Annotated in this window: 90 protein-coding genes (1 of these 90 cut by a window edge); 51 read left to right on the top strand and 39 right to left on the bottom strand. The window is 74.4% G+C overall.

Translation table 11 applies throughout. The annotated features are described in order from the left end of the window. Positions 1-411: 411 nt before the first annotated feature. Entirely contained in the window at positions 412-987 is a 576-nt protein-coding gene (locus FGE12_RS23220) for a manganese efflux pump MntP family protein (RefSeq protein WP_153868759.1), read from the top strand. Between the two features lie 485 nt (positions 988-1472). On the opposite strand, the gene FGE12_RS23215 is transcribed toward FGE12_RS23220, so the two are convergent. Next, complete coding sequence (locus tag FGE12_RS23215) at positions 1473-1739, bottom strand: hypothetical protein (RefSeq protein ID WP_153868758.1); 267 nt, start codon at positions 1737-1739, stop codon at positions 1473-1475. A gap of 251 nt (positions 1740-1990) precedes the next feature. Between FGE12_RS23215 and FGE12_RS23210 the strand changes: the two genes are divergently transcribed. Then, entirely contained in the window at positions 1991-3085 is a 1095-nt protein-coding gene (locus FGE12_RS23210) for a hypothetical protein (RefSeq protein ID WP_153868757.1), read from the top strand. On the opposite strand, the gene FGE12_RS23205 is transcribed toward FGE12_RS23210, so the two are convergent. After that, entirely contained in the window at positions 3040-3975 is a 936-nt protein-coding gene (locus FGE12_RS23205) for a LysR family transcriptional regulator (RefSeq protein WP_153868756.1), read from the bottom strand. The genes FGE12_RS23210 and FGE12_RS23205 overlap by 46 nt on opposite strands. A 110-nt stretch (positions 3976-4085) precedes the next feature. Between FGE12_RS23205 and FGE12_RS23200 the strand changes: the two genes are divergently transcribed. From FGE12_RS23200 to FGE12_RS23135, 14 genes are all read left to right on the top strand, one after another. Continuing rightward, a complete protein-coding gene (locus FGE12_RS23200) occupies positions 4086-4634 on the top strand; it encodes a YceI family protein (protein ID WP_153868755.1) in 549 nt (182 codons plus the stop codon). Positions 4635-4732: 98 nt separating this feature from the next. Next, positions 4733-5428: a pirin family protein gene (locus FGE12_RS23195; RefSeq protein WP_153868754.1), complete on the top strand. Its 696-nt coding sequence runs from the start codon at positions 4733-4735 to the stop codon at positions 5426-5428. Between the two features lie 105 nt (positions 5429-5533). Next, on the top strand, positions 5534-6154 hold the full coding sequence (wrbA, locus tag FGE12_RS23190) for an NAD(P)H:quinone oxidoreductase (RefSeq protein WP_153868753.1): 621 nt from the start codon (positions 5534-5536) through the stop codon (positions 6152-6154). Between the two features lie 20 nt (positions 6155-6174). Next, positions 6175-7113, top strand: coding sequence for a pirin family protein (locus tag FGE12_RS23185; RefSeq protein ID WP_153868752.1), 939 nt, complete (start codon positions 6175-6177; stop codon positions 7111-7113). A 220-nt stretch (positions 7114-7333) separates the two neighbouring features. Further along, complete coding sequence (locus FGE12_RS23180) at positions 7334-10084, top strand: GAF domain-containing protein (RefSeq protein WP_153868751.1); 2751 nt, start codon at positions 7334-7336, stop codon at positions 10082-10084. Positions 10085-10396: 312 nt separating this feature from the next. After that, positions 10397-11545: an efflux RND transporter periplasmic adaptor subunit gene (locus tag FGE12_RS23175; protein ID WP_370459116.1), complete on the top strand. Its 1149-nt coding sequence runs from the start codon at positions 10397-10399 to the stop codon at positions 11543-11545. Between the two features lie 30 nt (positions 11546-11575). Further along, on the top strand, positions 11576-14746 hold the full coding sequence (locus tag FGE12_RS23170) for an efflux RND transporter permease subunit (RefSeq protein ID WP_153868750.1): 3171 nt from the start codon (positions 11576-11578) through the stop codon (positions 14744-14746). Next, the gene (locus FGE12_RS23165; protein WP_153868749.1) at positions 14743-15261 is read left to right on the top strand and encodes a MarR family winged helix-turn-helix transcriptional regulator; all 519 of its coding nucleotides are present in this window, start codon (positions 14743-14745) and stop codon (positions 15259-15261) included. The genes FGE12_RS23170 and FGE12_RS23165 overlap by 4 nt, the downstream gene beginning before the upstream one ends. Positions 15262-15316: 55 nt before the next feature. Beyond that, complete coding sequence (locus tag FGE12_RS23160; RefSeq protein WP_153868748.1) at positions 15317-16852, top strand: TolC family protein; 1536 nt, start codon at positions 15317-15319, stop codon at positions 16850-16852. Positions 16853-16902: 50 nt separating this feature from the next. Then, a complete protein-coding gene (locus FGE12_RS23155; RefSeq protein ID WP_153868747.1) occupies positions 16903-17892 on the top strand; it encodes a hypothetical protein in 990 nt (329 codons plus the stop codon). Positions 17893-18158: 266 nt separating this feature from the next. Then, positions 18159-19367: a POTRA domain-containing protein gene (locus FGE12_RS23150; protein WP_153868746.1), complete on the top strand. Its 1209-nt coding sequence runs from the start codon at positions 18159-18161 to the stop codon at positions 19365-19367. 8 nt (positions 19368-19375) lie between these two features. Then, positions 19376-20401, top strand: a complete 1026-nt coding sequence (locus FGE12_RS23145) for a hypothetical protein (protein ID WP_153868745.1) — start codon at positions 19376-19378, stop codon at positions 20399-20401. A gap of 25 nt (positions 20402-20426) precedes the next feature. After that, complete coding sequence (locus FGE12_RS23140) at positions 20427-21062, top strand: sterol desaturase family protein (protein ID WP_228531015.1); 636 nt, start codon at positions 20427-20429, stop codon at positions 21060-21062. A 109-nt stretch (positions 21063-21171) separates the two neighbouring features. After that, positions 21172-22599: an NAD(P)/FAD-dependent oxidoreductase gene (locus tag FGE12_RS23135; RefSeq protein ID WP_153868744.1), complete on the top strand. Its 1428-nt coding sequence runs from the start codon at positions 21172-21174 to the stop codon at positions 22597-22599. A gap of 9 nt (positions 22600-22608) precedes the next feature. Here the strand turns inward: FGE12_RS23135 and FGE12_RS23130 are convergent, their stop codons facing one another. Continuing rightward, positions 22609-23121: a hypothetical protein gene (locus FGE12_RS23130; protein ID WP_153868743.1), complete on the bottom strand. Its 513-nt coding sequence runs from the start codon at positions 23119-23121 to the stop codon at positions 22609-22611. 788 nt (positions 23122-23909) lie between these two features. Between FGE12_RS23130 and FGE12_RS23125 the strand changes: the two genes are divergently transcribed. Next, positions 23910-24554, top strand: coding sequence for a pentapeptide repeat-containing protein (locus FGE12_RS23125; RefSeq protein ID WP_153868742.1), 645 nt, complete (start codon positions 23910-23912; stop codon positions 24552-24554). Positions 24555-24635: 81 nt separating this feature from the next. On the opposite strand, the gene FGE12_RS23120 is transcribed toward FGE12_RS23125, so the two are convergent. Then, positions 24636-25067: a helix-turn-helix domain-containing protein gene (locus FGE12_RS23120; RefSeq protein ID WP_153868741.1), complete on the bottom strand. Its 432-nt coding sequence runs from the start codon at positions 25065-25067 to the stop codon at positions 24636-24638. Between the two features lie 104 nt (positions 25068-25171). On the opposite strand from FGE12_RS23120, the gene FGE12_RS23115 reads away from it, so the two are divergent. After that, positions 25172-26023, top strand: a complete 852-nt coding sequence (locus FGE12_RS23115; RefSeq protein ID WP_153868740.1) for an SDR family oxidoreductase — start codon at positions 25172-25174, stop codon at positions 26021-26023. Here FGE12_RS23115 and FGE12_RS23110 read toward each other — a convergent pair. Then, a complete protein-coding gene (locus FGE12_RS23110) occupies positions 26020-27258 on the bottom strand; it encodes a hybrid sensor histidine kinase/response regulator (protein ID WP_194798184.1) in 1239 nt (412 codons plus the stop codon). The genes FGE12_RS23115 and FGE12_RS23110 overlap by 4 nt on opposite strands. Before the next feature lie 213 nt (positions 27259-27471). Between FGE12_RS23110 and FGE12_RS30095 the strand changes: the two genes are divergently transcribed. After that, complete coding sequence (locus FGE12_RS30095; protein WP_194798183.1) at positions 27472-27903, top strand: response regulator; 432 nt, start codon at positions 27472-27474, stop codon at positions 27901-27903. Here FGE12_RS30095 and FGE12_RS23100 read toward each other — a convergent pair. Then, positions 27876-29180, bottom strand: coding sequence for a PAS domain-containing protein (locus FGE12_RS23100; protein WP_194798182.1), 1305 nt, complete (start codon positions 29178-29180; stop codon positions 27876-27878). The genes FGE12_RS30095 and FGE12_RS23100 overlap by 28 nt on opposite strands. A 189-nt stretch (positions 29181-29369) precedes the next feature. On the opposite strand from FGE12_RS23100, the gene FGE12_RS23095 reads away from it, so the two are divergent. Beyond that, on the top strand, positions 29370-31001 hold the full coding sequence (locus FGE12_RS23095) for a PAS domain-containing sensor histidine kinase (RefSeq protein WP_153868737.1): 1632 nt from the start codon (positions 29370-29372) through the stop codon (positions 30999-31001). 95 nt (positions 31002-31096) lie between these two features. Beyond that, on the top strand, positions 31097-31525 hold the full coding sequence (locus tag FGE12_RS23090; protein WP_153868736.1) for a cupredoxin domain-containing protein: 429 nt from the start codon (positions 31097-31099) through the stop codon (positions 31523-31525). 33 nt (positions 31526-31558) lie between these two features. Here the strand turns inward: FGE12_RS23090 and FGE12_RS23085 are convergent, their stop codons facing one another. Next, positions 31559-32383 carry a prolipoprotein diacylglyceryl transferase family protein gene (locus FGE12_RS23085; RefSeq protein WP_194798181.1) on the bottom strand — a complete coding sequence of 275 codons (825 nt, stop codon included), beginning with the start codon at positions 32381-32383 and terminating at the stop codon, positions 31559-31561. Positions 32384-32599: 216 nt separating this feature from the next. On the opposite strand from FGE12_RS23085, the gene FGE12_RS23080 reads away from it, so the two are divergent. Further along, positions 32600-34723: a PAS domain-containing sensor histidine kinase gene (locus FGE12_RS23080; RefSeq protein ID WP_153868735.1), complete on the top strand. Its 2124-nt coding sequence runs from the start codon at positions 32600-32602 to the stop codon at positions 34721-34723. A 7-nt stretch (positions 34724-34730) separates the two neighbouring features. On the opposite strand, the gene FGE12_RS23075 is transcribed toward FGE12_RS23080, so the two are convergent. Beyond that, positions 34731-37085, bottom strand: a complete 2355-nt coding sequence (locus FGE12_RS23075; RefSeq protein ID WP_153868734.1) for an arylsulfatase — start codon at positions 37083-37085, stop codon at positions 34731-34733. A gap of 205 nt (positions 37086-37290) precedes the next feature. Between FGE12_RS23075 and FGE12_RS23070 the strand changes: the two genes are divergently transcribed. Beyond that, positions 37291-37506 carry a hypothetical protein gene (locus FGE12_RS23070; protein ID WP_153868733.1) on the top strand — a complete coding sequence of 72 codons (216 nt, stop codon included), beginning with the start codon at positions 37291-37293 and terminating at the stop codon, positions 37504-37506. A 204-nt stretch (positions 37507-37710) separates the two neighbouring features. Here FGE12_RS23070 and FGE12_RS23065 read toward each other — a convergent pair whose 3' ends face one another. Next, a complete protein-coding gene (locus FGE12_RS23065) occupies positions 37711-38694 on the bottom strand; it encodes a DUF1254 domain-containing protein (protein ID WP_153868732.1) in 984 nt (327 codons plus the stop codon). Positions 38695-38705: 11 nt separating this feature from the next. Beyond that, entirely contained in the window at positions 38706-39506 is an 801-nt protein-coding gene (aqpZ, locus tag FGE12_RS23060) for an aquaporin Z (RefSeq protein ID WP_153868731.1), read from the bottom strand. A 206-nt stretch (positions 39507-39712) separates the two neighbouring features. Between aqpZ and FGE12_RS23055 the strand changes: the two genes are divergently transcribed. The 5 genes from FGE12_RS23055 (at position 39713) to FGE12_RS23035 (ending at position 46796) form a co-directional block, all read left to right on the top strand. Further along, complete coding sequence (locus FGE12_RS23055) at positions 39713-42106, top strand: sensor histidine kinase (RefSeq protein ID WP_153868730.1); 2394 nt, start codon at positions 39713-39715, stop codon at positions 42104-42106. A gap of 76 nt (positions 42107-42182) precedes the next feature. After that, a complete protein-coding gene (locus FGE12_RS23050; RefSeq protein WP_153868729.1) occupies positions 42183-43679 on the top strand; it encodes a S41 family peptidase in 1497 nt (498 codons plus the stop codon). 91 nt (positions 43680-43770) lie between these two features. Continuing rightward, positions 43771-44031 (top strand): hypothetical protein, encoded by a 261-nt coding sequence (locus tag FGE12_RS23045; protein WP_153868728.1) that lies wholly within the window; start codon positions 43771-43773, stop codon positions 44029-44031. A gap of 202 nt (positions 44032-44233) precedes the next feature. Then, positions 44234-46075 (top strand): PAS domain S-box protein, encoded by a 1842-nt coding sequence (locus FGE12_RS23040; protein ID WP_153868727.1) that lies wholly within the window; start codon positions 44234-44236, stop codon positions 46073-46075. 127 nt (positions 46076-46202) lie between these two features. Beyond that, entirely contained in the window at positions 46203-46796 is a 594-nt protein-coding gene (locus FGE12_RS23035) for an HdeD family acid-resistance protein (protein WP_153868726.1), read from the top strand. 11 nt (positions 46797-46807) lie between these two features. Here FGE12_RS23035 and FGE12_RS23030 read toward each other — a convergent pair whose 3' ends face one another. Continuing rightward, positions 46808-47236 carry a CBS domain-containing protein gene (locus FGE12_RS23030; protein WP_153868725.1) on the bottom strand — a complete coding sequence of 143 codons (429 nt, stop codon included), beginning with the start codon at positions 47234-47236 and terminating at the stop codon, positions 46808-46810. 180 nt (positions 47237-47416) lie between these two features. On the opposite strand from FGE12_RS23030, the gene FGE12_RS23025 reads away from it, so the two are divergent. After that, positions 47417-47659 (top strand): hypothetical protein, encoded by a 243-nt coding sequence (locus tag FGE12_RS23025; protein WP_153868724.1) that lies wholly within the window; start codon positions 47417-47419, stop codon positions 47657-47659. On the opposite strand, the gene FGE12_RS23020 is transcribed toward FGE12_RS23025, so the two are convergent. From FGE12_RS23020 to FGE12_RS23000, 5 genes are all read right to left on the bottom strand, one after another. Continuing rightward, complete coding sequence (locus tag FGE12_RS23020) at positions 47656-49926, bottom strand: TonB-dependent receptor (protein WP_153868723.1); 2271 nt, start codon at positions 49924-49926, stop codon at positions 47656-47658. The two genes, FGE12_RS23025 and FGE12_RS23020, sit on opposite strands and share 4 nt — an antisense overlap. A 234-nt stretch (positions 49927-50160) precedes the next feature. Further along, positions 50161-52557, bottom strand: coding sequence for a transglycosylase SLT domain-containing protein (locus FGE12_RS23015; RefSeq protein WP_153868722.1), 2397 nt, complete (start codon positions 52555-52557; stop codon positions 50161-50163). Between the two features lie 197 nt (positions 52558-52754). Next, the gene (locus tag FGE12_RS23010) at positions 52755-53825 is read right to left on the bottom strand and encodes an aldo/keto reductase (RefSeq protein ID WP_194798180.1); all 1071 of its coding nucleotides are present in this window, start codon (positions 53823-53825) and stop codon (positions 52755-52757) included. A gap of 114 nt (positions 53826-53939) precedes the next feature. Next, positions 53940-55397 carry an ATP-binding protein gene (locus tag FGE12_RS23005; protein ID WP_153868720.1) on the bottom strand — a complete coding sequence of 486 codons (1458 nt, stop codon included), beginning with the start codon at positions 55395-55397 and terminating at the stop codon, positions 53940-53942. A gap of 45 nt (positions 55398-55442) precedes the next feature. Then, complete coding sequence (locus FGE12_RS23000) at positions 55443-55724, bottom strand: hypothetical protein (RefSeq protein WP_153868719.1); 282 nt, start codon at positions 55722-55724, stop codon at positions 55443-55445. A gap of 296 nt (positions 55725-56020) precedes the next feature. Here FGE12_RS23000 and FGE12_RS22995 point away from each other — a divergent pair, with 296 nt between their 5' ends. Further along, the gene (locus FGE12_RS22995) at positions 56021-56764 is read left to right on the top strand and encodes a response regulator transcription factor (RefSeq protein ID WP_228531013.1); all 744 of its coding nucleotides are present in this window, start codon (positions 56021-56023) and stop codon (positions 56762-56764) included. A gap of 27 nt (positions 56765-56791) precedes the next feature. Here FGE12_RS22995 and FGE12_RS22990 read toward each other — a convergent pair whose 3' ends face one another. Further along, on the bottom strand, positions 56792-56980 hold the full coding sequence (locus FGE12_RS22990) for a hypothetical protein (RefSeq protein ID WP_153868718.1): 189 nt from the start codon (positions 56978-56980) through the stop codon (positions 56792-56794). A 340-nt stretch (positions 56981-57320) separates the two neighbouring features. Between FGE12_RS22990 and FGE12_RS22985 the strand changes: the two genes are divergently transcribed. Beyond that, entirely contained in the window at positions 57321-58532 is a 1212-nt protein-coding gene (locus FGE12_RS22985; protein WP_153868717.1) for a GDSL-type esterase/lipase family protein, read from the top strand. Between the two features lie 210 nt (positions 58533-58742). Further along, positions 58743-59078: a type II toxin-antitoxin system RelE/ParE family toxin gene (locus FGE12_RS22980; RefSeq protein ID WP_153868716.1), complete on the top strand. Its 336-nt coding sequence runs from the start codon at positions 58743-58745 to the stop codon at positions 59076-59078. A 57-nt stretch (positions 59079-59135) separates the two neighbouring features. Here FGE12_RS22980 and FGE12_RS22975 read toward each other — a convergent pair whose 3' ends face one another. From FGE12_RS22975 to FGE12_RS22960, 4 genes are all read right to left on the bottom strand, one after another. Further along, complete coding sequence (locus tag FGE12_RS22975; RefSeq protein ID WP_153868715.1) at positions 59136-59408, bottom strand: hypothetical protein; 273 nt, start codon at positions 59406-59408, stop codon at positions 59136-59138. A gap of 90 nt (positions 59409-59498) precedes the next feature. Then, entirely contained in the window at positions 59499-59927 is a 429-nt protein-coding gene (locus FGE12_RS22970; RefSeq protein ID WP_153868714.1) for a response regulator transcription factor, read from the bottom strand. 173 nt (positions 59928-60100) lie between these two features. After that, positions 60101-60427 (bottom strand): ubiquitin carboxyl-terminal hydrolase 14, encoded by a 327-nt coding sequence (locus FGE12_RS22965; protein ID WP_153868713.1) that lies wholly within the window; start codon positions 60425-60427, stop codon positions 60101-60103. A 210-nt stretch (positions 60428-60637) separates the two neighbouring features. Beyond that, positions 60638-63178: a hybrid sensor histidine kinase/response regulator gene (locus tag FGE12_RS22960; protein ID WP_153868712.1), complete on the bottom strand. Its 2541-nt coding sequence runs from the start codon at positions 63176-63178 to the stop codon at positions 60638-60640. Positions 63179-63347: 169 nt separating this feature from the next. On the opposite strand from FGE12_RS22960, the gene FGE12_RS22955 reads away from it, so the two are divergent. The 4 genes from FGE12_RS22955 (at position 63348) to FGE12_RS22940 (ending at position 67730) form a co-directional block, all read left to right on the top strand. After that, the gene (locus FGE12_RS22955; RefSeq protein ID WP_153868711.1) at positions 63348-65495 is read left to right on the top strand and encodes a CHASE domain-containing protein; all 2148 of its coding nucleotides are present in this window, start codon (positions 63348-63350) and stop codon (positions 65493-65495) included. 62 nt (positions 65496-65557) lie between these two features. Further along, positions 65558-66466: a transporter gene (locus FGE12_RS22950; protein ID WP_153868710.1), complete on the top strand. Its 909-nt coding sequence runs from the start codon at positions 65558-65560 to the stop codon at positions 66464-66466. Next, complete coding sequence (locus FGE12_RS22945; protein WP_153868709.1) at positions 66463-67245, top strand: hypothetical protein; 783 nt, start codon at positions 66463-66465, stop codon at positions 67243-67245. Before FGE12_RS22950 ends, FGE12_RS22945 begins: the two co-directional genes overlap by 4 nt. 68 nt (positions 67246-67313) lie before the next feature. After that, entirely contained in the window at positions 67314-67730 is a 417-nt protein-coding gene (locus FGE12_RS22940) for a response regulator (protein WP_194798179.1), read from the top strand. Here FGE12_RS22940 and FGE12_RS22935 read toward each other — a convergent pair. From FGE12_RS22935 to FGE12_RS22920, 4 genes are all read right to left on the bottom strand, one after another. Continuing rightward, positions 67727-69463 carry a HAMP domain-containing sensor histidine kinase gene (locus FGE12_RS22935; protein ID WP_153868707.1) on the bottom strand — a complete coding sequence of 579 codons (1737 nt, stop codon included), beginning with the start codon at positions 69461-69463 and terminating at the stop codon, positions 67727-67729. The two genes, FGE12_RS22940 and FGE12_RS22935, sit on opposite strands and share 4 nt — an antisense overlap. A 7-nt stretch (positions 69464-69470) precedes the next feature. Beyond that, entirely contained in the window at positions 69471-70556 is a 1086-nt protein-coding gene (locus tag FGE12_RS22930; protein ID WP_153868706.1) for a HAMP domain-containing sensor histidine kinase, read from the bottom strand. Then, entirely contained in the window at positions 70553-72019 is a 1467-nt protein-coding gene (locus tag FGE12_RS22925; protein ID WP_153868705.1) for an ATPase domain-containing protein, read from the bottom strand. The genes FGE12_RS22930 and FGE12_RS22925 overlap by 4 nt, the downstream gene beginning before the upstream one ends. A 166-nt stretch (positions 72020-72185) precedes the next feature. Beyond that, on the bottom strand, positions 72186-73631 hold the full coding sequence (locus FGE12_RS22920; RefSeq protein WP_153868704.1) for an ATP-binding protein: 1446 nt from the start codon (positions 73629-73631) through the stop codon (positions 72186-72188). A 215-nt stretch (positions 73632-73846) separates the two neighbouring features. On the opposite strand from FGE12_RS22920, the gene FGE12_RS22915 reads away from it, so the two are divergent. From FGE12_RS22915 to cheB, 7 genes are read left to right on the top strand one after another with little or no spacing between them, the layout of a single operon-like run. Continuing rightward, positions 73847-74227: a response regulator gene (locus FGE12_RS22915; protein ID WP_153868703.1), complete on the top strand. Its 381-nt coding sequence runs from the start codon at positions 73847-73849 to the stop codon at positions 74225-74227. Continuing rightward, positions 74224-76326 carry a chemotaxis protein CheW gene (locus FGE12_RS22910; RefSeq protein WP_194798178.1) on the top strand — a complete coding sequence of 701 codons (2103 nt, stop codon included), beginning with the start codon at positions 74224-74226 and terminating at the stop codon, positions 76324-76326. The genes FGE12_RS22915 and FGE12_RS22910 overlap by 4 nt, the downstream gene beginning before the upstream one ends. Then, positions 76323-76811: a chemotaxis protein CheW gene (locus FGE12_RS22905; protein ID WP_153868702.1), complete on the top strand. Its 489-nt coding sequence runs from the start codon at positions 76323-76325 to the stop codon at positions 76809-76811. Before FGE12_RS22910 ends, FGE12_RS22905 begins: the two co-directional genes overlap by 4 nt. Next, on the top strand, positions 76801-79500 hold the full coding sequence (locus FGE12_RS22900; RefSeq protein ID WP_228531012.1) for a methyl-accepting chemotaxis protein: 2700 nt from the start codon (positions 76801-76803) through the stop codon (positions 79498-79500). Before FGE12_RS22905 ends, FGE12_RS22900 begins: the two co-directional genes overlap by 11 nt. Continuing rightward, positions 79497-81920 (top strand): HEAT repeat domain-containing protein, encoded by a 2424-nt coding sequence (locus FGE12_RS22895; RefSeq protein WP_194798177.1) that lies wholly within the window; start codon positions 79497-79499, stop codon positions 81918-81920. Before FGE12_RS22900 ends, FGE12_RS22895 begins: the two co-directional genes overlap by 4 nt. Continuing rightward, positions 81920-82756, top strand: coding sequence for a protein-glutamate O-methyltransferase CheR (locus FGE12_RS22890; RefSeq protein WP_304503095.1), 837 nt, complete (start codon positions 81920-81922; stop codon positions 82754-82756). The genes FGE12_RS22895 and FGE12_RS22890 overlap by 1 nt, the downstream gene beginning before the upstream one ends. After that, on the top strand, positions 82753-83811 hold the full coding sequence (gene cheB, locus FGE12_RS22885; protein WP_153868701.1) for a chemotaxis-specific protein-glutamate methyltransferase CheB: 1059 nt from the start codon (positions 82753-82755) through the stop codon (positions 83809-83811). The genes FGE12_RS22890 and cheB overlap by 4 nt, the downstream gene beginning before the upstream one ends. Here cheB and FGE12_RS31040 read toward each other — a convergent pair whose 3' ends face one another. From FGE12_RS31040 to FGE12_RS22845, 8 genes are all read right to left on the bottom strand, one after another. Beyond that, complete coding sequence (locus tag FGE12_RS31040; protein ID WP_153868700.1) at positions 83812-84876, bottom strand: hybrid sensor histidine kinase/response regulator; 1065 nt, start codon at positions 84874-84876, stop codon at positions 83812-83814. Between the two features lie 138 nt (positions 84877-85014). Continuing rightward, complete coding sequence (locus FGE12_RS22875; protein WP_153868699.1) at positions 85015-87783, bottom strand: PAS domain S-box protein; 2769 nt, start codon at positions 87781-87783, stop codon at positions 85015-85017. Positions 87784-87822: 39 nt separating this feature from the next. Continuing rightward, a complete protein-coding gene (locus tag FGE12_RS22870) occupies positions 87823-89388 on the bottom strand; it encodes a response regulator (RefSeq protein ID WP_194798176.1) in 1566 nt (521 codons plus the stop codon). After that, on the bottom strand, positions 89381-91528 hold the full coding sequence (locus tag FGE12_RS22865) for an ATP-binding protein (protein ID WP_228531011.1): 2148 nt from the start codon (positions 91526-91528) through the stop codon (positions 89381-89383). Before FGE12_RS22865 ends, FGE12_RS22870 begins: the two co-directional genes overlap by 8 nt. Positions 91529-91530: 2 nt before the next feature. Beyond that, complete coding sequence (locus FGE12_RS22860) at positions 91531-92247, bottom strand: hypothetical protein (protein WP_153868698.1); 717 nt, start codon at positions 92245-92247, stop codon at positions 91531-91533. Then, the gene (locus tag FGE12_RS22855; protein WP_153868697.1) at positions 92244-92963 is read right to left on the bottom strand and encodes a B12-binding domain-containing protein; all 720 of its coding nucleotides are present in this window, start codon (positions 92961-92963) and stop codon (positions 92244-92246) included. Before FGE12_RS22855 ends, FGE12_RS22860 begins: the two co-directional genes overlap by 4 nt. A 180-nt stretch (positions 92964-93143) precedes the next feature. After that, positions 93144-94757 carry an ATP-binding protein gene (locus FGE12_RS22850; RefSeq protein ID WP_153868696.1) on the bottom strand — a complete coding sequence of 538 codons (1614 nt, stop codon included), beginning with the start codon at positions 94755-94757 and terminating at the stop codon, positions 93144-93146. A 34-nt stretch (positions 94758-94791) separates the two neighbouring features. Next, positions 94792-95163: a response regulator gene (locus tag FGE12_RS22845; protein ID WP_153868695.1), complete on the bottom strand. Its 372-nt coding sequence runs from the start codon at positions 95161-95163 to the stop codon at positions 94792-94794. 137 nt (positions 95164-95300) lie between these two features. Between FGE12_RS22845 and FGE12_RS31035 the strand changes: the two genes are divergently transcribed. Next, entirely contained in the window at positions 95301-96236 is a 936-nt protein-coding gene (locus FGE12_RS31035; RefSeq protein ID WP_153868694.1) for a response regulator, read from the top strand. Positions 96237-97054: 818 nt separating this feature from the next. Here FGE12_RS31035 and FGE12_RS22835 read toward each other — a convergent pair. From FGE12_RS22835 to msrB, 4 genes are all read right to left on the bottom strand, one after another. Then, positions 97055-98503 carry a nitrogen regulation protein NR(II) gene (locus tag FGE12_RS22835; RefSeq protein WP_153868693.1) on the bottom strand — a complete coding sequence of 483 codons (1449 nt, stop codon included), beginning with the start codon at positions 98501-98503 and terminating at the stop codon, positions 97055-97057. 129 nt (positions 98504-98632) lie between these two features. Beyond that, positions 98633-101533, bottom strand: coding sequence for an ATP-binding protein (locus FGE12_RS22830; RefSeq protein WP_153868692.1), 2901 nt, complete (start codon positions 101531-101533; stop codon positions 98633-98635). A gap of 148 nt (positions 101534-101681) precedes the next feature. Next, positions 101682-102164, bottom strand: a complete 483-nt coding sequence (locus tag FGE12_RS22825) for a DUF6748 domain-containing protein (RefSeq protein WP_153868691.1) — start codon at positions 102162-102164, stop codon at positions 101682-101684. A 44-nt stretch (positions 102165-102208) separates the two neighbouring features. Next, positions 102209-102664, bottom strand: coding sequence for a peptide-methionine (R)-S-oxide reductase MsrB (gene msrB / locus FGE12_RS22820; RefSeq protein WP_153868690.1), 456 nt, complete (start codon positions 102662-102664; stop codon positions 102209-102211). A gap of 288 nt (positions 102665-102952) precedes the next feature. On the opposite strand from msrB, the gene dnaN reads away from it, so the two are divergent. Beyond that, on the top strand, positions 102953-104059 hold the full coding sequence (gene dnaN, locus FGE12_RS22815) for a DNA polymerase III subunit beta (RefSeq protein WP_153868689.1): 1107 nt from the start codon (positions 102953-102955) through the stop codon (positions 104057-104059). 105 nt (positions 104060-104164) lie between these two features. After that, entirely contained in the window at positions 104165-105991 is a 1827-nt protein-coding gene (locus tag FGE12_RS22810; protein WP_153868688.1) for an ELWxxDGT repeat protein, read from the top strand. Positions 105992-106066: 75 nt separating this feature from the next. Here FGE12_RS22810 and FGE12_RS22805 read toward each other — a convergent pair whose 3' ends face one another. Together FGE12_RS22805 and FGE12_RS22800 are read right to left on the bottom strand one after the other, a co-directional pair. After that, complete coding sequence (locus tag FGE12_RS22805) at positions 106067-107449, bottom strand: sigma-54 dependent transcriptional regulator (RefSeq protein WP_153868687.1); 1383 nt, start codon at positions 107447-107449, stop codon at positions 106067-106069. 7 nt (positions 107450-107456) lie between these two features. Beyond that, positions 107457-107789 carry a hypothetical protein gene (locus tag FGE12_RS22800; protein ID WP_153868686.1) on the bottom strand — a complete coding sequence of 111 codons (333 nt, stop codon included), beginning with the start codon at positions 107787-107789 and terminating at the stop codon, positions 107457-107459. 262 nt (positions 107790-108051) lie between these two features. Between FGE12_RS22800 and FGE12_RS22795 the strand changes: the two genes are divergently transcribed. The 5 genes from FGE12_RS22795 to FGE12_RS22775 form a co-directional block, all read left to right on the top strand. Continuing rightward, positions 108052-110112: an APC family permease gene (locus FGE12_RS22795; RefSeq protein WP_153868685.1), complete on the top strand. Its 2061-nt coding sequence runs from the start codon at positions 108052-108054 to the stop codon at positions 110110-110112. A 147-nt stretch (positions 110113-110259) separates the two neighbouring features. Continuing rightward, positions 110260-112125, top strand: a complete 1866-nt coding sequence (locus FGE12_RS22790; RefSeq protein WP_153868684.1) for an ATP-binding protein — start codon at positions 110260-110262, stop codon at positions 112123-112125. A 109-nt stretch (positions 112126-112234) separates the two neighbouring features. Continuing rightward, complete coding sequence (locus FGE12_RS22785; protein WP_153868683.1) at positions 112235-112594, top strand: hypothetical protein; 360 nt, start codon at positions 112235-112237, stop codon at positions 112592-112594. A gap of 529 nt (positions 112595-113123) precedes the next feature. Next, on the top strand, positions 113124-114020 hold the full coding sequence (locus tag FGE12_RS22780) for a CsgG/HfaB family protein (RefSeq protein ID WP_153868682.1): 897 nt from the start codon (positions 113124-113126) through the stop codon (positions 114018-114020). Beyond that, positions 114017-115343, top strand: partial view of a hypothetical protein gene (locus FGE12_RS22775; protein WP_153868681.1) — the 5' portion only. The gene runs 1100 nt beyond the window's last position; 1327 of the gene's 2427 nt are visible here — the first part of the coding sequence; the start codon lies at positions 114017-114019; the stop codon falls past the right edge of the window. Before FGE12_RS22780 ends, FGE12_RS22775 begins: the two co-directional genes overlap by 4 nt.

The following is a 115343-nucleotide window of genomic DNA, read 5'->3' as shown; positions in this document are numbered from 1 at the left end:
GTTTGCACAAGCCGATGCCGTGTTCCGCGGGAGGGTCGTCGAGGTCCGTCCCTCCAGCCCGGACCGACGCTGGGAACCGGACGGGGCGGCGGCGACTGCGGCAAGCACTTCGAGCGGGGCGTCGAGTACGTCGTGTACGCGCACCGCATCCATCATCCTGCCGATGATGCTGCTGTGAGGCAGCCGCTCGATGAGACGTTGCCCACCGAGTTCACCACGCACATCTGCACTCGGACGGCAGAGCTGAAGCAGGCGGGAGAGGACTTGCACGCCTTGAAGTCCCGGAAGCCCCTCGCAGTGCGCACACCTCCGCGTCGCGTCCCTCCGACCCCACCGAAGCAGTAGACGCATGGTGGGCTTCCTCCGGATGCTGATTCTCTTGCGGGCTGCCATGCGGTAGGGGAGGGCGTCATGCTCTCGCTCGTGCTGCTCTCGCTCGGTCTGTCCATGGATGCCACGGCCGTGGCGATGACGAGCGGCTTCACGGCGCCCCGCGTGCGGCTGCGCGACGCGCTGGTGCTCGCGCTGTTCTTCGGGGTGTCGCAGGGCGTGATGCCCATCATCGGCTGGGCTGCCGGATCGCACTTCGCCGCGTCCATCGAGGCGTGGGACCACTGGGTGGCCTTCGTGCTGCTCGGGGGCATCGGCGCGAAGATGCTCTGGGACGCCATCCGCGAGGAGGGCGAGGAGGGTGGCCCCGCGGAGAGCACGCGCGCGGATCCGTTCAACCTGCGGCTGCTCATCCTGCTCGCGCTCGCCACCAGCATCGACGCGCTGGTCGCAGGCCTCACGCTGCCCCTGCTCGAGGTGCCTCCGCTGCTCGCGGCGGGCTTCATCGGTGCCACCACCTTCCTCCTCTCGCTCGCGGGCGTGGAGACGGGGCGGCGCTTCGGCGACAAGCTGGGCCGCAAGCTGGACATCGTGGGCGGGCTCGTCCTGATCGGGCTCGGGCTCAAGACGCTGCTCGAGCACCTGAGCGCGAGGTAGGCGCGCGCCGCGCGGGCTCGGGAGGGGGCCAGGCGGGACGGGTACCGGACGCGCGTGCCCAGCGCGGCGGGGCGCCGCCCTGCGGAGCGCTCCTGGGTCACTCAGGTCGGCCGGGCGAGGCCGCGGGGGGAGGGCGAGTAGAAGCAACGTTGCTTCTGCTCTCGACCTCGCCCTGCCAGAGTCGATGAACCGTCTGTCGCAGCGCCCAGCCTCGCGCCCGAGCGAAGCTTTCCGTCCACGCCGGCCAGCCCCTCCCGGTCGCAGGTCGGTGCGGAGCTAAAGACAAACCTCGGGAGTTTTAGAATCTCCCGAGGTTCGTATTTAGCGACGCACAGCACTTCGCCCGACACCCCCTCCTCTCCACCCGGCCATCCCCGGAGCGATGCGCAGGGCGATGCCCGTCCGCGCTCGGCGGAGGCGCGACGGGCCCGTCCTTTTCGTCTTCCCTTCCTGCCCGCACGCGCTGGGCTCGAGCCCGCGCCGCCCTAGTTGTGTCCGCCGCGACGCCGGTTGTGGTCGTCGCCGCGCTCGTGCTCCCGCTCGCGATGACGCTCGCGCTCGCGCTCCCGGTGCTTGGTGCGCGCCTTGTGCTTCACCTTGTGGCGCTCCTTCTCGCGGTGGCGGACCTCCTGCTTCTCGCCCTTGCGCCCGTGCACCTCGCTGCGCTCGCTGCCGTGCCCGCTGCCACCGCCCTTCGCGACCGCGGTTCCACTCACCGCCGTCATCATCGCCACGAGCAGTGCCCGCCTCATCCAACTGAGACTCATCGTCGCCGTCCTCTCTCGGTTGTCGTTCTCTCTCCTGCCGTGCGGGACGCGCGCGTGAGCGACCTCGCGCCTCCCGAAAAGGACTGAGCGCGGGGTGCGAAAAGCGGCCACAGGGTGCGCCGAGCTCTCGCGCCACGCCTGGCTGCTCTGCACGCGGGCACGCGGGAGCGACACCGCTGGGAAACGCGCCGGGGCGTGCAGACTGTCGCTGAGGACCCGTCGCGTTCGGAGCCTCCGTGCCGCTGCCTCTCTCGCTACCGCTGCTGCTCGCGCTCGGCTCCATCGGCGCGCGAGAGGTGCTTGCAGCGGATGCGCCGCTCGCGAGAGCGCCTGCGACGCGCGCTGCGACTGCGCACGACGTCGAGGAGGCCGACGAGGACGCGAGCGACGACGAGGCGGGGCCCGCACTGAGCGCCTTCGGGCTCACACTCGAGGGCGGCTCCACGCGCTCTGCGGACGGCGCGTACCGCACGCCGTACCTCGCCACCGAGCTCTTCGTCGGCGTGCAGGCGACGGACGCGCTGGAGCTCGAGCTCTCCTACGAGGTGGAGAAGCGCGAGGGGCGCGGGCCCTCGCACTTCCTCAAGCTCGAGGGCGCGCTCGCGGTCTCCGAGCCACTCACGCTGCGGCTCTCGCTGGAGGCCGCGCCGCCGGGAGGCAGCGACCCGGGCGTGTACTGCCTTCCCATCGCGGCGCGGGTGCAGTGCGTGGATGCGACGGAGCGGCTGCGCTCGCTCGCGCCGCAGCTCGGCGCCGAGTACGAGACGGACCCGGAGCGCGACGTCGTCGGCCTCTTCGAGGCGAGCGCCTCCACGACGCTGTACCGGCTCGAGTACCTGCCGGGGCCCGACGAGCCCGCGTCGCAGCACTTGCGCGTGGGGCTGCAGGAGTACCGGGTGGACGCGCGCGTGACGCTGGACGTGCAGGAGCACCTGGAGCTGGGGGTGGACGGGTCGCTCTTGCACCTGCACGGCGCGCTGCCGCAGGCGGCGGAGGAGGACACGCAGGGACGCGAGGCGCCCGCGGAGCTGCCGCTCGCGCCGCCGCGCTACGTGCTGGGTGCGCGCGTGGGCTGGGCCTTTACCCCAGCCTTCAGCGCGCGGCTGAAGGCCGAGTATGCGCCCTACCAGGAGCGCTGCTTCGGCAGCTCGCGCGCGGCGTCGCTGCAGCTCACGGCGCTGCCCGGGCGCCTGCGCCTCTTCGCGGAAGGGACGCTGCAGCGCGACGTCTCGCCCACGGACGCGGGCACGCTCGCGGCCTGTGGGCTGAGCGCGCCGGACCCGGACTACGTGAGCACGTCCCTGCGCGCGGGCTTCGACTTCGCCTTCTGAGCCGGCTGCGTGGGGGCCTGCGCGCCCATGCGCGCCTGCAGCAGCTCGATGAAAGCGCGCGTCTTGGAGGCGAGGTGGCGGGTGCTCGCGTAGAGCGCGTGGATGGGGATCTCGGCCGAGGTCCACCCGGGCAGCACGCGCTCGAGGCGCCCCTCCGCGAGCAGCGGCCCGCAGGCGCGGTCCGGCAGCATCGCGATGCCGAGCCCGGTGAGGGCCGCCTCGCGCAGCATCTCCAGGTCGTTCACCACGAGCCGGCTGCCGAGCCGCACCTCCGCGGCCTGTTCGTCGGAGACGAGCCGCCACTTCGCGTTGAGCTGGCTGCCGAAGGAGAGGCACTCGTGCTCGGCGAGCGCCTGGGGCGTGCGGGGCCGGCCGCGGCGCTTCAGATACAGGGGGCTCGCCACCGGGAAGCTGACGAGGCTGCCGAGCCGCCGGGCGACGAGCGCCGAGTCGGGCAGGGTGCCGGCGCGGATGGCGAGGTCGAAGCGCTCCTCCACCAGGTCCACCACGCGGTCGGTGCACACCAGCTCCACCTGCACCTGCGGGTGGCGCGCGAGGAACTCGCCGACGTACGGGCCGATGAAGCCGAAGGAGAGCGGGGCGGTGACGCGCAGCACGCCGGAGGGGCTGGCGCGCAGGCCGGAGAGGGCGGCCTCGGCCTCCTCGACCTCGGCGAGCATGCGGGCGCAGTGCTCGTAGTAGATGCGGCCCGCGTCGGTGAGGGCGAGCTTGCGGGTCGTGCGCTGCAGCAGCCGCGTGCGCAGGCGCTCCTCCAGGTCGCTCACCTTGCGGCTCACGCCGGACTTCTGCATCTCCAGCTCGCGCGCCGCCGCGGTGAAGCTGCCCAGGCGCACCACGGTCGCGAACACCGAGAGCTCGTTGAGGTCCATGGGCATTGTTCTACCGGGAAGAACAATGTGTTGCACGAGGCTCATCTAGTGCTGGAGGGGGAACGGACGCATCTTGTGTCTCGTCCAACCGACTTCAAGGAGCAACGCCCATGACCACCCAGACCTGGAACCTCGACACCACCCACTCCTCCGTCGCCTTCACCGTGCGCCACATGGTGGTGGCCAAGGTGCACGGCCGCTTCTCGCGCTTCGAGGGCACGCTCACGCTGCCCGAGTCCGGCGAGCTCACGGGCGCCACCGCCGAGGTGCGCATCGACGCGGCGAGCATCGACACCCAGGTGGAGGCACGCGACAACCACCTGCGCTCGGCGGACTTCTTCGACGTGGAGCGCTTCCCGCGCCTCACCTTCCGCAGCCGCGAGGTGACCCAGAAGGGCAAGAACGTTCAAATCGCCGGTGACCTCACCCTGCACGGTGTCACCCGGCCGGTGGTGCTGGAGACCGAGTACCTCGGCCGCATGACGGACCCCTTCGGCACGGAGCGCGTGGCGTTCAGCGCGAGCACCCGCATCGACCGCAAGGACTTCGGGCTCACCTGGAACCAGGCGCTCGAGGCGGGCGGCGTGCTGGTGGGCGAGCGCATCGACATCACGCTCGAAGTCCAGGCGGTGAAGGCCGCCGCTGCGAAGGCCGCCTGAGCGTCTTACCGTTTCACCACTTCCTGCCCACGCGGCCCTCCCGGCGGGCCGCGCGGGCGCACCTCCTCGCCGGGCGCAGCACCGAGAAAGGCAACACCATGCTCACCCTTCGTCGCTCCGAGGAGCGCGGCCACGCGAACCACGGCTGGCTCGACTCGCACCACACCTTCTCCTTCGCCGACTACTTCGACCCCCGGCACATGGGCTTCCGCGCCCTGCGCGTCATCAACGAGGACCGCGTGGAGGGCGGAGAGGGTTTCGGCACCCACGGCCACCGGGACATGGAGATCATCACCTACCCGCTCGAGGGCAGCATCGGCCACAAGGACTCCACCGGCGGCAACAGCGTGCTGCGCGCAGGCGAGGTGCAGCGCATGACGGCCGGCACCGGCGTGATGCACAGCGAGATGAACGCGGGGCAAGACCCGCTGCACTTCCTGCAGATCTGGATCCTCCCCGAGAAGAAGGGCCTCACGCCCGGCTACGAGCAGAAGGCCTTCTCCACGGCGGAGCGCCAGGGCCGCTGGCGCGTGCTGGTCAGCCCCGACGCGCGCGAGGGCAGCCTCAAGGTGCACCAGGACATGAGCCTGCACGGCACGCTGCTCGGCAGGGGTGAGAAGGCCGAGTACACGCTCGCCCCCGGGCGCCACGCCTGGGTGCAGCTCGCGCGCGGCAAGGCCACGCTCAACGGGCTGCAGCTGAAGGCCGGTGACGGCGTCGCGGTGTCGGACGAGTCGAAGCTGGTGCTCGAGGCCTCCGAGCCCGTCGAGGCGCTGCTCTTCGACCTCGCCTGAGGCTGCCTCCCGGGCGGTGGAGCGTGCGGGCCCCCCTTCGGGGCCCGCCTTGACGCTCCCTGCCCGGGCCCTCACCTCACAGGGACCCCCATCCAGGAGAGCGCCATGGCGAAGGTGAAGCTCGCGGTCATCTACTACAGCGCAACGGGCGTGACGTATCAGCAGGCGCTCGCCGTCGAGGAGGGCGCCAAGGCCGCGGGCGCCGAGGTGCGGCTGCGCAAGGTGAAGGAGCTCGCGCCGGACCAGGCCATCCAGAGCAACCAGGGCTGGAGCAAGCACCGCACCGAGACGCAGCACGTGCCGGAGGCGACGAACGACGACCTCACCTGGGCGGACGCCATCATCTTCGGCACCCCCACGCGCTACGGCCTGCCCAGCGCGCAGCTCAAGCAGTTCATCGACGGCACCGGAGGCCTGTGGGCGAAGGGGGCGCTGGTGAACAAGGTGATGAGCAGCTTCACCTCCACCGCGACGAAGCACGGCGGCCAGGAGACGACCCTCGTCGCGCTCAACAACGTCTTCTACCACTGGGGCGCCATCATCGTGGCGCCCGGCTACGTGGACCCCATCCAGTTCGAGGCGGGCAACCCCTACGGCGCGAGCCACGTCTCGGCCAACGGCACCATCCCGCCGGACGAGACGGCGAAGAAGGCGGCGCGCTTCCAGGCGAGGCGCGTCGTGGAAGTCACCGCGCAGCTGCTCGCCGGCCGCAGCGCACAGACCTGAGAGAATAAGGTTCCCCCGACATGACCCCGCGCCTGCACCAGCCCAGCGAGCCCTCCGCAGCCCCCGAGTCCGTCATCGTCGCCCCCACGCGGGACCTGGGGGACGGCTTTCGCGTGCGGCGCGCGCTGCCCAGCGCGCGCCGGCGCATGGTGGGCCCCTTCGTCTTCTTCGACCAGATGGGCCCCACGGCCTTCGGGGCGGGGCAGGGGCTGGACGTGCGACCGCACCCGCACATCGGGCTCGCGACGGTGACCTACCTCTTCGAGGGGGAGATCCTCCACCGCGACAGCCTGGGCAGCGTGCAGCGCATCCAGCCGGGCGCGGTGAACTGGATGACGGCGGGGCAGGGCATCGTGCACTCCGAGCGCAGCGCGCCGGACGTGCGCGCCGCGGGCGGCCCGCTCTTCGGCATCCAGCTGTGGGTGGCGCTGCCGAAGAACGAGGAGGAGCGCGCGCCGGAGTTCACCCACACGCCCGAGGCCGCGCTGCCGGTGCTCGAGGACACGGGCGTGCACCTGCGCGTCATCCTCGGGGCGCTGCACGGGGCGCGCTCGCCGGTGCAGGTGTACTCGGACATGTTCTACGCCGCCGCCACGCTGCAGCCCGGCGCGCGCGTGGCGCTGCCGCCCAGCCACGACGAGCGCGCGGTGTACGTGGCCGAGGGCGGCGCGGTGGTGGCTGGCGAGCGCTTCGAGCCGGGCGCGCTGCTGCTGTTCCGCAAGGGTGACCCCGTGGTGCTCGAAGCGGAGAAGGACGCGCGCACGCCCGCACGCCTGCTGCTGCTGGGCGGCGAGACGATGGACGGCCCGCGCCACCTCTTCTGGAACTTCGTGGCCAGCTCCCCCGAGCGCCTCGAGCGGGCGAAGGCGGACTGGCGTGGCGGGCGCTTCCCCTCCGTGCCCGGCGAGACGGAGTTCATTCCCCTGCCGGACGACCCGCCCCCGGTGCGCTACCCCTGATCCACCCACGCCGCGCGCCGGCGGCTCCCGGCGGGCGGCTGTCGCGCAGCGAACAGGTCGCGGCGCCTGGCTGCCTGGTTTGCGAGCGATGGCGCTCCGGACGGCGTGTCCGCCGTTGTGGAGGCGGCGGCCGCCCGGTATTCGAAGGACCGCATGCCCTGCCCGGCGCTCCCCCGCCACGTCCTGACGATGCGCCCGCCGCGGCAGAGCGGAGCCGTGGGTGGCTAGGCCCTCGCGCCCCAAGCTCCCCGCGCTGCCCCCGCGCGCCGGCTGGCGTACGCCTGTCGCCGGGCGCCCGCTCTCGGCCGCCGCCGCGCGCACGGCCGAGCCCGAGCGCGAGGCCTCGGGGGAGCCGCGCGCGGGCGGGGGCGGCGGCGAGGCGAGCGTGCTGCTGGTGGACGACAACCCGGCGAACCTGCTCGCGCTGGAGGCGGTGCTCGAGCCGCTGGGGGCGCGGCTGCACAAGGTGGAGAGCGGCGAGGAGGCGCTGCGGGCGCTGCTCAAGGAGGACTACGCCGTCATCCTGCTGGACGTGCAGATGGCGGGCCTGAGCGGCTTCGAGACGGCGCAGCTCATCAAGGGGCGCGAGAAGACGCGCCACGTGCCCATCATCTTCCTCACCGCCTACGGGCGCGACGACGCGCAGGTGGTGGCCGGCTACGCGCAAGGCGCCGTGGACTTCCTGCAGAAGCCCTACGTGCCGGAGATCCTCCGCTCGAAGGTGGGCGTGTTCGTGGAGCTGTACCGCGCGCGCGAGCAGGTGCGCCGCCAGGCGCTCGCGCTGCGCGAGCAGGAGCGGCGCGCGGCGCAAGAGGCGGAGCTCGCGACCCAGCACGTGGCGCGGCTCAAGAGCGTGAGCGCGGCGCTCTCCGGCGCGCTCACCCCCGAGCAGGTGGCTGAGGTGGTGATGGAGCAGGGGCGCCGCGCGCTGGGCGCCATCCTGGCCAGCGTGGTGCGCTTCACCCCGGACGGGCGCGAGCTGGAGATCGTGGGCACGCTCGGCATCGACGCGCCCACCCAGGACTTCTACCGCCGCTTCTCCGTGGACACGCCGGTGCCCATCGCGGACGCGGCGCGCACCGGCGAGCCCGTGCTGCTGGAGACCCCCGAGGAGCGCGAGCGGCGCTATCCGCACATCCCGCGCACCCAGGACATCACCCTCACGGGTGCGTGGGCGAGCCTGCCGCTGTGGGTGGAGGGCCGGCCGCTGGGGGCGCTGGGCTTCGTGTTCGCCGAGCCGCGCCGCTTCAGCGCGCTCGAGCTGGACCTGATGCAGTCGCTCGGCCAGCAGTGCGCGCAGGCCTTCGAGCGCGGCCGCCTCTACGCCGCCGAGCGCCACGCGCGCGAGGAGGCGCAGGCGGCCGAGGCGCGCATGAAGCTGCTCGCCGAGGCCTCGCAGGCGGTGAGCGAGGCGGAGCTGGACCTGCGCTCGGTGCTGCAGACCCTCGCGCGCCAGGCCTCCGAGCAGCTCGCGTGCCGCACCATGGTCAGCGTGCTCTCGGCCAACGGGCGGCGCCTGGACCTCGTCGCGAACCACAGCCCGGACCCGACGGACGCGGCGCTGCTCGCCCAGCTCATGCGCGCGCACCCGCCCGCGATGGGCGAGGGCCTGGCGGGCGTGGTCGCGCAGACGGGGCGGCCCGTGCTCATCCCCCGGGTGGACACCGCGCAGCTGCAGGCGAGCATGAAGCGGGAGCTCACGCCCTACGCCGAGCGCTATCCCGTGCACAGCCTCATCGTGCTCCCGCTCTTTCGCCAGGGGCGGCTGGTGGGCGTGATGCACGCGATGCGCGGGCAGGAGAGCGCCGTCCCCTTCGACGCGGAGGACCTGAGCTTCCTCCAGGCGCTCGCCAGCCGCGCCGCGCTCGCGGTGGAGAACGCGCGGCTGTTCAGCGAGCTGCGCACGAACGCGAGCCAGCTCGAGCTCGCGCTGGACACGGCGGCCCTGGGCACCTGGCACTTCGACGTGCACGCGAACCAGCTCACCTGGGATGCGCGCTGCAAGGCCATGTTCGGCTTCGCGCCGGACGTGCCGGTGGACTACGAGATGTTCCTCTCGCGCCTGCACCCGGAGGACCGCGCGCGCGTGCACCGCGACTACGAGCGCGCCTTCGACCCGGCGGGTGGCGGCGAGTACGCGTGCGAGTTCCGCGTGGTGCTCCCGGCGGCCGGTCAGGTGCGCTGGCTGCGCGCGCTGGGGCGCTGCCTCTTCGAGGCCGGGCGCCCGGTGCGCTTCGTGGGCACGCAGCAGGACATCACCCGGCAGAAGCAGGAGGAGGCCGAGCAGCGCGCGCGCAGCGAGTTCGAGCAGCAGCTGCTCGGCATCGTGGGCCACGACCTGCGCAACCCGCTCTCCGCCATCCTGATGAGCGCCGCCGTGCTGCGCACGCGCGTGACGGACGAGCGCGCGCTCAAGCCGGTGGGCCGCATCATCCAGAGCGCCGAGCGCGCGACCCGCATCACGCACGACCTGCTGGACCTCACCCAGGCGCGCCTGGGCGGCGGCATCCCGGTGCACCGCCGGCCGGTGGACGTGCACGAGCTGGCGCGCACGGTGGTGGAGGAGCACCAGGCGAGCCACCCCGCGCGCGAGCTGCGCTTCCGCTCGGAGGGGGACGGCGGCGGCCGCTTCGACGGGGACCGCCTCGCGCAGGTGGTGGCGAACCTGCTGGGCAACGCGCTCGCCTACAGCCCCGCGGACACGCCCGTGAGCGTCTCCACGCGCGGCGAAGCGGATGCCGTGGTGCTCGAGGTGCACAACACCGGGGAGCCCATCCCCGACGACGTGCGCCCCGACCTCTTCGAGCCCTTCAAGCGCGGCGCGCCGAGCCAGGAGTCCAACCCGCGCAAGAGCCTGGGGCTGGGGCTCTTCATCGTGGAGCGCATCGTGAGCGCCCACGGCGGGCGCATCGACTGCACCTCGGACAGCGCGGACGGCACCCGCTTCACCGTGCGCCTCCCCCGCGCCTGAGTCCTCCCTCTCCCCCTGGGAGAGGGTCGGGGTGAGGGTGCCGGGCGAAGCTGCGTGACAGCCCTCCCGTCGCCAGGCGAGCCGCCGTCAACCGCCCGCCCGCTCGCCTGCCCACCATTCATCCAACCCAGTCAAATCAACGCCTTGGGCGGGGTATGCCCTTCGTATACCCGCTCTCAAGATAATCCGCATTGCGGACTATCGTCACCTGGGTATATCTCTGCTCCGGGTAGTGGAGCCCCTTTTTTCAGGCCCAGGCGCCGTCTGGCCGCCGGGCCGAAGTGAGCAGAGACCGTGAGCAAGAGCGTGGGTGTGAAGGCAGTGCTGGCGGCGGCGGTGGTGATGGTCGGCGTGGGCGCGGCGGGCTGTGGGCGCGGCGAGAAGCCGGCGCTGCCCCCGGCGGACGCGGCGGCGGCGAGCGCGCAGGCGAGCAGCGCGGTGGGCGTGCGCGCGCTCACCCCGGCGACGAAGCTGGAGGCCAGCGTGCTGCAGGCGACCGGCACGGTGCGCTCGAAGCAGGAGGCCACGCTCAGCGCGCAGGCGAGCGGCACGCTCACGCTGGTGAAGGTGAAGGTCGGCGACCGGGTGAAGAAGGGTCAGCTGCTCGCGCAGCTGGACACCAGCAACGTGCGCATCGCGGTGGAGCAGGCGCGCGCGGCGAAGGCGGCGGCGGACGCGTCGCTGGACGGCGCCACCACCGAGGTGCAGCGCGCCCGCACGCTGGCCACCGGCGGCAGCCTCGCGCGCGCGGGGCTGGACAAGGCGGAGGTGGGCTTCCGCCAGGCCACCGCGCAGGCCGCCCAGGCGGCCGCGGCGCTGAAGAACGCCGAGGAGCTGCTGCGCGACACCGGCATCTACGCCCCCTTCGACGGCGTCATCACGGCGCGCAACAAGAACGTGGGTGACTACGTCGCCATGACCCCGCCCACGGCCATCTTCGGCCTCGTGGACACCGACTCGCTCGAGGTGCGCGCGCTGGTGCCCGAGGCGGTGGTGGACCGCGTGAAGGTGGGCAGCGTGGTGCAGGGCACGCTCAACCCCTCCGGCGCGCGCTTCAGCGCGAAGGTGAGGAACCTGGGCGCGGTCATCGACCCGCAGAGCCGCACCGTGGAGGTGCTCGCGGACGTGCTGCCCAGCAAGGACGGCACCGTGCTGCGCGCCGGCGCCCTCGCCGAGCTGGATTTCAGCGCGGCGCTCGGCACGGACGGCGCAGGCTCCAAGGACGCCGCTCCCGCCCTCTCCGCGGGCCTCTTCCTCCCGGCGCAGGCGGTGAGCGCGAAGGGGGAGCAGGGCTACGTGTGGGTGGTGCAGGACGGCAAGGCGGTGCGCCGCGACGTGAAGGTGCAGCGCGTGCTGCCCGGCTACGTGCGCGTGCTCGCGGGCCTCGAGGCGAAGGACCAGGTGGTCGCCGACGCGAGCCTCCCCTTGCAGGACGGCACGGCGCTGCAGGTCGTGCAGTAACCCTCTTCTGACTTCTCCGGACGCACGCACATGCTCAAGACCTTCATCCAGCGTCCCATCTTCACCGCCATGCTCATGGCGGCGATCGTGGTGTTCGGCCTCAACGCGTACCCGAAGATCGGCGTGGACCAGTTCCCCGACGTCGACTTCCCCGTGGTCACGGTGACCACCATCCTCCCGGGCTCGGACCCCGAGAGCATCGAGAAGAACATCTCCGACCCGCTCGAGGAGGCGCTCAACACGCTCAACGGCGTGGACGAGCTGCGCTCGGTGAACCTCGAGTCGGTGAGCCAGATCATCGTCACCTTCAAGCTGGGCACCAACGTGGACGTGGCGGCGCAGGACGTGCGCGACCGCGTGCAGGCCACGACGCGCCAGCTGCCCGCCGAGATCGAGACCCCGGTGGTCGAGAAGTTCGACATCGGCGCCGCGCCCATCATGACGCTCAGCCTCTCCGGTCCCCTGCCCATCCAGGAGCTGACCAAGACGGCCGAGGACGTGGTGAAGCCGGGCCTGCAGAAGCAGGCGGGCGTGGGCAGCATCGACGTGACGGGTGGCCGCGAGCGCGAGATCCAGCTCGTGGTGGACCCGCAGCGGCTGCGCGGCTACGGGCTCGCCGTCAGCGACGTGAGCCAGGCGGTGAAGGCGCAGAGCCTGGACATCCCGGGCGGGCGCGCGACCTCGGGCGGCAAGGAGCGCATCGTCCGCCTGACGGCGGAGGCGAAGAGCGTGGAGGAGATCCGCAACCTCATCATCGCGAGCCCCAACGGTGCGCCGGTGCGCGTGCGCGACGTGGCGGACGTGGTGGACGGCCCGGAGGAGGCGCGCGGCCTCGCGCGCTCGGACACCGGCAGCGCCGTGGCGCTCATCCTGCGCAAGCAGTCCGGCGCGAACACCGTGCAGGTGGCGGAGAACGTGAAGGAGAGCCTCGAGGAGCTCAACAGCCAGCTGCCCAAGGGCGTGAAGGTCTCGATGGTGAGCGACAACAGCCGCTTCATCAAGGCCTCCATCCACGCGGTGCAGGAGGACATGATCCTCGGCGGCATCCTCGCGGTGCTCATCGTCTTCGTGTTCCTGCGCAACCTGCGCTCGACCATCGTCGCGGCCATCGCGCTGCCGGTGTCGGTCATCGGCACCTTCGCGGTGATGGCGGCGATGCACTTCACCTTCAACGTGATCACGATGCTCGCGCTCACGCTGAGCATCGGCCTGCTCATCGACGACGCCATCGTGGTCATCGAGAACATCGTGCGCCTGCTCGAGGAGGGGAAGACCCCGCGCGAGGCGGCGCTCGAGGGCGCGGGTCAGATCGCCGTCGCGGTGCTCGCGGTGACGCTCTCCATCGTGGCGGTGTTCGTGCCGGTGGCCTTCATGGACGGCCTCATCGGCCAGTTCTTCTACCAGTTCGGCGTCACGGTGGCGGTGGCGGTGCTCATCTCCTACGCCGTGTCCATGACGCTCACCCCCATGCTCAGCAGCCGCATGCTGAGCTCGCATCACGGCGGCCCCACGAACCGCGTGAGCGCGGCGGTGGAGCGCGCGCTGGTGGGCCTGGAGCGCTGGTACCAGGGCGTGCTCGCCAAGGTGCTCAACCGCCGCGGCCTGGTGATGCTGGTGGCGGTGGGCGTGCTCGTCCTCACCTTCGGGATGGCGCGCTTCCTCAAGTTCACCTTCATCCCGGCGCAGGACAACGCGAACGTGAAGGTGACGGTGGAGCTGCCCATCGGCTCCACGCTGCAGCAGACGGAGGGCGAGCTGAACCAGCTCGCGGCGCAGGTGCGCAAGATGCCGGGCGTGAAGGACACCTTCGCCACGGCGGGCGGCGGCACGCTCGAGGAGGTGCACAAGGGCGAGCTGCTGGTGAACCTGGTGGACGTGACCCAGCGCGGCTACAACCAGGAGCAGTTCAAGACCTACCTGCGCCAGGTGCTCCCGCGCCGGCCGGGCGTGAACCTGGGCGTGCAGGACGTGGCCGCGGTGAGCGGCGGCGGCAACCGCAGCCAGCAGATCCAGTTCAACATCCGCGGCGACAACTGGGACGAGGTGGTGAAGAGCAGCGAGAAGGTGATGGCGGCGATGAAGGCCAACAAGGGCCTCACCGACGTGGACACCACCTACCGCAGCGGCAAGCCCCAGTACGACGTGGAGCTGGACCGCGAGCGCGCCGCGCAGCTCGGCGTTCCGGCCGCGCAGCTGGGCAGCACGCTGCGCGCCTTCCTCGGCCGCGACAAGTTCGCGGACTACCGCGAGGGCGGCGACACCTACGAGGTGAAGCTGCGCCTCTCCGACGAGACGCTCGCCAGCGCGGACGCGCTGGGCCAGCTCACCGTGCGCGCGGCGAACGGCCAGCTGGTGGAGCTGCGCAACGTGGCGAAGATCACCCCCGCGGAAGGCCCCGTGCAGATCGACCGCCAGAGCCAGAAGCGGCAGATCACCCTGCTCGCGAACCTCGCGCCCGGCTACAGCCTCGGCGAGGGCATGGCCTTCCTCACCGGCTACGCGCAGAAGGAGCTGCCCAAGACGGTCATCGCGGACTTCGCCGGCAACGCGAAGGAGATGGCCAAGACGGGCATCGCCTTCGTCACCGCGCTGCTCCTGGGCATCGTGCTGCTCTACATGATCCTCGCCGCGCAGTTCGAGAGCCTGGTGCACCCCTTCACCATCATGCTGTCCCTGCCCTTCGCGTTCATCGGCGCCATCGGGGCGCTGCTGCTCACCGGCCAGTTCATGAGCATGTTCGCGATGATCGGCGTCATCATGCTGATGGGCCTGGTGGTGAAGAACGGCATCCTGCTGGTGGACTTCACCCAGCAGATGCGCGCCCAGGGCAAGAGCGCGCGCGAGGCGCTGCTGCACGCCTCTCCGCTGCGCCTGCGCCCCATCCTCATGACCACCATCGCGATGATCGCCGGCATGGTGCCGGTGGCGCTCGCGCGCGGCAACGGCGCCGAGACGCGCGTGCCCATGGCGCTGGTCATCATCGGCGGCCTCATCACCTCCACCGTCCTCACGCTGGTGGTGGTGCCGGTGGTGTACTCGCTGCTGGACGGCGTGAGCCAGCGCTTCTCCCGCCGCGGCAAGAAGGGCGGCAAGGGCAAGGGCGGCACCACCCACCTGCACACGCGTGAGCCCGCGGCGAACGACGCGGACGTGGCGCTGCCCGGCAACGTCGCCGCGGCCACCTCCCTGGAGGGCGCATGATGAAGGACGACACAGCTCCCCGCCCCAGCGCGGACGCCCAGCAGCTGCACGAGCTGCTGGTGGACCTGGGGCGCCACCGCTCGCTGCGCGACCCCATCGGCACGCTGTGCGAGGACCTGCAGCTCACCCACCCCCAGGCCCACACGATTCTCTGGCTGGGGGAGGAGGGCGCGCTCACCATGGGCGTGCTCGCGCGGCGCGCCGGCATCACCGAGAAGACCATCACCGGCGTCATCGACCGGCTCGAGACGATGGGGCTGGTGGAGCGGCTGCGCTCCGCGGAGGACCGGCGCGCGGTGAGCGCCCACCTCACGGCGAAGGGCCAGGAGCTCTACGCCCAGATGCGCAGCCACATGAACGACGGGCTGGACCAGCTGCTCTCCTTCCTCGAGCCGGACGACCGCTGCGCCCTCTTCGGGCTGCTGCAGCGCCTGGTGCAGCGGCTCAAGGCGCGCGCCTCCGTGGCGTGCGCCGCGGGCGCTACCCCCGGGTCCAAGACCGCCACCGATCCCTAGTCTCCCCAGGCTTGCTAGACACGGCCTGCCACCTTTCCGAAGGACCGCCTCTCCTATGATGACCCCCTCCCTCCTGCTCGGCGCGCTGCTCTCCCAGGCGCCCGTCGCCCCTCGAGCCCCGGCCGCGCAGCAGCAGCCCCCCGCGGCGGCGCAGGCCCCGGCCGCCCAGGGCCCCGCGAGCGAGCAGCCCACGACCCGCGCGACCATTCCCCCCGCGGCCCTGCCGGTGCTCTCCTTCGAGACCGCGCTGATGCAGGCCGAGCGGCAGAACCCGGACCTGGAGGCGGCGCGCGCGCGCCTGCGCCAGGCGCAGACGCTGGGCGCGCAGGCCTGGAGCGGCTACCTGCCGCAGGTGCAGGCCCAGGGAGGCCTCACCCACAACTCCACCGAGGCCACGCTCACCCAGCCCACGCGCTACGTCGTGCGCGACACGGGCGCCCCCACCAGCGCGCCCAACGACCCGAACCAGCCGGTGGGCCCGAACAACCCCGCGGGCACGCCCACCAACTTCGAGGCCGTGGGCTCGGACTTCCTCAGCATCCCCATCCAGAAGCGCAACCAGCTCGCCGGGCAGCTCACTGCGAGCCAGGGCATCTTCGTGCCCGAGCTCTTCCCCGCCATCAAGAACGCCTACCTCGCGGAGAAGGTGAGCGAGCTCACCGTGGAGAACGTGCGGCGCGAGCTGCTCTTCGGCGTGGCGCGCGCGTACCTGGGCGCGGCCTCCCTGCGCGAGAGCATCGCGGTGCAGGAGCAGTTGCTCGAGGTGCGCCGCGGCTTCGAGAAGGACGCGCAGGCGCGCTTCAGCGTGGGCGACGTGGCGAAGATCGCCGTGCTGCGCGCGAGCCTGGACCGCACCCGCGCCGAGCAGGACCTGGTGCGCAGCCGCAACTCCTACGAGGCCGCGAAGAGCAGCCTCGCGGCGCTGCTGGGCCGCCCGGTGGACTTCGACGTGGCGCCCCCCTCGGGCGAGGGTGTGCCCGTGCCCGAGCAGGCGAAGGACGCCGCGCAGGCGGAGAAGACCGCGCTGGACCAGCGGCCGGACCTCGCGGCCGCGCGCACCGGCGTGCAGCTCGCGTACGGGCAGCGCCAGCGCGTCACCGCGCGCTACCTGCCCAGCGTGGTGGCCACCGGCGCCTTCCTCGCGAGCAACTCGGCGGGCTTCACCGGCGCGAGCACCAGCTGGAACATCGGCCTGGGCGTGCAGTGGAAGATCTTCGACGGCGGCCTGCGCGAGGCCCAGCTGCGCGAGGCCAACGGCCGCATCGCCGAGGCCAAGGCCACCCAGCGCGCGAACGAGGAGCGGGTGCGCGACGAGGTGCGCCGCGCGCGGCTCGACCTCGAGAGCGCCGAGGCGAACCAGGTGAAGGCGGACGAGCAGGTGAAGCTCGCGCGCGAGAGCGCCCAGCTGGTGAAGAACAACTTCGAGGCGGGCGTGGCCACCTACCTCGAGGTGACGGACGCGAACACCAGCCTCTCCGGCGCGGAGCTCACCGCGGTGAACGAGGCGCTCAACGTGCGCCTCGCCCGCCTCGCGCTGGCGCGCGCCGTGGGGCTCTTCGACCCCACGCAGGGTGACACCGCCGCCCGCTAGCGGTGTTTCTGGAGCAACCCCGAATTCGGCTGCACATCGGAGCCCGCGTCATGCGCCCACTCGCCGCACTGAAGCTCCTGGCCGTCCTGCTGCTCGCTCCGGCCGGGTCTGCCCTCGCAGGCCCGCTGCAGACCCACTTCGACCCGGCCGACACCTGGAGCGAGAACTTCACCTTCCAGGTGGACCTCTCGGACGGCGGCTACCTGTGGGCGCAGATGGCCTTCACCAACATCGGGCCGGGCAGCGGCACGGGGGTGTGCCGGGTGGTGGTGCGCCGCCCGGGCCGCGAGGCCTTCACGGCGCAGACGCGCGTGAGCCGCAAGGGCTGGGCCTACGCGCCGGACGACGGCAAGGGCGTGGACCGGCTGGTGATGGACGACGGCGCCTGCGAGGCGTACGGCGGCGAGAACCCCGGCCTGCGCGTGGCGCTGGACGGCCAGAAGGTGGAGCTGCGCTTCGCGCATGCCTTCGTGCCGGTGGTGCCGCCGGGCGGCGAGGTGACGGTGCCCAGCGGGCGCACCTACCGCTCGGAGATCCTCCAGCCCTTCGGTGACGTGGACGTGCTGCTGGAGGGCCCCAAGGTGGCCAAGGCCCCCGAGCAGCTGAAGGGCGGCGCCTACGTGGACCACAACCGCTCCACCGCGAAGCCCACCGAGCTCGCGAGCCGCTGGGTGCGCTTCCGCGCCCTGCGCGCGAGCCCGCACCTCATCATGCTCGCGCGCGAGACGCCCGAGGGCGCCCTGGGCCACGCCTACGTGTGGCGCGAGGGCGAGCAGCCCCAGGCGCTGGAGGGGATGAAGATCATCCGCCAGGGCGAGGGCACCGCCACCTCCTGGCGCGCGGACTTCACGGCGGCAGGGCAGGTGAGCAGCACCGGGCTCATCTCGCGCAGCGCGCCCGTGCAGGAGCTGGGCATCCTGGGCAGCATGCTCAAGCCGCTGCTCGGCTCTCCGGTGAGCTACACGCACCGCGCGCTGCTGCAGCGCGAGGGCGCGGCCGCACTGCCCGGCCTGCTCGAAGTGTCGGTCCAGGAGAACTGAGCCTCCGCATGCGCGCCGCCCGGCCCCTCGCGCTCGCGTGCGCGTGCAGCGGTGCGCTGTGTGGCGCCGGGGCGCGCGCAGGTGAGGTCGCGGCGGCGCAGGCCTCCGGGGCACCTTCTTCCGCGACGTCGGCGCCCTCCACTTCGGGTGCGCCCGCCCCCGCCGTGCCAGCGGCCGCCGAGGCCGGCGCGCGTGTTCCCGCAGTGCCAACGGCCGCTGGGCGTGGCGCTCCTTCGCTCGCAGTGCCAGTGCCTGCCGCTGCGACGATGCCCTCTGCGGCGCCCACCGCTGACCGCATCGCCCAGCGCGCCGTGGAGCTCACCGTCGCGCGCATCGAGGTCGCGGGCAACGCGCGCACGCGCACCTCGGTGATTCGCCAGGCGATGCGGGTGAGCGAGGGCGACGCGCTGGAGCCCGGCGCGCCGGCGGAGCTGGAGCGGCGGCTGCTCAACCTGCGCCTCTTCCGCTCGGCGCGCGTGGAGCTGCGGCCGGAGGGCGCGGGCGCGGTGCTGCACGTGCAGGTGGAGGAGCGCTGGACGCTGCTGCCCATCCCCTTCTACTCGCGCTCGGAGGGGCGCTGGGCGGTGGGCCTCTATGCGGTGGAGTCCAACCTTCTGGGGCTGCGCAAGCTGTTGGTGCTGGGCGGCTCCTACTCCAACCGCGGCGGCTCGCTCTTCGGCCTCTACCGCGACCCGGGCATCCGCGGCACCCGCTGGACCACGAGCCTCACCGCGCTCTACGCGGACACGGACCGCGAGCACGTGCCCGCGGACGTGACGCTGGACCGCTACACCGACCGGCGCCTGGATGCGGGCGGCCTCGTGGGCTACCAGCTCACGCCCGAGCTCAACGTGGCCGCGGGCGGCTTCGCGCTCGTCAACCGCACCGCGCAACTGCCGGACGGCGCGCCGCCTCCGGGGCGCAGCGAGGCCTACGGCCCGCAGCTCGCGCTGGACTGGGCGGGGCAGGACTACCGCGTCTACTTCAACGAGGGGCTCGCGGTGCGCGCGCGCCTGCGCGAGGCGCTCTCCGCGCTGGGCTCGATGCGCCCCTACCGCCAGCTGTCGCTCGCCGCGAGCTACACGCTGTCGGCCTTCCGCGACCACGCGCTCAGCTTCACCGGCGCCTTCGACGTCTCGCACGGAGACCCGGTGCTGGACGCGCTGCAGCTCGGTGGGCGCCCGGGCACGCGCGGCTTCGTGCAGGGCGGGCTGTGGGCCTCGGAGGCGGCGAGCCTGGCGAGCGAGTACCAGGTGCCGCTGTGGCGCCCGCGCTGGGGCACCCTCACCGCGCAGGCCTTCCTGGACGTGGGGGTGGCGCGCTGGCAGGGAACGTCCACCTCGTACGCGGCGCCGGGGTTGGGGATGCGCATCTACCTGCACAACGTGGCGGTGCCGGCGCTCGGCGTGGACGTGGCGCGTGCGCCGCTCACCGGCAAGCCCACCGTCAGCGTGGCCGCGGGGCTCTCGCTGTGAGGTCCCGCATGCGTCCCTCCCTGCACGCCCTCGCCTTCGCGCTGCTGCTGCTCGCCGGAGCGGCCGCGCACGCCGAGGTGAAGGTTGAGTTTGAAGCGCCGGTCAATCTCTTCCTCGACCGCTCACTCATCCTCTTCTCGCCCACGCCCATCCGCCGCTACGGCGACCCGCAGTCGCCCTCGCCGCTGCTCTTCGAGGCGCAGGTGGCGCCCAACCTCTTCTTCCCCCAGCTCTCCGCGGGCGACATCCGCAAGCCCTCGGGCGAGTGGGTGTTCACGGCCATCCTCACCCCGCACATCACGCTGCGGATGCTCAACGAGAAGTCGAGCCCGGTCATCCCGCCCTCGTTCATGCCCAAGGTGACCTTCCAGTTCCTGCGCCTGCGGCTGCTGGACCCCACGCCGGGTGGGCATCGGCGCGCCCTCGCGCTGGGGGCGCACGTCATCGTCGGCCACTACTCCAATGGGCAGGCGGGCTGCTTCTTCGCGAGCCAGGCGGGCACCGACCCGGACTGCACGCCCGAGGACGGCGAGCCGCCGCTCAACGAGACCGCCGGCGACTTCTCCACCAACTTCGTGCGCTGGGAGCTGCACGGGCGGCTCGCCTTCGACCTGGATGGCGCGTCGATGACGGGCTGGGTGGTGGGCGGCCACGCCGGCTTCGAGCGCAATCTCTCCATCGGGCCGGGCGGCATCACCGAGCAGATCCGCGGCGTGTACGGAGACAGCCACGCAGACGTCGCGCTGCTCGGCGAGCGGCTGTGGAGCGGGCACCGCCTCCACCTGGAGGCCACGCTCTCGCGCCCCTTCGGCGGCGTGGAGGGGCAGGGCCCCACGGTGCGCGTGGAGGCGCTCGCCGCCCCGCACTGGGCCGCGGGCTTCGGGCTCTACGCGCGCTACGTGGGCGGGCGCGACTACTACAACATCCTCTTCCTCGAGCCCGTGCACCTCTGGCAGTTCGGGCTCTCGTTCGAGCTGGGGCCCGGCGCGCGCCTGCGCGAGGCCGTCACCCAGCACGCCAGCAACCATCCCTGACGTTTGCTTCGAAAAGGAGACGCAGTTGAAGACCTATGTGCGCCACAGCGCGGGGCGGATGTTCGACAACCCGGTGCTCGAGTGGGGGAGCAAGATTCACCCCGCCACGCCATTCGTCGTCTACGGGCCGCTGGTGCTGGGGCTTCTGGCCTGGGGCTTCGTCCGCGGCCCCCTGCACGTGGCCTCCAGCGCCCTGCTGTTCGCCGTGGGGTACGTGGCCTGGCAGCTGATGGAGTACGGGCTGCACCGCGGCTTCTTCCACTGGGAGGGCAATGGGCCCTTCACCCGGCGGGTGCACGCCGTCATCCACGGCTACCACCACACCTACCCGGATGACGGCCAGCGCCTCGTCATGCCGCTGGGGGCGAGCGTGCCCCTGGCCCTCGTCATTGGCGGAGGGCTCTACCTCCTGCACGCCCCCCACCTGACGCTGCCCTTCTTCTGCGGCCTCGTCACGGGCTACATGGCCTACGACTTCATCCACTACCGCGTCCACCACGGGGGGCTGCCGGGCGCCTGGGGCAAGGAGCTGCGGGCGCGCCACATGGCGCACCACTTCAACACCCCGGACAAGAACTTCGGCATCAGCCACATGTACCTGGACGTCCTCTTCGGCACCCTGCGCCAGCGGCCCCAGCGCGACGCGACGCCGCTCGCCTGAAGCCAGGGCGTGCGGGCTGGAGGGCCCGACCGGGGACCGAGGGGCTGCGCATGCGCGCTGCGTCGACGCATCTTCAGGCGCTCGGACGCATCGAAAGGACATGGCTCCCATGAACCCCATCACCCCGCCCCTGAAGCCCGGCCAGAAGCATGTCATCGTGGTCGGCGCGGGCTTCGCAGGCCTCTCGGCTGCCAAGCAGCTGTGCAAGCACCCGGGGCTGCACGTGACCGTGGTGGACCAGCGCAACCACCACCTCTTCCAGCCGCTGCTCTACCAGGTGGCCACGGCGGGGCTGAACCCGTCGGACATCGCGGTGCCCATCCGCTCGCAGTTCGCGGGGGCGACGAACGTGTCGGTGCATCTGGGACGGGTGACCGAGGTGAACCTGCGCGAGAAGTGGGTGGGCGGTGAGGGCGACGTGCGCCTGCGCTACGACTACCTGGTGCTCGCGGGCGGCGCGCAGCACAGCTACTTCGGCAAGCCGCAGTGGGAGGAGTTCGCGCCCGGGCTCAAGACGCTGGAGCAGGCCACGGAGATCCGCCGCCGCATCCTGCGCGCCTTCGAGGAGGCGGAGAACGAGCTGGACCCCCAGCGCCAGCGCGCGCTGCTCAACTTCGTGGTGGTGGGCGCGGGGCCCACGGGCGTGGAGATGGCCGGCGCCATCGCGGACATCAGCCGCACGGTGCTGGTGAAGGACTTCCGGCGCATCAACCCGCGCGATGCGCGCGTGGTGCTGCTCGAGGCCGGGCCGCGGCTGCTGCCCTCCTTCAGTGAGAAGCTGGGCACGCACGCGGGCAAGGACCTGCAGGCGCTGGGCGTGGAGGTGCGGCTCGGCGCGCGCGTGACGGGTGTGGACGCGGAGGGCGTGAGCCTCGGCGAGGAGCGCATCGCCGCGCGCACCGTCATCTGGGCTGCGGGCGTGGAGGCCGAGCGCCTCACCCGCGTGCTGGGCGTGGAGCTGGATCGCGCGGGGCGCGTGAAGGTGGAGCCGGACCTGAGCCTGCCGGGCTTCCCGGACGCGTTCGCGGTGGGAGACCTCGCGCACGTGGAGATCAAGGGGCAGCTGGTACCCGGCGTGGCGCCGGCGGCCATCCAGATGGGCGAGGCGGCGGCGCGCAACGTGGTCGCGTCCATCTCGGGGCGCGCGCGTGCGCCCTTCCGCTACAAGGACAAGGGCGCCATGGCCACCATCGGCAAGCACCGCGCGATCGCCGAGACGGGCAAGCTCAAGCTCACCGGCTACCCCGCGTGGGTCGCGTGGCTCTTCGTCCACATCTTCTATCTGATCGGGTTCAAGAACCGCGCGACGGTGTTCACCGAGTGGACGTGGAACTACCTCTTCTCCCGGCGCGGCGCGCGCCTCATCACCGAGCGCGACTGGCGCCTGCGTCCGGCGCTGCCCGCGGCGCGCCCCACCGCGGCGCCGCGCATCGACACCGCGGGCGCACCGGCCACCGTGGGCCAGCAGCCCGGCGAGCGCGGCGTGGAGGGTGCGCGCGGCACGGACTCCCCGCGCGTGGGGCCGACCTGGAGCTGAGCGCGCGCGTCAGCGGGTGGAGGCAGCGGGGACCATCAGGCCGCGGTTGAGGTTGCTCTGGAGCGCGGCCACCAGCGCCTCCAGCTCGACGGGGCGCAGCTTGAGCTCGAGGTAGGTGAACGCGCCCGTGCACTGGAGGGTGAGCGCGTGCTCGGCGCCGTGGACCACGAGCCCGGTCACGATGCGCGAGTGCACGAGCGCGCGCCGCTGAGCCGATGCCTCCTTCTGCGTGCGGAAGAGCGCGACGGGAGGCTGGGGCATGCCGATGAGCTGGCGCATCAGGAGCACGGCTGCGCGGTCGGTGATCCACACGTCGGCCACCATCCACCTCTTCCCCGCGCCGAGCGACGCGAGCGTGCCGACCGCGACGCGCACGTCTCGCTCGAGGAAGAGCGTGCGGTGCTGGGCGAGCTCCGCGCGCAGCCTCGCGTGGCGCCAGGCCATGAGGCCCCAGATGGCCGCACTGCCGACGAAGATGGTCACCAGCATCAGGACGATCATCGTTCCGGGGTCGCTCGGCATGACGAGATCCTAACCGGCGCTCGAAGGCGCACAGCCGCCGAGCTCAACTGAGCGAGCCGCCCGGTTCTTCGACCGTCGCTCGGGAATGAAGGCATGCCTCGAGGGTCGGCGGGTGCGGTCTGCGCGAGACGCTGCTCGCGAGGGGACGACGTCAGCAGCAGGTGCGGCGCTGCGGCGCCCCGTCCGCGCGCTCTGCCCAGGCCTGAAGAGGGGACGGGAGGGACAGAGGCGAGCTGCAGTGCCCTGCACGGCGCCACGCGCTGCCGGCACGCCACGCCTCCCAGTCGGCCCAGGCAGTGCCGAGCAGGCGAGGCGAGGTACGGACGCGACGACGCGCTGCACCCCGAGACGCCGCACTGGACGAAATGTTCCGTCCAGCCCCGGGAGGAAGCTTCATTCCGCCCCTCGCGCTCCCGGGAGAGCCCTGGACGGAAGCTTCATTCCACAGCGCGCCGGCGCTGGGCGGAGCGCCAAGTCGTGTAATTTGTTCAGGAAATCCCCCGACATTTCAGAACAGGCGCGCGCGACTTCGCGCCCGGGAGGGGGCATCTCCTGCGCCGGTCAGGCCTCCCCAAATGGCTCTGGTCTGCGTCACCCCCGAGCGCCTCGCAGGCCGATGCCCGGCCGCGCTCGGCCGCCCGACAGGCTCCGGTCCCGTCCCGGCTTCCCTCGAGAGCCTGTGACGTGCGGGGTAGGGCGCCTGTCCCTCAGGAGGTCTTGCGACGAGCTCCGTGCCCTGTCGACACGGCGCGACCGTGGTGCCGAGCGAGATAGCGTGCTCTCCCGCCATGTCCGACGACGCCCTGCGCCAGCGCCTCCTCGCGGAGGAGAGCTTCGAGAACGAGACCTTCCGCGACCTGGACCTCGAGGGCGCGGACCTGTCCGGCAAGGACTTCTACCGCTGCACCTTCGAGGGCTGCCGGTTGCAGGAGAGCCGTTGGAAGAACAGCCGACTCGAGGACTGCACCGTGCGCAGCTCGGACCTCACGCGCGCGTCGCTCTCGGGCACGGGCCTGCGCGGAGTGCGCTTCGAGGGCTGCAAGCTGATGGGCGTGGACTGGTCCGCCGCCGCGCCGCACCCGGAGCTCGCGTTCCAGGAGTGCAACCTGCGCTACGCCTCCTTCGTGGGGATGAGCCTGCGCCAGACCGCCTTCCTGCGCTGCAGCGCGCAGGAGGCGAACTTCCTCGACTCTGACCTGAGCGAGAGCGACTTCGCGGGCACGGATCTCAGCGCGGCCACCGTGCGCGGCTGCACCCTCGCGCACACCGACTTCAGCAGTGCGAGTGGCCTCCTGCTCGAGCCCACGCGCAACAAGGTGAAGGACACGCGCGTCGCGGTGGAGGCGGCAGTGCTGCTCGCGCACTCGCTGGGGCTCTCCGTCGCGGGCTACGCGCCCGAGCCGGCGAAGCGCGGTGGCAAGCGCGGACGTTGAGCGGGCGCGGCAGTCCCTCACCCCGGCCCTCTCCCAGGGGGAGAGGGGACATTGACGCAGCTTCGCTCGTGCAGTCCGTCCTCAGCCCTGCTTCCGGCCGCTCCGCGGACAACGGGCGCCAGCGCGCGCGGCGAGCACGCGCGGCATCGCCTCCTCGATCCAGTCCGCGAGCGCCTCCACGTGCGCAGCCACCTCGCGCCCCAGCGCCGTGAGGCTGTAGTCCACGTGCGGCGGGATGACCGGGTGCACCTCGCGCAGCACGAAGCCGTCCGCCTCCAGGGCCTGCAGCGTCTGCGCGAGCATCTTCTCGCTCACGCCGCCCACCCGGCGCCGCAGCTCGCTGAAGCGGTGTGTGCGCTCGAGCAGCGCCACGAGCACCAGCACGCCCCAGCGGCTGGTCACGTGCTCCAGCACCCCGCGGGACGGGCAGGCGGGGGCGTAGAGGTCCCCGCGCTCGCTCGCCCGCTTCGCCAGTGCCCGCTTCAGGGCGCCCCTGCTGTTGGTGTCCGCCATGCCAGTACCTTACCAGAAGGTAGGTACTTACCAAAAGTGAGTGACCTTGTTACCCCTGTGGCGTCGCTTCCACGCAGCACCCCGTCCACAGGAATCCCACCGCCATGATCGTCGTCACCGGAGCCACCGGCCAGCTCGGCCGTCTCGTCATCGAGCAGCTGCTGCAGAAGGTCCCCGCCGCGCAGGTCGTCGCCGCCGTGCGCAGCCCCGAGAAGGCACGCGCGCTCGCCGCGCAGGGCGTGCAGGTGCGCGAGGCCGACTACGACCGCCCCGGCACGCTCGAGGCCGCCTTCCGCGGCGCCGAGAAGCTGCTGCTCATCTCGTCGAACGAGATGGGCAAGCGCGTGCAGCAGCACCAGGCCGCCATCGACGCCGCGAAGCGGGCCGGGGTGAAGCTCGTCGTCTACACGAGCATCCTGAAGGCCGACACCTCGGGCATCTCGCTCGCCGCCGAGCACCTGGCGACGGAGAAGGCGCTGCGCGCCTCGGGGCTCCCCTTCGTGCTGCTGCGCAACAGCTGGTACTTCGAGAACTACACCGAGAACCTCGCGCCCGCGCTGCAGCACGGGGCGCTGCTGGGTGCGGCGAAGGAGGGCCGCATCGCCGCCGCCACCCGCGCGGACTACGCCGCGGCGGCCGTGGCGGTGCTCACCACGCCGGGCCACGAGGGCCAGGTGTACGAGCTCGCCGGGGACCAGGCCTTCACCCTGCGCGAGCTCGCGGAGGAGGTCTCGCGCCAGGCGAAGAAGCCCGTGGCCTACAACGACATGCCCGCGGAGCAGTACGCTGGCGTGCTGCAGAGCGTGGGGCTGCCCGCGCCCGTCGCGCAGATGCTCGCGAGCGCGGACCAGGGCATCGCGCGCGGCGAGCTGGACGACCGCAGCGGCACGCTGCGCCGGCTCATCGGCCGGCCCACCACGCCGCTCGCGAAGGCGGTGTCCGCGGCCCTTCCCTAGGCCCCTGGCGGAGGAGGAGGGGACAGGGGCAGATCCACGGTGAAGGTGCTGCCCTCGCCCGGGCGGCTCTCGGCGCGGATGCGGCCGCCGTGGTCCTCCACGATCTGCCGCGCGATGTAGAGCCCGAGCCCGAGGCCTCCGTAGTGGCTCTCGCTCACCGCGCGCTCGTAGCGCTCGAAGATGCGCGCGAGCTGCGCGGTCGCGATGCCGATGCCGCGGTCCTGCACCTGCAGCACCGCGCGCTCGCCCTCGGCGCGCACGGAGACCAGCACGGGCTCGCCGCCGCCGTAGGTGAGCGCGTTGGTGAGCAGGTTGCTCAGCACCTGCTCGATGCGCGGCCGGTCCACGAGCGCCACGGGTGAGGGCGCCTCCACGCGCACATCCAGCGCCGAGCCCGACTCGCGCGCCGCGGGCTGCAGCCTTGCGGCCACCTCCTGCGCGAGCTGCCCCAGGTCCACCGGCTCGCGCGCCCCCGGCTGCAGGCGGCCCGCCGCGATGCGGCTCGCATCGAGCAGGTCGTTGATGAGGTCCGCGAGCTTGCGCACCTGGCGCCGCATCACGTCCAGCTCCTGCGCGAGCCGCCCGTGCGAGAGCGCGCCCGTGGGCTCGGCCTCGGTCACCCGCGCGAGGCTCGCGAGCCGCAGGTGCAGCGGGGTGAGCGGCGTCTTCAGCTCGTGCGCGGCCACGGTGAGAAACTCGTCGCGCAGCCGCAGCGCGTGCTCGCGCTCCTGCGCCAGCTGCTGCATCTGCGCCGCGCGCGCCTCGAGCAGCGCGCGCTGGCGCTCGGCCTCCTCGCGCGCCGCCTCCGCGCGCTCGATGCCCTTCACCCGCTCGCGCAGCAGGTACAGGTCCGTGAACACGCGCACCTTGGCCAGCAGCACGTCCGGGTCGAAGGGCTTGAGCAGGTAGTCCACCGCGCCGTGCTCGTACGCGCGGTGCAGGAAGCTCTGGTCCTGCACGGTGCCGGTGAGGAAGAGGATGGGGGTGTGGCGGCTCTTCTCGCGGCCCTTGAGCAGGCGCGCCGTCTCGAAGCCGTCGATGCCGCCGCCCATGTGCACGTCCAGCAGCACGCAGGCGAACTCCTCGCGCAGCGCGGCGCGCAGGGCCTCCTCGCCCGTGCTCGCGCGCACCAGGCGCTGGCCGAGCGGCGCGAGCGCACCCTCCAGGGCCAGCAGGTTGCCCGGGTGGTCGTCGACGATGAGGATGCTGGCAACTGCGGACGGCCCTTCGGTCACCTTCGCGGTCTTCCTCTCGGCCCCCCGAGGTTGTGGACAGAACCGGGCGCCGCTCCCGCACACTCCCCCCGCCTGTCCCGGCGCCTCCGAGGCCGCTTGCCTGCCTGTACCGAAGGACGGGGGTGGGGCGGTTTCCTTGACCCGGCCCCGTCCGAGGCGAAGCTCCGGTGCGTCTCCTGGCCTTACGGGCAGGAGAGCGTACGAAGGACTGCCGTGACGGACTCCCCACTCCACACCCTCCGCGACCCTCGCGCCGACGCGCCCGGCGACGCGCCCGGCGACGTGCTCGTCGTCGACGACGAGCCGGCGAACCGCTCAGCCCTCGCCGAGGCGCTGCAGGCGCACGGCTACCGGGTGGCCTGCGCGGCGGACGGGCGCGAGGCGCTGCTCGCGCTCGCCTCCCTGCCGCGCCCCTGCACCGTGGTGCTGGACCTCTCGATGCCGGTGATGGACGGCCCCTCGCTCGTGCGCCTGCTGCAGCTGCAGGGGGCGCTGCAGGGGCTGCGGCTCGTGGTGCTCACCTCGGAGCCCCACGTCCCGGAGGACCTGCCCCTGAGCGCGGTGCTGCACAAGCCCCTGTCCCTGCCCGCGCTGCTGCAGCTGCTCGGCCCCGCGCCTCAGCCCGCCCCGCGCGCCTCGCGGTAGAGCCGCGCGCGCTCGAGCGCGATGGCGCACTGCTGCGCGAGCACCCGCAGGAAGGAGCGGTCCTGCGGCGAGAGCGTGCGCGCCTCCGTGAAGGAGAGCAGCAGCGAGCCCACCGGCTGGTCGTCCCCGTGCATGGGCAGCGCCGCCCACGCCGCGCTCGCCTGCGCGCCCGGCAGCGGCACGAAGCCGGGGTAGCGCTGGCGGAACTCCTCCATCGACTCGATCCACACCGGCTCGCCCAGGTGCAGCACGTCCACCACCGGGTTGGAGCGGTCCTCGGCGTCGAGCACCTGCACGCGCTCGGGCACGGCCCCGCCGTAGCCCACCTCGGCGAGCACCCGCAGGCGGCGCTCCCCGCGCTCGCGCAGGTAGGCGAGGCCGCGGCGCGCCCCCAGCCCCCGCACCGCCTCGCTGAGCACCACGCGCCCCACCTCCTCGGGGGTGAGCGCGCGCGAGAGCGCGCTGGTGGCCGCCTGCAGCCGCGCGGTGCGCTCCTGGTCGCGCAGGGACTCGGTGATGTCCTGCACCACCGTGCCCACCACGTGCACCCGGCCCTGCGCATCGCGCACCGGGTAGTGGCTCAGCCGCCAGGCGCGCCGCTGCGGGGCGGCGGGCAGGCTGGAGGCGAGCTCCCGCTCGTGCACGGGCTGGCCGGACTCGAAGACGAAGCGCATCACCGGCTCCACCAGGTCCGCGACCGCATCGCCCACCACCTCGCGCACCGTGCGCCCCACGGTGTGCTCGGGCGGCACGCCGTTCATCGCGGCGAGCACCCGGTTGATGCGCACGTAGCGCAGGTCGCGGTCCACGAAGGCGAGCCCCACCGGCGCCGAGTCCAGCAGGCCCTCCAGCAGCGCGAGCGCCTCGATGCGCTGGCGCTCCGCCTCCTTGCGCTCGGTGATGTCGCGGTTGCTCAACAGCAGGGTGCGCCCGCCCGCGCCGTCCGCACTCAGCGCCCAGTGGCTGTGCACCGTCACCCGCGCGCCCGAGCGCGTGGTGTGCACCACGTCCCCCGTCCACTGCCCCTGCCGCAGCGTCTGCGCCCAGGCCTCCTCCATCGGCATGGGCAGCTCGGTGCGCAGCAGCACCTGCACCTTCTGGCCGAGCGCCTCCTGCGCGCTGTAGCCGTAGAGCGCCCGGGCCCCCTCGCTCCAGAAGAGGATGCGGCCCTCCATGTCCACCAGCACCACGGCCTCGTGCGCGAAGGCGAGCGTGCGCGCCTGGCTCTCTGGGTCCGCAGGCGCGGGCGCGGGCCCGGGCTGCTCTTGCCGCTTCACGTGGTGTGTGCCCCTGGGGCCGCTGCGCGCCATCGGCCCGCGCCCGACCCAGCGCACATCCTCCCCGCAACTGCGGGCAGATGGGAAGCCCCGCAGCACCCACACCGGGAGTGTCCTCCAGTGTCCATCGCCGGCCGGGGCGGCGCTGGACACCGGAGGCTCCGGGAGGGCAAAGACGGGGCCCCCGCCATGCCCTGCCCCCAGCCGTTGCAGCCCGAGGACCTCGCCTGCGCGCTGGTGGAGCACTCGCCGGACGGCCTCTTCACGGCGGACGCCGAGGGGCGCCTCACGGACGCGAACCCCGCGGGCTGCCTGCTGCTGGGCGCCGTGCGCAGCGAGCTGTGCGGCCGCCCGGTCGCGCAGCTGCTCGTGCCCGAGGAGCGCGCGCGCTTCGAGCAGCTGCGCACCCGCGCGCGCGCCGGGCCCGAGGTGCGCGAGACGGGGGAGTGGACGCTGGTGCGCGCGGACGGCAAGCGGCTGCCGGTGGAGCTCACCGCCTGCGCGCTGAGGGACGGACGCTGGCTGGGCTTCGTGCGGGACGTGAGCGCGCGCCGCCACACGGAGGAGGCGCTGCGCCGGCGCGACGAGCGCTCGCGCTTCCTCGCGGAGGCCGGAGAGCGGCTGCTCGCCTCGCTCGACGTGGACGAGACGCTGCGCACGCTCGCGCAGCTGGTGCAGGAGCACGTGGCGGAGTGCTGCGTGGTGGACCTGCTCGAGGAGGACGGCTCGCTGCGCCAGGCGGTGGTCGTGCACCGCGACCCCGCGCGCGCGGACATCCTGCGCACGCTGCAGGAGCGCTGGGGGCTCGCGCGCGCAGGGCACGAGCGGCTGCGCGCGATGGAGGAGCGGCGCACGCTGGTGCTGCGGCCCACGCGCGAGGCGCTGCAGCGGCTCGCGCAGAGCGAGGAGCACCTGCGGCTGCTCGAGGCGCTGGGGGTGACGAAGCTCGCGCTGGTGCCGCTGGTGGCGCGGGGCCGCGCCCTGGGCGCGCTCAGCGTGAGCTCGAGCGAGTCCGGCTTCGTCTTCGAGCCGCACGACCTGCAGCTGCTCGAGGCGCTCGCGGCGCGCGCGGGGGTGGCCATCGACAACGCGCGCCTCTACGCCGAGAGCCAGGCGGCGATCGGCGCGCGCGACGCGTTCCTCTCCATCGCGAGCCACGAGCTGAACACGCCCCTCACCAGCCTCAAGCTGCAGGTGCAGAGCCTGGAGCGGCGGCTCGCGGAGCTGCCCCCGCACACGCCCGGGCTCGAGCAGGTGGGGGTGAAGTTCCAGGTGGTGGGCCGGCAGCTGCGGCGGCTCGCGAGCCTGGTGAGCGAGCTGCTGGACCTCTCGCGCATCAGCGCCGGGCGCCTGCGCCTGGAGCCGGAAGCCCTGGACCTCGCCGAGCTGGTGCGCGAGGTGCTCGCGCGCGCGGGCGAGGACCTCGCGCGCGCAGGCTGCACGCTGCGGGTCGCGCTGCCCGAGGGCCTCGTGGGCGCGCTGGACCGGCTGCGCGTGGACCAGGTGGTGACGAACCTGGTCTCCAACGCGATGAAGTACGGCGCGGGGACGCCCCTGCAGGTGACGCTCGAGGCCTGTCGCCTCCCCGGAGGCGGTGCGGCCGCGCGCCTGTGCGTGCAGGACGGCGGCATCGGCATCGCGCCCGAGCAGCAGGCGCGCCTCTTCCGCCGCTTCGAGCGGCTGCAGAGCGAGCGGCACTACAGCGGCTTCGGGCTGGGCCTGTGGATCGTGAAGCAGGTGGTGGACGCGATGGGCGGCGACATCCGCGTGCACAGCGCGCCGGGCGAGGGCGCGCGCTTCGAGGTGCTGCTGCCGCTCTAGGCGTGCGGGTCGATACGCCAGGCTGGCGCGCGGGCCCGGGGCGTGCACAGGCTGGTGGAGACCCACCCCGCCCCCTCCCGGAGACCGCTCCCGCCATGACGCCCTCCCGCCTCGCCGCCCTGCTGCTGCTGCTCCCCGCCGCCGCCTGCCAGAAGCCCTCGCCCGCACCCGAGGCGCGCGAGGCGCACGCGGGCAGTGAAGGGGACGCGGTGCACACGGGCGCCTCGGCCGCGTCCACCCCGGCCGCTGCGCCCCTGCCGGACGGCGCGGTGCGCGTGGAGGTGGGCGCCGAGGGCTACTCGCCCGCGCGGATTCCGGTGAAGGCCGGACAGAGCGTGAAGCTCGCCTTCCACCGCAAGGACGCGGAGAACTGCGGGGACAAGGTGGTGTTCCCCGCGCTGAAGCTCGAGCGCGACCTGCCGGTGGGACAGACGGTGCTGGTGGAGGTGCTCGCCCCGAAGTCCGGCGAGCTCGCCTTCACCTGCGGCATGGAGATGTTCAAGGGCGCGCTCGTGGTGCAGTGAGGGGCATCCCGAGAGCGCGCCCCCGGAGCGCGCCTAGCGGCGGCGCGCGCTCGCCGCGGGGCTGCCGCCCGGAGCCACGGCGCGGGCGCCGCCCTCGGCGCTGCTGCTGCCGCGCCGGTGGCCGCGCGCGAGGAACACCACCCCGTACACCACGAGGAAGGCGCAGAAGTACTGCGCGGGGGTGAGCCCGAGGTAGCGCGCGTCCACGTAGCTCAGGTCGCGCGCGCGCAGCGAGTCGAAGAAGAAGCGGGCGGGCGCGTAGAGCAGCGCGGTGAGCGGCAGCAGGCGGCCGGTCAGCTTGTGCGAGCGCCACAGGTACGTCATCAGCAGTGCGATGCCGAACAGCCACAGCGCGTCGTAGAGGCCGAGGTCGTGGCGCGGGCCGCCGGGGAAGTTCACCGCGAGGAAGAAGTCCGTGGGCACGCCCGGGTGGTCGTGCACCGCGAAGCAGCCCAGGCGCGCCACCGCCCAGCCCCAGGGCACCGCGAGCCCGAAGGTGTCCGCGTAGTCGCCGAAGCGCAGCTTGCGCGCGCGGAAGAAGAGGGCCGCGGCGAGCAGCGCGCCCAGCAGGCCTCCAAACGACGACAGCCCCTCCCACACCTTGAAGACCTGGAAGGGGCTCTTGGAGAGCTCCTCCGGGTGGTAGAGGAACAGGTGCACGAGGTGCCCCACCACCACGCCCGCGCCCACGCCCCACGGCGCGTAGTCGAGGAACACGTCCTGGCTCAGCCCGTCGCGCTGCGCGGCGCGGCCGCCGATGCGCGAGGCGAGCAGGATGCCGGCGGCGACGAAGAGCCCGAACACCTCGAGGGTGAAGGGCCCGAGGTGCAGCACGGGGGGCTTGAAGTACGGAATCACGGGGTGGGCCTCCTGCGGGTGAGGCCTCCACGCCTATCCCACCTGCGCCGGAAAGTCGCGCCCCGGGCGAGCAGCCGCACCAGGCGCCCGCGCGCGCGCCTCCATCGTGTCCGGGGGGACCCGGGGCCCCGGGGAGGGGGTGCTGGCGTCCGGGGCGGCAGGTCTGGGAAGCTTGCCGGGCCGCGATCAGGGGGTGGCCTCGCTGTGGAGCAGCTGATGCAGATGCGCGAGGCGCCCGGGGCCCCTGCACCGGCCGCGCGCGTGCTGCGGGTGGGTGCGCCCCCCACGCCGGCGCAGCGCAGGGCGGTGCCGGGGCTGCGCATCGACGAGGTCCCCGGCGTGGACGCGGCGCTCGCCGCGCTGCAGGCCGCGCACGCAGCGGGAGAGGGCTACGCGCTCGCGCTCCTCTCCCTGCAGGCGGACCCTCCGGCGAACGCGGCCACCTGCGCGCTGGCGCTCGCGCGCAGGCTGCGGGAGTGCCCCGCGGGGGCCTCGCTCGCGCTGGTGTTCCTCGCGGCGCCCGGCGGGTGCGACCCCGCGCGCGTGCAGGCCGCCTACGCCCTGGGCGCGCTGGACGTGGTGCCCGCGGAGCTGGCGCCCGAGCTGCTGGGCGCGAAGCTGCTCGCGCTCGTCTCGCTCGCCGTGCGCGCGGCTGGGCCGGCGGCGCAGGCCGAGCCCGCGCCGGCCGCGGGGCTCTCCGTGGTGCCGGAGGCGCCCGCGGAGCTGGTGCGCAGCGAGGCGCGCTTCCGCTCGCTCGCGCTGGCCACCAGCCACATCGTGTGGACCACGGACTCGGCGGGCCGCGTGCAGGAGGACTCGCCCTCGTGGCGCGCCTTCACCGGGCAGCCGCGCGAGGAGTTCCTCGGCCGCGGCGCGCGCTACCTCGAGGCCATCCATCCCGAGGACCGCGAGCGCACCCGCAACGCCTGGACGCGCGCCGTGCGGGATGCCGAAGAGGGCGCGGGCCTCTTCGAGGTGCAGCACCGGGTGCGCCGCTGCGACGGGGTGTACCGCGACATGCTCGCGCGCGCGGCGCCCGTGCGCGACGCGAGCGGCCGCGTGTGCGAGTGGGTGGGCACCAACATCGACCTCGGCGAGGGCAAGCGCAGCGAGCGCCACCTGGCCTTCCTCGCCGCCGCGAGCACCCTGCTCGCCGATGCGCGCGAGGACGCGGAGGCCACGCTGCAGCGGGTCGCGCACCTGGCCACCCGCAGCCTCGCGGACGCGTGCCTCGTGGACCTCCTGGAGGAGGACGGGAGCCTTCGCCGCGTGGCCGTGGCGCACGCGGACCACGCGCGCGAGCAGGCGCTGCAGGCGCCGGGGGCGCTGCTGCCGGGCCCCGGGGAGGACAGCCCGCTGTGGCGCACGGTGGCCAGCGGGCGCGCGCACCTGTACGCGCTGTTCGGTGCGCAGCCGGACGAGCCTTCGGACACGCACCTCGCGCAGCTCGCGGCGCTGGGGCCCTACGGCGTGCTGGTGGCGCCGCTGCAGCTGCGCGGCCGGGTGCTCGGCGTGCTCACGCTCGCGGCGGATGCGCCGGGCCGGCTCGAGCCGGACGACGTGCGCTTCGCCGAGGAGTTCGGCCACCGCGCCGCCGTGGCGCTGGAGAGCGCGCGCCTCTACCACGAGGCGAAGAAGGCGGTGGCGCTGCGCGACGAGTTCCTCAGCGTGGCGAGCCACGAGCTGAAGACGCCCCTCACCAGCCTGCTCCTGCGCCTGGACAGCCTCGCGCGCCAGGCGGTGCTCGAGCGCACGGGGCAGGTGCCGCTGCCCGCCGCGCAGCTCGACATGCTGCGGCGCCAGGTGCGCAAGCTCTCGGACCTGGTGGACGGGCTGCTGGACGTGACGCGCATCGGCGCGGGGCGCATCCAGCTGCGGCTCGAGCCGGTGGACCTGGGGGCACTCGCGCGCGAGGTGGCGGCGCGCTTCGAGCTGCAGGCGCAGCGCGCGGGCGGCCGGCTCGAGGTGGAGGTACCCGAGAGTGTCATCGGCCAGTGGGACCGGCTGCGGCTGGACCAGGTGGTGACGAACCTCGTCTCCAACGCGCTCAAGTACGGGGCGGGCAAGCCCGTGCGCCTCCGCGCCGTGTTGGAGCCCGACGGCGCGCACGCGCGGCTCGAGGTGCAGGACGCGGGCATCGGCATCGCCGAGGAGCACCGCGCGCGCATCTTCGGCCGCTTCGAACGCGCCGTCTCCGAGCGCCACTACGGCGGGCTCGGCCTGGGCCTCTTCATCACCCACCAGCTCGTCACCGCCCTGGGCGGCAGCGTGAGCGTGGCAAGCGCGCTGGGCGAGGGGAGCACCTTCAGCGTGCGCCTGCCGCTCGCGCGCGGGGCGTAGCGGCCGGCTACTGGCGCGCCATCACCTGGCGCGTCTGCAGCTCCTTGTCCTCGATGAGCTCGCCGCTCACGTCCACCGTCACCGACTCGAGCTTGCCGGTGAAGGGGAAGGGGCCCGCGTAGTCCTGGCACACGCTGCTGCCCGCGTCCCGGCCCACGGTGAGCCCCTCGCCGAGGCTGATGGTCACCGGCACGGTGGTGGGGAACTGGGCCTGGCCCACGAGCTTCCCGTCCACGTAGAGCTGCGCCCGGCCCGGGCTTCCGCGGCCCTTGCGCACGTCCGGCTTGCCGGTGGGCTCGAACTCGTAGCGCAGCGCGTGCTTGCCGCGCGGCAGGGTGGCGTCGCTGACCACCTGGAAGACCTCGGTGCCCACGTAGTTGTGCGCGTAGTGCAGCTTGCCGTCCTTCACGTAGAGGCTGTAGCCGCCGGAGCTCCCGCCGTGCGCGACGAGCACGCCCTCCTCGCCGTCCTGCAGCTCCACCTGCGCGGTGATGCTGTGCGGGCGGTTGAGCAGGTGGGCCGCCGCCTTCTCGTCGATGGGCGAGGTGCCCGGGTAGTAGGTGTAGCGCTGGCGGTCCTTCGTGAGCTGGGGCCGCTCCTCCATGAGGCGCAGCTGGCCGCGGCTGTCGAGGGGCAGCACGTGGTACTTGCCCGCCTCCGCGTACCACTGGGCGACGAGCTCCATCAGCTTGTCGCGGTGCTCGGCAGCCACGTCGCGCGTCTCGGTGAAGTCCTCGGCCACGTGGTACAGCTCCCAGCCCGTCGCATCCAGCTTGCGCAGCAGCTCCTCGGTGACGTTCATCACGCCGAAGTCCATGCCCGCCTCCTTGAAGGAGGGCCCGGGCACGGGGCACACCGCGCGCCAGCCATCGAGGTAGATGGCGCGGTGGCCGCCCATCTCGAAGTACTGCACGCGGTGCCGGCTCTCGGCCTGCGGCGACTCGAGGCAGTAGGCGAGGCTCTGGCCCTCGATGGGTGACTGCGCCACGCCGCGCAGGTGCGTGGGCGGCTCCACGCCCACGCACTCGAGCACCGTGGGCACCAGGTCGATGGCGTGGCAGTACTGGGTGCGCACCTCTCCGCGCGCCTGGATGCCCTTCGGCCAGTGCACGATGAAGGGGTCCGCGGTCCCGCCGCGGTAGGTCTCGCGCTTCCAGCGCTTGAAGGGCGTGTTGCCCGCGTGGGTCCAGCCCCACGGGTAGTGGTTGAAGTACTTTGGGCCGCCCAGCTCGTCGATGGCCTTCAGGTTCTCCTCGAGCGAGTCCGGGACGTTGTTGAAGAACTTGTTCTCGTTCACGCTGCCGGTGAGCCCGCCCTCGGCGCTCGCCCCGTTGTCCGAGATGAGCATGACGAGCGTGTTGTCCAGCTCGCCCGTGCGCTCGAGGAAGCCGAGCAGGCGTCCCAGGTGGTGGTCGGTGTGCTCGAGGAAGCCGGCGAACACCTCCATCATCCGGGCGAAGAGCCGCCGCTCGTCCGCGGAGAGGCTCTCCCAGTCCTGCACGTCCGGGTCGTGGCGCGAGAGCTGCGCGTCCTTGGGCACCAGCCCCAGCTCCTTCTGCCGGGCGAAGGTGCGCTCGCGGTACTTGTCCCAGCCGTCGTCGAAGATGCCCTTGTACTTGTCCGCCCACTCCTTGGGCACGTGGTGGGGCGCGTGCTGGGCGCCGGTGCAGAAGTACATGAAGAAGGGCTTGTCGGGCGCCACCTGCTTGCTGTCGGCGATGAAGCCGATGGCGCGGTCCACCAGGTCCTCGGTGAGGTGGTAGCCCTGCTCGGGCGTGCGCGGCGCCTCCACCCGGTGGTTGTCGTGCACGAGGTCCGGGTAGTACTGGTGCGTGTCGCCGCCGAGGAAGCCGTAGTAGCGCTCGAAGCCGCGCCCCAGCGGCCAGCGGTCGTAGGGGCCCGCCGCGGTGGTCTGCTCCGCGGGCGTGAGGTGCCACTTGCCCACCGCGAAGGTGTTGTAGCCCTGGGCCTGGAGGATCTCCGAGAGGAAGCCGTTCTCGAAGGGGATGATGCCGTTGTAGCCGGGGAAGCCCGTGGAGCCCTCCGTGATGGAGGCCATGTTGTTGGAGTGGTGGTTTCGCCCCGTGAGGATGCAGGAGCGGCTGGGGCTGCACAGCGCCGTGGTGTGCATGTTGTTGAAGCGCAGGCCGCCCGCCGCGAGCCGGTCGATGTTCGGCGTGCGGATGGGGCTGCCGTAGCAGCCCAGCTGCCCGAAGCCCGTGTCGTCCAGCACGATGAAGAGCACGTTGGGAGCGCCGGGCCGCGCGCGCACCGGCTGCGGCCACGCGGGCTCGGACTGGTCCACGGTGCGGCCGATGACGCCGGGGAAGGTGGTGCCGGGGCGGTATTCCTTGAGTGCCATGCGCGCTCTCCAGAGGGTGAGAGGACGAAGGTAGCCAGGCACTTCGGGCGCCGAATCAGGACAAGTCCCGACCCGAGGTCAGCGCGCGCGAGGCGCGGGCAGCCGGCCGCTGCGCCGGCGCCCCGGCCGCCTCCCCACTTGTCCCGATGCGTGCGCAGGCCCGCCGCCACAGCGTTGGCGTCACGCCCTCACAGGGAGCACCTCGATGGCCCCGCCGAGCAGCCCGCTGACGCCCGCCGCACTCTCTCCCGGCTGGGCCCATGCGATACCCCCGGGGCCGGACGTGCAGGTGCGCCTCACGGCGGAGTACGCGCGGCAGGTCGGGCGCGACGCGCACTTCTGGGCCTGGCCGCTGCTCAACGTCTACAACCGCCGGCTCCACGTCTCGCGCATCAGGAGCTGTCCCTCTCCGGGCCGCTGATGCAGGCGCCCCTGAACCAGCTCGCGATGCTCACCGACTACGTGGACCCCGCGCAGCGCGCCAACTGGCTGCCCGCGCCGGCAGGAGACTTCTCGCTCTACATCCGCGCCTACTGGCCGCAGGAGCGCGTCACGCACGGGCGCTGGACGCCGCCCCCCTGCTGCCCGCCTGAGTCCCGACCTCGCGGCGCTGGCGCTCTCCGGCTCAGCCCACCGGCTGCGCCTCGGGGAAGTGCCAGCGCCCCTCGAGGAGCTCGGGCCGGGGGCGGTAGAGGCGGACCATGTAGTTCCAGCCCGGCATGATGGGCAGGCAGTTGGCGACGTCGCCCGCGCAGCCTCCGAACCGGACGGTGACCGCGCCATCCGGGTCCCGCTTCGCGGTGACGCTGTTGAGCGAGTACGCGTCGAGCGCGTTCGGCTCGAAGTAGCCCTCCGCGTTGTAGACGCTGATGGACCAGAAGCCATCGATCGGGACCTCTCGGACGGTGAGCCGGTACACCGTCCTGCCGTCGTTCTGCGGCGGGAAGACATTGAGGTAGAGCGCCTCGCGCGGTGGATTGGCGCCCCAGCCCTGGGCCGCGCCGATGAGGAAGCGCACCGGATCCACCTCGTCCCTGCGGCCGTACATGCGCTGGGTGTCGGGGAGGGTGGAGGCGAGCACGAGGAGCGCCTCGCGCACCTTCTTCTGGCTACCCCGGTCCCACTGCGGCACCTCGAAGGTGCCGACCGCGGGCTGCCGCACGGTGAGGGCGTCCTGCAGGGCGTGCACCTGCCGCACGTCCTGGGGGTCGCCCGGATCGACGAGCGTGCGCACCGCGGCCACGACGTAGCGCGTCCCGACCGCCTCGCGCGTGAGCGTGTACGCGCCGGGCTGGTAGTGGACGGCGAAGGTGTACTGGTCCTCGTCGATCACCTGCAGGGACATGAAGCGCTCGCCGGCATCCGGCAGGCCGATCGTCACGGGGCCCGCGTCCAGGTCGAAGACGGCCGCCGAGTAGAGCGTGTCGCGGTTGAGGCGGATGACCGTCTGCTTGTCGAGCGGCGCCGGGTCGCGCGTGTGGTCGAACTTCCCGAAGCCGCCGTTGGCGACGACGCCCGCGAAGTACATGTCCGTCTCGGCGCGCACGAAGTTGTCCGGCGTCACCGCCACCGGCACACGGCCCTCGAGCGTCACGGGTTGAAGTGCCATTTCCGAGCTCCTCACGCCGGCGCGCGCGTGGGCTCGGGCAGCGGCACCTGGGTCTCGGCGCGCGTGACCACCTTCTGCGGGCGCTCGGCGTGCAGCCACACCGCGAGCGCGCCGGCGAGCACCGCGCCGGCGAGCGGCGCGACCCAGAACATCCACAGCTGCTGCAGCGCCCAGCCGCCCACGAACACCGCGGGGCCGGTGCTGCGCGCCGGGTTCACCGACACGTTCGTCACCGGGATGCCCACCAGGTGCACCAGCGTGAGGCAGAGCCCGATGGGGATGCCCGCGAAGCCCGAGGCGCCACGCGCGGAGGTGCAGCCGAGGATGACCGAGACGAAGAGGAAGGTGAGCACCACCTCCGCGAGCAGCCCCGCGCCCAGCGAGTAGTTGCCCGGCGAGTGCGCGCCGTAGCCGTTGGCCGCGAGCCCCTGCACGCCCGGGTCGTAGCCGCCCGGCTGCCCCTTCAGGATGAGCACGAGGACGAAGGAGGCCGCGAGCGCGCCCAGCAGCTGCGCCGCCACGTAGCCGGGCACCTCGCGCCAGGCGAAGCGCCCGCCCACCGCGAGCCCCACGGTGACGGCCGGGTTGAAGTGCGCGCCGGAGAGCGGACCGAAGGCGTAGGCGCCCGCGAGCACCGTGAGCCCGAAGGCGAGCGCGACGCCCGCGAAGCCGATGCCCGCGCGGGGAAACAGCGCGCTGATCGCCGCGCTGCCGCAGCCTCCCAGCACGAGCAGGAAGGTGCCCAGCGCCTCGGAGGCGAGGCGGCGGGAGGTGAGGGCTTCGCTTCGGGCGTCCGCAGTTGGAGGGGCCATGGTGTGTGGGAGGTGACGCCGCGGGCGCGCGGCCACAAGCCTCGTGCACGGGGGCGGGCCCCGCGCCGCTCCGCCGGGTCGAGATCCACCCTTAGGACGCAGGTCCCAGGGCCCGCCTGTCCTGATGCCAGCCAGGCGACGTCCGGGGGCCGCCCCCCAAAGCCTGCGTTGAGGCGCCGAGGAGGGGTGGGCTACAGCTGGAGCCCATGCCGCAGCCGGCACCTCTGGAGCAGCGGGAGCAGCCGCCGCGGCGCACGGCGCGCGCGCGGCTGCCCATCGTGCTCCTCTGGGGGCTGGGCGCGGGAGCGCTCGGCCTGCTGCTCAACCGCGTGGAGCTCACCCTGGTGCCCGCGGTGCAACTCATCTTCGGCCCGCTGCCGGTGCTCGCGGCGGCGGTGCTGCTGGGGCCGGTGGGCGGCGGGCTCGCGGGCGGGCTCGCCGGCCTCACCACCTTCCTCATGTGGAAGCACCCCTGGGCCTGGCTGGGGATGGCGCTGGAGGGGGCGGCGGTGGGCGCGCTCTCGCGCCGGGTGCGGCCGCTGCCGGCGGTGTTCCTCTACTGGCTCTTCGGCGCGCCCTACATCCTGCTCGCCTACCACTTCGGCGCCGGGGTGCCGCTCGTGGACGCGGGCGTGGTGGCGCTCAAGCAGGGCTTCAACAGCCTGCTCGCGATGCTCATCGTGTACGTGCCCCTGCTGCTGCCGGTGGTGCGAAGGCAGGTGCGCCCCTGGCTTCCCGCGCCGCTGCGCCAGATGCGGCTCGCCGGCACGCTCTCGGCCGCGCTGATGCTGGGCACGGTGCTGCCGCTGGTGGCGGTGGGCGCGGCCGAGGGGCGCTCGCGCTACGCCGCGGAGCGCCGGCGCCTGGACGAGCAGAACCTGGCGAGCGCGCGCATCGTGGCGGACACCGTGGGGCGCTCGCTCGCGGCCGCCCAGCGCAGCGCCACCATCCTCACCGGCGTGCTCGAGGACGAGCTCGCGCGCGAGGGGCGGCTGCCGGAGCCCGCCCGGCTGCAGGGGCTGCTCGCGCGCTGGGTGGACAACACGCCCAGCCTCACCGGCGCCTACGTGGGGGACGCGCAGGGCCGCGTGCTCGCGCGCTACCCGCCCATCTCGGACCAGGGGCTGGAGGGTCTGCAGTACGCGGACCGCGACTACTTCCGCGAGCTGCAGCGCACGCACCGCCCGGCGCTCACGGGCGTGTTCGTGGGGCGCACCGTGCCGGGGCCGGTGGTGGCCGCGGTGGCGCCGGTGCTGCAGGGCGGGAGGCTGGTGGGCTACGTGGCGCTGGGGCTGGACGTGCGCACGCTCGCGCAGCTCGCCCGCGCGCGCATCCTCGAGGGCCAGCGGGCGCGGCTGGTGGACCCGCGCGGCTTCATCGTCGTGGACAGCGCGGGGGCGCCGGCGGCCGAGGGCGGGGTGGGGCCGGCGGGCGCGCTCACCACCGTGCGCAACCTGCCGCTCGGCGCGGCGCTCGCGCGCGCGCAGCCGGGCCGGCCGGCGGAGTACAGCGCGGAGGCGGGCGCCATCACCCTGCGCCGCGTGCGCGCGAGCAGCGCCTTCGCGCTCGAGCCCCTGCCGCAGCTGGGCTGGCAGGTGGTGGTGGAGCAGCCGCTGGGCTTCCTGGACCGCGCGGCGCTCACGGCCTACGCAGCGCTGCTCGTCATCCTCGGGCTCGCGCTGCTCGGGATGGCGGTGGGCGCGCGCGCCCTCTCGCGTGTGCTCGCGCGCCCGCTGGAGGCCGTGTCCGACGCGGCGCAGCGGCTCGCGCGCGGGGAGCGCTCGGCGCGCGCCGGGGGCGATGCGGCGCAGGGCTCGCTCGAGCTCGCGCGGCTGGGCGCCGCCTTCGACGCGATGGCGGACCAGCTGGGCAGCCAGCTGGAGGCGCTCGAGCGCGCGCGCCGCGAGCGCGACCAGTTCCTCAGCGTGGCGAGCCACGAGCTCAAGACGCCGCTCGCCACGCTCAAGGCGCAGGTGCAGCTGCTGCAGCGCCGGCTCCCGGAGAGCGAGGCGCAGACGGTGCCGCGGCTGGTGCGCCAGCTGGACCGCATCACCCGGCTGGTGAACCTGATGCTGGACGTGTCCGAGCTGGAGAGCGGGCGGCTGCGGCTCGAGCGCCGCCCCTTCGCGCTGGACGGCGCGGTGCGCGACGCCGCGGAGCGCCGGCTCGCGGGCTCGCCCCTGCACCTGCTGCGGCTGCGGCTGCAGCCGGTGAGCCTCACGGGGGACGCGCCCCGGCTCGAGCAGCTGGTGCACAACCTGGTGGACAACGCGGTGAAGTTCAGCCCCGAGGGCGGCGCGGTGGAGGTGTCGCTCGAGGTGCAGGACGGCGCGGGCGCGCCCGAGGCGGTGCTCAGCGTGGCGGACCGGGGCGTGGGCCTGGAGGCGCAGGGCGAGGCGCTGCTGCAGCGCTTTCCCGGAGGCCAGCAGCGCAGCGTGGCGCGCGTGGCGGGGCTGGGGGTGGGGCTCTTCTTCTGCCGCGAGGTGGCCGAGCGCCACGGCGGCCGCATCCAGGTGAGCCCGCGCGCGGGCGGGGGCACGCGGGCCACGGTGTGGCTGCCGCTCGCACCGCCCGCGCCGGAGGGCGCCGCGACCGTCTGAGCACGACGCACGACGCGCGGCGCAATCGCGCGCCTCTGGCGTATACGCAGGGGACACCCCGCCTCTCGGAGGACCGATGTTCCCGCTCGCCGCCGCGGCCGGGCTCGCGCTCGCCGCAGCCCCCGCACCCGCTTCGTCCCCCTGGTCCCAGCTCGCGCAGCAGGACGTGCGCGCCATGCACCGCATCATCCAGGAGAGCCACCCGGGGCCGGTGGACGCCGAGAACCCCGGCTTCAGGGTATGGCTCGAGCAGGGCTACCGCGAGGCGCTCGCGCGCGCGGCCCGCGCCCGCAGCTTCGGCGCCTACGCGGCGGCGCTGCAGCGCTACGCGGCGGGCTTTCGCGACGGGCACCTGCAGCTGGGGCTGCTGCTGGAGCCCACGCACGCGCGCTGGCCCGGCTTCCTGGTGGCGCTGCGCCAGGGGCGCTACGTGGTGGCTTCCGTGGAGGAGGGCGCACAGGGGCTGCCGCCGCTGGGCGCGGAGCTCGCCTCCTGCGACGGCGTGCCCGCCGCGCAGCTCTTCGAGCGCACGGTGTGGCCGCGCGTGACGGGGCCGGACGTGGAGGGCAAGCGCATGGCGATGACGCCGCTGCTGCTGCAGGACGAGGGGGACCCCGAGGTGCAGCCGCCGCGGGCCTGCGAGCTGCGCGTGGCCGGGGAGGCCGCGCCGCGCCAGGTGACGCTCGCCTACCGCGACGCCTCGCCGGAGAAGCTGTGGGAGCGCACGCGGGCGGCCGGCTTCGGCCCGCCGCCCGGGTTCGGCGAGTGCCCCTTCGGCGCGGGCGGCCGCTGGGTGTCCATCCCCGCTTTCTGGCCGGTGCAGGGCGAGCAGACGCTCGCGGCGCTGCGCAAGCTGGTGGCGGACGCGCCCACCTGGCGCGAGGCGCCGGTGCTGGTGCTGGACGTGCGCGGCAACACCGGCGGCTCCTCGCTGTGGGGCGACAACCTGCTCAAGGGGCTCTACGGCGAGGCCCTCTACAAGGCGCGCGTGGAGGAGGACCCGGCGGCGAAGGCCCAGTACGTGGACTGGCGCGTGTCCCGCGGGAACCTGGACCACGTGGCCTTCCTCGTGGACTACGTCTCGCGCGAGCAGGGAAAGGACGCGCCCTTCGTGGGCACCCTGCAGCGCCTGCGGCAGGGGATGCAGGGAGCGCTCGCGCGCAGGCAGCCCTTCTTCCACCTGCCGGAGGAGGCGCCGCAGGCGGGGGCGTCGTCCCCTGCGCCCGCCGCGCCGCCGCCGTCCAGCCCGCTGAAGGGCCGCGTCTTCCTCCTCACCGACGGGCGCTGCGCGAGCGCGTGCCTGGACTTCATGGACTCGGCGCTCGCCCTGGGCGCCACGCACGTGGGGCTGCCCACCAGCGCGGACAGCGTCTACATGGAGGTGCGCACCGAGGCGCTGCCCAGCGGCGCCGCGCAGCTGGGCATCCCGGTGAAGGTGTACCGGGGGCGCCCGCGCGGGCACAACGTGCCGTACGTGCCGCGCTTCCGCTACGACGGGGACATGGCGGACGGCGCCGCCCTCGAGCGCTGGGTGCTGGGGCTCGCCGGCGCCGCCGCGGCGCCGGCCCACTGAGCCCAGGGTGGGCCCGGTGCCCACCTGTACTGCGGACCCTGGCCCGCGAGCCCACTTCCGCGCTCCCACCGCGCGGCGCACCGTGTGTGGCATGGAGGACTGCCGCATCATGGACCTGTGCCCGGACCTGCCCGTGCTGCTGAGCGACGAGGCGCGCGCGGCCTTCGGCGCGCTCGCGCCCGAGGCGGGAGAGCGGCTGGTGGGCCAGCTGCGCGAGGTGGCGCAGCTCGCGGCCCGGCGCGCGCACCTCTTCGGGCCGCGCCTGAGCGTGGAGGCGGCGGGCCACGTGGCGCACTGCTGGCTCGCGCCCGGCACCCGGCTGCTCTGGGTGCGCCGCTTCGCGCGCGCCTGAGCGGCACACGCCCCGGGGCTCGCGGCCCGGGCGGGAGGCGCGCTGGGTCAGCGGGCGGGCAGTCAGGCGGATGACACCCTCGCCCACCCGTCACGTGGCGGAGGCCGTGGGGGGACGCTAAGCAGCGGGCATCCTCTCCTCGCGCGCGGGGCCGTCTCTGTCCTCGAACCCTCCTCCTGCCCAGCCCAACGTCGTGCTCGTGGTGGACGACCACCCCGCGCAGCGCTACCTGCTGACGAACGTGCTGCGGCGCGCAGGCTTCGCGCCGCGCGAGGCGAGCACCGGCGAGGAGGCGCTGCGGCTCGCGCTCGCGGAGCCGCCGGACCTCGTGCTGCTGGACGTGAAGCTGCCGGACATCCCGGGCTTCGAGGTGAGCCGCCGGCTGCGCGCGCACCCGGCCACCGCGCACGTGCCCATCGTGCAGATGTCCGCCGCCTTCACCACCAGCACGGACCGCGTGCACGGGCTGCAGGGCGGCGCGGACACCTTCCTCGTGGCGCCGGTGGACCCGGACGAGCTGGTGGCCACGCTGAGCACGGTGCTGCGCCGGCAGTCCGTCTCGCAGGAGCGCGCGCGGCAGCTCGAGGCCGAGCGCAGCGCGCGCGCGGAGCTGGAGGCGCTGAACGCGGCGCTCGCGGGCCAGGCGCGCATCCTGGAGAACGTGCGCGACAGCGTCATCGTCACCGACCTGGAGGGGCGCATCACCCACTGGAACGTGGGCGCCGAGGCGCTGTTCGGCTACACGGCGGACGAGGTGCTGGGCCACACCCCGGCGCTGCTCTACCCGGAGCAGGACCTGAGCAGCTTGCCCGAGGACCTCTCGCGCATCCTGCACGGCGAGGACTACCGGGGCGAGTGGAAGGGGCGGCACCGCGACGGGCGCGAGCTCTGGGTGGACGTGCGCACCACGCTCTTGCGCGGCCCCGGCGGCGCGCCCGCGGGCTTCGTGGGCGTGGGCAAGGACATCACCGAGCGCCGGCGCGCGGAGCAGGAGCGCGATCGCTTCTTCGTCCTCTCGCAGGAGCTGCTGTGCATCGCGGACCTGGCCACCGGTGTGGTGCGGCGCGTGAACCCCGCCTGGGAGCGGCTGCTGGGCTACGCGCCCGCGGCGCTGGTGGGCCAGCGCCTGCGCGAGCTGGAGCACCCGGAGGACCAGGCGGCGGCGGCCGAGGAGCTCGCGCGGCTCGGCCAGGGGCAGTCCACCGCGCGCTTCGAGTGCCGCTTCCGGCACGCGGACGGCAGCTACCGCTGGGTGTCGTGGAACGCGGCGCCGGACGTGGAGGCGGGGGTGCTGTACGCGGCCGGGCGCGACGTCACCGAGCAGCGCCGCCAGGCGGAGGCCGAGCGGCGGCGCGCCGAGTTCGAGCAGCAGCTCATCGGCATCGTGAGCCACGACCTGCGCAACCCCATCGCCGCCATCAGCCTCTCCGCCGCCACGCTGCTCTCGCGCGAGGGGCTGGACGAGCGGCAGCGGCGCGTCGCGGGCCGCGTGCTCAGCTCCGCGGAGCGCGCGAACCGCCTGGTGCGCGACCTGCTGGACTTCACCCGCGCGCGCATGGGCAGCGGCATCCCCATCACCCGCGCGAGCGTGGACCTGCACGCGCTCACCCAGCAGGTGGTGGACGAGCTGCAGGTGACGCACCCGGGACGCGCGCTGCACGTGCACCAGGAGGGCGAGGCCACGCTGCTGCTCGATGCGGACCGCGCCGCGCAGGTCATCGCCAACCTGGTGGGCAACGCCCTGCAGCACGGGGCGGCGGACAGCGGGGTGCAGGTGTGCACGCGCGGGCTCGCGGACGAGGTGCTGCTCGAGGTGCACAACCGCGGCCGGCCCATCCCGGGCGCGGACCTGCCCTACCTCTTCGAGCCGATGCGCCGCGGCAGCGACGCGGGGGAGGACGCGGGCGCGGCGGGCAAGAGCGTGGGGCTGGGGCTCTACATCGCGCAGCAGATCGCGCTCGCGCACGGCGGCCGCGTGGAGGTGCAGTCCAGCGAGGCCGGGGGCACCCTGTTCCGCGTGCACTGGCCTCGCCGCGCGCCGTAGCGCGCCCTCGGGGGTTTCAGGGAGGCAGCGGACCCGGCGGCGGCGCGAGTGGGCGGCCGCTGCCAGGTGCGGGCGCAGGACCTACGGTGGCCGTGTGGGTCCCGAGCGGGCGCCCCGGGAGGCTGCGATGGAACCGAACCGTGCGGAGCGCGAGGCCGCGGCGTTGAGCGCGGTGCACGAGGAGCTGTTGCGCCACCGGGGCTGGTTCTGGGCGCTCGGGCTGCTGCTGCTGGTGGTGGGCTTCTGGGCGCTCCGCTCCTCGATGGCCACCACCCTGCTCTCGGTGCTGCTGCTCGGCTGGTCGCTGGTCATCGGCGGCGTGGCGGAGGTGGTGCACGCCTTCGGGGCGCGCCGCTCCAGCGGCTTCACGCTGCACCTGCTCTCCGGCGTGCTGGGGGCCGTGGTGGGGCTGCTGGTGCTGCGCACGCCGGTGGGCAGCGCGCTCACGCTCTCGCTGCTCGCGGTGGGCTGGTTCGCCTCCTCGGGGCTGTTCCGCGTGGTGGCGTCGCTGCTCAACCGTCAGAACGGCTGGCTGTGGGAGACCTTGAACGGCGCGGTCTCGCTCGTGCTGGCCGCGCTGGTGTGGCGTCAGCTGCCCGGCTCGGCGCTGTGGCTCATCGGCACCTTCGTGGGCGTCGAGCTCGTCTTCCGCGGGGCTGCGTGGATTGCCTTCGCCATCGGGCTCAAGGACCTGGAGCCCGAGCACGCCCGGTCGGCGTAGGGCGCGCGCGCCTAGTGCGCCGAGAGCGAGGGCTCGCTGATGCCCTCGAGCGCGCTGCCGCTCACGCGCTCGTCCGCGCTGCGCGCCACGTCCGCGAGCGCCACCATGCCCACGAGGTTCTTGTCGCGGTCCACCACGATGAGCCGGCGCACCTGCTGCTCGGCCATCTTGCGCGCGGCCTCCTGCACGTCCTCGTCCTCGAAGCACCAGAGCACGCCCTCGCTCATGCAGCGCTGCACCTGGGTGGTCTCGGGGTCGAGGTGACGGGCGATGCCGCGCACCACGAGGTCGCGGTCGGTGATCATCCCCAGCACCTTGCGGCCGTTGCACACCGGCAGCGCGCCCACCTCGTGGTCCGTCATCCGCAGCGCCGCCTCCGCCAGCGTGTCGTCCGGGTTGGCGATCTGCACGTCGCGGGTCATCACCTCGCTCAGCTTCATGGTCGTCGCTCCTCCTCTGAATCGGAGCCCCAAAGGTGCGCACGCGGGCGGAGCACTCAAAGCGCTGAGCGGGCGGGCCGCAGGGGGCCTGTGTGCCTGGCCCCTCACCCGGAGTGTGGGCAATCCGAAGGATGGGCACGCCCGTACTGCACGGACCTCTCCTCCCTGGAGCCCTGGAGCATGTTCTACCCCCGGCCCCCCGACGAAGCGGACCTCCTGCGCCTCGAGCGCCTCGACGCGATGGAGCGGGCCCTCGGCTCCGCCCGGGCCGCGCTCGGCGCCTCGCGCGAGGAGCGCAGCCTCGGCAACCCCGGCGAGCACCCGGCCGACCCGCGCGACGCGGACCTCGCCGAGCGGCTCGAGGAGCTGTGCGCGGACGTGATGGACCGCCTGCTCGAGCTGCGGGCGCGCCCGCGCCCCTAGAAGAAGAGGCTCACCGCGAGCTGGGCGTTGAGGGGCGCGCCGGGAGTGAAGTGAAGGTCCTCGCAGCCCTCGAAGGCGCCCGGCTCGCCGGCGGGGCGCGTGCCCGCTGGGCAGCTCTCGGGGCCGGTCTCGCTGGGCAGCCGGGACACGTTGGCGAACTGCGCCTCGCGCCACGGCGTATCGAGCAGGTTCTGTACCGCGAGGCTCAGCTCGAAGCGGCGCGCGCGGTAGCCGAGCGTGGCGTCCACGCGGGTGAAGCCCTCGGCGGTGAGGAAGCGGTCCTCTGTGGCCGGGCGGTCCGCGAGGTGCAGCGCGCCGAGGCGCCCGTACACTCCGCTGGGGTGGCGCGCGGAGAGCCCGCCCTGGAGGATGAAGGTGGGGGCGAGCGCCACCGCGTTCGCGTTGCCCGCGTTCTGCACGTACGTCGCGCGCGACACCGTCACGTCCGCGTCCGCGTAGAGCCAGGAGAGCAGCCGCAGGCGCGCCTCGCCCTCCAGGCCGCGCCGGCGCGTGGGGCCGCGCGCTTCCGTCCCGCCCTCGTCTCCCACCCAGACGAGCTCGCTGTCCAGGTCCAGCAGGAAGAGGCTGCCGGCCAGGTCCAGCCGGTCGAAGAGGCGCGTGCGCGCGCCCACCTCGTAGCCGCGCGCCCGGGTGAGCGGCGTCACCGCGTCCGGCTCGCGCACCACGCCGCGCGCGTCGTTGGAGTGAAAGCCGTCTCCGTAGTTCAGGTACAGCTCCGTCTCCGGGAGCGCGCTCACCACGAGGCTCGCCTTGGGGCTGAGCTGCGAGGCCTGCCGGACGCCGGAGCTCTTCGTCCCCAGGCCGCCCAGGTCCTCGAGCCGGTCGTCCACCGAGAAGCCGAAGTAGTCCGCGCGCAGGCCGGCCACCAGGCGCAGCCAGCGGGTGAAGGTCACGTCCTCCTGGGCGTACGCGCCAAGGCTCCCCTCGCGCACGTGGGCGAGCACCCCGGGCGAGAGGCGCTCGCGCGCCTTCGCGTCGTAGAGGCCGTTGTCCACCGTGTCCGAGCGCAGCTGCGCGCCCACGGTGGTCTCCAGCCGCACGCTGCCCAGCTCGTGCGCGAAGCGGTAGCTCGCGTGGAAGCCCGCGAGGGTGCGCGCGTCGTACTGCTCGATCATGTCGCCGTTGACCGGGTCGCGGCTGAAGAAGGTGAAGTTGCTGTAGAGGTTGAGCCGGTACTGCACCAGGTACGCGAGCGCCTGCACCTCGCCGCCGCCGTCCGTGCGGGCGCGGTACTGGGCGTACACGCTGTGGCGCTGCGAGTTGCCGCCCTCGTCCGGGTCCAGGGTGCCGAAGCGCGAGAGCCGCCCCGCCTCCACCTCACGCAGGGGAATCTGCCCGCTGGCGTTCCACCCGCTGCCGTACGAGGTGACCGCGAGCGAGAGCTGCGCGCCACCGGGCAGCTGCCGCGTGAGCTTGCCGAAGAGGCTGTAGCGCTTCAGGCGCTCGGGGCTGTCGAAGGGGCCGTTCGTCCCGTACACCTGCGCGGCGAGCAGCGGCTTCCACTCGCCGAGCTCCGGCGAGAACAGCCCCAGCGCGCGGTAGGTACGGAAGCTGCCGCCGCCGAGCGTGAGCTGGCTCTGCTCCTGCGCGTCGCGCGCCACCAGGTTCACCGCGCCCGCGGTGGCGAAGTCCCCGAGGCTCGCGAAGTACGGGCCCTTGGCCACGTCCACCCGCTGCACCACCTCGGGGATGATCCAGTTGAGGTCCGCGTAGCCCTGGCCGTGGCCGTGGCTCACGAGGTTCACCGGAACCCCGTCCACCGAGAGCGCCACGTCCGTGCCGTGGTCCGCGTCGAAGCCGCGCAGGAAGTACTGGTTCGCCTTGCCGCCGCCCGCGTGCTGGTTCGTGTAGAGCCCGGGCACCACCTGCAGGATGTCCACCGGCCGCGGGTGCGGGCGCAGCAGGAAGTCGCGGTCGCGCACCGTGCTGCTGCTCGCGGCGGTGTAGGGGCGCGCGGCGCGCACCACGGTCTCCAGCGGCGCGGGCTCCTTCGCCGCGGACGCGGGTGCTTCGGGAGGCTCAGCCGGAGCGGGCAGCGGCGCGCTGCTGTCGGGGGCGACCGTGAGGCCCGTGTCCTGCGCTGGCGTCGCGCCGCGCTCGGGTGCCGGCGTGGCTCCGCCGTCCGGTGTCTGCGGTGACGCCGCCTGCGCGGAGGGCGAGCCGCCCGCATCAGGAGATGTCTGCGCGAGCGCCAGGCTCGGTGCGAGGAGGGCCAGCAGCGCGGCCGTGTGGAGATCCAGTCCCATGGGGTGCAGTACCCACTGGCGCAGGGGCTCGTGTGGAGCGGGTCGCGCCAGGACGCACCCCACCGAGCGCCCTACGGTCTCGCGAGGGGACCGCCATCGAGGCGCTGGGTGGCTGGAACGGTGATGCGTATAGCTGCCTTCGAGCGGAGCGGACAAGGCCCCCGCTCAAGGCATCGGAGACGAGCCGGCCCGTACTGGCACCCGCCACGGTCACGCGCGTGGCGCAGCCCCGGGCTACGGCGCGAGCAGGGCGCTGCGCCCACTCCCCGCAGCGCCCCGGCGCGTGCGCTCCGGCTGCGCGGGCGCGGGGCGCGCGTAGAGGATCCGGTAGGTGGCGTAGCTGGCCTGCACCCGCTTCACGTAGGCGCGCGTCTCCTCGAAGGGGATGAGCTCCACCCACTCGTCCAGCTCGGCGGCGGGGCGCGTGCGCAGCCAGCGGCGCACGGCGCCGGGGCCTGCGTTGTAGCTGGCGATGGCGTAGGTGGGCTCCCCCTCGAAGTCGCGCAGGAGCGAGCCGAGGTACAGCGAGCCCAGCTGCAGGTTCTTGTAGGGTTGCAGCAGGTGCTCGGCCGTCACCTGCCCGACGCGGTGGGCCCGGGCGACGGCGCTCGCGGTGGCCGGCATGAGCTGGGTGAGGCCGAGCGCGCCGGTGGAGGAGCGGGCGCGCGGGTTGAAGCGGCTCTCCTCGCGCATGAGGGCGTACACGAGGTGCGCATCCACCCGGGCCGCCTTGCCGTAGCGCTCCACCAGGGGCTGGAACGCGAGCGGATAGGTGGCCTCCCACACCTGTCGCGAGCTCGCGTCCGGCGCGCCGACGAGGCTCGAGGTGAGCGCCGTACTGCGCGCCAGCGCGCCCGCCGTCTTCTCCAGCCCCAGCGTCTGCGCCAGTCGGAAGAGCAGCCGGGCCCCCGCGGGCGACTGCCTCCGGGGCTCGATGGCGAGCAGCTCCTCCGCGGCCCCCGGCAGCCGCAGCCGGTGCAGCTCCACCGCGGCCCAGAAGTGGGGCTCCTCGGCGAGCGTGCCCAGCGGCAGGCCCGTGCCACCCTGCTCCGCGCCGCGGCCCTGCGGCGGGGCGCTGCCCGAGGCCGTGCCCGGCGTGAGGCCACAGGGCACCTCGCGCGCCTCGAGCCGGCCACACGCGAGCATCCCGTAGTAGGTGCCCGGCCGCTCGCGCGCCACGCGCCCGTAGGCCGCGAGCGCCTCGGGCAGCTGCCCCTGCGCCTCGAGGCTGCGCGCCTCCCAGTAGCGCGCGCGCCAGGGCTCCTCGTCCGGGAGCGTGCCGGCCGGCAGCGCCTCAATGGCGGCGAGCGACGCGAGCGCCGGCCCCCAGGCCTTGCGCTCGAACTGGACGAGGAAGGCCTTGAAGAGCGCCTCGGCGGCGAAGTTGCCCTCGGGGTAGCGGCGCGCCGTCTCCTCGAAGCGCGCGAGCGCGCCCGGCGCGTCGCCCAGCTGCAGCTGCACCTGGGCGGCGAAGAAGAGCGCGTCGTCGGCGAGCGCGTGCGCGGGGTAGTCGCGCGCGAGCGCGGCGTAGGTCTCCACCGCGTCGCGCGGCGCCACGACGGACTGCGAATAGCCGAGCAGGTAGAGGGCGCGCGGGCGCAGCTCGGCATCGCGGCAGGCCTCCGCCACCGGGGCGAGCGCCCTCACGGCGCTGCGGTGCTGGCGCTCCTTGCGCAGCGCGGTGCCGTAGGCGAGGTGCGCGCGGCAGGCGAGGGGCTCGGGCAGCGCGAGCTGCGGCAGCACGGGCTCGAGCTGCGCGAGCGCCTGCGCGTTGAGGTGCAGCGCGAGCAGGGCCTCCGCGCGCCGCACCCGCCACTTGAGGGGCAGGGGAAGTCCCTTGAGCCGCGCGCGGGCGCGCTCCGCCTCGGGAGACAGCGGGCTCGTGGCCCACACCTCGAGCAGCGCGTGGTGCTCGGCCTGGTAGTCGAGGCGCGCGCGTGCGAGGTCGCACGTCCGCATCAGGGCCTGCAGCCGCGCCGCCTCACGCCCGCGCCCCGGCGCATCGCCGGTGAGCGGCTCGAGCACCCGCGCCGCCCCCACCCGGTCCCCCTTGCGCTCGAGCACGCGCGACATCCCGAAGCGCGCCTCGGGGAAGGCGAGCGCGGGGGGCGCCACCTGCTCGTACGCGGCGAGCGCTGCATCCCACTGCTTCAGCCGCTCACGCGCGCCGCCCGCGAGCGCCCGGCAGCGGTCCGCGAGCGGCGGGTAGCGCTCCGCGAGCGCGCTGAACTCCTCGGCCGCCACGGCGAGCTCGCCGGCGTTCAGCGCCGCGAGCGCCGCGAGGTAGCGCACGGGAGGGCTCTGCGGTGCCCGGGCGAGGAGCGCGCGCGCCTGCCCGTAGCGGCGGCGCTCGTAGGCGAGCTTCGCCTGGGCGAGCGCGCCCTGGGTGAAGTGCGGCGCGAGGTCCTCCTCCGCGAAGAGCCGCTCGGCCCCCGCACTGCTCGGTGCCCGCTGCGCCGCCTCGAGCAGGTCCTCGAGCTGCGCCTCGGACGCCGCCTCTGCGTCCTCCGCCGGCGCCTGGGCCCACGCCCCCGTCCCCGGCACGCAGAGCAGCAGGGCCGCGATGGCTCCCGCGCGGCCAGAGAGGCACGCGCGGCGCTGCCGCTGCTCGGGGTTTCCCTTCCACGTCATGCTGGCCGCTCCCTCGTCCCGGGCGCTGCACGGCCCCGGGACGCCCTGTTCGGGAGCCAAGGTGCGGCCGCGGCGCCGAACGGCTACCGCCCCCGCCCGCTTGCCTGCCGCTGCTGTCCGGAGGTGGGCGTTTCAGGGGGCGGGGCGCGAGCAGGGCGCCCGGCAGTGTCGAGGACTGGAGGGGGCGGGCGGCTGGCTCAGCCGCCCAGCTCCTTCATGGACGGCAGCCCGTGCTGCGCGCGGCCCACGTCCGCGTCGTACTTCATGCTCGTCTTGTACAGCTCGAAGCGCCCGTCCGCGGCGAGCTGCCGGCAGCGCTCGCGCAAGGCGCGCATCTCCTCCGCGCTCATCGGCTTGAAGTCGCGCGCGACCTTCAGGTTCTGGCGCAGCACCTCCGGCTTGTCCATGCCGCTGATGATGACGTGCGCGGGGAGGCTGAGCGCGTAGCGCAGCGCCTCCTCGGGCGCGAGCGCGCCCTTCTTCACCGGGTCTCCCTCGCCGCCGAGGCTCTTCATCCCCAGCGCCACCATGCCGCGCTTGAGCACCTCGGGCAGCACGCGCTGCTCGAAGGAGCGGAAGGTGGCGTCGAAGGCGTTGAGCGGCATCTGCACCGAGTCGAAGGGGAAGCCCCGCTGCAGCATGTCCAGGTGGATGGCCGGGTCCTTGTGGCCGGTGAAGCCCACGAAGCGCACCTTGCCCTGGCGCTTGGCCTCCTCCAGCGCCTCGAGCACGCCGCCCTTCTGGTAGTGCAGCGCGGGGTCGTTGTCGTGCACCACCTCGTGCACCTGCCACAGGTCCAGGTGGTCCGTCCTCAGCCGGCGCAGCGACTCCTCCAGTTGCTGCATCGCCACGCGCTTGTCGCGCCCGTGCGTGCACACCTTCGTCATGAGGAAGACCTGCTGCCGCTTGCCCTCGAGCGCCTTGCCCAGCCACTGCTCGCTGCGGCCCTCGTTGTACTCCCACGCGTTGTCGAAGAAGGTGAGGCCTGCGTCGATGGCCTCGTGCACCAGCCGCACCGCCTCGGCCTCGCTCTTCATCGTGCCCAGGTGGTAGCCGCCCACGCCGAGGCCGGACACCTGCACGCCCGTCTTGCCCAGCGTGCGCGGCAGCAGGATGCCGCGCGTGCCGCCATCGCTTCCGGTGCTGCCCGGGCCGGAGCCCGAGGAGCCCGTAGTGGAGGGGCCCGCGGCCGCAGCGGCGGCGGCGGAGACGACGGGGGCGAGCAGCGCGGCGCCCGCGAGCTCGAGGAAGTCACGGCGGCTGGACACGGGGCACCTCGCGGGGACGCGCAGGGAAGAGGGGACGGGGCGAGTGCCGCACGGGCACCGCCGTGCCTCAAGGTGGGGCCGCCCCCGCCTGTCGCCCAGTGGGCGCGCCCGCGCTCAGCCCTGTCCGTCACCGAGCGGCAGCGTCACGGTGACCACCGTGCCCACGCCCTCGCCGCTGCTCACCTCGAGGTGACCGCCGTGGGCCTCCACGGTCGCCCGGGCCACGTGCAGCCCGAGCCCCAGCGACAGGCGCACCGTCTCCTCCGCGGCGGCGCTCGGGGCCATCTCCGGGGCCTCGAAGAGGTGCTGCAGGCGCTCGAGCGGGATGGGGGCGCCCTCGTTGTGCACCTGCACCCTCGCGCGGCCGCCCTCGCAGCGCAGCGTCACGGTGAGGGGGCTGGCCGGCGGGCTGTGGCGGAGCGCGTTGTCCAGCAGCTGCGCGAACACCAGCGCCATGCGCGGGCGGTCGAGGCGCGCGCGCAGCGGCTCGCCCACCAGCTCCACGGCGCGCGGCGGGTGGCCCGCGAGCGCCTCGCGCAGCGCCACCTCCAGCAGGCCGCGCAGCTCCACCTCCTGGCGGTTGAGCAGCAGCGGGCGGCCCGCGTGCAGCTGGGTGTAGTCCAGCAGCAGCGCCACCAGCCGCTCCACGCGCCGAGCCGTGCGCCCGAGCCGCTCGCCCAGGTGCTGCAGGGGGCCCGGCGGCGCGAGCCGGCGCAGCTGCAGCAGGTCCAGCGCCAGCGCGGTGAGGGGGCTGCGCAGGTCGTGGCCGAGGATGCCCAGCAGCCGCTCGTGGAGCCGCTCCGCGCGCCGGCGCTCGGTGACGTCCCGGCTGGTGCCGAAGAGGGCGCGCACGCGCCCGTCCGGGTGCAGCAGCACGCCCTTGGTGGACTGCCACACGCGGCCCGTGCCGCGCTCCGGCTCCTCCGCGTGCTCGTAGCTCAGCGTCTGGCGGCGCTCGAGCACCTCGAGGTCGTGCGCGCGCGTGGCCTCGGCGAGCGTGGGGGGAAAGAGCTCCGCGTCCGTGTGGCCCACCACGCCGCTCACGCCGCGCCCCAGCGCCTGGGCGCCCGCGGCATTGATGAAGAGGTAGTGGCCCTGCGGGTCCTTCACGTAGATGGCGTCACTCGTCGCCTCCACCACCGCGTACATCAGCTCGCGGCTGCGGCGCAGCTCCTGCTCGAAGGCGCGCGCCAGGCTCGTGTCCTCGAGGAACAGCGCCACCTGCGGCGCGTCGGCCGGAGCCCCTGGAGGCGCTGCCGAGGGCAGGACCACGGCGCGCACGCGCAGCCAGCCCGCGCCGCCGCGCACCTCGAGCGGCAGCTCCCGCTCCACCGGGTCCTGGCGGGTGGCGCCGCGCCGCAGTGCCTCCTGCGCCGCCTGCAGCAGGGGCGCGGCGCCGGGGAAGGCGAGCGGCTGCAGCGGGCCCAGCACGCTGCGCTGCATCAGCCGCAGCGCCACGCCGTCCTGGAAGTGCACGCGCCAGCTGCCGTCCTCGAGCACCGCGCCCAGCACGCCGTCCGGGTGCAGCTGCGCCAGCAGCTCGAAGGTGGAGGGCGGGGGCGCGGAGGACACGGAGTGGAGCTTCCGGAGCGCGGGCCGAAAGTCCAGTAAATCGACTCAGCGGGCGGGCGCGTCGGAGGGCAGGCCCACCGTGGGCTCGGGGATCGCGAGGCGCTCCGGAGCGCGATGGGGCGGCAGGCCCTGCGCCACGCGCTGCTGCGCGGCGAGGAGGGACGCGCGCCGCGCGGTGCGCACCGGGTGCGCGCGGCGGCGGGGCGCGGCGCCGAAGAGCCCCGCCAGCTGCTGGCCGAAGCCCAGCAGACCTGCGAGTGCGTGCGTGCACAGGCCGATCAACATGGGCACCAGCAGCAACGCCAAGACGATGGTGATCGAGCTCACGGTTCAACCCTCCCGGAGGAACAAGGTAGGTGCCCAGGTCTGGGCAGAGGAGGGGGGCACCCGGCGCACGCGCCCACACGCCCGCTCCCCAGACGCGTGTGCAGCGGGGTTGCTGGACCCTGCGTGGAACGCCGCTTCCCACAGGGGGTGCGCGGCTTCCGAGGTGCGGAACGCGCGGGCCCGCAGTGTCCACTGCAGGGCCCTGGTGTGGCGCGGGAGATCCAGGGGGCGAGCGCGTCCGTACGCCCCGGGGTCTGCCACGTGGCGGCGCCAACACATGTTCGGGGGAGGAACCGATGGGCGAGTCGGTGCGAGTCGCGGTGCTCGAGCGCGATGCGCTGCTGCGCGAGCTGCTCACGGGACTGCTGACGGCCGCAGGGCACCGGGTGACGGCGGCCGCCGCCACGCCCGAGGCACTGCTCGGGCAGCTGGACCCCGCGCCTCCTGCGGTGCTGCTGCTGCGCGTCTCCTCGATGTTCGCTCAGGCGCGCGCGCGGGGCGAGCCTCTGGGCGCGGGCCCCTGGGAGCTGCTCGCCGAGCTGCAGCGCGCGTGGCCCGAGGTGCACGCGCTGGTGCTCGTCGGAGGCCCCGGTGCAGCGACGGGTGGAGGACTCGATGACGCAGAGGAGCCCGCGCTGGCCGAGCGCGCGCTCGCGCTCGGCGCGCACGACGTGGTGTTCACCGCGCGCGACGGCGTGCACGCCGTGCTCGAGGCCGTGGCGGCGGTGGGCCGCGGGGAGCGCCGGATGGTGCAGGGACGGCTGGGCGGGCCTTCGCCCTCGTCCATGAGCGCGCCGGAGCTCCCCGGGCTGCTGCTCACGCCCCGGGAGCGCGACGTGCTGCGCTACATCGCGCACGGCATGGACAACCTGAAGATCGCCGCGCACATGAACATCACCGAGCGCACGGTGAAGGCGCACGTGACGCAGCTGTACCGCAAGCTGCGCGTGGAGAACCGCGCCGAGATGGCGCTGCGTGCGCGCGGGCTGGGGCTGCAGCTGCCGCTGAGCGCGCCGGGCCCGGCGCGCTCGCTGGGCTGAGGGAGTGCGGCGCTCGCGCGGCGGCGGCTACCTGCGCGCGCGCCGCTGCGGCGCGGCGCTGCGCAAGAGCTGCGAGCAGCGCGGGCACCAGTAGAGGTCCAGGGGCGCGAGCGGCCCCGCGTCCTCCGGGGCGCGCTGGCGCGTCCACCCCCGCGCCGCGCGCCCGAACCACCAGGCCACGAAGAGCTCGAGCTGCAGAAGCAGGCCCGCCCGCATTTCACACCGCTCGCAAGTCACCATCCGCCCACTCCCGCCCCTGCAGCTCCTCCCTAAGCTGACGCGGCCGCCCCGCCTGCGCCATCGCCTCTGCGGACCAGTTGCCGCGTGCACCGCCGCGCCCCCGCGCCACGGCGTCGAGTCAGTGGGAGCGTGCCTGCAGGGTGGCCTCGCTCGCACGGCCGCTCCCGGGCCGGGCGGAGCCGCGCCGCTTGGGGTCGAGATAGATGCAACTCAGTTGCATGAGGATCGAGGTGCCCGCGCCGTGCAGCCAGGCGTGCCCACGGACCCGGGTGCAGCCGCTCTGTCCGCATGCCCACCTTGAGGCGGGGAGGTGGGGATGGACAGGGGCGTGTGGAGGTGGCTGCTGCTCGCAGGGGCGCTCGCGTGTGGCGGCCAGGAGCCCGCGCCCGCCGCTCCTCCCCCGCCCGAGGCGCCCGCACCCTCCGCGCCAGCGCCCGCCCCGCCGCCGCCGCCCTCCGGGCCCGCGCCCGCGCCGGTGCGCTTCCAGCCCGCCTTCCACCAGGCCTTGCGCTGGACGCTGCGGGTGGAGTCGCTCACCACCTTCCGGCTGCGCGTACCGCTGGGGCGGGCGGGGGGCCGCGTGCGGCTCGCGTTTCGCGCGGGCGGGGGCGCACTGCAGCTGCAGCGCGCGAGCGTGGCGCGCGCGGGCGCCGGCGAGACGCCCGCCTCCGCGCCGCTCCCGCTGAGCTTCGCGGGCGCGCCCGGGGCGAGCGCGTCCGCGGGAGAGCGCGTGGTGTCCGACCCGCTCGCGCTCCAGGTGGCACGGGGCGAGGAGCTGTTCGTCACCTTCGAGGCGCGGGGCGCGCTCGCCGTGAGCGCCATCGGCGCGCTGCCCGGAGGCCGCGCACGCTCCGGCGCGTGGGCGCTGGAGGCAGGGGCGCTGCGCGGCGAGCGCTGGCGGCGCGCGGTGGGGCTCGCCACGCTGGAGGTGGAGGGCGTGCCGGGCCCCGCGGTGGTCGCGGTGGGCGACAGCATCACCGAGGGCTACCTCAACGGCGCGGACGACGTGCGCAAGGCGTGGCCCGGCGTGGCGCAGGCGCGCCTGGGCGTGCCGGTGCTCAACGCGGGCGTGAGCGGGCAGGGGCTCTACGACGCGCTCGCGAACCTGGACGCGGAGGTGCTCGTGCTCGAGGAGGTGAGCGACTGCGTGGTGTTGCTGGGCACCAACGACCTCGGTGCGCAGCCGGACACGGTGCAGCTGCGCACGCGGCTCGCGCGGCTCTTCGAGCGGCTGCGCCCCCACTGCACCGTGTGGGCGGCCACGCTGCTGCCCAAGGAGCGCACGACCCGCGGCAGCTACGCGCAGGTGCGCGAGCAGCGCCTCGTGGTGAACCGCTGGCTGCGCGAGGAGGCGAAGGTGGCCGGGGTCATCGACCTCGAGGCCGCGACGCGCTCGAGCGCGAGCGTGCACCAGTTCGCGCCCGGCCTGGACGGCGACGGCATCCACCCCAGCGCGAAGGGGCAGCGGGTGATGGGCGAGGAGGTGGCGCGCTTCCTCCGCGCGCAAGGCCTCACCGGGCCGCCCTGAGTCCCTGCAGGTGCAAGCCCGTGGACACTGCATCCGCCACGCACCGGTCACCCGCCCGCGACAGTCCCCCGAAACCGCCCGGGAGGGCCTGCGGGGGCGCTCCGGAGTGCGTATGTTCCCGGTGCAGTCGTCCCGGGCAGGCCGGGGCCTTCGGCGCGGGCGGTGTGTGTGCGCGGCGAGGGCTTCTCAGGCCAGAAAGGCACCGCCGCATTGCAGCAGACCCTTGCGCCGCAGCGAGCGTCTCCGTCCTCGTCCTATCGGCGCTTCGGCGTCGAGTACTCGCAGGAGGCGTGGCGGCAGCTGAGCGCGCTCGGGTGGGAGGACTTCCGCGACGTGCAGCGGGTGCTGGATGCGCTCGCCGAGGCGCTGAGCGAGAGCCCGCCGCGGGTGCTGCCTCCGGGGGGCCGCTTCCTGCTGCGCGCGGGCCGCTTCGTGCTGGGCTACAGCCTGCGCGCCGAGGCGCGCACGGTGTGCCTGTGCCTCTTCAGCCAGCTGCCGCCCGGCGCGCGCGCGCTCGGCCGGCGCGGCGACCCGCCCGAGGCCTGAGCCCGCGGCGCCGCCCGGCCCGGGCCACGAGGCTCGGGCCGCTGCTCGGGCCACCGCTCAGGCCGCCAGCAGGCGCACGGGCGCCACGGCGCGCCCGGTGAGCCCGACGAGGCGCACCGAGCCGCCCGCGTAGTCCAGCTCCAGCCGCAGGCGGTAGCGCTCGAGCTCCACGCGCAGGCCCACGGGGCGCTGCGGGCAGCCTGCCTTGCGTGCCTCGCTCGCGCGCTCGGCGAGCCGGGCGAGCTCCTGCAGCACCAGGCGGCGCTGCGGCGCGCTCAGGGTGCGCAGCGCGGGCTGAACGGTCTGGGAGATACGGATGGCGAAGGGCATGGGGCGCGCTCTCTCTCGTCGGTGGGTGCCGGGAGGTATGCACGTGCCCGCGGCGCGCCAAGCGGTAGGTGCGGCGCGCAGGATGTGGGTCTACAGCGCGTGCAGGCCGTGGCCGGCGTCCGCGCGCCAGCGCGTGTCCGGCCGCGGGCCCGCCTCGCAGTAGCGCTCCACCGCGTCCAGCAGCACCTCGAAGTCGAAGGGCTTGTGCAGCACCTCGTCCACCTCGGTGGGGGCGTGGCGGCTCGCCGTCACCACCACCACCGGGTCCGCGGCGTGGCGCGCGTGCTGGCGCAGGTGGGCGAGGAAGTCGTAGCCGTCCATGCGCGGCATCTCCACGTCCAGCAGCACGAGGCAGGGGGCGGGCAGCTGCTCCAGGGCCTCGAGCGCCGCGCGCCCGTTGGGCACGGCCTGCACCTCGTAGCCCTCTTCCTCGAGCATCTCGCACAGCGTCGCGTTGATGTCGGCGTCATCCTCCACGAGGAGGATGCGTCCGGGCACGGAGCCTCGAGCCATCGACATGGGTACTCCCCCCGGGCAGGCGCGGGCCTGCCCTTGTGCTGCGTACTCCTGACCTCACCGTAACGGCGCTCCACACCCACGGCAGCGAGCGCCGGGTGGGGCGGCGCCCTGCACGGTCGCAGGGGTAGCGCGGCGCGGCGTCCCGGAGGGCCCTTGCGGCGCAGGGCCCGGCGCTACGGCGCCGCGTAGTGCTCGGAGGGGCTCTCGGCGGGGAAGGCCGGGATGCGCTCCACCATCTCCTCGTCGCGGAAGCACCAGGCCCAGTCCTCGCCCGGCTCGAAGGACTTGATGACCGGGTGGTCCGTGCGGTGGAAGTGCTGGCTCGCGTGGCGGTTGGGCGAGTCGTCGCAGCAGCCCACGTGCCCGCACGTGAGGCACAGCCGCAGGTGCACCCACTCGCTCCCGCTCGCGAGGCACTCCTGACAGCCCTTGCCGCTGGGCGTGACGGGCGCGGTGTGGTGGCGCACGGTGGATTGCAGGTGGGTGCAGGCCTTCGACATGGGCGGGTCTCCTCGAGCAGGCGTCACGGCCCAAGCTGCACCCCGCGCGCCCGCCGCGCCCGCGCGCCCCGCTCGCCAGCCCGCTGGGCGAGCAGCGCGGGCCGGGCGCTCCGCGAGCGTGCCCTGCAGCGAGTCCACGAAGGCCTGGATGGCGTCTGCCCAGCACTGCGCCCACCCCGCTGCGCACCTGGCGCGTCGCGCGCCGTCCGCCTAGCCCTGGGCGGGAGCCTCGGGCTCGGGCGCGGGGCCCTCCGGCGCAGGACCTGCGAGCGGCAGGCACACGGTGAAGAGCGCGCCCTCGTTGGGGGAGCTGGTCACGTCGATGCGTCCGCCCAGCGCGAGCACGATCTGCTGGGTGATGTAGAGCCCGAGGCCCAGGCCTCCGTAGTGCCGCTCGCTCACCGCGCGCTCGAACATCCCGAAGATGCGCGCCAGGTGCTCGGGCGCGATGCCGATGCCCGCGTCCTGCACGCGCAGGTGCGCCTCGCCCGCGTTCACGTGCACGGAGAGCACCACCGGACTGCCGGCCCCGTACTTGAGCGCGTTGGACAGGAGGTTCGTCACCACCTGGTCCAGCCGCAGCCGGTCCCAGCGCCCCACCGCAGGCTCAGGGAGGCGCAGCTGCAGCTCGCAGCGCGCCTTCACCGCCTGGTCGCTGAAGCGCCCCGCCACCTCGCGCACCACCGAGGCCAGGTCCACCTCCTCCAGGTCGAGCCGCAGCCGCCCGGCGCCGATGCGCGTCACGTCCAGCAGCCCGTCCACCAGCGTGCTCAGCTTGAGCACCTGCGAGCGGCTGGTGGCGAGGTCCGCGCGCAGCCGCTCGGCGAGCGCGGCGCTGCCCTCGGCCGCGGGCTCGGCGTGGCCATTCGCGCCGTCGCGCGCGAGCGCCTCCACGTGGCGCTGCAGCCCCTGCAGCTTGAGCATCAGCGGGGTGAGGGGGGTCTTCAGCTCGTGGCTCGCCACGCTGAGGAACTCGTCGCGGCTGCGCACGGCCTCCTGCGCCTCGCGGTAGAGGTTCGCGTTGTCCACCGCGAGCGCGGCCCTGCGCGCGAGGTCCTCGGCCAGGTGCACGTCCGCCTCGCGGAAGCGCCGCCCGCTCACGCCCTGCACCAGGGTGAGCGCGCCCAGCACCCGTTCGCGCGTGCGCAGCGGCACGCAGAGGAAGCTGCGCATGTCCAGCTCGCGCAAGAGCTGCAGCTGCAGCTCGTCGCCGCTGAAGGCGCGCAGGTGCTCCTCCTCCACCTCGCCCGTCCACAGGCTCTTGCCCGTGCGCATCACCTGCGCCGCGGGCTCCTTCGCCTCGGGGCCGCGCGGGTAGCGGCGCTCCAGCTCCCACACGCCGCGCATGCGCTCGGGCTCCACGTGCACCGCCGCCACGCGCTTGAACTGACCGGCCGGCAGCACCAGGTCCACCACGCACCCGTCCGCGATGGAGGGCACCGCGCGCTGCGCGAGCCGCTCCAGCGTGGCGCGCGCGTCCAGCCCCTCGTTGAGCAGGTTGCTCACCTCCGCGAGGAAGCGCAGCTGCTCCTCGCGGGCGCGCGCCGCGCTCACGTCCTGCATCGCGCCCACCATGCGCACCGGGCGGCCCACCGCGTCGTGCGCCACGTAGCCGCGGTCCAGCACGCGCGCGTAGCTGCCGTCGCCGCGGCGCAGGCGGTACTCGTCCTCCCAGTGCGTGCCCTCGCCGGAGATGACCTGGGTGAGCCCGCGCGCCACGCGGGCGCGGTCCTCGGGGTGGATGAGCTCCTCCCAGGCGCGGATGTCCGGGCCCTGCGTGCCCTCGCGCTTGTGGCCGAACACGCTCTCCAGGGACTCGTTCCAGTGGATGTGGCCGGTGGAGATCTCCCAGTCGTAGATGGTCTCGCTGGTGGCGAGCGTGGCGAGCCGGTAGCGCGTCTCGCTCTGGCGCAGCGCCTCGTCCGCGCGGCGCCGCTCGGTGAGGTCCAGCACGAAGGTGAGGGTGCGCTGCTCCTCGGGCAGCAGCGCGCTGCCCACCAGCACCGGCACGCGGCTGCCGTCGCGGCGCCGGTACTCCAGCTCGAAGGGCACGGTGGAGCCGTCCTCGGCGAGCTGCCGGCGCGCCTCGCGGTGGCTCGCGTCCGTCGAGCTGAGCTGCGTCCAGGTGAGCTCGCCGCGCTCCAGCTCCTCGCGCGCGTAGCCCACCAGCCGCAGGAAGGCGTCGTTCGCGTCGCGCAGCACGCCCGCCTCGTCGGTGAAGGCGAGCCCCATGGGGCTGCTCTCGATGACGCGCTTGAGCGCGGCCTGCCCCGCGGAGCGCTCGCGCTGGCGCAGCAGCTGCTCCTGGCGGCGCAGCGCCTCGGTCTTCTCGTGCAGGTGCACGAACACGCTCACCTTGGTGCGCAGGATGTCCGCGTCGAAGGGCTTCACCACGTAGTCCACCGCGCCGTGCGCGTAGCCGTTGAGGATGTGGGCCTCCTCGCGGTGGATGGCGGTGAGGAAGATGAGCGGCACGTGGCGCGTCTTCTCGCGCGCCTTGATCAGCTTCGCCGTCTCGAAGCCGTCCAGCCCCGGCATCTGCACGTCCAGGAGGATGGCGGCGAAGTCGTCCTTCAGGAGCGCCTTGAGCGCCTCCTCGCCGCTCTGCACCTGCACGAGCCGCTGCCCCAGCGGCTCGAGCACCGCCGCGAGCGCGAGCAGGTTCGCAGGGTGGTCGTCGACGAGCAGGATGTTCGCCTGCCCCTCCACCTCGCTGCCCACCGCGAGCGCGCGGCTGCCCCGACTTGCCATGGGGAGCAACAGAACCCAGCCGGCGCCCCGCCGCAGCCCAAAATGCGGGGGACGCCCGCCTGCACGCCCGCTGCCCAACAGCTCGCGCGCCGAGCGGCGGGAATCCGACGCCCGGCCGCGCTGCGCTCCCACCCGGGGTGCGGGGCCGTGCGAGGGTAGGGCCCCTGCGATGCAGCCCGCTCCCGCCCCGCCGTCCCTTCCTGCGACCTCCCGCCCGCCCGCGGCCGGGGCCTGGGCGCAGCCCTGGCTGCCCTGGGCGGTGCTGGTAGCGGCGCTGCTGCTCACCGCGCTCGCCACCCGGTGGAGCCTGCAGGAGGCGGAGGAGCGGCGAAGGGCCCGCTTCGATGCGGCGGCCGAGGCGGTGGTGGACCGGCTCGAGGTGCGGTTCGACGCGCAGGCCTCGCTGCTGCGCGGGGTGGCGGGGCTCTTCGTGGGCAGCAGCAGCGTGACGCGCACGGAGTTCCACGACTACGTGGCGCAGCAGCTCCTGAACGACCGCTTCCCGGGCGCGCGCGGCGTGGGCTACAGCCCGCGCGTGCGCCCCGAGGACGAGGAGGCGCTGGTCGCGCACGCGCGCGAGGAGGGGCTCGCGGACTTCCGCCTCTGGCCGCCGCGCACCCCCGGGCGCGACCGCTTCACCGTCCTCTTCCTCGAGCCGCTGGACGCGCGCAACCGCGCCGCGCTGGGCTTCGACATGTTCAGCGAGCCCACGCGCGCCGAGGCGATGGCGCGCGCGCGCGACACCGGGCGCGCGGCGCTGAGCGGGCGGGTGGAGCTGAAGCAGGAGATCGAGGACCAGAAGCAGCCCGGCTTCCTCCTCTACCTGCCGCTCTACGAGGACGGGCACACGCCCGCCACCCTGCCGGTGCGCCGCGCGCGGCTGCAGGGCTTCGTGTACGCGCCGTTTCGCGCGGGGGACTTCTTCGAGCGGCTCTTCAGCGAGGCCGCGAGCAGCCCGGTGGGCTTCGAGGTCTACGACGGCGAGGCGGTGGACGCGCGCGCGCTGCTCTACGACAGCACCGCGGGTGAGCAGCGGGAGGCGGGCTACGGGCACGTGCGCACGGTGGTGCTGGCGGGGCGCCCCTGGACGCTCGCCTTCCACGCGCGCCCCGGCTTCGTCTCCTTCACCGAGTGGGCGGTGCGCCCCTTCGTGGGCGTGCTCGGGGTGCTCGCGAGCTTCGCCCTCTTCGGGCTCACCCGGGCGCGCGCCCGCGAGCGCGCCCGCACGGTGGCGCTGTACCAGAGCGAGGAGCGCTTCCGCACGCTCGCGCTGCACAGCACGCACCTGCTCCTGCGCGCGGACCCCGGGGGGGAGCGCTTCGAGGCGCCCGGCTGGGAAGCCTTCACCGGGCAGCCGGAGCGCCAGATGCTCGCGGGCGGGTGGCTGCAGGTGGTGCACCCCGAGGACCGCGCGGCCACGAAGCGCGCCTGGGAGGAGGCGGTGCGCGCGCGCAGGCCGGTGGAGGTGGAGTACCGCATCGTGCACCCGGACACGGGCGTGCGCTGGGTGCACAGCCGCGGCGTGCCACTCCTGGAGCCGGATGGCCGCGTGCGCGAGTGGGTGGCCAGCCTCACGGACGTGACGGAGCGGAGGCTGCGCGAGCAGGAGGCGCACGAGCGCGCGGAGCTCGAGCAGCAGCTCATCGGCATCGTGAGCCACGACCTGCGCACGCCCCTGTCCGCCATCGCCATGAGCGCCCAGTCGCTCGCGGCGAGCAGCGGCCTGGACGAGCGGCAGCGGCGCAGCGTGGCGCGCATCGCCTCCTCCAGCGCCCGCGCGAACCGGATGATCGAGACGCTGCTGGACTTCACCCGCGCCCGGCTGGGGCGCGGCATCCCCGTCACCCCCCGGCCCACGGACCTGCGCGAGGTGGCGCGCCACGCGGTGGAGGAGGCGCGGGCGGCCCACCCCGAGCGCACGCTGCAGCTGCACTGCGAGGGGGACGTCACGGGCGCGTGGGACCCCGAGCGGCTCGAGCAGGTGCTGGGCAACCTGCTGGTCAATGCGCTGCGCCACGGCGACCCCGTGGCGCCCGTGCAGGTGCGGGTCGCGCAGGAGCAGGGCGGGGAGGGGGTGAGCCTCAGCGTGCACAACGCGGGCGCCCCCATCGCCCCCGAGCAGCTGCCCCTGCTCTTCGAGCCCTTCCAGGTGGGCTCGCGCGAGAGCGAGGCGCGCGGCGGCCTGGGGCTGGGGCTGTTCATCGTGAGGGAGATCGTGCGCTCGCACGGGGGCCGCGTGGAGGTGGCCTCGGAGGCGGGCCGCGGCACCACCTTCACCGTGCACCTGCCGCGGCGCACGCCCCTGCCCCCGGCCTGAGGCCCCTGCGTCAATCGGACGCAGTTCCCGGGGCGAATGCACGTGCGTAGAAGGGAGACGTCATGGCTCCCTTGACGCCCCTGCGCGCCTCCCTGGCCGCCGCCCTCGCCTCCGCCCTCCTGCTCGCCCCGCGCCCCGCCCAGGCCTGCGCGGCCTGCGCCTGCGGGGTGCCCAGCCTCACCGTCACCGGCGAGGAGGTGCCCTTCGCGGGCCGGCTGCGGCTGTCCGGCGCGCTGCGCGGCTGGGGGCTGCGGCAGGGGGAGCCGGGCGAGCGCGAGCAGCTGCGCGAGCTGCGCCTGGACCTGGGCGTGGCCTACAGCCCGCGCGACTGGCTCACCCTGTCGGCGGTGGTGCCCCTGCAGGGGCGCGAGCTGCGCGAGTCGAACCTCGCGCGCAGCCGCGCGCTCGCGCCGGGGGACATGGAGGTGAGCGCCCGGGCGGTGGTCGCGCGCGACCGCGCCTTCGCCCCGCGCCACGTGCTCTCGGTGCTGGGGGGGGTGAAGCTGCCCACCGCGCCCGAGGTGCACGACGCCGAGGGCGAGCCCCTGCCGCTCGACGGCCAGCTGGGCACCGGCTCCTTCGACCCCTTCGCGGGGCTCGCCTACTCGGGCTTCCGCGGGCCCTTCGCCCTCTCCGCCAGCGTCACCGGGCGGCTGCCCACCCACGGGCGCGACGGCTACCGCGGGCCCCCCGCGCTGCTCGCCTCGGTGGGCGCGCAGTACCAGCCGCGGGCCCAGGCCTGGGCGCTTCGCCTGGGCAGTGACGTGCAGGTGGCCGGCGCGGGCACGGCCTCCGGCGCGCGCGACGCCTCGGTGAAGGGCGTGGTCGCCTTCCTCTCTCCGGACGTGCTCTTCAGCCCCCGGCAGGACCTGCTGCTCGCGGCCGGCGTGCGCGTGCCCGTGCTGCAGCACACCGAGGAGCCCGTGCGCTTCTCCCCCGTCTTCACCCTCTCCCTGGCGGTCGATAGATGATGCGTCGCTCCCTGCGCCTTCCCGTGTTGCTCTCCCTCTCGCTCCCGGCGATGAGCGCGCTGCTGCTGGGCGCCGGCTGCGGCGAGCACGAGGAGGGCACCGAGCTCGCCCTCACCCTGGAGGCCGCGCCGCAGGGCAGCGTCAGCACCGACGCCCAGGGGCGCCACTTCACGCTCGCAGACGGCCGCAAGGTCACCCTCACGCGCGGCTGGGTGACGCTCTCCAGCGTGGAGCTGCTGCCCTGCGTCGAGCCCGCCAGCGTCTCGCAGCGCCCGCGCCGCCTGCACCTGCCCGCCTTCTCGGTGATGGACCTGTTCATCGGCACCGCGCACGCGCACACCGGCGGCACGCCCACGAAGCTGGGCTCGCCGCACGTGCTCGGCCTGGACGAGGCGGACGGCACCGCCATGGCGCTCGGAGCGCTGCACCCGCCGGTGGGCCGCTTCTGCGCCGCGCGCCTCGCCTTCAGCCCCGCGGACGACGACGCGCACGACCTGCCCACGGCCGTGGACATGGTGGACCGCACCCTGCGGCTCGAGGGCCAGGTGGTGCCGGCAGGCGGCGGTGCGCCCGTGCCCTTCACGCTCGAGAGCGACGCGCTCGCCGGCCGCGACGTCACCTTCGCCGCGCCGCTGGAGCTGAGCGAGAGCGCGCCCAGCACCACCCTGCGCCTCGCGCTCGCGTACGACCGCTGGCTCGAGGGCGTGGCGCTCGGGGATGCGGAGGCCGGGGCGCAGGCGGTGCAGGCCGTCTCCGCCTCCGCTTCGCAGCGGCGCTAGCAGGCGACCCTGGCCCGCAGGGCGGGGGTCATGGCGCCGCGCCCCCGGGCGGGCTAAGCCTACACACCGTGCCCCCCAACCTCCTCAGGCCCCTCGCCCTCATCGTCGAGGACGACGTGCAGTTTGGCGGCGAGCTGCAGCGCCTGGTGCGCGGGTGCGGCTGGGAGGCGGAGTGGGAGCCGGACGGGCTCATCGCGCTGGGCCGGCTCGCGCTGGACCCGGTGCCCCAGCTGCTGCTGCTGGACGTGGAGCTGCCGGGCTTGAGCGGCTGGAGCCTCTACGGCGAGATGATGGCCAGCGCGCGCCTGCCCAAGGTGCCGGCGGTGGTCATCACCAAGTCCATCCGCTCCTACTCGGGGCCGCTCGCCGGCATCCTGGACTACCTGCAGAAGCCCACCACGGACCGCGCCGCCGAGGCCTTCACCGCCACGCTGAAGGACCACCTGCGCACGCGCGGCGAGCTGCTGCGCGCCGCGGGCCGCTAGTCCCCTCGCGGCGGGCTCGCGGCCGGCAGCCGCACCACGAAGGTGGTGCCCGCGCCCGGGGCGCTCTGCACCTCGATGCTGCCGCCGTGGCGCTCCACGATCTCGCGGCAGATGTAGAGCCCCAGCCCCAGGCCGGTGTTGTTGCGGTCCGCCACGGCGCGCTCGAAGCGCTGGAAGATGCGCTCCTGGTCCGCGGGCGCGATGCCCGGCCCCTCGTCGCGCACGCTCAAGAGCGCGCTCGGGCCCCCGGGCCCCCGCGCGGCCCCGACCGTCACGGTGACCGGCGAGCGCTCGCCGTAGCGCAGCGCATTGGTGACGAGGTTCGCGAGCACCTGCTCGATGCGGAAGCGGTCCCACGCCCCGTGCACCGGCGTGCACGGGCCCAGCACCAGCCGCGTCTCCTGCGCCTGCGCCTGGGGCGCGAGCCGCTCCACGCACTCGTGCGCCAGCTCCGCCAGGTCGAAGGACTCCAGCTGCAGCGCGAGCTTGCCGGTGGCGATGCGCGAGATGTCCAGCATGTCTCCCACGAGGCGCGCGAGCCGCGTGGTGCTGCGCTCCGCCTGCTCCACCCAGCGCACGGCGCGCGCGCCGTCCAGGCTGCCGTCCTCCTGCGCCAGCGCGCGGTGCGCGAGCTGGGTCTGCAGGCGCAGCGAGGTCAGCGGCGTGTTGAGCTCGTGGCTCGCGATGGAGAGGAACTCGTCGCGCGAGCGCACCGCCTCGCGCAGCTGCTGCAGCAGCAGCGCCTGCGCGCGGCGCTGGCGCTGCGCGGCGAGCTGCACGGACAGCTCGCGCGCGAGCGCCTCGAGGAACTCGCGGTACTTCTGGTCCAGGCGCAGCCGCGGGCTCACCCCCAGCACCACCACGCCGCGCGTGCCGTCCTCCTCCTGCAGCGGCAGCGCGAGCGCCTGCGCGTTGGGCTCGGGCCAGGGGCGGCGCGGCGCGTGGGCGAGCGGCGCGTCCAGCACCTCCAGCGCCACGCTCGCGCGCGTCTCCAGCGCGCGCAGCGCCGCGGCGCGCAGGCGCGGCAGTCCGTCCAGAGCCTGCAGTCCCTGCGCGCTCAGCTCCAGCCCCGCCTGCGCCCGCAGCTGCAGCCCGCGCTCGCCGGGCGCCTGCTCCAGCAGCACGCAGAAGGGCACGTCGCGCGCGCCCGGCGCGAGCGCGCGCTCCAGGTCCAGGCTCGCGGTGTCCAGCTGGCCCAGGTGCAGCGCCAGCTCGCGCAGCGTGTCGGTGCGCCGCTGGCTGAGCACGCCGCCCGTCACCTCCACCACCGGCTGCCACAGCCCCCCGATGCGCCCGTCGTCGTCGCGCAGGGCGCTGAAGGTGAAGGTGAAGTAGGCCTCCTCGGTGAAGCCGTGGCGGGTGAGGGGGATGTGCGCGTGGTCCACCGAGAACACCCGGTCGCGCAGGAACACGTCCTGCATCCAGGGGTCCAGCATCGGCGCGGTGTCCGGCCAGCACTCGCGGTAGGGGCTGCCGAGAAAGCGCGGGTGGCGCGGGCCCATGATGAGCGCGTAGCCGGCGTTGTAGAGCTGCCGCTGCTCGGGGCCCCAGAAGACGATGGCCGGGGTGGGCATGCGCAGGATCATCGCCACCGCGTTGCGCAGGCTGCGGCTCCAGCGCGCGGGCGGCCCCAGCGGCGAGTCCTCCCAGGGGTGCGCGAGGTAGAGCGCGCCCATCTCCCCGCTCGCGGCGAGCAGGTCGAGGAAGGACTGGAGCTCGGCGTCGGCGGACATGGGCAGGTCAGCTGCGCGACAGGGGCAGCCGCACGCTGAAGGTGGAGCCCTCGCCCAGCGCGCTCTTCACGCTGAGCGAGCCTCCGTGCAGCCGCGCCAGCGCGCTGGCGATGTAGAGCCCCAGCCCGTGGCCGCGGCCCACGTCCTCGTCCGCGCGGTGGAAGCGGTCGAAGATGTTGGGCACCTCGGAGGCCGGGATGCCCTGGCCCCAGTCGCGCACGTGCACCACCACCAGCCCCGCGCTCGTGCTCAGCCCCACCTCCACCTGCCGCCGCTCGCCGCCGTACTTCACGGCGTTGGACAGCAGGTTGTCGAGCACCTGGCGCAGGCGCGCGGCGTCGAAGTGCAGCAGCAGGCGCGCCTCCTCGCAGCGCAGCTCGAAGCGCACCTGCGGCTGCAGCTCGCGCCACTCGTCCACCGCCTGCGAGAGCCAGGCGCACAGGTCCTGGCGCTCGGCCTGCAACGCCACCTTGCCGTCGCTCAGGCGCGCCGCGTCCAGGATGGAGCTGACCAGGCCGTTCATCCGGTCCAGCTGCCGCAGCACCGCGTCCGCTGCCCGGCGCTCCGGCTCGCACGCCGGGCCGTGCTCCGAGAGCTTGCGCGCGAGCACCTGGGCGTGCAGGCGCGCGGCGCTCAGGGGCGTCTTCAGCTCGTGCGCCACCCAGTTGAGCATCTCCTCGCGCCCCGCGCTCTCGCCCCCGCTGCTGCTCCTGCGCGGGGCGGGCAGGGGCACCGCCCGCTCGCCGAGCGCGCCGCACACCGTGGCCTCGAAGGTGGCCAGGTCCACCGGCTTCTGCAGGAAGGCGAGCGCCTCCTCGCGCCCCGCGGGCAGCGCCGCGCTGAGCAGCACGAAGGGCACGCGCGCCGTGGCGGGCTCCGCGCGCAGCGCGCGCATCAGGTCCACGCCGGTGCGCCGCGGCATCATGTGGTCGCTCACCACCAGGTCCGGCGGCTCGCTGCGGGCCATCAGCAGCGCCTGCTCGCCGTCGTGTGCGCGCTGGGCCTCGTAGCCCAGCCCCTCCACCACCTCGGCGAAGACCTCGAGCAGCGCCGCCTCGTCCTCCACCACCAGCACGCGCGCCGGGCGGCTCATGACGCACTGCCGATGCTGCTGCCGATGGGGCGCGCCTGCCCCGTGAGCAGCCCCTCGGCGCTGCGCAGCGGGGCGAGCACGCGCACGCCCGCGTCCGAGATCTCGAACTCGCGCAGGTCGCTGTCGTACTTGCTGTCGCGCATCTTGAGGATGCTCAGGATGCGGTGGATGCGCCCGCGCAGCTCCACGAAGCGCAGCAGCAGCAGGTTCTCCGCCACCCCGGCCACCGGCGCGTCGCTGAAGTCCAGCTCGGTGCCGGCAATCTTGGGCACCTCGCGGGTGAACAGCGTGGTCACCCCGGTCAGGCGCAGGCGCAGCGTGAGGGCGGCGAGGAAGGTGCGGCGGCGCTCGGGGTCCGCGATGGAGAGCTCCAGCTCGGTGAGCCCGTCCACCACCAGGCGCTTCACGCCCCGCCGCGCCACCTCCTGCAGGATGCGGTTGGTCACCACGTCCGCCTCGGCCTCCACCGGCGGCTGGTAGAGAAAGGAGAGCAGGCCGCTCTTCTCGTGGGCGAGCATGTCCAGCCCCACGCGGCCCGCGCGCAGCGCGAGCGCGCTCGGGTGCTCGAAGAAGGAGACGAAGAGCGTGGGCTGCCCGCGGCGCGCGCCCTCGGCCGCGAAGTGCGCGGCGAGCAGCGTCTTGCCGATGCCCATGCTGCCGGCCAGCAGCGTGCTGCCGTAGAGCGGCAGCCCGCCGTCCAGCAGGCTGTCCAGCTCCGGCAGCCCGAAGCCCGCGCGCTCCGCGTGCTGCACCACCTCGGGCTCCGCCACCGGCAGGGCCTCCAGGCGCGGCAGCACGGTGATGCCGCCCGCGTCGATCTGCAGCAGGTGCTCGCCGGTGAGGTGCGCCTGCCCGCGCAGCTTCACCACCTCCGCGCGCCGCAGCCGCCGCGCCGAGCGCCGGCTCACCGCGAGCGAGAGGATGCCGTCCACCGTGGTGGCCTCCGGCAGCGCGAGCAGCCGCTCGAGCGGGTACTCCGTGGTGAACAGCCCCACGCAGTCCGCCGCGGCCAGCCCGATGCCCAGCTCGTAGAGGAACTCGCGCAGCCGCGCCTCGTCCTGCCACAGGTCGCGGATGGCGCGCAGCCCGTCGATGAAGAGCAGCTTCGCGCCGCGCTCGCGCACCGTCTGCACCAGCAGCTCGCGCGTCTCCTTCGCCCCGCGCTTGAGCGTGGCGTAGGCGCTGATGACGAAGAGCTTCTCGTCCAGCAGCTCGCGCCGGAAGAAGGAGAAGCCGGACAGCTCGCTCATCAGCTTGTCGTGCGGCTCGCTCGTCACCGTGGCCACCACCACCGGCAGGCCGCGCGCCGCGGCGAGGAAGGCCACCTGGCTGCAGAGCACCGTCTTGCCGCAGCCCGGGTCGCCGGTGACGATCACGCTCTGGCGATGCGGGATGCCGCCGCCCAGCAGCAGGTCGAGGCTGGGGATGCCGGTGGAGAAGAGGGGGCGGGGACTGCCGTCCATCACACGTCCTTGCCTGAGCAGGGGCGGAAGGAGATCGACCGCGCCTCGGGACATAACGATTCTGGGGATGGAGTCCAATCCGCCCAGCAGCGTGCGCCCGCCGTGTCGCCTGCACTGTTCGCTACCCGCTGCTTCGGCGCCGGTGAGGCTCCGGTGGGAGCGGCGCCTACGCCGCCGGGTCGGCGCGCGGGAGGCGGAACCAGAAGGTGCTGCCCGCGCCCGCCTCGCTGTGCACGCCCACGCTGCCGCCGTGCGCCTCCACGATCTCGCGCACGATCATCAGCCCCAGGCCCGTGCCGCTCACCGCGCCCGCGTCCTCCGCGCGCGTGTAGCGGTTGAAGAGCCGCGGCAGCTCCTCGGGCGCGATGCCGCGCCCGGTGTCCTGCACCTGCGTCTCCACCCAGCCCTCCGTCAGCTCCACGCGCGCCTCCACGCGGCCGCCCTTGGGGGTGAACTTGATGGCGTTGGAGACCAGGTTGTTCACCACCTGGCCCAGCCGCCGGCGGTCCCCCACCACCATCGCGCGCTGGCCGCGCGGGGCGCACTCGAGGCGCACCCCGCTGTTGTCCGCGAGCACCTGGAAGTCGTCGAAGGTGTCGCAGAGCAGGTCCGGCAGGTCCACCGGCTGCGGCTCCAGCTTCAGCCCCGCCGCCTCCAGGCGCGCGAGCTCGAGGAAGTCCCCCACCAGGTTTCCCAGCTCGCCGATGCGCTGCTGGATGCGGCCCAGGTCCTGGCGGTGCTGCTCGCTCAGGGTGCCGCCCTTGCCCGCGAGCATCAGCTGGGTGCGCAGGAGCACCGCCTGCAGCGGGGTGCGCAGGTCGTGCGCGATGACCGAGTAGAAGTCCAGCCGCCGCGCCTCCAGCAGCCGCTGCGCCGTCACGTCGCGCAAGGAGATGGTGGTGCTCGCCGCCGCGTCCACCGCGAGCGGGCGCACCACGGGGGCGTACCAGGCATCCCCCACCCGCACGTCCGGCAGCGGGAACAGCTCCGTGCTCACGTCCGGGATCTGGTCCACCGCGAGCCCGGGCAGCAGCTCGCGCACCGGCTGCCCCAGCAGCTCGCGCGCACCGCGGCCCAGCATCCGCTCCGCCTCCGCGTTCACGTAGGTGAGGCGCCCCGCGCTGTCGATGGTGAGCAGCGCCTCGGGCAGCCCCGCGAGCAGCGCCAGCGCCGCTCCTTCCGCGCGCTCGGCCCGCTCGCGCAAGAGGTGCATGCGCACCAGCGCCGCCACGCGCGCCACCAGCTCCCCCGGCCGGAAGGGCTTGGTCACGTAGTCGTTCGCCCCCGCGGCGAGCCCCGCCACCAGGTCCTCCGGGCGCGAGTGCGAGGTGAGCATCAGGATGGGCAGGGCCTCGGTCGCCTGGTTGGCGCGCAGGAACTGGCAGACCTCGATGCCCGAGAGCCCCGGCATCAGCCAGTCCAGCACCAGCACCTCCGGCGCCTGCAGCCGGGCGAGCGCCTCCAGCATCTCGGCGCCGTCGCGGAAGGTCGCCACGTGGTAGCTCGGGGCCAGCGCCTGGCGCACCACCTCGGTCTCGGCCGCACTGTCGTCTACCACCCAGATGGTGGGGCGGGTCTCGCTGGGTGGGCTGAGCAATTTGTGGGGGATCACGCGCGTTTTCTTGGCTACCGGCTGCACCCAGGTACTTTGAACCCGAGGGTCCTGCACCCTAGTCCCTCCGGGGATGGACCCAAAGCGGGACTGTCCTCGGGTGCTCACAGGGCGCCCTCGCGCGCAGCACTGAACAGGTCCGGGCCGCAGAGCGCGCTAGCGTCGGCGCGCGGGTGCAGGGGCCGTGAGCAGGGGCCGTTGGTTGGAGGAAGTCGATGGCGGAAGTGCTGGTGGTGGACGACAGCAAGATGATGCGGGACATGGTGGTGGCCTGCCTGCGCGCCGAGCCCGGGCTCTCCTTCACCCACGCCTCGAGCGGCCTGGAGGCCATCGAGCGCCTCAGCCTCAAGCCCTTCGACCTCGTCGTCCTGGACCTGAACATGCCGGACATCGGCGGGGTGGAGGTCGTGGAGTTCGTGCGCAGCCAGGACACGCTGCGCTCGCTCCCCATCGTGATCGTCACCACCCGCGGGGACGAGGAGAGCCGCGCGCGCGTGCTCGCCGCCGGGGCGAACCGCTTCATGACCAAGCCCTTCACCCCCGAGGGCATCCTCGGCGAGGTGCGCGGCCTGCTGGGAGCCAAGGGCGCGCCGTGAGCCGCCCGGTGAACCTCGCCGACTTCCTCCCTCCGTACCTCGCGGAGGTGGAGGAGCTGCTCGGGCTCGCGCACACCCAGCTGCTCACGCTGGAGACGGCAGCGCGCGGCGGGGCGCCGCAGCCGCGCGCGGTGCGCGAGCTGTTCCGCGTGCTGCACACCATCAAGGGCCTGTCCGCCATGGTGGACGTGGAGCCGGTGGTGGCGCTCACCCACCTGATGGAGGCCAGCGTGCGCGCGGCGGACCGCGCCGGCGGCAAGCTCCCCCCTGCGAGCATCGAGCCGCTCTTGCAGGGGCTCAAGGCGGTGGAGGTGCGGGTGCGCGCGCTGGGCGCGGGCAAGCCCGTGCCGCCTGCACCCAGTGCCCTGCTGGACGCGCTCGAGGGGCTGGAGGGCGCCGAGCGCCGCGCAGCCCCCCGCGCCGCCGCCCCCGCCGAGGTGCAGTTCGACCTGGAGCCCGCGCTCGCGAGCAAGCTCTCCGCCTCCGAGCGCGAGCAGCTCACGCAAGGGGTGCAGGGCGGGCGGCGCGCGCTGCGGGTGGACTTCGCGCCCAGCCCCCAGCGCTCGGCCGCCGGGCTCACCATCAACACGGTGCGCGAGCGCGTGTCGCAGGTGGCGGAGATCGTGAAGGTGGTGCCGCTCAGCCGCCCGGGCGGCGCGCCCGGCAGCGGGCTCGTCTTCGCGCTGCTGGTGCTCAGCAGCGGGCCGGACGCGGCGCTCGCGGCCGCGGTGGAGGTGGCGCCCGCAGAGGTGCGGCTCGTCGCCCAGCCGCCGCCCCCGCCCGAGGAGGACGCGGCGCTCGCTTCGGGAGCGCTGGCCGGAGACCTCTCTGCTGACCCGTCCTCCGACCTGGCCGGAGTCCTGCCCGAGGCGCCGCTCGACGAGGAGGTGGCCCCGCAGCGCCACGGCATCGTGCGCGTGGAGACGGCGCGCCTGGACGAGGCGATGGAGCGGCTCGCCGCGCTCGTGGTCACGCGCTCGCGGCTGCAGCGCGCGGCCGCCGCGCTCACGGCCTCCGGCGCCAACACGCGCGAGCTGGTGCAGATCCTCCAGGAGAACGCGCGGCAGCTGCGCGACCTGCGCGCCGCCATCGTGCGCGTGCGCATGGTGAAGGTGGGCGAGGTGCTCGAGCGCCTGCCGCTCATCGTGCGGGGCCTTCGCCGCAGCACCGGCAAGCAGGTGGCGCTGCAGCTGGAGCTGGGCGCGGCCGAGCTGGACAAGGCCGTGGGCGACCGGCTCTTCCCCGCCATCGTGCACCTGGTGCGCAACGCCGTGGACCACGCGCTGGAGCCCCCCGAGGAGCGGCGGCGCGCGGGAAAGCCCGAGGAGGGGCTGCTGCGCATCGTGTGCCGCGAGCGCAGCAACTCGCAGCTCGAGGTGCAGGTCTCGGACGACGGGCGCGGCGTGGATGCGGCGGCCGTGGCCCGGCGCGCGGGCGTGCCCGTTCCGCAGAGCGACGAGGAGCTGCTCGAGCTCCTGTGCCGCCCGGGCCTGAGCACCCGCGAGGAGGTCACCACCACCAGCGGGCGCGGCATGGGCATGGACATCGTGAAGCGCATCGCGGTGGACCAGCTGGGCGGCGAGCTGCGGCTGCAGACGGAGGCCGGCGTGGGCACCACCTTCACGCTGCGCGTGCCGCTCACCATCTCCATCGTGGACGCCTTCGTGTTCGAGAGCGGGCAGCAGCGCTACGCCGTGCCGGTGGCCACCGTGGAGGAGCTGGTGGAGGTGGACGCGGCGCGCCTCGTGCGCGGCCCCGGCGGCGCGGAGGCGCGCGGCGAGGTGCAGATCCTCGAGCGGCGCGGGCAGGCGGTGCCGCTGCTGCGGCTCGCCACCGTGCTGGGGCAGCCGGCGGGCGAGGGCGGAGGCCAGAAGGCGCTGGTGGTGCGCCAGCGCGGCGAGCCGGTGGCCTTCGCGGTGGACCGGATGCTGGGGCAGCAGGAGATCGTCATCCGGCCGCTCGAGGACGTGCTGGTGAAGGTGCGCGGCGTCTCGGGCGCCACCGACCTGGGCGACGGGCGGCCCACGCTGGTGCTGGACCTCATCGCGCTGGGCGGCGGGGCGGCGGCGGAAGCGCAGCGGCGGGAGCGGGTGTCATGAGCGTGTTGCATGTGGTGTTCCGCGTGGGCACGGCCGAGTACGTGCTCCCGGCGGCGGACGTGGTGCAGATGGAGTCCTTCAGCGGCGCCACCCCCGTGCCCGGCAGCCCCGCGTACGTCGCGGGGCTGGTGCAGGTGCGCGGCCGGGTGCTCCCGGTCATCGACGCGCGCGCCCGCTTCGGGCTGCCGCCCGCCGAGCGCAACCTGGACACCCGGGTGGTGGTGGGGCAGGTCGCGGCGCCGGGCGGGGGCCTGCGCACGGTGGGGCTCATCGTGGACGCGGCGCGCGAGGTGGTGAAGCTGGACCCGGAGCAGCTGCGCCCGCCTCCGCCCCTGGTGGCCGAGCAGGCCCGGGGCTTCGTGAAGGCCGTGGCGCAGGTGGGCGGCGTGGGGCAGGGAAGCGCAGGGGCAGGCGGCAGCGGCCGGCTGCTGCTGCTCATCGATCTGAACAAAGTCGTGGGTGAGGAGCAGGTCCATGCCGAGTGACAAGACGAAGGGGACGAACGCCGCGGGCCGCACGGTCAACGGGGCGCGCAGCAGCGCGATGGCGGCGGGGGGGATGGACGACGCGCGCAGCCTCGCCGAGCTCGCGCAGCGCCGGTTGCAGGAGACGGCCGGCTTCGCCCAGGCGCTCGAGCAGACGGTGAACCGGCTCGCGGCGGGCGGCAACGAGCAGGCGGCCGGCGGCGAGCAGGTGCGCGCGGCGATCGAGGGCGTGGCGGCCAGCGTGGAGGAGACGGGCCAGGCGGCCCAGAGCCTCGCGCGCTCGCAGCGCCAGGTGAGCGAGAGCGCGAAGGAGCTCACGCGCGAGGCGGAGCTCGCCAGCGCCGCGCTGCAGGAGATCACCGCCTCGGTGGGCTCCGTGCGCAAGGACGCCGCCCAGCTCGCCACCTCCTCGGAGGGGATGGCCAGCGCGCTGGAGGAGACCACCCGCTCGGTGCGCGGCGTGGGCACCAACGCGGAGAGCCTCGCCGCCGCGAGCGAGGAGCTGCTCGCGAGCGCCGCCGAGATGAGCGCCACCACCGCGGACCTCGCCACGCGCGGCCAGGCCAACGCCTCCACCATCGAGGAGGTGGCGGCCACCGCCGAGGAGATGAGCAAGGGCATCGCCCGGCTCGCCCAGGATGCGCAGGGCGTGGGCGAGCGCGTGGGCGGCATGGCGGGCAGCGTCGCCGCCGCGAGCCGCACCATGGCGGCCGTGGGCACGGACGCGCAGGACATGGCGGCCGCGGTGGAGGAGACGGCTGCCACCACCGAGCAGCTCGCGCGCAGCGTGCGCACCGTGGCGGACCACGCGAAGGCGCTGGAGGGCGCCACCACCGCCAACGCCTCCACCGTGGCGGAGATCGCCGCCTCGGTGGAGGAGGTGATGGCCACCGCGGAGAAGAACGCCTCCGTGGTGGACGCCAACGCGAGCACCATCGAGCAGTTCGCCCGCTCGGCGCAGGCGGTCGCGCGCAGCGTGGAGCAGATCAACACGCTGGCCAGCGGCAGCGCCAGCGCGAGCCAGCAGCTGGACCGCAGCACCCGCAAGATCGCCCAGATGAGCGAGGAGGCGCGCGGCACCGCCGAGCGCGTGGGCGTGGCGGCGCGCGAGGGCGGCGTCATCGTGGGCCGCTCCATCTCCGGCCTCACCCGCATCCGCGGCTCCATCGTGGAGAGCGCGAGCGTGATGAAGGAGATGGGCAAGCGCGCCGAGGAGATCGGCGACATCGTGCAGACCATCAACCTCATCGCCGACCGCACCAACCTGCTCTCGCTCAACGCGAGCATCGAGGCGGCGCGCGCGGGCGAGCACGGGCGCGGCTTCGCCGTGGTGGCCGAGGAGATCCGCGCGCTCGCGGACCGCGCCGCCGCCGCCAGCGCGGACGTGGCCAAGATCGTCCGCGGCCTGCAGGGCACCGCGCGCGAGGCCGCCCAGGCCACCGTGGAGGGCGTGCGCGCCGCGGACGAGGGCGCGAGCCTCGCCGGCGACGCCGAGCGCGCGCTGGCCACCATCCTCAAGGGCGTGGACGAGCTGGGCACCACCGTGCGCGAGGTGAGCCGCGCCACGGGCGAGCAGGTGGACGCGGCGCAGAGCCTCGCCCAGGCCACCGTGAAGGTGAGCGAGCAGGGGCGCGCCATCGCCCAGGCCGCGAGCGAGCAGGCGCAGGCCGCGCAGAGCCTCGCGCAGAGCGGCGCCGAGATGCGCCGCATGGCGAAGCAGACCCAGCAGGCCACGGCCGAGCAGGCGCGCGCGCTGCGCGACCTGGTGCGCTCCAACACCCAGCTGACGGCCGCCGCCGAGCAGGTGAGCCGCGCCACCCAGGAGCAGAGCGTGGGCGCCGGCGAGCTGGCCAAGGCGAGCGCGCAGCTGCGCGGGCTGGTGCAGAAGACGAGCAGCGCGGTGGTGGAGCAGAGCAAGGCGCTCGCCGCCACCGGCGCGCTCGCGCACGAGGTGAGCCAGTCCACCGGCCGCACCCTCACCGGCCTGAGCGAGCAGGCCCGCGCGGCGGCCGAGGTCGCGCGCGCCATGGAGGACGCGCGCAAGGGCGCGGTGCAGACCGCGCGTGCGGTAGCCGAGCAGAGCCGCGCCGCGGGGCAGATCGAGACGGCCGCCCGCGACGTCACCCGCCTCGCCGCCGACGTCACCCGCGCCACCGACGAGCAGGGCAAGGCGCTGCAGGGGCTCGCCCGGGACGCGGACGAGGTGCGCCGCATCTCGAAGCAGACGGCGCGCGCGGTGGAGGAGCAGAACGAGGCGCTGGTGGCCGCGGCCGCCGGCGTCGCGCGGCAGACCTCGGGGGTGGCCGGGGTGGCCCGCGCCACCGCGGAGCAGGCCACCATGAGCGAGCAGATCGCCCGCGCGGTGGACGACATGCGCGGCCGCGCCCGGGAGATCGTCTCCACCACCGCGCAGCAGGCGCGCCTCGCCTCCGGCAGCGCGAACGACGTGCGCGAGCTGGCGGGCCGCGTGGCGCAGCTGGGCCGGGTGCACGCCGAGCAGTCCGAGGCCGTGGGCCGGGTGAGCGCGCTGCTCGGCGAGCCCCGGTCGCAGGGCGCTTCGCTCCAGGGCAGCGCCTCGCGGGGCGCCGGGCCCCAGGGCGCGGCAGCGCAGGGGGCCGCGGCACAGGGCGCCAGCGCCCCCACCCCGAAGGGCGCTCCCGCCGCGCGCCAGACCCCGGAGCAGAAGTGACGTCCGCCCCCGCAGCGTCGTCCGCAGCCTCCCGGCTCTCGCTCTCCGCCGCGGACCGCCGCCGCCTGGACGAGGTGGAGGCGCTCGCGCGCCAGGGCGCCGCGGGCGTGGCCCCGCTCGTCTCGCGCCTGGACGACCCGAGCTGGGCGGTGCGCCGCGGCGTGGTCGCGGCGCTCGCGCAGCTGGGCGACGTGGCCGTGGGCCCCCTGTGCGAGGTGCTGGTGCGCGGCCGCGACAACGAGGCGCGCATCGCGGCGGCCGTGGACGCGCTGAGCGCCTCGAGCGGCGACGCGGAGGGGGCCGTGGCGGGGCTGGTGGAGCACCCGGACGCCGCCGTCGTGTACGACGCCGCCCAGGTGCTGGGCCGGCGGCGCAGCGCCGAGGCCGCCCCGCTGCTCGCGCGCCTCACCGCGCACCCGGACGACAACGTGGCCGTGGCGGCCATCGAGGCGCTGGGCCGGGTGGGCGGCGGCGCCGCGGTGGACGCGCTCATCGCCTCGGCCACCAGCGGCAACTTCTTCCGCACCTTCCCCGCCATCGACGTGCTGGGGCGCACCGGGGACGCGCGCGCGGTGGCGCCGCTGGTGTCCCTGCTGGAGAGCCCCGTGTACGCGCTGGAGGCCGCGCGCGCCCTGGGGCGCACCGGCGATGAGCGCGCGGTGCCGCCCCTGGTAGGGCTGCTGTCTCGCGCGGGTGAGGCGCACGCGCGCGTGGCCGCGACCAGCCTGCTCGAGGTGCACGAGGCGCAGGTGGTGCGGCTCGGGGTGAGCCACGCGGTGGCCGAGGCGCTCGCGGCCGCGGGCCCCGCGCTGGGCCGCCGCCTCACCCGCTGCCTGCCGGGCGCGGACGTAGCGGAGCGCGTGGCCCTGGGCCGGCTGCTGGGCTGGGTGGGCGGGGGCGAGGCCGTGGCCGCGCTCATCGACCTGCTGGATGCCGAGCCCCCGGTGGCCTACGCCGCCGCGCGCGCGCTGGGCGAGCGCACGGGCGCGAGCGCCGGGAGCGCCGCGGCCGTGGACGAGGGCGTGGAGGAGCAGGTGCGGCTCGCGCTGCGCTCCGGCGAGAGCGCGCGGCGGCTCGTGCTGCTGCCGCTGGTGGGGCGGAAGGCCGCCGCGGTGGGCGACATCCTCGCCTGCCTCGAGGACCGCGACCCGGCGGTGCGCGCGCTCGCCTGCGAGACGCTCGCGCGCATCGGGGACGTGGGCGCGGTGGAGCCGCTCTTCGCGCGGCTCGCGGACGCGGACGCGCGCGTGGCCCAGGCGGCCCAGGGCGCCATCCAGTCCCTGGGCAGCCCGCGCACCGAGGCGCTCGCGCTCGCGGCCGCCGGCAGCCCGGACACCCGGGTGCGCCGCGCCGCCCTGCGCATCATCGCGTACTTCGGCTACGCGAAGGGCCTCGAGCCGCTGCTCGCCGCGGTGGACTCCGAGGACGAGCGCCTGCGCGACGCGGCCCTCTTCGGCCTGCCCTTCCTCGAGGACCCGCGCGCCCTGCAGGCGCTGCTGCAGGCAGCCCGCCACGCGGCGCCGCGCACCCGGGCCAGCGCGATGCGCGCGCTGGGCCAGGTGTCTGGTGAGGAGCAGGTGACGGAGGTACTGCGCGCGGGCCTGAAGGACGCGGACGCGTGGGTGCGCTACTACGCCTGCCAGTCGCTGGGCCGGCGCGGAGATGCCGGGGCCGTGGACGAGGTGGTGGCGCTGATGGACGACGAGGCGGGGCAGGTGCGGGTGGCGGCCGTCGAGGCGCTCGCGCACCTGCGCACCCCGGCCGCGCTCGCGGCGCTGCGCCGCGCGGCGAGCGCTCCGGACGCGGACCTGCAGCGCGCGGCCCTCCTGGGCCTGGGCGCGCAGCGCCAGGTGGACAGCCTGCCCGCGCTGCTCTCGGCGCTGGATGCGCCGGATGCCGCCACGCGGCTCGTCGCGGTGAGCGCGCTCGCGGCGTTCGGCGGCAATGCCCCCGGGGGTGGAGGAGGGCCGCCCGAGGTGCTGCCCGCGCTGGGCCGCGCCGCGCACGACCCGGACGAGAGCGTGCGCACCGCGGCGCTCGGCTTCCTCGCCGCGCGCGAGGAGCCCGCCGCCACGGCCCTGCTGGTGGGGCTGCTCGCGCATCCGGCCGCGCGCGCCGCCGCCCTCTCCGCGCTCGCGCAGCCGGTGCCCGGGCGCATCGCCGGGCTGCAGGCGGGGCTCGAGTCCGCGGACGAGGAGGTGGCGCCGCTGGTGGTGGCCGCACTCGCCAGGATGGGGCGCGCGGACGCCACGGCCGCGCTGGTGGACACGCTCAAGGGCGGCCACGCCCACTCGCGCCGGGCCGCCGCGAGCGCGCTCGCGCAGCTGGGCCCCGCGGCCCACGCCGCGCTCGCCAGCGCTGCGGAAGAGGACCCGGATCCCGAGGTGCGCCGCCTGTGCACGGAGGCGCTGGGACGCTGATGGCCCTGCCGCTCTCCCCCCCCGTCTTCTCCATCCTCAGCGGCCTCATCGAGGCGCGCGCGGGCCTGCACTACGCGCCCTCCGACCAGGAGCTGCTCGCGGAGAAGGTCAGCGAGCGCGCGCTCGAGGCGGGCTTCGACTCGCTGCTCGACTACTACTACTTCCTCCGCTACGACCCCGCAGGCCCCGCGGCGCTCGACGCGCTCATCGACACGCTCACCGTCCACGAGACCTACTTCTTCCGCGAGGTGGACCAGCTGCGCGCCCTGGTGGACGGAGTGCTGGTGCCGCGCGCGCGCCAGGGGCTCACCACCCGCGTGTGGAGCGCCGCCTGCTCCACCGGCGAGGAGCCGCTCACGCTGGCGATGATGCTCGCCGAGCGCGGCCTCTCGGGCGCGGGCAGCCGCGTGGAGCTGGTGGCGAGCGACATCAGCCAGAAGGTGCTGGAGCGCGCGCAGCGCGGCGAGTTCGGCCGGCGCTCCTTGCGCGCGCTGCCCCCGGGCATCGACGGGCGCTTCCTCGACGTGGCCCCGGGCAGCGAGAGTGCCACCGTGCGCGCGGAGCTGCGCGAGCAGGTGCAGTGGAAGCGCGTGAACCTGGTGGACCCGAAGCAGGTGGCGGCCCTGGGCCGCTTCCACGTCATCCTCTGCCGCAACGTGATGATCTACTTCAGCGACGAGACGGCCCGCCGCGTCGTCGAGTCGCTCACCACCGCGCTCGAGCCCGGCGGCCACCTGCTGGTGGGCACGAGCGAGAGCCTGCTGCGCTTCGGCACCCAGCTCCTGTGCGAGGAGAAAGGCGGCGCGTTCTTCTACACGAAGGAGGCGGCGCGATGAGCGGCCCCGCTCCCATTCGTGTCCTGGTGGTGGACGACTCCGCCTTCGCGCGCAAGGTGCTGCGCGAGGCGCTCTCGCGCGCGGAGGGCCTGGAGGTGGTGGGCACCGCGCGCGACGGGCTGGACGCGCTGGAGAAGATCGCCGAGCTGCGCCCGGACGTGGTCACGCTGGACCTGGTGATGCCGGGGCTGGACGGGGTGGGGGTGCTCAAGGCGCTGCACGGCCCCACTCCGCCGCGCGTCGTCGTGGTGAGCATGGCGGACTCGGAGAGCGAGCTGGCCATGGCCGCGATGCAGGCGGGCGCGGTGGAGCTCGTGCACAAGCCCACGGCGCTGGCCACGGACCGCCTCTACGAGCTGGCGGACGAGCTGGTGGCCAAGGTGCGCATCGCCGCCGGAGCCCGCCCCCTGCCCGACCCCCTCTCCCTCCGGGAGAGGGATGGGGTGAGGGTGCCTGACGAAGCTCCGCCTCCCCGGGCCCCCGCCACGGATACCCCCCTCGTGGTCATCGGCACCTCCACCGGCGGCCCGCAGGCCCTCACCCGCCTGCTGATGGCGCTGCCCCCGGACTTCCCCAGCCCGGTGGCCATCGCGCTGCACATCCCGCCCGGCTACACCCAGGCGCTCGCCGAGCGGCTGAACACCCAGTGCGCGCTCGAGGTGCTCGAGGCCTCGGACGGGCTCGCGCTGCGCCCGGGCCGGGCGGTGCTCGCGCGCGCGGGGCTGCACCTGAAGCTGGAGGGGCGGGGCGAGGCCTGCGTGGCGCGCCTGGACCTGGAGCCGCTCACCACGCCGCACCGGCCCGCGGTGGACGTGCTCTTCGAGAGCGCGGCGCGGGCCTGGGGCAAGGACGTGCTCGCGGTGGTGCTCACCGGCATGGGCAACGACGGGCTCGAGGGCGCGCGGCGCGTGCGGGCGGCCGGCGGCCGCGTGCTCACCGAGGCCCAGAGCTCCTGCGTCGTCTACGGGATGCCGCGCTCGGTGGACGAGGCAGGGCTGTCCTCGGGAAAGGTGCCGCTGGAGCGCATGGCCGCGGCGCTGCTCGCGCGCGTGTAGCTAGGGCCCGCGCGGCAGGCACACGCGGAACAGCGTGCCCTCCTCTCCCGACGAGCGCACCTCCACGCTGCCACCGTGCGCCCGCACCAGCTGCCGCACGATGTAGAGCCCCAGCCCCACGCTGCGGTCCTGGGCCGCGTCCAGGCCGGGGGCGCCGCGCTGCAGCGGCTCGAAGAGGCGCGCCTGCAGCTCGGGGGCGAGCGGGTCGCCCGCGTTGTGCACCTCGAGCACCACCTGGTCCGCCTCCCCGCGGGTGCTCACGCGCACCGGGGTGCCCTCCGGGCTGTATTTGAGCGCGTTGCTCGCCAGGTTCTCCACCACCTGGGCCATGCGGCGCCCGTCCCACAGTCCCTCGCCGCTGCCCTGCACCTCCACGCGCAGCTCGCGCTCCGGGTAGGCGGCCTGCACCTCCTGCAGCGCCTCCTGCACCACGGCGTGCAGGTCCAGCGGCCGGCGCAGCACGGGGATGCCCCCGCCCATGCGCGCGCGGGTGAAGTCCAGCAGGTCGCGCACCAGCCCCAGGGTGTGCTCGGCGGCGCTCTGGATGCGCACGATGGCCTGGGCCGCGCGCCCGTCCAGCGACCCGTCGTGCAGCAGCGTCTCCGCGGTGAGGCGCACTGCGGCGAGCGGGGTGCGCAGATCGTGGCTGACGATGCCCACGAACTCCTGCTCGAACTGCACGCGCTCGCGCTGGGCCTGCGCGAGCCGGCGCGTGCGCACCAGGGTGCGCGCGCGCGCGAGCAGCTCCAGCGCGTCGTAGGGCTTGCTCACGAAGTCGTTGGCCCCGGCGGCGAGCGCCTGCGTGCGGTCCTCGCGCGCGGTGCTCGCGGTGAGCACCAGCACCGGGAGCATCACCTCGTCGTAGCGCTCGCGCAGGAAGCGGCAGGCCTCGAGCCCCGACACCCCGGGCAGGCGCCAGTCGAGCACGACGAGGTCCACCCCGTCCGCTCCCGCGTTCTCCTCGAGGGCCTCGAGGAAGGAGGCCCCGTCGGTGAAGACGCGCACCTCGTGGGCGTCCGCCAGGAGCGCGCGCGCCTGCTCGGCCTCCAGGGGGCTGTCCTCCACGAGCCACACCCTTCCGCGCGGGGCCTCCTGTAGGCGGGGCGGCGGTGCGCTGGAGCTCGGGGTGTCCACCCCCCTACTCTAATCCGGCGGTGCGCACGCGGCCTCCCCCCTGTCCTGCGGGCCGGGGGACGGGCGGGCTCAGGGCGGGCTGCCGCGCGGCAGGCGCACGGTGAAGGTGGTGCCCTCCTCGGCAGTGGAGCGCACGCCCACGCGGCCCCCGTGGGCCTCCACCAGCTGCTTCACGATGTAGAGCCCCAGCCCCACGCTGCGCCCCTGCCGGTCCAGCTCCGCGGTGGCGCGCTGCAGGGGCTCGAAGATGCGCGGCAGCAGCTCGGGCGCGATGGGCGCCCCGGCGTTGTGCACCTCGAGCAGCACGTGGCCCTCCTCGCCGCGGGTGTGCACCTGCACGGGGGTTGCCTCCGGGCTGTACTTCAGCGCGTTGGTCACCAGGTTCTCCAGCACCTGCACCAGCCGGTCCGCGTCCCACGCGCCGTGGCCGTCCCCCTCGGTGCGCAGGCGCACCTCGCGCTCGGGAAAGGCGGCCTCCAGCTCCTCGAGCGCGCCGGCGACCAGCGCGTGCAGGTCCAGCGGCCGGCGCTCGAGCGGGATGCCTCCGCCCACGCGCGCGCGGGTGAAGTCCAGCAGGTCGCGCACCAGGCGCAGCGCGCGCTCGGCCGAGCCCTGCACCCGCACCGCCGCGCGCGTGGTGCGCGTGTCCAGCGCGGGCGTGCGCAAGAGCCCCTGCACCGAGAGCAGGATGGCCTGCAGCGGGCCGCGCAGGTCGTGGCTCACGATACCGATGAGCTGCTGCTCGAACTGCACACGCTCCTGCAGCGCGAGCTCGGTGCGCTTGCGCTCGGTGATGTCGGTGTTGATCGCCACCGCGCCCACCACCTCGCCGCCCACGCGGATGGGCGCGCAGGAGGCGCGCACCACGCGCTCCTCGCCCGTGCGCAGGTGGCGGATGCGCACCTCCTGCACGTCCGGCGTGCCCTGCAGCGCGTGCGTGAAGGCCTGCTCCTCCACCGGGATGAAGGCGCCGCTGTCCGCGCGCCGCGTCTGGATCTGCTCGGCCAGGGTGGCGATGTTGCGGTTGAGCTCCGCCACGTCCGAGTAGCCCAGCATGGCGAGCGCGGACGCGTTGGCGCGGTCGATGCCGCCCGGCCCGCCCACGTAGACCGCGTCCGGGAGGCTCTCGAAGATGGCCTCCAGCTCCGCGCGGCTCGCCTCGGCCGCCTCACGCGCCTGCCGCTGCTGCGTCACGTCGCGGCCGGCGCAGTACATCAGCCCCTGCTCGGGGACGGAGGCCGTGTACCAGGCAATCCAGCGGTAGCTGCCGTCCTTGCACCGCACGCGGTGCTCGAAGTCCACCAGCCGCTCGCCCTGCGCGAGCCGGCCCGCGGCCGCCTCCGAGCGCGGGCGGTCCTCCGGGTGGACGATGTCGAAGAAGGGCGTGGCGAGCAGCTCCTCCTCGCTGAAGCCCAGCACGGCGCTCATCGCCAGGTTCACGCGCTTCCAGTGCCCGTCCTCCAGCGAGGCGATGGCGAGCAGGTCCGGGGTGAGCTCGAAGAACTGGCTCAGGCGCGCCTCGCTGGCCTCCAGCGCCTGCGCCGCGGCATGGGCCTCGGCCGTGGCGGCCTCCGCCTGCTGCCGCGCGCGCACCTGCTCCGTCACCTCGAAGCCGAAGGCGGCAATGCCCCGCACCTCGCCGCGCTCGTCGCGCATGGGCTGGTACACGAAGGTCCAGTGCGTGTCCTCGAGCCGCCCGTCCCCGCGCCGGTCCAGGCGCAGGGGCACCTCGTGTCCCACGTAGGGCTCGCCCGTCTGGTACACGCGGTCGAGCAGCGCGACGAAGCCCTGCTCCACCACCTCGGGCAGCGCCTCGCGCAGCGGCAGTCCCACCAGCGGTCGCTCGCCGCCCACGGCGCGCTGGTAGAGCGGGTTCACCCTTTCGAAGACATGCTCGGGGCCGCGCAGGGTGCACACGATGGCGGGCGCGTGCTCGAAGAGGCTCTGCAGCCGCTCGCGCTCCACCTCCAGCTCGGCGCGGGCCGCCTGCAGCGCGGCCGTCAGCTGGTGGCGCTCGGTGATGTCCTGCACCAGCGCCACCACCCCCAGCACCTGCCCGTCCGGGCCGCGGTAGGGCACGTAGTGGCCGTGCGCATGGCCGCGGCGCCCGCCCCTGTACACGAAGGGCAGCTCGTAGTGGGTCTCCTCCCCCGCGAGCGCGCGCTCGAGGAAGGGCCGGATGGCCCCGTAGTTCTCCTCGCCCACCACCTCGCGCACGCTGCGCCCCACCACCGCCTCGGGCTCGACGCCGAACCAGCCGCGGTAGGCGTGGTTCACCAGCAGGTAGCGCTGCTGCGCGTCCACGAAGTTGATGAGGTGGGGGATGGCGTCCAGCACCGCCCGCAGCCGCGCCTCGCTCTCGCGCGCCCGGGCCTCCGCCGCCTGGTCCCGCGCCGCACGCTGGCGCGCGGCCACCGACTCGCCGCGCAGCCCGCGCTCCTGCTCGGAGACGAAGTGGCTGAGCGCCTCGGCGGCGGCCACCCCCATGCAGCGCGCGAGCAGGATGGCCTCGCGGGCCTGCACCGTCACCCCCGCCTCCATCGCCCCCTGCAGCAGGGTCTCCTGGAGCAGCGGGTACTCGTGGGCCACCGCGCTCGTCGTGTAGCCCAGCGCATGGCGCTGCGCGCCGTGCGCGCGGGAGATGGTGTCGCAGTCGGGAGGCTCCCCCTCCTGCGCCGGGTCGCGGAGCGCGTGCGCGAGCTCGGCGAGGAAGCGGGGCAGCGAGTCCACCCGCTGCTCGCGGGTGAGGCCCTCGCGCGGGGCGAAGGGGCGCACCTGCTCGAGCCACCGCTCGATGAGGCGCTCCTGCTGGGCTTCGATGAGGTCTGCGAAGGTCATCCCTCACCCTGACCCTCTCCCAGGGGGAGAGGGGACCCTTCACGCCGCGGAGGAGTCCTTCGCGGGGGCGACCGGCAGCGCCGCGAGCGTGCGCGCGAGCTCGTCCGGCTGCACCGGCTTCACCAGGTGCACGTCGAAGCCGGCGGCGAGCGCGCGGTTGTGGCCCTCGGGCCCGCCGTAGCCGGTGATGGCCACCAGGCGGATGTCCTGGCCGGCGCGCGCGCGCAGCTCGCTCGCGAGCCGGTAGCCGTCCAGCCCCGGCAGCCCGATGTCCACCAGCGCCACGTCCGGGCGCGAGCTGACGGCGGCGGAGAGCCCCTGCAGCCCGTCCGGCGCGGTCTCCACGCTGTGGCCCCACAGCTCGAGCAGCTCGCGCAGGCTCGCGCGCGCATCCGGGTTGTCCTCCACCACGAGGATGCGCCGCGGCTCGGTGCGCGTGCCCGCGCTCGCGGCCATGGGCAGCGCCGCCTCCACCGCGGGCAGCAGCGGCAGGCGCACCACGAACTCGCTGCCGTAGCCCAGCCCCTCGCTCAGCGCGCTCACCCGGCCCCCGTGCATCTGCACGAGGCTGCGCACCAGGGTGAGGCCGATGCCCAGGCCGCCGCGGCTGCGCTCCAGGGTGGTGTCCACCTGGGCGAAGAGGTCGAACACGCGGGCGAGCGCCTCGGGCGGGATGCCGATGCCGCTGTCCTTCACCCGCACCACGGCGAGCGCGTCCGCGGCGACCCGCTCCACCGCCACGCTCACCTTCACGCAGCCGCCGCCGTCCGTGTACTTGGCCGCGTTGTCCAGCAGGTTCACGAACACCTGCTCGAGCCGCGTGCAGTCCGCCTCCATCCACAGCGGGCGCTGCGGCAGGTCCACCTCGAGCGTGAGGCCGCGCGCCTCCATCAGGGGACGCTCGGTGGTGAGCGCGTGCTCGAGCAGCGCGCGCAGGTCGCAGCGCTCGCGGCGCAGCTCCACCTTGCCCTGGGTGATGCGGCTGACGTCCAGCAGGTCGTCCACGAGCCGGCTCAGGTGGCGCGCCTGGCGCTGGATGATGCCGCGCATGCGCGCCTCCTTCTCGTCCGGCGCGGGGCGGCGGTCCAGGATGCCCACCGCGGTGGTGATGGCGGCGAGCGGGTTGCGCAGCTCGTGCGCGAGCATCGCGAGGAACTCGTCCTTGCGCTTGTCCGCCTCCGCGAGCTCCTCCGCCTTGCGGCGCATCTCGCGCTCGGCGTGGCGCAGGCGGATGAGCGAGCGCACCGTGGCCACCAGCTCCGTCGCCTCGAAGGGCTGGGTGAGGTACGCGTCCGCGCCGCCGTCCAGGCCCTTGGCCTTCTTGTCCGGGGTGACGAAGGTGGCGCTGGTGTGCAGCACCGCGATGCTCGCGGTGTCCGGGTTGGCCCGCAGGCGCGCGCACACCTCGTAGCCGCTCAGGTCCGGCAGCTTGATGTCCAGGATGATGACGTCCGGCTTGGTCTGCGCCTTCTGCAGCGCCTCCAGGCCGGTGCCCGCCTCGATGACCCGGTAGCCGGCCATCTGCAGCATGCGGCCCACCATGTAGCGGTTGGCCTCGTCGTCGTTGACGTTGAGGATGGTGGCGACGGTGGGCTGCTCAACCACGGTGCACCTCCATCGAGCCGTGCTGCGCGCCGTGCAGCTGCTGGGTGCCGAGGCCGGCCTTGTTGAGGGCGTCGCGGATGCGGCTGATGGCCACCTCCTTGCTCAGGGTGTGCTTGGAGAGGATGGCGGCCGTCTCCTGCTTGAGCCGCGCCTGCTCGTCCTCGGCGAGCTGGTGGCTGGTGTGCAGGATGACCGGGATGTCGCGCGTGCGCGGGTCCGCCTTGAGGTCGTCCAGCACGTCGAAGGCGGTGTGCTCGCCGAGCACGAAGTCCAGGAAGATGAGGTGGGGGGCCTCCTCGCGCGCGAGCCGCACGCCCTCGGGGCCCGTGGCCGCCTCCATCAGCGCGTACGGGGTGCCGCGCAGCACCTGGCGCAGCAGGTAGCGGTGCACCTCGTCGTCGTCGATGATGAGCACCTTCTCCACCGGGCCCACCTTGGCGAGCGCGGTGAGCTTGCTGAGCAGCTTCTTGCCCTCCACCGGCTTGAGCCAGAACTCGTCCGCGCCCAGGGCGCGCGCCTTCTGCTCGCGGTCGGTGATGGTGACCACGAGCACGGGGATGTCGCGCGTGGTCTCGCCCTGCTTCAGCTCCGCGAGGAAGCCCCAGCTCGTCTCGCCCTCGAGCATCACGTCCAGCACCACGGCGGCCGGGCGGATGCGCTGCATGGCGGCGCGCGCGTCCTCCACGGTGCGCACCGGCACCACCTGGAAGCCCGAGCGCTGCAGGTACTTCTCGTAGAGGAACAGCGTCTGGCGGTCGTCCTCGAGCACCAGCACGGGGGCGCGCGTGGGGTCCAGCCGCTCGGCGCGCTCGCTGAGGCCCGCCATCTCCGCCACCTCCGGGTGCACCCGGGGGATGGCCACGGTGAAGGTGCTTCCCACCCCCACCGCGCTCTGCACGGTGAGCGTGCCGCCCAGGACCTCCGCGAGCTTGCGCGCGAGCGCGAGCCCCAGCCCCGTGCCCTTCACCTTCGACTGCAGCGGGCTCTCCACCTGCGCGAACTCCTCGAAGATGCGCTCGTGGTGCTCGGGCGAGATGCCGATGCCCGTGTCGCGCACGTGGAAGAGCACCACGTCGCGGTCCGCGCGCTCGGCCGCCACCGTGATGCTGCCCTTCTCGGTGAACTTGGCCGCGTTGGAGACCAGGTTGCGCAGGATCTGCGAGAGCTTCGCCTCGTCCGTCTCCAGCTCCAGCGGCTCCTCGGGGATCTCCACCTTGAGCTCCACCGCGCTGCCCTCCGGCAGCACCGGGCGCATCATCCCGCGCAGCGCCAGCAGCTCCTCGGAGAGGAGGAACTTCTTGGGCCGCAGCACCGCCTTGCCGCTCTCCGCCTTGGAGAGGTCGAGCAGGTCGTTCACCAGCTCGTAGAGGCTCTCCGCGCTGTTGCGGATGAACTGCACCTGCTTCTCCTGCTCGTTGCTCAGCACGCCGTTGCCCGGGTTGAGCAAGAGCTTCGCCAGGCCCAGGATGGAGTGCAGCGGGGTGCGGAACTCGTGGCTCACGTTGGCCACCACGCGGCTCTTCACCTCCGCGGTGCGCTGCAGGGTCTCCGCCTTCTCGTCCAGCGCGGCGTGCAGGCTGCGCACGCCCTTGTTGCTCTCGGCGAGCTCGGCGTTGAGCCGCTGCAGCTCGTCCGCGCGCCGGGTGAGCTCGCGCTGCTGGCGCTCGCTCTGGCGGTGCAGGTTCGCGAGCTCCTGCAGGTTCTCGTTCACCTGCTCGAGCACGTTGCCGTAGTCCGAGGGCACGAGGCTGCCCACCAGCAGCACGCTGTGGCCGTCGCCGTGCTGGGCGCGTGACAGCCTGCTCGCGCGGAAGGCGAGGCAGGTGGGCCGGTCCTTCACGCACAGGTTCAGCTCCCACGGCTCGGAGGTCTCGGCGGACTCGGCGGACTCGCCGGCCTCGGTGCCCAGCTGGCCCGCGGCCGCCTTGGCGAGGAAGGTGCGCAGCTTCGGGCGCTGGTCCTCGGGGGCGAGCTTCTCGAGCGGCTCGCCCAGGGTGAGCCCGAGCAGGGCGGCGGCGCGCGCGTCCGCCCACGTCACCGTGCCGTCCGCGGCGCACACCAGCGCGAGCTCGCGGCTGAGCGCGCCGACGGCCTGCGTGAGCAGCTCCATGGGAGGAGGAGAGGGATCTTGGAGACGCATGGTCAGGGGGTCCTCTGCACCGCGTCCAGCGCCTGGGCCAGCAGCGGGCGGGCCTCGGCGAGGGGGGCGGGGGGCAGCGTGTCTAGCGCGTCCTGCAGTGCGCGCAACACCTGCGGATAGGTCAGGGTGCCGGGCAGCGCCTGGGCGCGGCGCGGCCAGAAGCCGGCGTAGAAGCGGGCGTGCTGCACGAAGAGCTCGGGGCGCTTGAGGGCGAGCGCGTCCGCCAGGTAGCACAGCTGCAGGCCCAGCTCCGCCTGCAGCGGGGTGCTCCCCGCCTGGCCCAGCGCGCGCGCGGCGCGCTGCGAGAGCGCGTCCGCCTGCGAGGCGAGTGTGCCCGCGCTGCCCTCGCGGTGGACGAGCGCCTCGTGGGCGCTCGCCAGCACGGTGCGCACCTCGGGGGTGCTCAGGCCTCCGCGCGCGAGCGCCTCCTGCAGCCAGGCGAAGTGCTGGGCGAGGTGGCGCGTGCACATGCCGTGGGAGACGAGCAGCGTGCGCAGCCAGCGCGCGTAGCCCTCCATCACGCTGGGGGCGCCCTGGGCGAGCGCCTGCACGAGGTAGCGCACGTGGAAGACGGCGTCCTCGTCGCCGAACTTGCGCGTGCGCGCCTCGCCGTAGCGCGCGTACCAGAAGGGGTCCTGGTGGAAGGGCTGCACGCTCTCGAACGCGAGCGCCTGCGTGCGCGCCTCGATGCGGCGCGCGAGCTCGGGCTGCGGCGTCATACGCCCAGCTCCTTGCAGGCGCCGGCCACCAGCGCGCGCGCGTCCTTGCCGTAGAAGGTGACGCCGAGCTTGTCCTCCAGCCCCCGCGCCCACTCGAAGGCGTGGCCGCCCACCGCGATGGGCAGGTGCGGCGCGATGGTGCGCACGCGCTCGATCGCCTCCTGCAGCGCCGCCAGGTGGAAGCTCATGGTGGCCGAGAGGCAGAGCAGGTCCGGCTTCGCGTCCTCCACCCACCGCACCAGGCTGTCGGTGGGCACGTTGGCGCCGAGGAACTCCACGTCGAAGCCGCTCATCTCCAGGAAGTCGCTCGCCATGCGCGCGCCCACCTCGTGCAGCTCCCCCTCCACGCACGCCACCGTCACGCGCTTGCCGTTGGGCGGGTCGCGCGGCAGGTGGCGGTAGAGCTGGGCGAGCACCAGCTGGCTGATGGCCGTGGCCAGGTGCTCCTGCGCCACCGTGATGCGGTTCTCCTGCCAGAGCCGGCCGATCTCCTGCTGCGCCGGGCCGATGACCCGCAGCTGCAGGTCCGCCACGCTCAGGCCCGCGCCCACGCCGTCCTCGAGCACCAGGCGCATCGCCTCCTGGCGCTGGCCCTTGAGCTGGGCCGCGAGGTAGCGCTCGAGCAGCGCCGCCACGTGCGCGTCACGCGGAGACGGGGCGCTGGACGCAGCAGGGCCGGAGGCGAACTCGGAGTCGGGCTCGGATGAGGGGGACATGGAACGGTGCAGGGACGAGATGAGGGCTCCGGGATGGTGCGGCAAACGCGTGGTTTAACGAGGGGCTGGATCGCTTTCCATCCCCGGGCCATCCGGGGGTGAACATCCCCCGCACCCGGAGCGATGGTACGGCGGCACAGGGAGTCCGGATGTGTCCAGTGGTGGACGCTCTCCCGGTCGCTAGGCCTGGGAGGGGCCCGGCGGCGCGTGGCGCGGCAGGGTGACGAGGAAGGTGGTGCCCTCGGGCTCGGAAGAGGTCAGGTCGATGGCGCCCCCGTGCGCGAGCACCACCTGGCGAACGATGTAGAGCCCGAGGCCCAGGCCCTCGCTGCGCGCCGTGCCACTGCCGGCGCCGCCCGCGCCGCGGCGGAAGGCGTCGAAGAGCTCGGGCTGCAGGGCGGGCGGGATGGCGGGCCCGCGGTTGTGCACGCGGAGCAGCACGTCCGTGTCCGTGCCCTCCAGCGTGATGGTCACCGGCTCCTCGGGCGGGCTGTAGCGCAGGGCGTTGCCCACCAGGTTGCCGAGCACCTGCGCGATGCGCCCCGGGTCCCACTCGCCGCGGCAGTCGCAGCGCGCCTCGTAGCGAAGCGTGCGCCCGGGGTGGCCCAGCTCCAGCTCGCGCACCGTCTGCTCGCACAGGAGCAGCAGGTCGGCGGGCTCGCGCTGGATGGGGATGCCCCCGCCGAGCCGCCCGCGGGTGAAGTCCAGCAGCTGGCTGATCATGCGCGCCATGCGCTCGCTGCTCGCCGCGATGCGCCCCGCCGCGCGCAGCGCCGGCTCGGGCAGGGCTCCGGCCGGCCCCTCCACCCCGCGCAGCAGCACCTGCGCGCTCATGGAGATGGCCTGCAGGGGGTTACGCAGGTCGTGGCTCACGATGCCCAGCAGCCGCTCGCGGAACTCCGCCGCGTCGCGCAGCTCGCGCTCGGCGCGCTTCGCCTCGGTGATGTCCGTGAGCGTGGCCACCGCGCCCACCACCTCGTCGCCCTCGCGGATGGGCGCCGCGGTGACGCGCGCCACCAGGTCCTTGCCCGTGCGCACGTTGCGCAGCACGCACTCGCGCACGCAGGTGTCCCCCTCGAGCGCGAGCGCGAAGGGGTGCTCCGCGGGCGCGAGGGGCTGGCCGCTCGCCCAGTCGCGCGGGTGCAGGCGCAGGCGCAGGCTGTCCAGGTCCAGCAGCGCCTGGCGCGGGCTGTCGAAGCCCAGCAGGCGCGCGCCCACGCTGTTCACCCGGGTGAGCCCCTCGCGCGTGCCCACGAAGACCCCGTCCGGCAGGCTCTCGATGATCGCCTCGGTCTCGTGCAAGAGCTGCTGGCTGCGCTGCTCGCGCGCCTGCGCCACCTGGGCCCCGCGCGTGGCCGCCGCGAGCTCCCGCGCGCGCTCGGTGCGCTGCCCCTGGTCGCGCAGCAGCGCGCGCACCGTGGCCACCAGCTCCGGGTCGTGCGGGCTCGCGAGGTAGCCCGAGGCCCCGCTCTCCAGCCCCCGCACGCGCTCGTGCGGGTCCATCGCGCTCGCGGACACCTGCAGCACGGGCAGCGCGCGCGTGAGCGGGTGCGCCTTGAGCTGCGCGAGCACCTCGAAGCCGTCCAGGTCCGGCAGGTGCACGTCCAGCACGACGAGGTCGAAGGTGAGCCCCGGCTCGCCGCCCTGGGCGAGCCGCAGCGCCTCCCGGCCGCCCGCCGCCTCCACCACGTGGTAGCCCTCGGCCCGCAGCGCGCGTGCGATGACGTAGCGCTTGGGCTCCTGGTCATCCACCACCAGCACGGTGGCGGAGCTCTGGTGGGCGAGGTCCTTCATCGGGCGGCGGCTTCCCCAGCATCGAGGACGGGCTTCAGGTGTGGGACTCCGTGCGGTGCTCGGCGATCACGTCCAGCAGCCGGTGCAGCTCGTAGGGCTTGCGCAGGTGCGCGCGCGCGCCCTCGGGCACCTGGGGGCTCGCGCTGGTGATGACCACCGGGATGCGCGCGTGGCGCTCGTGCGCCCGCAGGCGGGCCATGAAGGCGTGCCCGTCCATCACCGGCATCATCACGTCCAGCAGGATGAGGCAGGGGTCCGCCGGCCGCTCGAGCAGCTCGAGCGCCTCCTGGCCGTTGCACGCCGTCTCCACGGCGTAGCCCTCCATCTGCAGCAGGTCGCTCACCGCCTCGCGGATGTCGTGCTCGTCCTCGACGACGAGGATGGGGCGGGGGGGAGATGAAGTCATGGGGGTCGCGTCTATCCCCCTTGCGCCCACGGACGGTGGCCTTTGTCGCACCTTCAACCGCACGGGGCTCCTCCGGCCGGAGGGCAGCCGGGCAGGCGCGCGGAGCCCGCGTTGCGAGGCTGACTAGGTTGAAGGGCATGGACTCTCCGGCCCAGGCCAGCGTGCTGCTCGTGGACGACATTCCCGCGAACCTGCTCGCGCTCGAGGCGGTGCTGGAACCGCTCGGCCAGCGCCTCGTGCGCGCGCAGAGCGGCCGCGAGGCGCTCGCGGCGCTGCTGCGCGAGGACTTCGCCTGCGTGCTGCTGGACGTGCAGATGCCGGGGCTGGACGGCTTCGAGACGGCGAAGCTCATCCGCGCCCGCGAGCGCACGCGCCACCTGCCCCTGCTCTTCATCACCGCCTTCTCCAGCGAGCAGGCCCTGGTGCGCGAGGGCTACGCGCGCGGCGCGGCCGACTACATCGTGAAGCCCTACGACCCGGACATCCTGCGCACGAAGGTGGCGGTGTTCGTGGACCTCTACCTGCAGGCGCGAAGGCTCGAGGAGCACCGGGCGCTGCTGCGCGATCGCGAGCGCAGCGTGATGGAGCGCGCGGTGGGAGCGGTGGGCAGCGGCAGCACGGAGACGGACGGGGACGTGGGCGTCGGCGAGCCGGCGCTCGCCGGGGCGCTCGTCTCCGCGGCGCCAGTGGCGCTCGGCGTGCTCTCGCCCGACATGCGGCTGGTGCAGCTCAACCCCGCGCTCGCGCGGCTGCTGGACGTGGCGGAGGAGCGCGCGCTGGGCGGCGCGCCGCTCGCGCAGCTCGCGCCCGAGCTCGCGCCCTACCTGCAGGTGCACGCGCAGCACGTCATCGCCACGGGGCGCGCGCTGGGCGGCGTGCCGCTCGCGTTCGAGCACCCACCCGGCTCCGGCGCCGTGCGCGAGGTGCAGGCGAGCTACTTCCCGCTGCTCACCGACGGCGGGCACGTGCGCGGCGTGGGGCTCTCGTTGATCGAAGTGCCCGAGGCGCACCGGAGCAGCGGCCGGCGCAGCAGTGATCACGAGGCGCCCACCCCGAGCACCACCCTGCACTGACGCGTGCTCCCTCTCCCGCTGGGAAAAGGTCGGGGTGAGGGAAGTGCGCTCCCGCTGTGCCCCGCGCGCATCGGCTCTGTGGGGAAGCCGGCACGGGACGGGCACCTGTCGCCTGCGCCGAGCGCGCGCTGGCGCCGCCCTGCGCAGCGCTCCGGGGAAGCGCAGGAGAGGAGAGGGGTGTCGGATGGAGTGCTGCGCGCTGCTGTGTACAAACCTCGGGAGATTTCGAAAGTCCCGAGGTTTGTACACAGCACCGCACCGAGCTGCGCCCCCGAAGGGCACCCCTTCCCGGAGCAGAGTCGCGCGCTCCTGTTCTGAGATGTCGGGGGTTTTCCGGTAAGCCTTACCGGTTCGAGGCCTCGCGGCTGGGACGAGGTCCGCACCAGAAGGAGCGTTGAATCTGGTTGCGCACCTGCGCCCGGACGCCCGGGGCAGCGCAGGGTAGCGCGCGCCTCGCTCCGTCTGCGCATCGAGGGGCCCGACCGAGGCCCGCGGTGAGGCTTCCTCCGGGGGTCGCCCGTTGTGCCCGCGGACCGCTCGAGCTCTGAAAATTGTTCAGCAAAACCCCCGACATCTCAGAACAGGTGCGCACGGACCTGCCCCCGCCGAACCCGCACGCGCGTGCACTTCGGTGACCGAAGCGCGTGAAGAGCGAGAGGCCTCGTCGCTCCCGCCGCACGTGAGTTTGCTCCTGCGAATCCCCGGAGCGCCGCGCAGGCCGACGCCCGCGCGCGCTCGGCGCCCACGAGAGGAGCCCGTCCCGTCCGGCTTCTCCTCCGAGCGTGGGAGACGTGCTCGCCCAGGCGCCAAGATGACGCCTACGCCGCGGGCTTCGCACCCTCGCGCGGCAGCCACACGCGGAAGCAGGTGCCGTCCTCGCGCGTGGACTGCACCTCGATGCGCCCGCCGTGCGCCTGCACGATGTGGTGCACGATGAAGAGCCCGAGCCCGATGCTGCCGTTGCGGCGCGCGGCCCCCTCGCCGCGCGTGAGCGGCTCGAAGAGGTGGGGCAGCAGGGCCTCCGGGATGGGCTCGCCGGTGTTGTGCACGCTCAGCTCCACGCCGTCGCCCGCCTCTGCCGACAGCGCGCGCGTGACCACCCGCACCGGCGCGCTCGCCGGGCTGTACTGCAGGGCGTTGCCCACCAGGTTCCCCACCAGCTGCCCCAGGCGGTCCGGGTCCCAGCGCCCGCGCGCATCTCCCTCGCAGCTCAGCTGCAGGGTGCGACCGGGATGCGCCGCCTGCAGCTCCTCCACGCCCTGGCGCGCGAGCGCGTGCAGGTCGCAGCTGCGCGGGTGCACCGGCAGCGCACCGCCGAGCCGCGCCTGCGTGAAGTCCAGCAGGCCGTGGATCATCCGGTTCGCGCGCGCCGCCGCGTCCGAGATGCGCCGCAGCAGCCCCAGCTCGCGCTCGAGCGCTCCGGGGCGGCGCAGCAGCGTCTGCACCGAGAGCGCGATGGCGTTGAGCGGGTTGCGCAGGTCGTGGCTCACGATGCCCACCAGCTGCTGCTCGAGCGCGGCGCGCTGGCGCGCCGCCTCGCTCGCCGCGCGCCGCAGCCGCAGGTCGTGGATGGAGAGCGCCGCCCCCGCGAGCTGCCCGTCCACCCGCACCGGCGCGTTGCTGCAGAGCACCGGCACGGGCGTGCCGTCGCGGTGGAAGAAGGTGTCCTCGTGGTGCTGCACCGTCTCGCCCGTCACCACCACGCGGCCCAGCGGGCACTCGCGCGCGGGGAAGGGGCGCCCGTCCGGACGCCGCGCGTGCACTGCCTCGTGCAGCGTGCGCCCGGCGAGCTCCGCGTGGCGCCAGCCGAAGAGCCGCTCGGCGGAGGCGTTCATCCACGTCACGTGCCCGCGCGCATCCAGCATGAAGAGCGCATCCGCGACACTGTCCGCGAGCAGCCCGGCGAGCTGCGCGGGGGCTGCGCTCGCCGCGCCTGCGGCCGAGCTCCCGCGCTCCTCCCCGGCCGCGCGCGCAGGTGCGGCGCTGCGCTCTGTCGAAGCCCTGCGGTCTGCCGAAGCGCTGCGCTCTGTCGAAGCCCTGCGGTCTGCCGAAGCGCTGCGGTCTGCCGAAGCGCTGCGCTTTGCCGCAGCACGGCCAGGCGCAGGGACGCGCTCGGGTGCAGCGCCCCCGTCCGCGGCCGGAGGCGCCTCGCGCGGAGCGGCCGCCGGCAGCGCGTCCGGGCTCGAGTCGTGCCCGGAGTCGGGGCTGCGCGTGCGCCAGCGGTGCACGCTGCCCTTGCGGCCCGGACGCGAACGGCGCTCGCTCATCCACACCTCATGTGTGCCTCACCGGCGGGAGGTCGCGGTGCCGAGGGCCCGCGCGCGGGGGTGCAGGCTAGCCGGGAGATCCGGGAGCGCCGACCCTCTGGACGCACTCTACTGTCCTCGCGCGGACGCTCACCCTGGCCCACGGGGCAGGTACACCTGGAAGGTGGTGCCCTCCTCGGCGCTCGAGTGGGCCTCGATGTGGCCCCCGTGGGCGGCGAGCACCGCGCGCGCGATGTACAGCCCCAGCCCCAGCCCCTCGCTCGCGCCGCTGGCGGCGCTGCGGCGCGCGCCGCGGCGGAAGGGGTTGAAGAGCTCGGGCAGCAGGGTGGGCGGGATGGGGGCGCCGCGGTTGTGCACGCTCAGGCGCACCCCCTCGGCCTCGCCCACCAGGCGCAGCGTGACGGGGGCCCCCGGCGCGCCGTGCTTCAGCGCGTTGGTCACCAGGTTCTGCACCACCTGCGCGATGCGGCCCGGGTCCCACTCGCCCGTGCAGGGGCCCTCGCCCTCGTTGCCCTCCAAGATGAGCTGCAGCTGCCCCTCGCCCGCGCCCAGCCCCACCTCGTCCAGCACCTCCTGGCACAGGCCCGCCAGGTCCACCGCGCGCCGCTCCACCGGGATGCCGCCGCCCAGGCGCGAGCGCGTGAAGTCGAGCAGCTCGGAGATCATCCGCCCCATGCGCTCGGTGCTCGTGGCGATGCGGCGCGCGAGCTTCTGGTGGCGCTCCGGCAGGTCCTCCGCGCGCAGCAGCAGGCTCGCCGCGAGCATGCTCGCCTGCAGGGGCGTGCGCAGGTCGTGGCTCACGATGCCCAGGAAGCGCTCGCGGAACTCCGCCGCCTCCTCCAGCTGCTCCTCCGCGTGCTTGCGCTCGGTGAGGTCCACCAGCACCGCGCCCGCCAGCGCCACCTGCCCCGTGCGGTCCAGCACCGGGTAGAAGCTGGCCTGGAAGTGGCCGGGGCTGCCGTCCGCGCGCGGCGCCGCCAGCTCCTGCTCCGGCAGCGCCACCCCTTCCGCGAACACCCGGCGAAAGCTCCCCTGCAGCGCGAGCGCGAGCGCCGCGGGCGCCACGTCCGAGACGCTGCGCCCGAGGTGCGCCTCCACCGGCGCGTGGGTGAGCGCGGCGAGGCTCTCGTTCACGTGCGTGAAGCGCAGCGAGCGGTCCACGAAGCACAGCCCCACGGGCGCGGTGGCCAGCAGCGAGCCCAGCAGGCTCAGCGTGTCCGCGCGCTCGGCCTCGGCGCGGTGGCGCTCGGTCACGTCCAGCACGAAGGAGACGCCCGCGCCGCCGGGCGAGAGCCGCGCCCCGCCCATCAGCACCGGCACCCGCGCGCCGTCCGCGCGCGCGAGCTCCGTCTCGTAGGGCGCGTGCACGCCGCGCCGCTCCAGCTCCTCGTGCGCGAGCGGCTCGGGGAAGAGCGCGTCCAGGCGCAGCAGCCCCAGCTCCTGGCGGCTGCGGCCCACGAGCGAGAGGAACACCGCGTTCGCGTCCGTCACCCGCCCGCTCGCATCCCAGAAGCAGATGCCCAGCATCCCGCTGTCCACCACGCGCCGGAAGCGCGCCTCGCTCGCCGCGAGCTGCGCGCGCGCGACCTCGCCGGCCCGCAGCGCCTCCTGCGCCTCGCGCCGCGCGCGCCGCTCCGCCTCGTACAGGCGCGCGCGCTCCAGCGCCTGGCCACCCTGGCGCGCGAGCGCGAGCAGCAGCTCGCGCTCGGGAGCCTGCAGCGCGCGGGGGCCGAGGAAGGAGAGCCCCACCACGCCCATCACCCGGCCGCCTGCGCGCAGCGCCACCGCGGCGAGCGCCTCGTGCGGCACGCGGGGGCCTGCGGCGAGGTGCGGGTAGCGCCGGTCGCGCTCGAGCAGCGTGGGCAGCTGCACCACGCGCGTGGGGTCGCCTGCGCGCACCGCGTCCGTGAGCGGGTGCGAGAGCTCCAGCGGCAGGTGCCCCCAGCGCGCGAGCGCCTCGGCGGGGTAGCCGCGCGCGCTCGCGAGCCGCAGCTCGCGCCCGTCTCCCGAGAGCACCATCACCACGCCCGCGTCCGCGCCCAGCGCGAGCGTGCCCTGGCTCGCGATGACGTCCGCCACCTCCGCGGGGCTCGCCGCCTCCGAGAGCGCCGCCGTCACCGCCTGCAGCCGCTCGATGCGCTCGCGCGCCTCCTGCGCCGCGCGGTGCAGCAGCGCGTTGTCCAGCGCGAGCGCCACCCGCCGCGCCAGCGCCTCGCCCAGCGCCACGTCCCGAGGGCCGTAGCGGCGCCCGCTCGCCGCGTTCGTCAGCAGCGTGAGCGCGCCCAGGCGCCGGCCCCGGCTGAGCAGCGGCGCCACCAGCAGCGAGCGCGGCGCGAGCGCCGAGAGCAGCTGCGCGCGCTCGCTCCCGGGCTCCAGCGTCCCCTCGCGCAGCGCGCGCTCCAGCAGCGGCGCGAAGTCCTCGACGACCTGCACTGCGTGCATCTGCACCGCGTGCGCCGGCGGTGCTCGCCGCCCGTCGGCTCCGGCGTGCCCCGGGTCCACCGCGTGCCCCACGCCGCCGGGCCCCGTGGCGCCGCCTGCGCCGCCTACGTCCACGGGCGCGAGCGCCCGCACGCGCGCGGCGAGGTGCGCGCGCTCGGGGTCGGCGTGCGCCACCTCGAGCCGCTCGAGGCGCCCGTCGTCCGCGAGCACGTCCACCGCGCACCAGTCCGCGAGCGCGGGCACTGCCAGCGCGCCGATCGCCGCGAGCGTGGCGCGCAGGTCCAGCGAGGCGGAGAGCGCATCGGCCGCGCCGGCGAGCGCCCGCACGAGCTCCTCGGCGGGCGGGGGCGCGCGGTGGGCGTCGGATGCCGGCGGCGCCGCGGCGCCCGCGCCCAGCAGCGCGGCGTAGGGGCCGCTCACGTAGCGGTGGCGCCCCTCGGCGTCGAAGTAGGCGAGCCCCGCGCCGTCCAGGGCGCCGAGCAGCCCCTGCAGGCCGCGCAGCTCTTCGGGCAGACCGGACGCGCGCTCGCGCTCCCGGACGGCAGCGGAGGTCTCTTCGGACGGAAGTGACGGAGGGGACGGGCGCATGCGCGGAGACGGAGAGGAGCTCGGACGCCGGTAGGGCCCGGAGCATGACCGGCTCGCCTCCCGCCCGCATGGCGGCCGCCCCGCCCTGCACCGCTGCCCGGCCCCAAGCGTCGCGCCCGCGACAGAGCCGGGCCCGCGCGTGTCCGGGTTACTTCAGAACGCGCGTCACGCGCAGCACGGTCGCGTCGCCGGCGGGGCCCGCCTTGGGGCGCACGGAGAGGGTGCCCTCCACGCGCACGCCCTGCTGCAGCGCCTTCTGCACCCCCTCGCGCTCCGCGTCCGAGCCCAGCGCGGAGAGGTCCAGCTCGTGCACCTCCCGGGGCTCCTTCTCGCCCGGCGCCTGCACGCTGTAGCTGGGGCAGGGGAAGGTGATGCAGCGCACGCCGCTGTCCTTGAGCAGCAGGGTCTGGGCGCCATCAGAGGGCATGCGCGCGGCCTCGTCGGTGGGGTGGGTGGGGCGCTGGGCGGCGGCGGGCGCTGCGTCCTGCGCGCCGGCGTCCGGAGCGCTCGCGGCGTGCACGGCGCCGGGGGCCGCGGGGCTCGGGGCCGCGGGGCTCGAGGCAGGGGTCTGGCAGGCGGCGAGGGCGGAGGCGAGGGCGAGGCAGGAGAGGGCGCGGCGCAGCGGCGTCATGGGGCGAGGGGCTCCCGGGAGCAGCGGGGGGAGCGGGCATCTCCTCAGGGCGCGGGCACGAAGTCCAGCGCCACGGAGTTGATGCAGTAGCGCAGGCCCGTGGGCGCGGGGCCGTCCGGGAACACGTGGCCCAGGTGCCCGCCGCAGCCCGCGCACGCGACCTCCGTGCGGCGCATGAAGAGCGACTCGTCCGAGCGCTCCTCCACGTGCTCGCGCGCGAGCGGCGCGGTGAAGCTGGGCCAGCCCGTGCCCGAGTCGAACTTCGCCTCGGAGCCGAAGAGCGGCGCGTGGCAGCCCGCGCAGCGGTAGGTGCCGCGCGCGTGGTGGTCCCAGTAGGCGCCGGTGAAGGCGCCCTCGGTGCCCTTCTTGCGCAGCACGCGGAACTGCTCGGGGCTGAGGCGGCGGCGCCACTGCTCGTCGCCGCCGTGCGGCGCCTGCGGCGTGGCCGGAGAAGCGGATGGGTCCAGCTGGGCGCAGCTCGCGGTGTGGCTCGGGCTCATGGCAGAAGGCTCCTCCCTGGGGGAGTGAACCCGCCCCATCCCCCCGACCATGCGCCCGCCGGTGCATTCTCGCACCCCCGCCCCGCCCGCCTGGCCGGTGGGTGAGGCGAGGCACGCGGGCGCCGGGCGTCCTGCCCGCTGCGGCGTGCGCGCAAGGGCCAGGGACCCCAGGGCGTTCCGGAGGAGTTCCAGAAGAGTTCCGGGAACTTCGGGGCTGTTCGCGCCGCCGCAGGGAGGGCAGGCCGGTTCATTGACGCCCCGGCGCGATGGGGCTACACCCGCCGGGCTATGGAATTCCGCATCGCTGCCGACGAGCTGAAGAAGGCCCTCTACCGCGCCCAGGGCATCGTGGAGCGCAAGACGACGATGCCCATCCTCGCGAACGTGCTGGTCACGGCGCAGAAGGGCGGCATCACCGTCACGGCCTTCGACCTGGACATCGGCATCGTGAGCGAGCACCCGGCCGAGGTCACCAAGCCGGGCGCCGTCACGCTCAGCGCCAAGTACGTCTTCGACATCGTGCAGAACCTGCCGGACGCGCAGGTGACGCTGAAGAAGCTCGCGAACAACTACGTGGACATCGCGAGCGGCAGCGCCCACTTCAAGATCGTGGGCATGGCGCCCGAGGAGTACCCGAAGCTGCCGCGTGAGGAGAACGCGCCGCTGGTGAAGGTGCCCGGCGCCACGCTGCTGGAGATGATCAAGAAGACCAGCTTCGCCATCTCCAGCGACGAGACGCGCTACATCCTCAACGGCGTCTTCTTCGAGCCGCAGGCGGGCGGCAAGGTGCGCATGGTGGCCACGGACGGCCACCGCCTCAGCCTCATCGAGCGCGAGCTCACCGGCGACTTCAAGCTCAAGAGCGGCGTCATCATCCCGCGCAAGGGCCTGATGGAGCTCAAGCGCCTGCTGGACGAGGCCCCGGATGCCGAGTGCCACCTGGGCTTCGCCGAGAACTCGGCCCTCTTCAAGAAGCCGGGCCTCACCATGGTGATGCGCCTCATCGACGGGCAGTTCCCCGAGTACCAGCGCGTCATCCCCAAGGAGGGCGAGAAGAAGGTCCTCATCAGCAAGGTGCGCTTCCTCGAGGGGCTCAAGCGCATCGCGCTCCTCTCCGCGGACAAGAGCTACGCGGTGCGCATCGGGCTGGGCGAGAACACGCTGAAGATCACGGCGAACAACCCGGACCTCGGCGAGGCGAAGGACGACCTGGACGTCGCCTACCGCGGCGGGGACATCACCATCGGCTTCAACGCCCGCTACCTCATCGACGTGCTCAGCGTGACGGACACCGACGAGGTGGCCTTCGAGCTGGGCGACGAGCACAGCCCCGGCGTGCTGCACGGCCCCGGCGACCGCAGCTTCACCGCGGTGGTCATGCCGATGCGCGTCTGAGCGCCCCTCTCACGAGGGAGTGAGGGAGGAGGGCCCTTTCCGCGGGAAAGAGGCCCTCTCGCTTTTTCCGGGGTAGGCTGCGTCCTCCGAAAGAGGGCGGACCCCATGTCGACGCTGTGGAAGTGGAGCACCCTGGCGCTGCTCGCAGGCGCGAGCAGCTGTGGCCCGCAGCCCGAGGCACCGCGGCTCGCCGGGAAGTCCTCCGCGCTGGGCACCCCCGCGCCGCTCGCGCACCGGGTGAAGGACCTCAACCCCGGGCCCGGCGACGGCCTGCCCGAGCGGCTCAAGCCCTACTTCCACCTGCACGCGCTGGGGCACACGCTGTTCCTGCGCGCGGACGACGGCGTGAGCGGCCCGGCGCTCTGGCGCAGCGACGGGACGGAGCAGGGAACGCGCCTCGTGAAGGACTTCACGGATGACACTGCGGACACCCTCGGTGACGAGCCCGCAGTGCTGGGTGATGCGCTGTACTTCTTCGCCGGCCCGACGAGTGCGCTCGGGCTCTGGAAAATCTCGGAGGACGCCGAGTCCCCAGAGCTCGTGCAGTCGCTCTCTCCCAAGGGCGAGGGCTGGGCCTTCTCCCTCCGGCGCTTCGGAACCCAATTGGGCTTCGTGCACACGGACCCGGACACGGGCGCTGAGCCCTGGGTGTCGGACGGCACCACGGACGGAACGCACCTGGTGGTCGACGTCTGGCCTGGCGCGAAAACCTCCGATCCCCGATTCCTGCGGGACCTGAACGGTACGCTGTTCTTCACGGCCGAGGACTCCGTCCACGGACGAGAGCTCTGGCGCAGCGATGGCAGCGCGGGCGGCACCCGGCTCGTGAAGGACATCCGCAGCGACGGCGATGGGGTGGGGGCGTACTCGGCCGCGCCCGTCGCAGTGGGTAACGCGCTCTACTTTGCTGCGGATGACGGCACAGGGGCGTGCGGCCTGTGGCGCACCGATGGTTCGGAGCTCGGCACCGTTCCCGTGAAGGTCTTCGGGGACGACTGCCTCACCGACGGCGTGGAGGACATCGTCGCTTCGGGCAGCCGCGTCTTCTTCATGCTTCGGCACCGGGATGCTGAAGCGCGACAGCTCTGGAGGACGGACGGCACACCAGAAAGCACGGTGCTGCTGCTGGACACCCTGCCCGGAGCCGGCCCCACGATCTTCGGTGGGTTGATCGCGCACGGTGCCGGCGTGCTCTTCGTGGGACCAGGCTCAGCTGGTGGCACGGCGCTCTGGCGCAGTGACGGCACGCAGGCAGGCACCGTGCGCGTGAAGGACGTCGCGGTGTCCGCGGACAACTTCTACGGCTACCAGATCCTCGACGGGCTGCTCGTGTTCCGCGGCGACGACGGGGTACACGGCCAGGAGCTGTGGCGCAGCGACGGGACGCCCGAGGGCACCTTCATGGTCTCCGACGTGCGCCCCGGCCCCGAGAGCAGCGGCGCGAGCCACTTCGCGCTCGCGGGCGACACGCTCTACTTCCGCGCCACGGACGGCGTGAGCGGCTACGAGCCGTGGGCCATTCCGATGGCGAAGGTGCACGATCCCATCCCGCCCACGCTGACCTGCCCCGCGGACGTGGCGGTGAACGCATCGCAGCCCCTGAACATCAACGTGAACTATCCGCCCGCGCAGGCGAGCGACAACAGTGGCGAGTCCGTCACCCTCACCTACTCGCAGGCCTCGGGGAGCACCTTCCCCGAGGGCGCAACGCAGGTCGTGGTCACCGCCACGGATGCGGTGAAGAACACGGCGAGCTGCAGCTTCCGTGTCACCGTGTACGTGGGGATGCCGTACGGCGATGACACGTTGGATGACGGCGGCCCACTCCCGGGCTCCGGCTGCGCGTCCACCGCGGGCTCGCCGGGGGCCTGGCTCGCAGCGCTGAGCCTGCTCGTGCTCCGGGGGCGGTGGCGCGCTGCGCGCCGGAGCTGAGCCCGACGGCTCGGGCTCTCGGTGACGCGCAGCGCAGGCTGCGGCGCCGACGCCGGGTGCAATCGCGCCTGGCGCTCACTCCGCCTCGTACTTCTTGCGCTTGCGCCACAGCGTGGACGCATCGATGCCGAGCACCCGCGCGGCCTCGTCGAGGCTCGGGCGGCTGCCCACCACGCGCAGCAGGTGCTCGCGCTCCACCTGCTCCAGCGTGTGCGGCCCGCCGAGCACTACGCCGTGGCCCCCGGCCGCCGAGATGCGCTCGGGGAAGGCCTGGGGCTCGAGCACGTCCGCGGGCCAGACGATGAGCGCGCGCTCCAGCGCGTTGCGTAGCTCGCGCACGTTGCCGGGCCACGGGTAGGCGCGCAGCAGCGCCTCGGTGGCGGCCGAGAGCTCGGGCGGGCGGCGCTGGGCAGCGCGCGCGAAGAAGGCGAGGAAGCGGCGCGCGAGCGGGAGGATGTCCTCGGCGCGCTCGCGCAGGGGCGGCAGCGTCACCTCCACCACGTTCAGCCGGTAGAGCAGGTCCTCGCGGAAGCGCCCGGTGGCCACGGCCGGGTCCAGGTCGCGGTTCGTGGCCGCCACCACGCGCACGTCGGCATGGCGGGTGCGCCCCTCGCCCAGCCGCTCGAACTGCTTGTCCTGCAGGAAGCGCAAGAGCTGCGCCTGCAGCGCGGGGCTCATCTCCGTGACCTCGTCGAGGAAGAGGGTGCCGCCCTCCGCCTGCTCCACGCGGCCCGGCTGGTCCCTCACCGCGCCGGTGAAGGCGCCGCGCGCGTGGCCGAACAGCTCGCTGGCGAGCAGCTGCTCGGAGAGCGTGGGGCAGTTCACCGTGACGAAGGGGCGGCTGCGGCGCGCGGAGAGCGCGTGCAGCGCGCGCGCCACCACGCCCTTGCCGGTGCCGCTCTCGCCGCGCAGCAGCACCGCGGCATCGGAGGTCGCCGCGCGCGAGACGAGCGCGAGCGCGGCGCGCATGGCCGGGGCCCGCGTGTCCAGCAGGGCCTCGGGGCTCACCTCGGCCAGCTGCGCCTGGAGGGACTCGCGCTCGCGCGCCAGGTCGCGTCGCTCGCTGGTGCGCGCCACCACGTGGCGCACCTGCGCGGGGGTGAAGGGCTTGGCGATGAAGTCGCGCGCGCCGCGGCGCACGGCCTCCACCGCCGTGTCGAAGCTCGCGTAGGCGGTGATGAGCACCACGTCCAGCGAGGCGTCCTCGGCGAGCAGCCGGGGCAGCAGCTCCATGCCGCTCGCGGTGCCCAGCCGCAGGTCGAGGAAGCACAGGTCCACGGGCGCCTGCGCGAGCGCGGCCAGCGCCGCCTCGGGGCCCGCCGCCTCGCGCACCTCGCAGCCGAGGCTCTCGAGGCACAGGCGCAGGGTGCTGCGGATGTTGCGCTCGTCGTCCACCACCAGCACGCGCAGGGGGCGAGGCGGCGGGAGGACGTCGGAGCGGGGGGCGGGCAGGTCCATGGGGCGCTCAGCGCGTGGCGGCGGGGGCGTAGGCCTCGACGGCCTGCCTGCAGGCCGCACCGCACTCGGGGAAGCTGAGCACGTTGCGCGCGCGCTCGCGACAGTCCGCTTCCGAGCGGTGCGCCACGTCCTCGCCGCAGCGCAGGCGGAAGGTGAGCAGCTCGGCCTGCAGGAGGGTCGCGCGCCGGGGCGCGGGCATGGCCTCGAGCAGCTGGCGCTCTGCGAGGGAGCGGACGCCCAGCGCGGCGAGGAGCAGGAGCAGCGTGACGAGCAGCAGCAGCTTTCCACCAGAGCCGAGCATCCGGCGGCAGGGGAGGGCGGCATCGGTCAGGGGAGTCATGGCCTCCTCATCCACTGCTTGCGGCATGCCACCCGCCCCCGGCTCCGGGAGCGCGCCGGGGGCGCCCCGCTGCAGCGTGCGCCTTGCACGGCGCTGCGGGGGCAGGGTTGCAAGTTGCACGACGGGGGCGCGGCGGCGCGCGCCAAGGGAGCGACCTTGCTGGGTCCGGCCCGGCGGGTCGCGGCGGCACGTCGCGTGCTCCTGGGCAGGGACGGGCGCAGCCCTCGCGGGTCTGCGCGTCCCCCGCTCCGAGGAGCTCCGCATGCCGACACACCCGGGCGAGCCTGCGCGCAGTGCGCCGCCGCCTCCCCTGCCTCCTGCCCCCGGCGCAGCGCCCGCGCTCCCGCGGCCGCGTGGCTGGCGCAGGCGGCTGCTCGGGGGGGCGCGCAGCGTGCAGGACCCGGGCGTGTTCCACCACGTCTCGCTCGTCGCCTTCCTCGCCTGGGTGGGGCTGGGCGCAGACGGCCTCTCCTCCTCGGCCTACGGGCCGGAGGAGGCCTTCAAGGCCCTGGGCGCCCACACGTACCTCGCGGTGGGGCTCGCGCTGGCCACGGCCTTCACCGTCTTCGTCATCTCCTACGGCTACAGCCGCATCATCGAGCAGTTCCCCTTCGGCGGCGGGGGCTACGTGGTGGCCACCCGGCTGCTCGGCGCGGGGGCAGGCGTGGTGAGCGGCAGCGCGCTCATCGTCGACTACGTGCTCACCATCACCATCTCCGTGGCGGCGGGTGCGGACGCGCTCTTCAGCCTGGGGCCGCACCTGGGCGCGTGGAAGCTGCCGGCGGTGTTCGCGGTCATCGCCCTGCTGGTGCTGATGAACCTGCGCGGGGTGAAGGAGAGCGTCACCGTGCTCACCCCCATCTTCCTCGCCTTCCTGGTGGGCCACGCGGTGCTCATCGCGGGCGCGGTGCTGGGGCGCCTCTCCGAGCTGCCCGCGCTCGCCGCCGAGGTGCGCAGCGGCTACGCCGAGGGGCTGGGGACGCTGGGCGGGGTGGGCATGCTCGCGCTGTTCCTGCGCGCCTACTCGCTGGGCGGCGGCACGTACACGGGCATCGAGGCGGTCTCCAACGGCCTCGCCATCATGCGCGAGCCGAAGGTGCACACCGGCAAGCGCACCATGCTGCTCATGGCGGTGAGCCTCGCGCTCACGGCCGCGGGCATCACGCTGGCCTACCTGCTGCTGCGCGTCTCACCGGTGGAGGGCAAGACGATGAACGCGGTGCTGGCCGAGCGCTTCGCGGCGGGCCTGCCCCTGCACGCCGGCGGGGGCGCGGTGGGGCACGCCTTCGTGCTGCTCATCCTCGTCTCCGAGGCGCTGCTGCTCTTCGTCGCCGCGCAGGCCGGCTTCATCGATGGGCCGCGCGTGATGGCCAACATGGCGAGCGACTCGTGGCTGCCCCACCGCTTCTCCCAGCTGTCCGACCGGCTCGTCACCCAGAACGGGGTGCTGCTCATGGGCGGGGCCTCGCTCGCGGCGCTGCTGTACACGCGCGGCGACGTGGGGCACCTGGTGGTCCTCTACTCCATCAACGTGTTCGTCACCTTCAGCCTCTCGCAGGCGGCCATGTGCCGCTTCTGGCTGCGCGGGCGGCGGCGGCACGCGGACTGGAAGCGGCACATCGCCGTGCACGTGGTGGGCCTGATGCTGTGCCTCGGCATCCTCGGCGTCACCGTGTACGAGAAGTTCGGGCAGGGCGGCTGGGTGACGCTGGCGCTCACCGGGCTCCTCGTGGCGCTGTGCTTCCTCATCCGCGCGCACTATCGCGGGGTGCGCCGCAACCTGCGGCGCCTGGACGAGATCCTCCCCGCGCTCCCGCGGGAGGCCTCCGGGGAGGCTCGCGCGCTGGAGCCGCTCGCGCCCACGGCGGTGCTCCTGGTGGGGGAGTACGCGGGGCTGGGGGTGCACCAGTTGCTCGCGGTGGAGCGGCTCTTTCCACGGCACTTCCGCAACTACGTCTTCGTCTCGGTGGGGGTGGTGGACTCGGCCAGCTTCAAGGACGTGGAGGAGGTGGAGGAGGTGCGCCAGCGCACGCAGGCCGCGCTCGCGCGCTACGTCGCGCTCGCGCGGCGGCTGGGCTTCGCCGCGGACGCGCGCATGGGCGTGGGCACGGAGACGGTGGCCGAGGCGGAGCGGCTGTGCCGCGAGGTGGCCAGGGTCTACCCCCGCTCGGTCTTCTTCGCGGGCAAGCTCGTCTTCCAGCGCGAGAAGTGGTTCCAGGGCCTGCTGCACAACGAGACGGGGTACGCGCTGCAGCGCCGTCTGCAGTTCGCGGGCCTGGACGCCATGGTGCTGCCCGTGCGGGTGCTCGGGACTGCAGCGTAGAGGGACGCCCTGCGCCAGGGGTGGAGGGCGCGGCGTCGCGCGGCGTAGTAGGGGGCAGGTGACGGGAGGAGTCGGGATGGCTCGGCGCGGACGGTCGGAGCAGGGCGAGCAGCGGGCGGGAAGCGGCCGCGCACCGGGAGGTCGCCGATGAGCCTGCGCACCCGGCTGCTGCTCGCGCAGGCTCCGCTCGCGCTGGCGCTCGCGCTGGTGGGGCTGCTCGCCGTGCTCACGCTTCGCAGCGTGGGCGAGAGCGGGATGCAGATCCTCGCGGACAACTACCGCAGCCTGCTCGCGCTGCAGCGCATGCAGGAGGCGCTCGAGCGCATCGACAGCGGGGTGCTGCTGCTCGCGGCGGGCGAGCGCGAGCGGGGGCTCGGGCAGGTCTCCCGCTTCCGGCAGCGCTTCGAGCAGGAGCTGCGGGTGCAGGAGGGAAACCTCACGGAGCCCGGCGAGCGGGAGGCGACGGCGCAGCTGCGCGCGCGCTGGGGCCGGTGCCAGCAGGAGCTGGAGGCGGCCGTCGCAGCGGAGGACCCACGGGCGGTGCGAGTGCAGTACCTGCGCGCGACGGAGCCCGCGCTGCGCGCGCTCGAGAGCGCGGCGGCGCAGGTGCTGGCGCTGAACCAGGATGCGATGGTGCGCAAGAGCGAGCGGCAGCGGCAGCAGAGCGAGCGCGCGAACGCGCTCGCGCTGGGGGGCGTGCTCGCGGCGCTCGCGCTGGGGCTGGGAACGGGGGTGGCGCTCACGCGCCGCGCGCTGCAGCCGGTGACGCTGCTGGGCGAGGCGGTGCGCCGGCTGGGGCAGGGGGACCTGGATGCGCGCGCGCAGCCCACCGGGGGAGGGGAGCTCGCGCAGCTCGCGGCGGAGTTCAACGCCATGGCGGACTCGCTGAGGCGCTATCGCGAGAGCTCGCTGGGGGAGCTGCTGCAGGCGCAGGCGGCGTCGCAGGCGGCGATCGACAGCCTGCCGGATCCGGTGCTGGTGTTCGGCGTGGACCAGCGGCTGCTCAACCTGAACGGCGCGGCGGAGCGGCTGCTGGGGCCCGGCGTGGAGGGAGCGCCAGACCCGCTCGCGCGCGCGGCGCCCGAGCTGCGCGAGGTGCTGGAGCGGGTGCGCCGGCACGTGCTGGAGGGCCGGGGGCCCTTCCTCCCGCGCGGCTACGAGGAGGCGGTGCGGGTGGAGGGCGGCGAGGGCCCCAGCTACTTCCTGCCGCGCGGCTCGCCCGTGCATGCGGAGCGCGCGGGCATCATCGGGGCCACCGTCATCCTGCAGGACGTGACGCGCCTCAAGCGCTTCGACGCGCTGAAGAACGACCTGGTGGCCACGGTGGCGCACGAGTTCCGCACGCCGCTCACGAGCCTGCGCATGGCCATCCACCTGTGCGCGGAAGGGGCTGCGGGGCCGGTGAGCGGGAAGCAGGAGGAGCTGCTCTTCGCGGCGCGCGAGGACTGCGAGCGCCTGCAGACCCTGGTGGACGACCTCCTGGACCTGCAGCGCATCCAGGAGGGCCGGCTCGCCATGCAGCGGCGGCAGGTGGGCACGGACGAACTGCTGGAGCTGGGCGTGGGACCGCACCGCATGTCTGCGGAGCAGAAGGGGCTCGTGCTCCGCACCTCCGTCGCGGCCGGGGTGGGGTTGCTGGAGGTGGACCCCGAGCGACTGGGGCTGGTGCTCAGCAACCTGGTCTCCAACGCCGTGCGCCACAGTGCTCCCGGAGGGCGCGTGGAGGTGGGCGTGCGGCAGGAGGCGGGGCGGGTGCGCTTCGAGGTGCGGGACGAGGGGCCGGGCGTGGCGCCCGAGCACCAGCGCCGGGTCTTCGAGAAGTTCTACCGGGTGCCGGGTGCGCCGGGGGGCGGGGCAGGGCTGGGCCTGTCCATCGTGCGCGAGATCGTGGAGGCGCACGAGGGGGAGGTGGGGCTCGAGACCGAGCCGGGGCAGGGGGCGTGCTTCTGGTTCGACGTCCCTGCGGTCCCCCCTTCCCCACGGGAGGGCAGGGACGAGAGGGGCAGGGCCTGAGCAGGCAGCCTCGCGCCCCCGCTCCCGCACGCCCCTCCCCTCGCAGGACGTGGCCGGCGCAGGGAGGGGTTCTTAGATTCCTCCTGTGTGCGCAGGAGGTGCCGCCGTGATGAACTCCCCTCACGTCTCGCCCCGCCGGGTCATTCAGCCGGTCCTCTCGGAGCGCAGCATGGGCCCCCGCCTGGGACGCATGGGCGTCGCGCTGCTGCTGCTCGTGCTCTTCGGCGGCTTCTTCCTCCTGTGGCAGACGCGCGGCGAGCAGCGCGCGGTGGGCACGCTCACCCCCGCGCAGCGCACCGCCGTGTTCCAGGAAGCGCTCGGGCGCTACAAGGTGCTCTGCAAGGACGGAGGGACGCCGGCGGTGCGCGCGGAGTGCACCGAGCAGGCGCGCTACCTGCGCCTCTTCCCGGAGTGCGACGGCGCATGCAAGGACCTCACGGACGCGGACGTCCCGGCACCGGCGCGCTAGGTCCGCGACGCCCGCTGCTCCTGCGGCTCGGGATGAGGACGGGCGGGACGGGCTCGCCTCGTGGATGTCCAGCGCGCGCGGGCGTCGGCCTGCGCAGCGCTCCAGGGAGGCTCGGGAGCGGGCCCGCTTCCATCCTGGTGCGGCCCCCCAGGAGGCGAGGCCGCGGGGCCTGTAAGGACTACCGCAATACCCCCGACATCTCAGAACAGGTGCGCGCGACTTCGCGCCCCGGGGGTACCCCTCCCGGGCGCAGGTCGGTGCGGTGCTGTCTACAAACCTCGGGGGTTTTGAAATCTCCCGAGCTTCCCCGGAGCGCCTCGCAGGGCAGCGCCCGCCCGCGCTCGGCGCATGCGACGGGAGCCCGTCCCGTCCCGGCTTCCCATAGAGCCGATGCGCGCGGTTCACAGTGCGACGGACCCGTCCCTCTGCCTCCGTGAAAGGCGAGAGGAGACCGCTGCGCCAGGAACGCGGCAAGTGCGCGCTTCTGAACTAGGCTCGGCGCAACTCAGACTGTTGGGGGGAGAGCCGAGTGTCGATGCGTGCCGGGACAGGACTGCTGTGTTGCCTGCTGTGGGCCTCGAGTGCAGGAGCGCAGCAGCCGCCGCTGCCGCTGCCGCCGCCACCCGCAGGCACCCAGCCGCGCGCGAGCGCGGAGGCAAAGCCGCGCCTGCTCGTCACCGACCTCAGTGCACAGGGCGTCTCCGCGCAGGAGGCCGCCGCGCTGACGGACGCCGTCGTGCAGAGCCTCACCGAGCGCAACCTCTTCGAGGTGCTCAGCCGCCGCGACGTGGAGACGCTGCTCACGGCCGAGCGCCAGCGGCAGCTGCTGGGCACCTGTGACGCGCGCGCGGAGGCCTGCGCGCAGGACGTGGGCGGGGCGCTGGGCGCGCGCTACGTGCTGAGCGGCTCCTTGAGCAAGCTGGGCCCCACCTACGAGCTCAGCCTCCAGGTCCTCGACACGGTGAAGGGGCGCCCGGTGGGGCGCAGCACGCGGCTCGCGCGCGAGCTCTCCACGCTGCGCCAGCTGGTGCCCTACACGGTGGCCGAGGCGAGCGGCGCGCCCCTGCCGCCGCCGGCGAGCCGGGTGCTGCCCTACAGCCTGCTGGGGGCGGGGAGCGCGGCGCTCTTGGGCGGCGGCGTGTACGGGCTCATCGCGCTCAGCCGCCAGAAGGTGCTCAACGACGAGCTGTGCCCGGAGGGCCCGGTGAACGGGACCTGCCAGGGCCGCAACCTGCGCGAGCTGGACTACTACCGGCAGGAGAACAGCCGGCTCGGGCGCGACAAGACGCTCGCGCTGGTGGCGATGGGCGCGGGCGCGGGGCTGCTCGCGGCGGGCTTCCTGCTCATGCCGCCGCCCGAAGGCGGACCGCGCATCGCGCTGGTGCCCACGGGACGCGGCTTCGCCCTGGCGGGGGTGCTGCCGTGAGGGCGCTGGGACTGTGCGGCCTGCTCCTGCTGTGCGCGTGCTCGGGCGGGCTGAAGCTCGACGAGGGCAACGCCTTCCCCTGTGACTTCGCCCTGGGCGAGGCGGTGCGCGACCAGGGCTGTCCGTCCGGCTGGGTGTGCGGGCTCGAGGACCGCTGCCAGCCGGAGGACCCGGAGACCTTCGTGCCGGGCGCCGTGCCCAGCTACGCGGCGCAGGCGCGGGTGAGCCCGGGCGCGCTCGACTCGCCGCTGCGGCTGCTCGCGGGGGACGCGCGGCTGCGGCTGTGGCTCGCGGACGAGGACGACGCGGCGGGCCCGCTGCTGGTGACGCCGGTGGGCGTGGCGCCGCTCTCGCCCAATGCGCCGCTGCCGGAGCTCTCGGGCGCGGCGCTCGCGGGCGCGCAGCTGGGGCTGCTCACCAGCACGGGCAACGTGGCGCTGGTGAACCTGGCGGACGGCGGCACGCAGGCGGTGCTCACCCCGGGCACCGGCAAGCCGCTCGGGGACGTGGGCGCGCTGCGCGCGGAGCTCAGCGTGCTCGCGGACGGCGGCGTGGGCAGCAGCTTCCTCGCGGCGCTGCGCACGGACGGCGGGGCAGGGGAGCTGCGCACGGACGGGACCTACCAGGCGCTGCCGCAGGCCTTCACGGTGGACGCGAACGGCGGGGCGCACCCGTGCACGGGCGGGAAGGAGACCTGTGCGCCGCGCGTGGACGACACGGTGTGGAGCTACGCGTACACGGACGTGCGCGCCGCGCCGCGCGCGCAGGTGGAGCGGCTGCTCTCGGCGAAGAGCGCGCTGGTGCCGGTGGCCGCCTACGGCCCGGGGCTGCTCGCGCGCCTGGACACGCCGCTCGCCGGCGACTGGCGGGTGCTCAACCGCAACGACCCGCTCATCGACGACGCGGCGCTGCTGCCGCTCGTGGACCTGCGCCACAGCCAGCTGCGGCGCAGCGAGGACGGCGCGCTGTGGGCCCTCAACTACGCGCTGCCGGTGCCGGCGCGCGTGGACTCGCTCGCGACCTGGGTGCTCTCGCGCTCCACGGACCCCACGCAGAACGAGTTGGTGCGCGCCTGGAGTGACTGCGCCCCCTGCCGCGAGGGGCGCCTGCTCGCGGCGACCCCCGTGACGGGCGGCGCGCTCGGCGTGGAGGTGCTGTGCGAGGCCTCCGGCGGCGCGCGCTCGCTGTGGCGCGTGACGGGGGCGAGCGTGACGAGCCCGCTGGACGCGTGCCTGCGCGAGCCGGTGGAGGCGCCCTTCGACCTCGCGCAGCTGAGCGCGGACCCGAACGCCGTGGACGCCACCCAGGGTGCCTCGCTCTCGC

This window comes from Aggregicoccus sp. 17bor-14 (assembly GCF_009659535.1).
Classification (GTDB): domain Bacteria; phylum Myxococcota; class Myxococcia; order Myxococcales; family Myxococcaceae; genus Aggregicoccus.
The sequence above is the reverse complement of the archived record's forward strand: the minus strand, read 5'-3'. Positions and strand labels throughout refer to the sequence as shown.

Excerpts from the sequence above, each read along its gene's own strand:
- FGE12_RS23220 (WP_153868759.1), top strand. The coding sequence starts at position 412 with ATGCTCTCGCTCGTGCTGCTCTCGCTCGGTCTGTCCATGGATGCCACG.
- FGE12_RS23215 (WP_153868758.1), bottom strand. The coding sequence starts at position 1,739 with ATGAGGCGGGCACTGCTCGTGGCGATGATGACGGCGGTGAGTGGAACC.
- FGE12_RS23205 (WP_153868756.1), bottom strand. The coding sequence starts at position 3,975 with ATGGACCTCAACGAGCTCTCGGTGTTCGCGACCGTGGTGCGCCTGGGC.
- FGE12_RS23200 (WP_153868755.1), top strand. The coding sequence starts at position 4,086 with ATGACCACCCAGACCTGGAACCTCGACACCACCCACTCCTCCGTCGCC.
- FGE12_RS23195 (WP_153868754.1), top strand. The coding sequence starts at position 4,733 with ATGCTCACCCTTCGTCGCTCCGAGGAGCGCGGCCACGCGAACCACGGC.
- wrbA (WP_153868753.1), top strand. The coding sequence starts at position 5,534 with ATGGCGAAGGTGAAGCTCGCGGTCATCTACTACAGCGCAACGGGCGTG.
- FGE12_RS23185 (WP_153868752.1), top strand. The coding sequence starts at position 6,175 with ATGACCCCGCGCCTGCACCAGCCCAGCGAGCCCTCCGCAGCCCCCGAG.
- FGE12_RS23170 (WP_153868750.1), top strand. The coding sequence starts at position 11,576 with ATGCTCAAGACCTTCATCCAGCGTCCCATCTTCACCGCCATGCTCATG.
- FGE12_RS23165 (WP_153868749.1), top strand. The coding sequence starts at position 14,743 with ATGATGAAGGACGACACAGCTCCCCGCCCCAGCGCGGACGCCCAGCAG.
- FGE12_RS23160 (WP_153868748.1), top strand. The coding sequence starts at position 15,317 with ATGATGACCCCCTCCCTCCTGCTCGGCGCGCTGCTCTCCCAGGCGCCC.
- FGE12_RS23155 (WP_153868747.1), top strand. The coding sequence starts at position 16,903 with ATGCGCCCACTCGCCGCACTGAAGCTCCTGGCCGTCCTGCTGCTCGCT.
- FGE12_RS23150 (WP_153868746.1), top strand. The coding sequence starts at position 18,159 with ATGCCCTCTGCGGCGCCCACCGCTGACCGCATCGCCCAGCGCGCCGTG.
- FGE12_RS23145 (WP_153868745.1), top strand. The coding sequence starts at position 19,376 with ATGCGTCCCTCCCTGCACGCCCTCGCCTTCGCGCTGCTGCTGCTCGCC.
- FGE12_RS23135 (WP_153868744.1), top strand. The coding sequence starts at position 21,172 with ATGAACCCCATCACCCCGCCCCTGAAGCCCGGCCAGAAGCATGTCATC.
- FGE12_RS23130 (WP_153868743.1), bottom strand. The coding sequence starts at position 23,121 with ATGCCGAGCGACCCCGGAACGATGATCGTCCTGATGCTGGTGACCATC.
- FGE12_RS23125 (WP_153868742.1), top strand. The coding sequence starts at position 23,910 with ATGTCCGACGACGCCCTGCGCCAGCGCCTCCTCGCGGAGGAGAGCTTC.
- FGE12_RS23120 (WP_153868741.1), bottom strand. The coding sequence starts at position 25,067 with ATGGCGGACACCAACAGCAGGGGCGCCCTGAAGCGGGCACTGGCGAAG.
- FGE12_RS23115 (WP_153868740.1), top strand. The coding sequence starts at position 25,172 with ATGATCGTCGTCACCGGAGCCACCGGCCAGCTCGGCCGTCTCGTCATC.
- FGE12_RS23095 (WP_153868737.1), top strand. The coding sequence starts at position 29,370 with ATGCCCTGCCCCCAGCCGTTGCAGCCCGAGGACCTCGCCTGCGCGCTG.
- FGE12_RS23090 (WP_153868736.1), top strand. The coding sequence starts at position 31,097 with ATGACGCCCTCCCGCCTCGCCGCCCTGCTGCTGCTGCTCCCCGCCGCC.
- FGE12_RS23080 (WP_153868735.1), top strand. The coding sequence starts at position 32,600 with ATGCAGATGCGCGAGGCGCCCGGGGCCCCTGCACCGGCCGCGCGCGTG.
- FGE12_RS23075 (WP_153868734.1), bottom strand. The coding sequence starts at position 37,085 with ATGGCACTCAAGGAATACCGCCCCGGCACCACCTTCCCCGGCGTCATC.
- FGE12_RS23070 (WP_153868733.1), top strand. The coding sequence starts at position 37,291 with ATGGCCCCGCCGAGCAGCCCGCTGACGCCCGCCGCACTCTCTCCCGGC.
- FGE12_RS23065 (WP_153868732.1), bottom strand. The coding sequence starts at position 38,694 with ATGGCACTTCAACCCGTGACGCTCGAGGGCCGTGTGCCGGTGGCGGTG.
- aqpZ (WP_153868731.1), bottom strand. The coding sequence starts at position 39,506 with ATGGCCCCTCCAACTGCGGACGCCCGAAGCGAAGCCCTCACCTCCCGC.
- FGE12_RS23055 (WP_153868730.1), top strand. The coding sequence starts at position 39,713 with ATGCCGCAGCCGGCACCTCTGGAGCAGCGGGAGCAGCCGCCGCGGCGC.
- FGE12_RS23050 (WP_153868729.1), top strand. The coding sequence starts at position 42,183 with ATGTTCCCGCTCGCCGCCGCGGCCGGGCTCGCGCTCGCCGCAGCCCCC.
- FGE12_RS23045 (WP_153868728.1), top strand. The coding sequence starts at position 43,771 with ATGGAGGACTGCCGCATCATGGACCTGTGCCCGGACCTGCCCGTGCTG.
- FGE12_RS23035 (WP_153868726.1), top strand. The coding sequence starts at position 46,203 with ATGGAACCGAACCGTGCGGAGCGCGAGGCCGCGGCGTTGAGCGCGGTG.
- FGE12_RS23030 (WP_153868725.1), bottom strand. The coding sequence starts at position 47,236 with ATGAAGCTGAGCGAGGTGATGACCCGCGACGTGCAGATCGCCAACCCG.
- FGE12_RS23025 (WP_153868724.1), top strand. The coding sequence starts at position 47,417 with ATGTTCTACCCCCGGCCCCCCGACGAAGCGGACCTCCTGCGCCTCGAG.
- FGE12_RS23020 (WP_153868723.1), bottom strand. The coding sequence starts at position 49,926 with ATGGGACTGGATCTCCACACGGCCGCGCTGCTGGCCCTCCTCGCACCG.
- FGE12_RS23015 (WP_153868722.1), bottom strand. The coding sequence starts at position 52,557 with ATGACGTGGAAGGGAAACCCCGAGCAGCGGCAGCGCCGCGCGTGCCTC.
- FGE12_RS22995 (WP_228531013.1), top strand. The coding sequence starts at position 56,021 with ATGGGCGAGTCGGTGCGAGTCGCGGTGCTCGAGCGCGATGCGCTGCTG.
- FGE12_RS22990 (WP_153868718.1), bottom strand. The coding sequence starts at position 56,980 with ATGCGGGCGGGCCTGCTTCTGCAGCTCGAGCTCTTCGTGGCCTGGTGG.
- FGE12_RS22985 (WP_153868717.1), top strand. The coding sequence starts at position 57,321 with ATGGACAGGGGCGTGTGGAGGTGGCTGCTGCTCGCAGGGGCGCTCGCG.
- FGE12_RS22975 (WP_153868715.1), bottom strand. The coding sequence starts at position 59,408 with ATGCCCTTCGCCATCCGTATCTCCCAGACCGTTCAGCCCGCGCTGCGC.
- FGE12_RS22970 (WP_153868714.1), bottom strand. The coding sequence starts at position 59,927 with ATGTCGATGGCTCGAGGCTCCGTGCCCGGACGCATCCTCCTCGTGGAG.
- FGE12_RS22965 (WP_153868713.1), bottom strand. The coding sequence starts at position 60,427 with ATGTCGAAGGCCTGCACCCACCTGCAATCCACCGTGCGCCACCACACC.
- FGE12_RS22960 (WP_153868712.1), bottom strand. The coding sequence starts at position 63,178 with ATGGCAAGTCGGGGCAGCCGCGCGCTCGCGGTGGGCAGCGAGGTGGAG.
- FGE12_RS22955 (WP_153868711.1), top strand. The coding sequence starts at position 63,348 with ATGCAGCCCGCTCCCGCCCCGCCGTCCCTTCCTGCGACCTCCCGCCCG.
- FGE12_RS22950 (WP_153868710.1), top strand. The coding sequence starts at position 65,558 with ATGGCTCCCTTGACGCCCCTGCGCGCCTCCCTGGCCGCCGCCCTCGCC.
- FGE12_RS22945 (WP_153868709.1), top strand. The coding sequence starts at position 66,463 with ATGATGCGTCGCTCCCTGCGCCTTCCCGTGTTGCTCTCCCTCTCGCTC.
- FGE12_RS22935 (WP_153868707.1), bottom strand. The coding sequence starts at position 69,463 with ATGTCCGCCGACGCCGAGCTCCAGTCCTTCCTCGACCTGCTCGCCGCG.
- FGE12_RS22930 (WP_153868706.1), bottom strand. The coding sequence starts at position 70,556 with ATGAGCCGCCCGGCGCGCGTGCTGGTGGTGGAGGACGAGGCGGCGCTG.
- FGE12_RS22925 (WP_153868705.1), bottom strand. The coding sequence starts at position 72,019 with ATGGACGGCAGTCCCCGCCCCCTCTTCTCCACCGGCATCCCCAGCCTC.
- FGE12_RS22915 (WP_153868703.1), top strand. The coding sequence starts at position 73,847 with ATGGCGGAAGTGCTGGTGGTGGACGACAGCAAGATGATGCGGGACATG.
- FGE12_RS22905 (WP_153868702.1), top strand. The coding sequence starts at position 76,323 with ATGAGCGTGTTGCATGTGGTGTTCCGCGTGGGCACGGCCGAGTACGTG.
- FGE12_RS22900 (WP_228531012.1), top strand. The coding sequence starts at position 76,801 with ATGCCGAGTGACAAGACGAAGGGGACGAACGCCGCGGGCCGCACGGTC.
- FGE12_RS22890 (WP_304503095.1), top strand. The coding sequence starts at position 81,920 with ATGGCCCTGCCGCTCTCCCCCCCCGTCTTCTCCATCCTCAGCGGCCTC.
- cheB (WP_153868701.1), top strand. The coding sequence starts at position 82,753 with ATGAGCGGCCCCGCTCCCATTCGTGTCCTGGTGGTGGACGACTCCGCC.
- FGE12_RS22875 (WP_153868699.1), bottom strand. The coding sequence starts at position 87,783 with ATGACCTTCGCAGACCTCATCGAAGCCCAGCAGGAGCGCCTCATCGAG.
- FGE12_RS22865 (WP_228531011.1), bottom strand. The coding sequence starts at position 91,528 with ATGCGTCTCCAAGATCCCTCTCCTCCTCCCATGGAGCTGCTCACGCAG.
- FGE12_RS22860 (WP_153868698.1), bottom strand. The coding sequence starts at position 92,247 with ATGACGCCGCAGCCCGAGCTCGCGCGCCGCATCGAGGCGCGCACGCAG.
- FGE12_RS22855 (WP_153868697.1), bottom strand. The coding sequence starts at position 92,963 with ATGTCCCCCTCATCCGAGCCCGACTCCGAGTTCGCCTCCGGCCCTGCT.
- FGE12_RS22850 (WP_153868696.1), bottom strand. The coding sequence starts at position 94,757 with ATGAAGGACCTCGCCCACCAGAGCTCCGCCACCGTGCTGGTGGTGGAT.
- FGE12_RS22845 (WP_153868695.1), bottom strand. The coding sequence starts at position 95,163 with ATGACTTCATCTCCCCCCCGCCCCATCCTCGTCGTCGAGGACGAGCAC.
- FGE12_RS31035 (WP_153868694.1), top strand. The coding sequence starts at position 95,301 with ATGGACTCTCCGGCCCAGGCCAGCGTGCTGCTCGTGGACGACATTCCC.
- FGE12_RS22835 (WP_153868693.1), bottom strand. The coding sequence starts at position 98,503 with ATGAGCGAGCGCCGTTCGCGTCCGGGCCGCAAGGGCAGCGTGCACCGC.
- FGE12_RS22830 (WP_153868692.1), bottom strand. The coding sequence starts at position 101,533 with ATGCGCCCGTCCCCTCCGTCACTTCCGTCCGAAGAGACCTCCGCTGCC.
- FGE12_RS22825 (WP_153868691.1), bottom strand. The coding sequence starts at position 102,164 with ATGACGCCGCTGCGCCGCGCCCTCTCCTGCCTCGCCCTCGCCTCCGCC.
- msrB (WP_153868690.1), bottom strand. The coding sequence starts at position 102,664 with ATGAGCCCGAGCCACACCGCGAGCTGCGCCCAGCTGGACCCATCCGCT.
- dnaN (WP_153868689.1), top strand. The coding sequence starts at position 102,953 with ATGGAATTCCGCATCGCTGCCGACGAGCTGAAGAAGGCCCTCTACCGC.
- FGE12_RS22810 (WP_153868688.1), top strand. The coding sequence starts at position 104,165 with ATGTCGACGCTGTGGAAGTGGAGCACCCTGGCGCTGCTCGCAGGCGCG.
- FGE12_RS22805 (WP_153868687.1), bottom strand. The coding sequence starts at position 107,449 with ATGGACCTGCCCGCCCCCCGCTCCGACGTCCTCCCGCCGCCTCGCCCC.
- FGE12_RS22800 (WP_153868686.1), bottom strand. The coding sequence starts at position 107,789 with ATGACTCCCCTGACCGATGCCGCCCTCCCCTGCCGCCGGATGCTCGGC.
- FGE12_RS22795 (WP_153868685.1), top strand. The coding sequence starts at position 108,052 with ATGCCGACACACCCGGGCGAGCCTGCGCGCAGTGCGCCGCCGCCTCCC.
- FGE12_RS22790 (WP_153868684.1), top strand. The coding sequence starts at position 110,260 with ATGAGCCTGCGCACCCGGCTGCTGCTCGCGCAGGCTCCGCTCGCGCTG.
- FGE12_RS22785 (WP_153868683.1), top strand. The coding sequence starts at position 112,235 with ATGAACTCCCCTCACGTCTCGCCCCGCCGGGTCATTCAGCCGGTCCTC.